This is a genomic window from Ochrobactrum sp. C6C9, from assembly GCF_022627935.1.
Lineage (GTDB): Bacteria > Pseudomonadota > Alphaproteobacteria > Rhizobiales > Rhizobiaceae > Brucella > Brucella teleogrylli.
This window is the reverse complement of record NZ_JABXGB010000004.1, coordinates 56,601-171,943: the sequence shown is the minus strand read 5'-3', so window position 1 is coordinate 171,943 and position 115,343 is coordinate 56,601. Positions and strand designations below refer to the sequence as shown.

Genomic DNA, 115,343 nt, shown 5'->3' with positions numbered 1-115,343 from the left:
CGGCAGTTGCAGCACTTCAGCAGCAACGCCCACATCGCCATTGCATCGTTCGAGCGTGGCGCGGATGACCCCTTCCTCGAACCGATCCATCTGTTCGGATAACGGCAATGTGCTCGGTTCATGTTCAGGGTCATGCCGCAAGCCAAGCACCACCTGTTTGGCATAATTGCGCAGCTCGCGCACATTGCCCGGCCAGTCGTCGGAATGGAGCCGTGACTCGATGGCTGCATCGATTGCGGGGCGCGGTTGCCCGAACTGGCTGGCGGCCTCGTCGAGAAAATAGGCAAAAAGGAGACCTATATCCTTGCGGCGTTCACGCAAGGGCGGAATGCGCAACCGCACCGTTTCTAGCCTATAGAAAAGATCAGAGCGAAAACGCCCCGCTGCAACGGCACCGTCCAGATCGCCTTTGGCGGCCGCAATCACCCGCAGATTGACAGCACGAGGCTCTCCGGTCAGCGAAGGCAACTCGCGCTCCTCCACAACCCGCAGCAACTTGCCTTGCAGGTTGACCGACATGCTGTCGATCTCGTCAAGAAAGAGCGTACCCCGATCAGCATCGGCAACCCTGCCGCGCTGAATACGATTGCCAAACAGGACGTCATCTGCAACCGCATCGGGGAGCGCAGCGCAATCAATCGCAACGAAGCCGCGCGCATGGCGCGCACTCCAGCGATGCAACAGTCGGGCGACAAGTTCCTTGCCCGTACCAGTCTCGCCTTCGATCAGTACATCAACATCGACGCTCGCCAATTGGCGAATCGTGTCGCGCAGCCGCACCATGACCGGCGTTTCGCCCAGCAATGGATAATCCTGCTCGGCTTCCGCCGCAGCACGGCGCAGACGCCGGTTTTCCAGAACCAGACGGCGCATTTCCAGCGCACGGCGCACACTGGAAATCAGGTGATCGGCTGCAAAGGGTTTGGCAATAAAATCGAAGGCGCCCTTCTTGAGCGCCGTGACGGCCATGCCGATATCGCCATGGCCTGTCATCAGAATGACCGGCAATTCGGGGTCACGCGCCAGCAGCGCTTCCATAACGGCATGGCCATCGATACGCGGCATCCGAATATCGGTGACGACAACGCCGGGAAAATCGGCGGTCAGATCGGCAAGCGCCGACTGGCCATCGCCGTGGGTTTCAATATCGATCCCGGCAATCTCGAAGGAATCCGCAAGGGCCGTGCGAAACGGCGCATCGTCATCGACCAGCATCACGCGCAAGGGTTCACTTTCCGTCATGCTCACCGTCCTTATGCACCCGCTTCCACGTCGCAGCAAAAGCCGCACCACCCAGTGGTGAAGGAACGACCAGCAACGTTCCCTCCAGTTCCGTCATCAGATCGCGCGCGATACCGAGCCCAAGACCAAGCCCGTCCGGTTTGCCGGTGACAAAGGGGCTGAAAATCTCATCATCCAGTTCCGGATCAATACCCGGACCGTTATCTGCAACGATCAACGACACTTGTTCATCGTCTTGCTCGATGATGATTGCGACATGCGGATCGGGCTGCGCCGTCACCGCATCGAGCGCGTTTTGCAGCAAATTGACGAGCACCTGTTCCGAGCGGATACGGCAGGCGAACACCATCAATTCTGATTGCTCCGGCATATCCAGCGGTACATTGGCATTGCGAAAACGGTCGCCCATCAACACCATCGTGCCATCGACCAGTTCGTTCAGTGGTATCGGACGCGCAACGCTGCCGCGTCGACGGGCAAAGCGGCGCATCTCCTGCGTAATGGAGCCGATGCGCGCCGTCAGATCGACGGAGGTCGTCAGATTTGCGGCAACCTTGTCGAGCTTGCCCTTGGACAGATAGTGCTGCGCATTCTCGGTCAGCGTACGGATGGTCGCGACCGGCTGATTGATTTCATGCACAAGGCCCGCAGTGATCGAGCCAAGCGAGGCCAGCCTGTTTGCCTGCGCCAACTCCTCACGGGCATCACGAAAGCGCTTGTCGGCGCGCTCGCGCTCGATCATCTCGGCACTTAGTTCCGCCGTGCGTTCGGCGACAGCTTTTTCCAGCGCAGCGCGATCAGCAGTTGCACGCGCAGCGTGCGTCATGCGCCAGTAGACGGCAGCGGCAAGCAAAAACACCACCAGCATCGCCGCAACGGTGATCAGTCGCGCCAGATCATGGGCCGCCTGCATGGACGGTGCGGTCGGCTCGATATGGACCAGTTTCAGCGCGGTCCCGGCAATGGGTTCTTCAACGACGACGAACGGATCGCCGGAAGGTCCGCGCATCACCCCTCCAGACTCAAAAGCATAACGGCTCGGCTGGAGATCGGCGGCATGGAACTGCCCGCTTTGGAGAATTTTCGTCCGTTCGGCGGTGGTAATCGGCTGGAAAGACCGCAGCGCTTCCGGCATATCGGTCGACGCCAGAATGATTCCGCGTGGATCAATCACAAAGGTCTGACCCGGATCGTTCGTCCATGTAGTGACCAACCGGTGAAACTCAAATTTCACCACCACCACGCCGACCGGATTGGTCTGATCACCGATGCGCCTGGAAAGGAAAAGACCAAAACGTCCGCTCAGATCGCCGATGGCGTAATATTCGGCGTCACCGGCAGCCATGGCGCCCTGAAAATAGGGGCGATAGCTATAGTTGCGTCCAACAAAGCTTTCCGGCGTGCCTGCATTCGATGAGGCAATAACGACACCGTCACGGCCGATGACATAGATGATAGGCGAGCCGATCTCACGGGCCAGAAAACCGAGATTGGCATTCAAGCGCGCGACGGCGTCCTGCGCCCCGCCTGCCAGCACATCCCGCAGATCGCTATATTCCTTCAACGCGACAGGAAGGAGACGAAACTTGGCCAGCTCACTGTCGATCAGACGTGTTTGCTGACGCGCAACAAGTGTTGCGTTCTGACGCAACCGTTCGGTCGCGCCCTGCTCCGTCCATAGTTTTGCAGCCGTCCAGAAACCCGCCGCCAATATAATAGCAAAAGCAAGAAGCAGGAGTTTCACCGCGTTTCGGGACATCTTCATTTGTGCAGAATTATGCAATATCCAACGTAAAGTCACGCAGATTTTTGCACAAATTTTGCGGACTTACGCAGCCGCGGACCGTCTTTTCCAAATAATTTCAAAGAATTAAACTTTTTAACGTGGATCTATGGCGATTGAAATTCGCGTCCCGCATCTTATCGCCACCACGAAAATGGGAGTTTCGTCAGGAGGGGTTCACCTATGCAGCGATATCAATGCCCGCCTCAAGTTAGCCGAACGGGGATTTCAATTTCCTCAAAGCCAATGGCGCTTTTGTGGCGGAGCGCGGTTCATAGCTGAACCCTCCTTTCACAATTCAGACAATCCGGCTTCGGTTTTCAAGCCGTCCGGCACCACAGCCTTTTAAAACCCTCAACACAACAGAACCCGACTGGCAGCGCAACGAAGCTGCGCTTCTGCAACGGGTTGATCCTCAGATATCGAGACATGTGAAGGAACAATAATGGCCTCAATAACATCCGAACGGAGTGATGCGCCGAGCACCAACAGTCGGCTTAAATCGATCATCGGTGGTTCTACCGGCAATTTGGTCGAATGGTTCGACTGGTATGTCTATGCTGCTTTCACGCTCTATTTCGCACCGCATTTCTTCCCTTCCGACAGCCAGACCGCGCAGCTTTTAAGCGCCGCAGCCGTCTTTGCCGTCGGCTTCGTGATGCGTCCGATCGGTGCGTGGATCATGGGCATATATGCGGACCGCAAGGGCCGTAAGGCTGGTCTGGCACTCTCCGTGACACTGATGTGCGCTGGTTCGCTGATCATCGCGCTCACCCCAGGCTATGAGACCATCGGCATTGTCGCGCCAGCCCTTCTCGTCCTCGCACGACTGATGCAGGGCCTGTCGGTCGGCGGCGAATATGGTGCGAGCGCCACCTATCTTTCTGAAATGGCGGGGAAAGACCGTCGCGGCTTTTTCTCATCGTTCCAATATGTGACGCTGATCTCGGGCCAGCTCTTGGCCATTCTTCTCCTGATCGTTCTGCAATCGACCATGGAAACCTCGGCGCTGGAAGCCTGGGGCTGGCGTATTCCATTCTTCATTGGCGCTCTGCTTGCCGTTGTCGTCTTCTGGCTGCGTCGCGGCCTTGCGGAAACCGAAAGCTTCAAGAACGCGAAAGCGAAGGATGCGCCAAAATCGGGCTTCTGGACCCTGATCAAGTACCATCCGAAGGAAACTGCGCTGGTCATGCTTCTGACCGCTGGTGGTACGCTCGCCTTCTATGCCTACTCGATCTATATGCAGAAATTTCTGGTCAACACGTCGGGCTTCAGCCGTGAAGTGGCAAGCCAGATCAATGCCGTGACACTGTTTGTCTTCATGTGCCTGCAGCCGATAGCCGGTGCGCTTTCGGACAAGATCGGTCGCAAGCCCCTGATGATCGCCTTCGGTGCGGCCGGCGTGCTGTTCACCTACCCGATTTTCACCACGCTGGAACAGACCCGCGATGCATGGACTGCCGGGATTCTCGTTATGGCGGCACTGATCATTGTGACCGGTTACACTTCGATCAACGCGGTAGTAAAAGCAGAACTTTTTCCGGCTCACATCCGTGCGCTTGGCGTGGCGCTGCCCTATGCTCTCGCCAATACACTGTTTGGCGGCACGGCGGAGTATGTCGCGCTGAGCTTCAAGAATGGCGGCTGGGAACGTGGCTTTTACTGGTACGTCACCGTCATGATCGGCATTTCCTTGATCGTCTATCTCCGTATGCGGGATACGAGCAAGGACAGCATGATCAAGGAAGACTGATCATATTGCCTCCCAAGCGCAAAGAATGCCGGGCCTTATAGCCCGGCATTCTTTTAGGAAGGCTCTATTTTAAGAACGTAAAGCACTCTTTCCGATCCATTGGCATTAGCTTACCCAAACGGTCACCGGCGTTCTGAAACGGTGCGTGCGGCATTTTCGACGAGTGGCCCGAAACTGTCGCTGAAGCCTTCCGCCGACCATTCCTGCAGGCTGCCAGCCACATGAATTGCGCCGACCGGATTTCCGCCCGCATCAAGAATGGCCGCGCCAATAGCAACTTCGTTATGCAGAAGCTGGCGACACAAGACAGAATGCCCGCGTTCCCGCGTGGCATTCACCTGCTCCATCACCTCTTCCAGGGAGCGAATCGTATGGGGCGTGAAAGGCGTCAGGTCGGAACGGCTGACGATATCCGCGATTTTTTCGTCGGGCAGTCGTGAAAGAATGGCAACGCCACCCGCCGTGCAATAGGTCGGAACGGCATGGCCGACGAGCGTCGCGCTGAAGATTTCGTGCTTTGATGGCATGCGCACGGCGTAGACAACCCGGACATCGTCGAAAAGCGAAAGATCGACGCGTTCACGCACGCGGCGACGGAGCTCCAACATGATCGGGTTGGCGCGTTGTAGCATCGGATTGAGCCGCAACAGATCATGAGTCATATCGAGGATGCGCAAGCCCGGCAGGTAACCGCGATCTGCGGGATCGCGGGCGATCACATCAAGTTTTTGCAGTGAATGGACGATGCGCTGGGCTGCGCTTCGATCGATCCCAGCTGCAGTCGCTATCTGGCTCAGCGACAGCGGATGCCGTGCCTTCTGAAACGCCATCATGACAGCCACGGTCCGCGCAACAGAGCGCAGGAACAATGGATCTTCATTATAGGCTTCCCCCTCATCGGGGTCAAAAGTGGAGATGCCGCCCAAGTCTCGAAATGTGTTCATGGGAAAAATCTTTAGTCGCCGTTCAAGGATTGACAAGTACCAAAATTGGTCCCTAAGATAAAAATAGATATAGATGTATCGCTGACAGATACACGTTCCTGCCCGAGGGGGCAAATCGATGAAATGGGAGTATGCTCGTGTCAAAACGCGTGGCTGTCGCTGGCTTTTTGCATGAAACAAACACGTTTGCTGCGGCTCCAGCCGATATGGCGGCATTCGTTCAAGGTGGCGGTTATATTCCGCTGTCGCGCGGTGACGCGATTGTCGATCACGCGCAAGATGTCAATCTGGGCATTGCCGGTGCGCTGAAATTTGCACATGAAGCGGGATGGGAAATTGTGCCGATCCTGTGGGCAGGGGCCATACCGTCTGCACCGGTCACAGAAGATGCTTATGAAACCATCGTCTCGGAAATCGTTGCCGGGCTGAAGGATTGTGGTCCGCTCGACGGGATTTTCATCGACCTGCACGGTGCAATGGTTGCTGCGCATGTCGATGACGGTGAAGGTGAATTGCTTGAGCGGATTCGCGTCGTCCGCCCGGAAGAGCCGATTGCAGTCGCGCTCGATCTGCACGGCAACATTACAAAGCGCATGTTCGAACTTTCCGATGTGATGGTCGGTTTCCGCACTTATCCGCATGTCGATATGGCTGAAACCGGTTATCGTTCGGCCAAGGCGTTGCAGGCCCTGATTGATACATCGGATGTCTGGCCGCATGGCTGGCACAAGACCATGCGTCAGGGCGACTATCTCATCCCGATTGCCTGGCAATGCACGGACGAGCAACCCGCCAAGGCCCTCTATGGCATGACGGTTGACCTGCCGGAAAATGTGCTGACAGCCTCGCTTTTCATGGGGTTTCCCGCCGCTGATTTTGCTGAATGCGGCCCTTCTGTCTTCGCCTATGGCTGGGACCACGCCGCGGTTGAGCGTTGCGCGGACGCCATCGCCAATGCGCTGGCCGCGGCGGAAGGGTCGTTTGCAGGCATTGCCTATCAACCCGAGGAAGGGGTCGAAAAGGCGATTGAACTCTCCCGCGATGCAAAGCGACCCATAGTAATTGCCGATACGCAGGACAATCCCGGCGCCGGAGGCAGTTCCGACACGACAGGAATGCTCCGGGCACTTGTGGCCTGCGGTGCCAATAGGGCATCCATCGGCTGCATGCACGATCCGGAGGCGGCGGCACTCGCCCATCGCGCTGGCGAGGGAGCAGAAATTGAAATTTCGCTGGGCGGCAAATCCGGGATAGCCGGCGACGAGCCGTTCACAGCCCGGTTTCAGGTCGAGAAACTGTCTGACGGGAAAGCCCATGCAACCGGGCCCTATTATGGCGGCACGTGGCTCAACATGGGACCATCAGCATGTCTGCGGCTTGGCGGCACGCGCGTGGTCGTGACGACCAATCTGGCGCAGATGGCCGACCGCGCCCTGTATCGCATGGTGGGTATAGAGCCGGAACAGGAAGCCATTCTTGTCAATAAAAGCTCTGTCCATTTTCGCGCAGATTTCGCGCCGATTGCCGAGAAACTTTTAGTCTGCACGGCTCCCGGAGCCATGCCGCTGAGCCCGGCCCAACTATCATGGAAACATCTTCGCTCGGGCATCCGGCTCGAGCCGCTAGGGAAAGAATTCAATCCATAAATAAAGAAAAAACCTTCAGAGGAACCACATAAATGCTGTTTTTCAAATCCCCCACCTCCGGTCCCATTCTTCGCCGGTTGAAATACGGAATAGCCGCTTCTCTGATCGCACTCGGTGCTGGCAGTTTATCAAGCAACGCATGGGCTGAAACAACCCTGACAGCCGTCATGCATTCGGATCTGCGTATCCTTGATCCAGTTATCACGACGGCGCATATCACACGCGATCATGCCTATATGATCTATGATGTGCTGATCGCCGTGGACGAGAATTTCAAACCGCAGCCACAAATGGCAGACTGGACGATTTCAGACGACCAGAGAGTCTACACTTTTACGCTGCGTGACGGTCTCAAGTTCCACGATGGCGCACCTGTCACCGCAGCCGACGCCGTGGCGTCACTGCAACGCTGGGCCAAGCGCGACGCGGGCGGCCAGCTCATCATGGACATCACGGAGTCGCTCAAGGCCACCGACGACAAGACGCTGGTATGGACGCTGAAGGAACCTTTCGCGCCGTTCCTCGATACGCTGTCCAAGCAGGCGGCCCTGCCGCCTTTCATCATGCCAGCCCGCATCGCTGCGACCCCCGCCGATACGGCGATTACCGAACATATCGGTTCGGGCCCTTTCAAATTCGTGCCTGCGGAATTCCAGCCAGGCGTCGGCGTCAGTTATGTCAAGAACGAGGATTACGTCCCGCGCAAAGAGCCTGCGAGCTGGATGGCCGGGGGCAAGATCGTGAATGTGGACAAGGTCCGCTGGGTCACGATGACCGACGCGCAGACTGCGGTCAACGCGCTGATGAGCGGCGAAGTCGATTACATGGAGCAGGTGCCGGTCGATCTGGTCCCGCTGTTCGACGGCGACGATTCCGTCGTTCTGGAAAAGCGCGATCCGCTCGGCTACCAGACCATGGGGCGTCTGAATTTCAAGCATCCGCCTTTCGACAATCCGGATATCCGGCGCGCTGCCTTTCTGGCAATGTCGCAGGAACCGGTGCTGGCAGCGCTGATGGCGGACCCGAGCTATTACAAGGTTTGTGGCGCGATTTTCGGTTGTGGCACACCGAATGCCACGGATATCGGCGCCGAAAGCCTAACGGCGAAGGGCAATATCGAGGAAGCCAAGGCGCTCCTGAAAAAGGCTGGTTATGACGGCACGCCGGTCGTGATGATGCAGCCGACCGATGTGACCAGCCTGTCGCCCCAGCCGGTTGTTGCCGCGCAGCAATTGCGTGCGGCCGGTTTCACGGTCGATATGCAGCCGATGGACTGGCAGACGCTGGTTGGTCGCCGCGCCTCCAAGGATGAGCCTTCAAAGGGCGGCTGGAACATTTTCTTCACCAACTGGCAGATTCCCGAAATTGCAACGCCGCTCAATTCGGTGATGCTCAATGGTCGTGGCGATCAGGGCTGGTTCGGCTGGCCGAAGGACGACCAGATCGAAGCCCTGAAGAAGGACTATATAGCCGCGCAATCGCCGGAAGACCGCAAGGCCGTGGTCGAGAAGATACAGGCGCATACGCTTGAAAATGTGCTCTATATCCCGCTCGGTGAGTACAACCCGCCACAGGGCCGCCGCGCCAATGTGGTCGAAATGCTCGGCTCGCCAGTGCCGGTCTTCTGGAATGTGAAAAAGACAGAGGAATAATTCTGCCCCGGCTATCGCGCTGCAAATCTCTCTGGCGCGATAACTCCCTGTCCAACGCGGAACCGGCTCCTCCCTCCGGTTCTGCCTCACACGGGACGTGTATATGGCTGTCTATCTGATAAAACGCATTTTTGCGCTCGTGCCGGTTCTGTTGCTGGTATCGATCTTCGTCTTCCTCCTTTTACGTCTCACGCCCGGCGATCCGGCGGCAATCCTCGCAGGCGATGCCGCGACGACCGAGCAACTGGAGCGTATTCGTGAGGCCATGGGTCTCAACGAGCCGATCCTGACGCAATATTTCACCTGGATGGGCAAGATATTGCAGGGCGATCTCGGCGTGTCGCTGATCTCTGGCGTTCCGGTGCTGGACATGGTTTCGCAACGCATCGGTCCGACCATTTCGATTGCCGTTCTGACCATCATCATTGCGGTTCTGGTGGCTATCCCCATGGGCGTTGTCGCAGCCTGGCGGCATCGTTCCTGGATCGACTATCTGGTCATGAGCTTTTCGGTTCTCGGCTTTTCCGTGCCCGTGTTTTTGGTCGGTTATGTGCTGTTGTTGATCTTCTCCGTCAATCTCGGCTGGCTGCCGGTGCAAGGTTTCAAGCCGATTTCATCGGGCTTCGGCGGTTTTATGGAACGGGCCATTCTGCCCGCCCTGACATTGGCCTCGATCTATATCGCGCTTATCACCCGCATGACCCGTGCGGCGATGCTTGATGTGTTGGGTGAGGACTATATTCGTACCGCGCGTGCCAAGGGTGTGAGCGACCGCCGCCTTCTTTTCGTGCACGCGCTCAAGAACGCTGCCGTGCCGGTCGTGACGATTGTGGGTACGGGCTTTGCCTTGCTGATCTCCGGTGTCGTCGTCACCGAGAGCATCTTCAATATTCCGGGCATCGGTCGCCTGACCGTGGATGCCGTGCTCGCGCGCGACTATCCCGTCATTCAGGCCATGATCCTTTTGACGAGCGCGCTTTATGTGTTCGTCAACTTGCTGATCGACCTTTCCTACACCCTGTTCGACCCAAGGATTCGTTATTGATGCGCTCTGAATCGACATCGGCGGGCATGCACTGGATGCTTCGCCTGTTCTCGTTGCCGCGCGTCGCTCGCGTCGGTATCGGGCCACTGGTTGCGGGCGCTCTTCTCGCCGCAATCGTTCTGCTTACCCTCATCTCACCCTGGATCGCACCGCACGATCCTCTGGCTATGAACCCGTTGATGCGTCTGAAACCGCCTTCGGATGAATATCTGCTTGGCACGGACAATTATGGTCGCGACCTCTTCTCGCGCATGATCCTCGGCGGGCGCATATCCCTCCTGATCGGGCTTCTCGCAGCGGCGGCATCGATTGCAGCCGGTGTGTTTATCGGTCTCATCGCCGGTTTCTTCCGTACTGCCGATACCATCATCATGCGCATGATGGATGCCCTGATGGCGATGCCTTCGATCCTGATTGCCATCGCACTCGTTGCGCTCAATGGGCCGTCCATCGGTTCGGTGATCGCTGCGATCACCATTCCCGAAATCCCACGCGTGGTGCGTCTGGTCCGTTCGGTTATTCTGAGCGCCAGAGAGGAGCCCTATGTTGAAGCGGCAATGGCCCTCGGGTCCAGCACACCGAAAATTCTCTTCCGGCACCTTCTGCCGAATACGATGGCGCCCTTGATCGTGCAGGGCACCTATATCGTCGCATCAGCAATTCTGACCGAAGCGATCCTTTCATTCCTGGGTGCGGGTATCAGCACTGAAATCCCGACCTGGGGGAACATCATGGCGGAAGGCCGCCAGTTCTTCCGCATCAAGCCGTCGATTGTGCTTTGGCCCGGCCTTTTGCTGACATTGTGCGTGTTGTCGATCAATCTTCTGGGCGATGCAGCGCGCGATAGTCTCGATCCACGTCTCAAGAAGCGGGAGGGCTGATATGGAACTGCGCAATCGTGATTTCTCGCAAGAGCCTGTTGTGCTTGAGGTGGAGAACCTCATCGTTGCCCTGCCGGGTGGCACGCCCGTCCTGCGTGATGTCAGCTTTGATATCCGCAAAGGTGAAACGGTTTGCCTTGTCGGTGAATCCGGATCAGGCAAATCCGTGACCTCCCTGACGGCGATGGGACTGTTGCCCAAGGATGCCCTCAAGGTGAAAGGCGGCGCAATCCGGCTGGATGGCAACGACCTTCTCAAACTGTCGCTTGCCGATATGAAGAAAATGCGCGCCACGCGCATTTCCATGATCTTTCAGGAACCGATGACGGCGCTCAATCCTGTCATGCGGGTTGGCGAACAGATCACCGAGGTCCTCGACATTCACACAGCACTGTCGGCGGAAGCCAAACGCGCCAAAGTCATCAACATCATGGAACAAGTGCACCTGCCGGATGTGGAGCGCATCTATCAGAGCTATCCGCATCAGCTTTCCGGTGGTCAGCGCCAGCGCATCATGATCGCCATGGCGCTCATTCTGGAGCCGATGCTGTTGATTGCCGATGAACCGACCACGGCGCTTGATGTGACGACGCAAAAGCAGATTCTGTCGCTGATTGCTGAATTGCAGGAAAAGCATGGAACCGCCGTGCTGTTCATCACGCATGATATGGGTGTGGTTGCCGAAATCGCAGATCGTGTCTGCGTGATGCGCAGCGGCGAGATCGTGGAGCGCGGCACCATCCGGCAGGTGCTGACGCGGCCGCAGCAGCAATATACCAAAGACCTGCTCGGTTCGGTGCCAAGTCTCGTTCCACGAGCGGCGCGCGAACCGCTGGGACATGATCCTGTTATCCGCGTCCGCAATCTTGGCATGACCTATCAGAGCGGCAGCATTTTCAGCAGAAAGCCCGGTGTCAAAGCATCGCGCGAGGTGACCTTCGATCTGCAACCGGGTCGCACGCTCGGTATCGTCGGTGAATCCGGTTCTGGCAAGACGACGGTAGCGAGATCTATCATGCGCCTGATCGAGCCGACCGAAGGTGAAATCGTTGTCGACGGTCGCGATATCGCCCATCTCGGCAAGCGCGATATGAAGCCGTTTCGTAAAAAACTTCAGGTCGTTTTTCAGGACCCGTTCCGCTCGCTCAATCCGCGCTGGACCATCGAGCAGAGCCTGACCGAAGGCCCGGTGAATTATGGTGTCCCTTATGAGGAGGCCGTGGCGGAAGCCAAGCGGCTCCTGAAGATCGTATCGTTGCCGGAAGATGCTTTGAAGCGTTATCCCCACCAGTTCTCGGGCGGGCAGCGCCAGCGCATCGCTATCGCCCGCGCGGTTGCGCTGCGCCCGGATATTCTGGTTGCAGACGAGGCAGTGTCGGCGCTTGATGTGTCGGTGCAGGCGCAGGTTCTCGATCTTCTGGCGGAACTACAGAAGGACACCGGTATCGCCATCATCTTCATCACGCACGATCTACGGGTCGCAGCGCAAATTTGTGATGAAGTGCTGGTGATGAAGCGTGGCGAGGTGGTCGAGCAGGGTGAGGCCGCCAACGTTCTGGGCAGCCCGTCACATGACTACACGCGCGCACTGATTGAGGCGGCACCCGGTCGCTTCTGGGATTTTGCGGCGGGCCAGCCCGTCGCCTAATTGGGGGCCGCAGGGAGCGGCCCCGATTTTCCGAGTGATTTTGAACAGGAATGAAATCATGCCCATCATACCGTTTATTGAGGAGAAAGCCGGCGAGATGCGCGCGGTTTTCGAGGATCTGCATCGCCATCCCGAGATTGGCTTTGAGGAGAAACACGCTTCGGGTGTCGTTGCCGGTCTTTTGGAAAAGTGGGGCTTCGATGAAGTTCATACCGGCATTGCCAAGACCGGCGTCGTCGGCATCCTGAATGGGTGCAACGCCGGCAATCGTCGGGTCGGCCTTCGCGCGGATATGGATGCGCTGCCCATCGACGAAATTTCCGGCGTTCCTTATAGCTCGCAAAATCCCGGACGCATGCATGCCTGCGGCCATGACGGACACACAACAATGCTGCTGGGCGCCGCGCAATATCTGGCCGCAACCCGCAATTTTGAAGGCAGCGTTGTATTCGTTTTCCAGCCCGCTGAAGAAGGGCTCGGCGGTGCGCGCGGCATGATCGCGGAAGGCCTGTTCGAGCGCTTCCCGTGCGATGAAATCTATGGCATGCACAACCAGCCTCTGGGCACGCTTGGCAAAGCCGTCATCCGCAAGGGCGCGGCCATGGCCGGTGCCAGCTTCTTCGACATCAAGCTGACCGGCAAAGGCAGCCATGCCGCCCAGCCGCATAATGCGCGCGATGTACTGGTGATCGGTGCCGATCTGGTCGGTCAGTTGCAGACCATTGTTTCCCGCAACATTCCAGCGACCGAAGCCTGTGTCGTTTCCTGCACGCAGTTCCACACCGGCAGCGCCTATAACATCGTGCCGGAAGTCGCGACGATCACCGGGACGATCCGCTATTTCGAAAAGCGCGTCTGCGATCTTGCTGAAAGCCGCTTGCGCGAGATTTGCGCCGGTGTGGCTGCGGGTTACGGCATCACGGTTGATGTCGATATTCGCAATGTGTTCGATGTGCTGCGTAACGATCATGAACTGGCCGACGCCTATGTCGCGGCTGCACGCGATGTGCTGGGCGAAGAAAATGTGACCGACGACTGCCCGGCTTTCATGGGCAGTGAGGATTTTGCCGATATGCTCGCCCGTGTACCTGGCGCTTACATCAATGTGATGCATGGCGGCAAATCCGCCCTTCACAATCCCGCCTTTACGCTCGATCCCGCGACGCTGCCCATCGGGTCGTCTATCTATGCCCGGATCGTGGAAACTCGCCTGCCAGTGAATAAGGAATTAGCCGCATGAGTGCGCATGAACTGCCGTTTGATCTCGACGATATGATTGCGCGCCTGCGCCCATGGATCGAGACGGAAAGCCCGACCTTCGACGCGGCGGCCGTAAACCGCATGGTGGATGCTGCGGCTTATGATTTTGCCGCCGCCGGTGCAAGCATCGAATTCATTCCTGGACGCATGGGCTATGGCGGCTCATTGCGCGCACGCTTTCCGCATGCGGATCAGGGCAAGCCGGGCGTACTGGTGTCCGGCCATCTTGATACTGTGCATCCACTAGGCGTCATCGATGTGAACCCCTATCGCCGCGAAGGCGGCAAGATTTATGGTCCCGGCATTCAGGACATGAAGGGCGGCAATTTCGTCGCTCTGGAAGCGATGCGCCAGATCGTTCGCTCGGGGCTGACGACAAAACTGCCTGTTACGTTCCTGCTGACACCCGACGAAGAAGTCGGCACGCCTTCGACGCGCGACCTGATCGAACAGGAGGCGCTCAAGAACAAATATGTGCTGGTGCCCGAACCGGCGCGGCGCGATGGCGGCGCTGTGGTGGGGCGCTATGCAATTGCCCGCTATAATCTCGAGACGGTCGGACGCCCCAGCCATGCCGGCTGGCTTTTGGCGGAAGGCCGTTCCGCCATCCGCCGCATGGCGGAAAAGATCATCGATATCGAAGCGCTCACTACGGATGACTGCACCTTCTCCGTCGGGGTTATTCAGGCGGGGCAATGGGTCAATTGCGTTTCCTCAAACTGCAAGGCCGAAGCGCTTAGCATGGCCAAGACCCAGAAAGACCTCGAGGAAGGCGTTGCGCGGATCATGGCGCTTGCGGGCGTGAAAGACGATGTCGAATTCATCGTGACCCGCGGCGTGACCCGCCCGGTTTGGGAAAATGCGCAGCCGCAGGATATGGAGCTCTTCAACTTCGCCAATGACATTGCCAAGGAGATTGGCTTTACCATGACCGCACAAAGTTCGGGCGGTGGATCGGACGGTAATTTCACCGGCGCGCTCGGTATCCCGACGCTCGATTCCATTGGCGTGCGCGGCGAAGGCCTGCATACTTTGGGCGAGCATATCTTCGAGGACAGTCTTGTCGAACGGGCACGGCTCCATGCGGGCCTGTTCCTCGGTCTTGAATAAAGCGTGACGGGTGCGGCATGCTCGATGCAAAGTCGGATGAGATGAAACTTGATGCCCATCAGATCACGGGCCTGAAAGAGAACGTCGCCATCACGGTGGATCGGTGGGGTGTTGCTCATATTCGAGCCAACAACCTTCATGATCTTTTCTTTGCACAGGGTTGGAACGCCGCACGAGACCGCCTCTGGCAGATCGATGTGGCGCGCAAGCGCGGCCTCGGCCTGCTGGCGCGCGACTTCGGCCCCGGTTATCTTGAACAGGACAAGGCTGCACGGCTGCTGCTCTATCGCGGCGATATGGCTCCCGAATGGAACGCCTATGGGCCAGATTCGGAAGAAATCTGCACCGCATTCGCCGGTGGCATCAACGCCTATGTCGATGCCTGCGATGCGGGGTCGATAGCACTTCCTCCTGAATTTCTGCTACTGGGCAATCGACCGGATCGCTGGAAGCCGGAAGATGTCGTGCGTGTGCGGACTCACTCGCTCACGCGCAATGCATCGTCCGAACTTCTGCGGTCGAAAGTGATGGCAGCCGCCGGGATCGAAATTGGCGCAAAACTCGATCAGTTACGGAAAGAATTGTCGCACGGTGTCGTGCCGCAACCGGTTGACGGGTTCGATCCGGTGATCATGACGGATCGGGTTCTGCGCGATTTCAATCTCGCCGTCAGCCCGGCGACCTTCTCCATGGACCGGCTTGCAGCCACGCTTGAGGAGGCCAGCCTCTGGACCACGATTACCCCGTCTGGTGAAATCGTCAGGGCTGCTTTCGAAGAAGGGTCGAACAACTGGGCGATATCAGCGGCGAAAACCAGTACGGGTCGGCCAATTCTGGCGCTCGATCCGCATCGCACACATGTCTTGCCGTCGATCCGTTATGTCGTGCACCTGTCCATGCCGGGGCTGGACGTGATCGGTGCCGGTGAGCCGATGGTGCCCGGCATATCGATGGGCCACAACGGCACTGCCGCTTTTGGATTGACCATTTTCGGTGCGGACCAGGAAGATATTTATGTCTATCGAACAAAGGAAAGCGACCCCGATCTTTATGCCTATGGCGAGGACTGGGAAGCCGTCAAGACGATAGAAGAACCGATTTCCGTCAAGGGATATCCAGATCAAACGGTTGCGCTGAAATTCACCCGCCACGGCCCTCTTCTCTATCAGGATGCTGAAAGTAATCGTGCCTTTGCATTGCGCACCGTCTGGATGGACCCGGGTATGGCGCCCTATATGGCCAGTCTTTCGGTCATGCGTGCAACCAGTTATGCGGACTATGCGGATGCACTGGCAGGCTGGGGCTGCCCATCCGTTAATCATATCTATGCCGATACCAGCAACACGATCGCGTGGAAGCCATCCGGAGCGACGCCCGTTCGCAAAAATTGGGACGGGCTTCTCCCTGTGCCGGGCGATGGGCGTTATGAATGGGACGGATATTTACCGCCGCAAGCCGGTCCTCAAGAGATCAACCCCGCTCGCGGTTTCGTGGCGACGGCTAATGCGATGAATGTGCCCGACGATTGGTCGCGTTCGAATCCGGCCATCGGCTATGAGTGGCTCGACAGCAGCAGGCATAATACGCTTCATAACGAACTATCCCGAATGGATCCAATTTCGATAGCCGATTGCGCGCGCCTGCAATGCTCAACTTTTTCACCGATTGCCGCGCGCGTGTGCGCCTGTTTATCAGCCATGCCAGCGGTGACTGCATCACGGGTCTGGCCGCTGCTTCGAGACTGGGATGGCGATCTCGCAGCCGGATCTGCGAGCGCTGCGTTTTTTGAGGTTTGGTTCAGCAAGCATCTCGGTCCGCTTGCCGCTCGATCGGAGGGCGCGACGCCGCAGATTATCCCGTTGCTCAGGCCATTTGATGCACCGAGCATCGTGACCTGGCTGGAAGGCGCACAGGCCGATGAGCAGGTGGTTGAGCGCATCATCCAAAGCCTCAATGACGGCTGGGCAGAGTGCGAAACCCTGATGGGTACTGATCCTGATTGCTGGTCATGGGGACAAATCCACAAGCTGTATTTGCAGCACCCGCTGCAAGCGCTTACCGAAGAAAACTGGTCTCTGCCACCCATCGGTCTCGGCGGAAGCAGTTCGACACTCAACTATGCCAATTATCGTCTTGAGGATTTTTCTGTTCTGGCCGGGCCGTCTGTCCGCATGGTGATCGATGTTGGGGCTTGGGATAACAGCCTGTTTGTCAATAATCCCGGACAGTCGGGCATTCCAGAAACATCACATTATCAGGACCTTCTTGAGAATTGGCACGAGGGAATTCATTGTCCGCTCGTCTATTCGCCAAAGGCGATACAAGCCGCAGCCAAGCACACGATCATGCTAAAAGCATAGTTGCGGGATATTCAGATAAATTGCGGAAGATATCAGGCCGTCACTTTCCGCCCGGCCTATTACCTTTCAGCAGTAATCATATCACCAATCATCGGACCGATTTTGACAATAAGCGAAGGAAAAATCCCCCGCCAATAAGAGAGGCAAGCAGGCCCGCCGACATGGGCCACGGATAGGCGAGATTGCGCCCAAGCCAATCTGCAAATACGAGCAGCAAGGCGCCGAGCAGAGCGCTGGCCAGAAGTCGCATCGTCATCCCTCGGAACCCGAGCATTGCTGCAAAATGCGGCACCATAAGACCAATGAAGCTGACGGGCCCGACAGTGATCGTCGCCGCCGTTGTTCCAAGTCCTGCAATGGCAAGAAGGATCGCCCGGCTTGACGAAACTTTAAGGCCAACAGAGCGCACCGTTACATCGCCCAATGGAAAGATATCCAGCGGTCGCCTGAACAGAAGGGCTGCAAGCAGAACGATAGTCGCGCAGATGCAAACCAAAGCCGCGTCATTCCAGCCGATGTTACCCATCGAACCTGAAAACCAATTCAGGAGGCCAGCCACCCGCGGATTGCCACTGGCGAGAAGCAGGATCATCAGAGCATGGAACATGCTCCCCAAGCCAACGCCGATGAGAAGAACGCGTTCGGGCTGAAAAGCAGTACGCCAGCCGATCCCGGCAATGACACTCAGCACGACCAATGCGCCGAAGGTGGCGACGGCAAGCTTGGAAAAGCCGCTCGCATCGCCCATGAAGAGCACCGCGATTGCAAGCCCAAAACCCGCACCATAGCCAATGCCGAGCAAGTCAGGACTGGCCATCGCATTTCGCAGCGTACCCTGCAGAACAAGGCCCGCAACTGCCAGACATATGCCGGCGCCCGCCGCAGCAAAAATTCTTGGCCCGCGCCACCCTGTTACGGCCTCTGGCGCGGCAAAACTCCAGCCGTCAGGCGTATTCGACACCAGCACTGAAAGGATCATGCAAAAGGCAAGAGCGCATGAAAGTGCAAAGAGGAGGCGCAACGGCTTCTGGAGTCTCTTTCCAGTCGAGGTACCTTCTTGTGCTGACGAAACACCGGGCAGACGAACGCGGCTTGCCAGAATGACGAGAATTGGTCCTGTGAAGAGGCCCGTAGCGGCGCCTGCGGGAATATTGCCGACGAAAGGCGCAATGGCCCGCAACAGCTGATCGATACCGACAAGCAGCAACGCGCCGAGCAAAGCCGACCACACGAGCCTGCGCCCGTCCTGTCCGGGGGCAAAGGCGCGCGCAAGGTTGGGCGCGGCAAGTCCGATCATACCAATCAGCCCAAGACTGCTGGTAATGACAGCAGCAGTCGCGGCAGCGGCGGCAAGCAGAACCAGCCGCATCATTGCTGGTGAAATCCCAAGCCCCTTCGCCTGGTTATCACCGAGCGATAGAAGATTGAGCGGTCGTTGCAGAATGAAGATGAGCACTGCAAGCGGCAGGAGGCGTGGAAGCAGATAGAGACAGACTTCCCACCCACCCTGCTCCAGGGAACCTGCCTGCCAGGTCAGCAGGTTGATGAGGTAATCATGATTGAAGAGTACAAGCAGGCCGAAGATTGCGTTGCAATAAAGTCCAACCATCAAACCGGCCAATACGACAGTCGTCGAAGAAAACTGTCCGCGAGAGGCGATGAACAGCGAAAGGCTGAGTGCCATTCCCGCACCGATGATTGCTATAGCTTCATTCCTCGCGATCCACAGGCCGGGTGCGAAAACCAGGGTGAAAGCCAGTGCGATCTGCGCGCCGGAGGCGACGCCCAAAAGTCCGGGTTCAGCCAGCGGATTGCGCAGAACGGTTTGAAACACCGCGCCGCCAAGCCCGAGCGCACCGCCCACGAGCAGGCCGACCGCAAGACGCGGCAGAAAGCTGTAATAACCGATCACATGGCGCGGATCGTCGGGATTGGGAGCTGTTATAATATGCAGCCATTCTGCGGGCTTAGCGATGCTAAGAAAGCCCTGGACAATCAACAGCGCTACACATGCCACCGAGAAGGCCAGCATTATCCAGCGCAGGGAGGATTGTCGCGGGCGGGCGCAGGTTGTTTCAAGGCCGCTCACGCCATGTTCTCCAATGCCGAGGCGATGAGGTCCGCCAGATGGGCCGCGGAAGGCACGCCGCCAAAGGGATGAAACTGGTTCAGCCATGCGACGCGTCCATCGCGCACCGGTCGGAGCAGTTTCCACATGGTGTTTTGCTGTAAGGAGCGTTCGGTCTGAATCCGTTGCGAGGGAATGTCCACGACGAGAAATGCCGCGTCAGCGCTTTCCACCAGCTGATCAAGCCCGACACGAGCCATGCCGGTTCCATTCACCGGGCCAGACCAGACATTCGAAAGTGCGAGTTTTCGCAACACGGCATCGGGAAGCGTGCCTTCGCCATACATGGTCATTTCACGGCCGCCAATATCAGGCAGCATGACACCCACCGCATACTTATGTTTTGAGACCGTTTCACGCGCCTTTGCAAAGCGCGTTTCCGCATCCTCCACCACGGAAGATGGCACGGAAGGCGAAACACCACACAAATTCGCGACGCGCTTCAATATCTCGATCGCCAGCTGGTATCGTTCGACATCGGGCGTCGTGATGCTCGGCACCAGCGCGACACGGGCAACATCGGCGATGCGCGGGGTCATCACCAGATTATAATCCGTCGCGATCACAAAATCGGGCTTCAGCGCTGCAAGCGCTTCAAGATTGATCTCCCAGAAAGGCCCGACATCAACGACCGTTTCCGGTAAAACCGGCGCCGCCATACGCTGACGGTAGAAACTTGTATCGGAAAGCCCCACGGGTACAATTCCGAACGAGAGCATGGCTTCCGCCGCGGCCCAATCGATCGCCACGACACGCGGAGCAGATGCGGCGGCGACTGCGGAACCAAAGCCTGAAAGCCCCGCGCAAAGCGCGAGGCCCGAACCCAATATTATCTGGCGACGTGTCAGCACAGCAGTTGCCTTAGAAGCTGACCTTCACCCGGCCAATAACCGAGCGGCGGTCGCCTTCATAGCAGCTGACGGTATCTTCACAGGTGGTGAAATACTTCTTGTCGAAAAGGTTCGTCGCGTTGAGCTGGAAGGTCATGTCCTTGTATTTGTAGCTCACACCGGCGTCGACCAAAGTGCGGCCGTCAACCTTGACGGTATTGGCCTTGTCACCATAGCTGGAACCGACATAACGCACGCCGCTACCAAGGCTCAAGCCTTCCAAAGCGCCGCTGTTGAATGTGTAATTCAGCCATGCCGAGGCCTGATGTTCAGGCACCATCGTCGACTGCTTGCCGATATAGGCAGCGGCGTCTTCGGTGATTTCGGTATGGGTGTAGGTATAGGACCCAATGAAGTCCCAGCCATAGGAAAGGTTGACTTTGCCTTCCAGTTCCAGACCGCGTGAATGGACCTCGCCGGTTGCCTGCGGGCCATCGATGTAGCTGTAGGAAACAACATTCGACTTCACGATGTCGAACCACGCCATCGTGAACAGGCCGTCAAATTCCTTCGGCCGGTATTTGACGCCAGCTTCCCACTGACGCCCTTCCGACGGATCGAAGGTGTTGCCGTTATTGTCCGTGCCAAGATTTGGAACGAAGGATTCCGAATAGCTGACATAAGGCGCGATCCCCCATGGCGTGACATAGGTGATGCCGGCGCGACCGCTGAACTTGCCGATATTCTGGTCGGTATCGCTGTCGTCGAGACGATTGTGATTGTCGAGGTTCAGCCAGTCATAGCGACCGCCGAGTGTGACGATCCAGCTGTCGTTGAACTTAATCTGATCCTGCGCATAGACACCGGTCTGATTGTATTTCTGACGATAGCTCTGCGTCAGCGTCGTCGGCACGGCGATCGGAATACCGTAAGACGGGTTGAACGGATTGAGGCTCGGCGCCGGGTCACGATATTGCGTGACATCGGAGTTGGAATAGGAATAGTCAAGACCGAGCAACGCTTCATGCGCGATATTGCCGTTTTCAAATTCGGCAACTGCCTGATTGTCTACGACAAAGCCGCTCATGTTCTCGTCGAAACGGCGCGCCTGCCGGGTAATCCCCGTCGGTCCGAGACCGAGCGCCAGCACGTTGTCGAGGAGGAAACTCACCTGACCGTAACGCAGGTTCTGCTTCAACGTCCAGGTGTCGTTCAGATGATGTTCGAACTCATAGCCGATACTGCCCTGCTTCTGCACGCTTCTGTTGAAGTCGGGATCACCAACCAGAATATTCGGAGAGTTCGGATAGAGATTGCTGATCGTGGCGGGCAGAACGCTGCCGCCGCTGTCGTCACGCAAAAGCAGGCCGGAGACAGTCAGCGACGTGTCGGCGTCCGGCGCCCAGGTGAGCGACGGTGCAAACATGTAGCGGTCGTCCTTGACCTCGTCGCCATTGGAATATTCGAACTGCGTATCGCTTTTGCGCACCACGCCGATCATACGATAAAGCAGCGTCTTGTCTTCATTGACCGGCCCCGTCAGATCGACGCCGAGCTGCTTGCGGTTATAGCTGCCATATTCCAACGAGGCTTCATGGAAGGCTTCGGCCTGCGGCTTCTTGGTGACGCGGTTGACCAAACCGCCAGCATCGCTCTGGCCATAGAGCGATGACACTGGGCCGCGCAGCACTTCAATCGAATCCAGCTCATAGGGATCGGTGCGGAAGAAGGTGTAGCTGTTGGAAAGCTGGCGCAGCCCATCCTGATAGAAGCTTGTGGACTGGGCGTTGAAGCCACGCATCAGGATCCAGTCATAACCTTTCGGGTCGGGGCCATAGGTTTCAATGGTCACGCCCGGCACATAGCGCAGGATTTCCGTCACGCTTTGCGCATTCTGGGTTTCGATCTGCTTGCGGCTGACCACCGAAACCGACTGCGGCACTTCAATTAAGGGCGTATTGGTCTTGGTTGCGCCTCTGGAGTTTTCGACCACAACGCTGCCCGATGTATCGCCTGCCACTGCGCCTTGCAGAGTAATCGTGTCGAGAAGCAGCGAACCGTCCGCAGCCACGGCTCCCGCCACGCCAGCCTGTTGGGCTGAAATGGTCACGGTGTTACTGCGAATGCGATAGGACAGGCCCGAGCCGGACAGAATGCTCTTCAGTGCTTCCGAGCGGGTAAGCGAGCCTTTTGCGCCAGTGGAATTCTTGCCGCGCACGATATTGGCATCGTAGAAAAGCTGGACGCCGGTATTATTGGAATATTGCACCAGAGCCTTGGACAAAGGCTGCGCCGCAATATTGAAAGATATACGCTGCACCTGTTGCCCGGCACCTGCGGCCTGCGCCCAGACCGGGTTGGTCGCAAACGAAACGACGGCAACCAGTGCGCTTGCTGCCAGAAGATCCAAGAATAGCTTCGATTTGAGAAGAAGAACTGCGCGTCCCTGGCCAATCCCTGTGTGAATTCCGCTCGTCTTATCCACGCGCATGCTGCAATCCCCAATGTCTGACACCCCGCCGACGGGCGGGAAACTCTGTTTCATGGCGGCCGCCAAGCAGCCCCTCAGATGGTTAGACACCTCGGAAGCGCGAACTAATGATCGGTCCGGAAAATATTTTTGATAATTTTTGTCATATTAACGCCGCGTGACGACTGTTACCCAGCCGGAAGCGTTCATAACCTTGACGGGAAGGGTTTCCGCAATGGTGGCAAGCGCCGCTTCCGCATCGCGGGTATCGAAGATCGCCGTCACCGGCATATTGCCTATTTCGGCATCGGTCAGGAAAATCCTGCCCCGGCGATAACGTTCGAGTTCCGTTAGCACACGGCGCAGCGGTACATCTTCAAAGATAACGCGATCATTGCGCCATGCTTCGACGATCTGACTGTCAGAGCGATGCGGCGCGGCGATAGTGCCACCAATGAACGTCAGCTGCCAGCCTTCATCAAGTCGAACTGGCGCAGCATCACCAAAGGCCACCGACACGGCATGTTCAACAACGGAAACGGTCACGGCATCTTCGTCCAGCTTGACATCGAAGGCTGTGCCAAGCGCGGTAATTGTGCCACCTTTGGCGGAAACCACGAAAGGGCGCGTCGCATCGGCGGCAACCTGAAAGAAGCCCTGTCCCTGATGCAGCACCAGATCGCGGCGCTTGTCCGAAAATTCGACCGAAAGGGCGGAATAACTGCCAAGCTCCACCGTGCTGCCATCGGCAAGGGTAAAGCTTCGGCGCTCGCCCACATCCGTCTTGTAGGTCGCAAACAAGCCGGGGCGCGACAGCATATAGCCACCGGGCGCCAGTACCAGCGCCGCGAAGCCGCCCAGAACGACCCCGCGCCTGCTGACACGGTTCGATCCTTTGTACCTATCATATTCCGGTTTCACGGCATCAAAGCGCTGCCACAGAGCTTGCGCACGCTCATAAGCAAGCTGGTGGGCCGGATCGGACGCCATCCAGACCGAGAACGCACGCCGGTCATCGGCGCTAACGGCTTTGTCCTGCAAAAGCACGAACCATTCCAGCGCTTTCATGAAAACCGGGTCAGTCTCGAAATCCTTCATGCCTGTCCACAACTGCCTTGGCTCTTCCTATGCGGAGAGCCGTTTGTCGAGTTCGGCCAGAGCCGCCACAATCTGGGTTATAACCGTATTGCGCGAAATTCCCATACGCGCGGCCACTTCATCGTAAGTGAGGCCTTCGATCCTATTGAGGACGAAAGCCTGACGGCGGCGGGGCGGCAAATCCGCGATGGCCTGCAAAAGACGTCGCAGCTCGCTGCGAAATAGCGCCGTCATTTCCGGCGAAGGCGTGCCGTCGGCGTAACGCTCCGGCGCGTCGTCTTCCAACTCCACATCCGCCCTGCGACGGGCGTCACGTAAGTGATTAAGCGCAAGATTGCGCGCTGTGCGCTTCACATAAGCGGGACCCGGCACCTGTGCCGCATCGTCATAGTGGGAAAGCAGGTTCAGGAAGGCCTGCTGAACGACATCTTCGGCTGCGGCGGCGTTTCCGACAATACGACGCACAAAAGTCCGCAGACTAATCTGCTCGCTCTCATAAAGTTCAGTCAGATCCCAAAACCGGGAAGTCATTCCTTCGCGCGCTCCAGACAACATGTTTACAGCCGCATTTGCGAAATAGCAGCTGTCTCACGCCATAGAGGTCCGAAAAATATCGCGCAATCACAATGATTTAGAAGAATTCTAGGCGGACAAAATAAACATGCATAAATTACTCAGCTTTTATCGTTAGAAAACATCGACTTCGGTTGAAAAATACACGCGCCGGTCGTTGGCGGGGAAAGGCAACCATCAAAATTCTAATATCTTAATGTATCTAAAATATCACATAAATCGCCTTGATTGCTTGGGCGAATATTATCGAAACATCTTTAAACCGGATCTATGCCACCCTCCTGAAAGCCATACGGTGAAACATGATCGCCAGAAGCGCCGGCTCGACAAGCGGCGCGGTATAACGGTATTGCAGGCTGATAGCCTCCCTGTGCATGAATGCTCAGCACATGTGCCGTCCATCGCGCGATCTTCCGGGTCACAACACCGTCAGATACAAACCGTATGGCAAACCTAAAAATCCCATCTGTGGTCGTTGAAAATAGTTTGCGATATTAACGCTCTAACTAGTTCTTGTCGTTCGTTGTTCAGCACAATATGGTTTGGGTGTTAACTCCTGTATTGACCTTTGTTTTTGGACAGAATGCGCATGAATGACAAACGAGGTTCTGGCGCTTCGAAGCCACTTAATCCGGCAACATCATTCCACGAGAATGACCGGCCCACTTTGAAGACGATCGCGTTCATGACTGGGCTCGGTGTCACGACCGTTTCGCGCGCTTTGAAAGATGCTCCTGAAATCGGTCCTGAAACCCGAAAACGCGTTCAGCTTATTGCGCGCCAAATCGGTTATCGCCCCAACCGGGCGGGAGTGCGACTGCGCACAGGCAAGACGAACGTCATCGCACTTGTCCTCAATACACAGGACGAAATCATGGGCTTTACCAGTCAGGTCATTCATGGCGTGGCCGACGTTTTGGCCGAGACCCAATATCATCTGATCGTGACTCCCTATTTCGACTCCAGAGCGCCCATTGAGCCCATACGCTATATCGTAGAGACCGGCTCCGCTGACGGTATCATTTTTTCACGTACCGAGCCCGACGATCAGCGCGTGCACTATCTGATCGAGCATGATTTTCCATTCGCTACCCACGGGCGAACGGATGCAGGCATTGACCATCCATATCACGACTTCGATAATCAAGCATTTGCCCGAAGGATGGTGGGGGAGCTATGCGCTCGCGGGCGCAAAAAGCTTGTGTTGTTGACCCCTCCAGCGCAGCTGACCTATTACCGCCATATGGTCAATGGGTTTTATGAAGGGTTGCGGGAATTTGGTTGCTTCGGTTCGCCATTAGAAGGTGTTGATCTCGATACACCACTTGAATATCTTCGTGTTTATATCGCCGATCTGATGAAAAGCCTTGATCGCCCCGATGGCATCATATGTTCAGGCAGCGCAGCAGCATTGGCTGTTGTTGCGGGCATTGAAGATGCCGGATTGCATATCGGTCAGGAAGTTGATGTTGCGGCGAAGCAGTCCACTCAAATTCTACGCTGGTTCCGCCCCGGCCTGATTGTGGTGGAGGAAAGTTTCAAACTGGCCGGGCAACAGCTCGGCAAGGCGATTTTGGGGCGCATCAATGGAGCGGATATAAAATCGCTCCAGACGATAGGATAATGAAAGCACAAGTTGAGCTACAAGCCGTTCCGACGATCGAACGGCTTGCGCTATTCGAGAAAAGAAGAAGCTAGCTTATTGCCCGCTTTGCTTCGGCTTGTGCCGGAAGCAGTAAAGCCTCGGCGGCGGCAATATCAAGCGCTTCAGGTCTGGTGCACGTTGTCGCCACCTCAACGAAACGCCCCTCCTCGCCCGATTTGAGAATGGCGAGCATGACATCGACACCATGCAAGGCGCGTTCAAGCGAACAGCGCATGTCACGGCCTTCCAGAATAGAAGTCGCCATGTCGGCCAATCCGGCTGTACGATAATTCGCCATCATGCCATTGGAATGTTCTTCATTCGCAATGCCAAATGGATGGCTCCAATTTTCAACAGTCGTCGCAGGCTGACCCGGTTTTACCACCTGCACGTCACCGCCAAAGAAGTTCGGATCGGGCAGATAGAGCGATCCTTCCGTGCCATATAGTTCCATATTTGCATGGCGATGCGACCAGACATCCCAGCTTGCAGACAATGTGATTGTCGCGCCTTGTTCAAACTCAAGGAGCGCATGGATGGTGGTTGGGGTTTCGACCGGGATGGTTTCACCGTTGCGTGGCTCCGACAGGATAGTCCGCGTCGGCGTCGCGGCGGAGGTCAGCGCCGCAACCCGTTTTACCGGACCGATCAGGTTGATCAGATTGGCAATGTAATAGGGCCCCAGATCGAGGATGGGACCACCGCCGCGCTTGAAGAAGAAATCCGGGTTCGGGTGCCAGTGCTCCATGCCATGGCTCATGACATGGCAAGTGCCCGATGTGATGCGTCCGACATGACCACGATCGACTTCACGCCGGGCAAGCTGATGCGCTCCACCAAGAAATGTGTCGGGAGCGCAGCCCACTTTGAGGCCGCCACCATCGGCGAGCGCCTTCAGTTCAAGCCCCTGTTCCATGGACAAAACCAACGGCTTTTCCGAATAGGCGTGCTTGCCTGCGGCCAGTATCTGTTTTGTGACGGCGTAATGCGCATCAGGAATAGTCAGGTTGACGACGATATCGATGTCGTCATTCTGCAGCAATTCATCGATGGTCTGAGTCTTTATGCCAAATTCTTCAGCGCGCGCCTTGGCCGCCGCTGGATTAATATCGGCACATGCGCGAATTTCAATGGATCGAAACATCGGCGAAAGCCGCAGATAGGCCGCCGATATATTTCCGCAACCGATAATGCCGACACCAAGTATGTTCGTCATTTTCTTCTCCAGATCAAAGTGTCTTTACGGTTTCGATGGAACGGCTGGCAAACCGCGTATCGTCCGATGGATTATCGTGTTCCATCACGAAATAGCGCACCGGCGTTTTGCGCAGGGCTGCGAACAATCCAGCCCAATCGACCGTTCCATGGCCCACATCTTCCCAACCGTCCTCGTTGGTCTTTTCACCGCTAACCGCAATATCCTTGACGTGCACAGCGAGGATGCGGTCACCATAGCGTTCGATCCATCGAAGAGGGTCGGCCCCGCCCTTGATGATCCAGGCTATATCGGCCTCCCATGCGAGTTCCGGCGACGCATCGAGAATATGTTCTTGCGGAACCGAGCCGTCCGGCAGCACCCGAAACTCGAAATCGTGATTGTGCCAGCCGAACGCGTAGCCTGCCTTGCGATAGGGTTCACCGGCAGCGGCAAGCCGTTTGCCGAACGCCTGCCAGCCTGCAACCGTATCCGGACGGCGATCCGCGTCGAGATAGGGACAAAAGATTGCTTTCATATCGGCAACCTTTGCGATCTCCAGAACACGGTCGACTTCGTTTTCCAGCATATCGAGGCCAAAATGACCGGTCGGCATGGACAGTCCGAACGTATCCAGATTTTTCTTCAGTTGCGCCGGATCGGCATAGATGCCGCCATATCCTTCGACCCTGCTGTAGCCGAGATCGCGCAGCATGGTCAAAGTTCGCTCTAAAGGTTGGAAATTGCGGGAGCTGTAGAGTTGATAGGAATAACCATTCATGTCTTTCATCCTTTGAACCTGATCCTGAATTTTAACCGGATTTCGACGAGACAAGCTCTCCCGTCACGGCGCGAATTCTTCGTGCCGTCTCTTGAACGTCAGTCGTTTCACATATGATGGAAGCGCTATCGCGCGTGTGCGTAGCTGTTCATCTAGAGCCTTTCCTCAGACTGAGAATCGAATAGCGACAGGGCGTCGGCTTTGAAGCCGATCCTGACCCTATCGCCTGCCCGATAACGCTTGCCGGCCTCGACACGCGCAGACAGCGCATGTCCGTTTAGCTTGAGCCAAACCAGACTATCCGCGCCCATCGGCTCATCCAGATCGACCGTGGCCTCGAACCCGTCTGCGACATCAAGCTTGATATGTTCGGGTCGGACACCCAGCGTCACCTTCCGCCCTTGTTCCAGCGCACCGTCATAACCGTCGAGTTGCACCGCGGCTTCGCCTATGTGGAAGACCGGCTTGCCGCTTCGCGAAGCGATTTCGCCGGAAAAGAAATTCATGGAAGGCGACCCCAGAAAACCGGCAACAAAACGGTTTTTCGGGCGATTGTAGATTGTCAGCGGGTCGTCAAGCTGCTGGACGACGCCGCCTTTCATCACGGCGATACGATCGGCCAGTGTCAAGGCTTCGATCTGGTCATGGGTAACGTAGATCATCGTATTGCCAAGCTTCTGGTGCAGGCGTTTGATTTCGACACGCAACTCGGAACGCAGTTTGGCATCGAGATTGGAAAGCGGCTCGTCGAACAGGAACACATCGACATCGCGAACAAGCGCCCGCCCGATAGCGACGCGCTGCCGTTGGCCCCCCGACAAGGCCGAGGGTTTCCTTTGCAGCAATGGTTCAATCTGGAGAATTTCGGCGGCGCGTTTAATGCGCTTGTCGATCTCGGCCTTGGGCAGGCCCGCGACGCGCAAACCGAAAGACAGGTTCTTCTCAACAGTCATTTGCGGATAAAGCGCATAAGACTGGAACACCATGCCGATGCCGCGATCCTTGGGCTCTTGCCATGTGACATTGCGCCCTTTGATAAAGATGCTGCCCTCGGAAATATCGAGCAGACCTGCTACACAGTTCAGCAAAGTCGACTTGCCGCAACCGGATGGCCCCAGAAGCACGAGGAACTCGCCCTCGCCGATTTCCAGATTGAGATTTTGCAGAACGTTGACGGAACCGAAATCGAGCGACAGATCCTGAATAGAGACACTGGAATTCATGAGGTTCATCCTTTCACTGCGCCCGCAGCGATACCGCGTACGAAGTAACGGCCCGATACGAAGTAAACGAACAAAGGTACGGCGCCTGTCAGAATGGTGGCGGCCATATTGATGTTATATTCCTTCACACCCTGCATGGAGTTGACGATATTGTTGAGCTGAACGGTCATCGGAAAATTCTGTGTCCCTGCGAACACGACGCCGAACAGAAAATCGTTCCAGATTCCGGTCACCTGCAGAATGATCGCAACCACGAATATGGGGAACGACATTGGCAGCATGATTTGAAAAAAGATGCGCCAGAACCCGGCACCGTCTACCCGCGCGGCTTTGAAGAGCTCGGGCGGCAGGGCGGCAAAATAGTTGCGGAACAGCAGTGTCAGTATGGGCATGCCGAAAATCGTGTGGACGAACACAACACCAGCCAGCGTGCCGAATATGCCTAGTTCCCGCGTTATGATGACAAGCGGGTAAAGCATGACCTGATAAGGAATAAACGCCCCGAACAACAGGACCGAAAAGAAGATTTCCGATCCTTTGAATTTCCAGTTCGCCAACGCATATCCATTGACCGAAGCAATGGCGATGGACACGATAACGCTTGGCACGGTGATCTTGACGGAGTTCCAGAACCCGGCGCGGATGCCTTCGCAATAAAGGCCGGTGCAGGCCTGGCTCCATGCCTTGACCCACGGTTCGAACGTGACTTCGACGGGTGGCGCAAAGATATTGCCGAGGCGTATTTCCGGCATGCCCTTCAATGAGGTCACAACCATCACATAGAGTGGCAAAAGATAGTAAACAGCGGCTACAAACAGGATGCTGTAGAGCATGACAGTAGCAGGTGCAAAGCGTCGTTTCGGTGCGCCCCCAAGGTCGCGCAGCACTGCCTTGCGCCACGCCAAGCGGAACCTCGGTTCGCTCCAGCGCAGTTTCCATTTTCCGGTTCAGCACTGCTTCCGTCATCGCGCTTTCCTCCGGCTGTATTCGAGCATGGTCCATGGGACGAGGATGATGAGGACGGTGGTGAGCATGACCGTCGAAGCGGCAAGCCCCTGTCCGAGATTGGCCCAGCCGAACATGAAGTCGTAGACATATTTGGCCGGCACTTCCGAAGCGATCCCCGGACCGCCATTGGTCATGGCGACAACCAGATCATAGAGTTTCACAATGCCGGTCGCGATCAGCACCACTGTTGTCACCAGCACCGGGCGCATCATAGGCAAAATGATGAAGAGATAGGCTTTCCACTTGGGAATGCCGTCGACACGCGCGGCCTTCCAGATTTCATCATCCACATTGCGCAATCCGGCCAGCATCAGGACCATCACCAGTCCGGTCATCTGCCAAAGCCCGGCAATGACGATTGCGTAGATGACATAGGTCCGGCTTGACAGGATCGCCATTTGAAAACTGTCGAACCCTATATCGCGAATGACTTTTTCCAACCCCAGTTGAGGGTTGAATATCCATTGCCAGACGAGTCCGGTCACGATGAATGACAGCGCATAAGGATAAAGAAAGATCGTTCGAAACGTATTCTCGAAACGGATCTTCTGGTCCATCAGCGCCGCCAGCAAAAAGCCAACCACCAGTGAGAACCCCATGCAGAGAACACCGTAGATTGCCAGATTGCGAACAGACACATGCCAGCGGGAAGCGCCGAAGAGCCTGACATATTGATCGAAGCCGACAAAATTCCATACCGGCAACGATTTGGAGGACGTGAAGGAATAGGCGACCGTCCAGAGCGTACAACCGATAAAGACCACTAGAACAGTCGCAATCATTGGAAGTGCTGCAATTTTCGCATTCAGATTGCGAAACATTCCGGAGGGCTTTCTGCGACTGCCCTCTTCTATAACGGCCATGTTATCCTCCCTGTCCCATTGCCGGAAAATCCGGCACTGCCCTCCTCAAAGCAATGCCAGACCTTGCAACCGAGCTAGAGCATTTCCAGCAAAAGTGCGAAGCGGTTTTGCGTCGGATAATGCGTAAAAACAAATAGATAGAGCGGTTCCGACGATTCCATCAAAACAGGAACCGCTCTAATGCGCCTGTTCGATGATCTCCGCAAAACGTTCCTGGATATCATCGACCGTCATATCGGGATTGGAGAAGAATTCCGCCGCAAGGCTCTCGATCTGTCCCTGTGTATCGGGCGCACGCAACTGCTCAACCGACGGAACGATATTGTCGGGATTCTTCAGGATATCAATGCCTGCGCGCATGCAGCTCGAAGCCGTATCGAGGTCGATGTCGCCACGGATCGGCAGCGATCCTTTTGCGAGATTGAAAGCCACCTGCGTTTCCTTGGAAACGAGCATGCTCGCCAATTTGAGCTGGGCCTTAGTGACTTCTGGATCCTTATTCTTGGGGAAGTATATCGCATCGCCACCCGTATCGAGATATTGATGGACGCCGAGCCCCGGCAAACAGTCATAGTCTTTCCCGGCAACCTTGCCCGCCGTGCCGAATTCGCCCTGCGCCCAGTCGCCCATGATCTGAGTACCGGCCCGGCCTGTCAGCACCATATTCGTGGCTTCGTTCCATGAGCGACCGACATAACCGGGATCAGCCAGCCCGCGTGCCTCAGCCAGCGCCTCGAAAACCTTCTTCATTTCAGGACCGCGGGCCGCTTCGGCATCCTTGTCCTTATTGACTTTGAGGTAGAGGTCCTTGCCACCAATGGCTGTCGTCAAAACCGTCAACATCCCGTTCACTTGCCAGCCATCACCGGTCGCCAGCGGCACGATGTTCTTTTCCTTGAGCTTTGGCCCCGCAGCAACGAGGTCGCTCCAGTTTTTCGGCGGTTCTGCGCCAGCGTCTCGAAAGGCTTGCGGGTTGATCCACATCCATTCCCAAGAATGAATGTTCAATGGCACACAATAAAGACGCCGCTCATAGGTACAGGATTCAAGCAGGCTCTTCGGGCGTATAAAATCGGCCCATCCTTCCTTTTCAGCGAGTTCCGTGAGATCGGTCATCAAACCGCCCTGAACCAGTTCTTCCGCCTGCCGTCCGTGATTGAGCTGGGTGGCGCCCATCGGATTACCGCCCAAAATACGGCTGATGATGATGGGACGCGCCGTAGAGCCACTGCCGGCGATGGCACCATCGACCCACTTATCCCCACCGAGCGTATTGAATTTTTCAGCCAGAACCTTGACCGCAGCCGCTTCGCCGCCCGAAGTCCACCAATGCGTCACTTCAAGATCGGCAGCGAATACCGATCCGGTCATTACGCAGCACACCGATGCGACCAACGTCGCGAACTTCAATCGATACATTTCATCTCCTCCCAAATCTGAAACGTTACAGGTATCGTATTCAAAACCATCTGCATTGCAAGAGTTTAATTTGGAAATGATCATAACTCACTGAATTAGCAGATTAATATCCTATTTCTTCCCAATTTTTTGGTCACGCGATCCTGCCAGAGCTCCTTGATAAAGAGAATACCCATTACATTCCAAAACATTTTCTGAAACGTTACAGATTTTATAAAACCTTGGGATTATACATCACAGCTTTGGCGTCACCACCAATCTTTCGTCTCGTTGTGCGCTGCGCACAACCTATCATCGGCGACGATAGAGGATCATCCCGGCGTGATGAAAAATGTCATTGATAAAATTGCCATCGACGATGAAACCGGTGTCGTGCCAGTATCTGATGCGGTTGCCGGACAGTTCGTAATGGCTTCGCAGGCGCGTTCTCGTATGCCACGCGCCTCCACAAATCGGGCCAGGAGTTAACGTCGGGCGTTTCCGCGCTCAATCACCCCAAGGCCGAAGTAGGTGGTTGATCGATATTCAGTTTTTGCATCGATGCGGGTTGCCCCGCTCAACGCTGCCGCCCACTCGTAAAAGAGCGGGAGGCTTACAATACATCAGCCAAGGCTTGGATGTTCAAATCATCATTGAATCGGGCACCGAGCTGGAAACGACATAGAACCCCATGGCATAGAAAATTAACTCAGCTTCCTGCCGACGGTTTTCGCGACCAGCGCCAGCGAAATGGCCCCTGCATCCGCATGTCCGATGCTCTTCTCAGCCAAGGGTCTTGCTCGACCGAGTTTCGGCACAAGTGGCGCCGTCGCGTCTGCCGCCGCCTTTGCAGTCTCTGCAGCATTGTTCCAGGCATCGGCCAACGTCTTGCCAGATGCAAACGCCCTTTCGAGCGTTTCCACGAAAGGAACAAACGCATCAACCAATGTCTTGTCGCCTGGTTTCGCCCCGCCAAGGGTTGTCACTGAATCAAGCGCGCGTCTGCCGCCGCGAACGACCGCACCCTCCTCAATCTTGCCATTGTCGGAAAGCTCTGTGCTCCAAGAGCGCAGCAGAAGACCCCATAGCGCGCCAGATGTTCCTCCGGCCCGGTCTGCCCAGGCGTCGCCTGCAACAGCCAATACGCTTGCAGCACCGGCACCTGCCTTAACAGCCTGATCCGCTGCATCTTTTGCAGCCGCAGAACCTCGACGCATACCTTGTCCATGATCGCCGTCGCCTGCAAAAGCATCGATACGACCAAGTTCTTCTTCGGCCTCGACCAGTACGTCGGCGACAGCGTGCAAAATACCCTGAATGCAAATGCCACCGGCCTGCCCCGCCTCATCGGCTGGAGCAAAAACAGAAACCGCATCCTCGTTGGCAATCACATCGTCGGCAGGCTCGACTGCGATTGCTTCGCCGCGGCGCAAAACCGGCGTATCGCAAGCTGCCGTCCAATAGCGTTCGAGTTCGTCATCGAGCCAAAGAAGGGTCAGCGAGCAACCTTGCATGTCGAGACTGGTAACAAACTCACCAGCTTCCGGAGCGACAACGTGGAGATCAGCTTTTTCCAGCAGCGACGCAACCGCCGTCCACAGGCCGAACAGTTCTTCATATTTGGTCGCACCAAGACCGTTCAGGATAACGCCAACTTTTTGCGTTCCTTCGGGGCGTTCCGCCAGAAGTTTCTCAACCAGCAGGCTTGCCAGACCGCAGGCAGGCAGGATCGCCTCTTCCTTGATCCCCGGTTCACCATGAATGCCGAGACCAAGCGCCATCTGGCCTTCCGGTACGGTAAAGAGCGGGTGCGGAGCGCCAGGCAAAGTACAGCCTTTGAAGGCAACACCGAAAGACACAGTATTAGCATTCGCGAGACGTGCAAGGCGTTCAACCTCATCCAGTGACAGACCAGCTTCGGCGGCAGCACCGGCAATCTTGAACACGACCAGATCACCAGCAATGCCGCGCCGCTTCTCGTGCATATCCATCGACGCGCTAGCCACATCATCGGTCACGGGCACGATGCGGACGTCGATACCCTCGGCACGCAGACGTTCGGCGGCCACGCCAAAATTGAGGACGTCCCCGGCGTAATTGCCGAAGCCCAATAGAATACCGCCGCCCTTATGCGCCTGCCGGCAGATACGCGCCACCGCCGCCGTGGAAGGTGACGCAAATACGTCACCGGCAACGGCTGCATCCGCGAGTCCCGGCCCCACATATCCGGCAAATGCAGGGTAATGGCCAGAGCCGCCGCCCACGACAACAGCGACCTTGCCGTGAGGCACCTTTGTGGAGCGTACAACGCCGCCACGCACGTGGCGAACATAGCGGTTAAAGATATTGGCAAAACCGGCAAGAGCGGTCGAGGCAAACTCCTCCGGCGCGTCGAAAATGGTCGTCATTAAAACAGTCCTTAATCTGGGTCATTAGCCGCGAGGCAGGATGCGGCGCAGGTAGTCACGATTTGTTGCCGCAACGGAAAGCCCGTCGCCACCATAATGTTCACATAATAGCGGACTGGCAAATCCGTGATCCAGCGCCATTCTGATCGCTGCACGATAATTGATGATCCCGCTTTCAAGAGGAGCAGGATGCGTGACGATGATACCGGACGTTGGATCTTCTGTACGGGTGTAGTTCTTGACGTGCCAGAACTTTGCGTAAGGCGCGACCTTCTCCATCATCTTCTGCCAATGCTCGACCGGACGGTGCAGACGAATGAGATTACCCAGATCGGCATTGATCCCAACATTTTCTAGGCTCACTTCCTCAACAAAACGAACTGCGCTGTCCGCAGTGCCAAGATAAGTATCCTCGTACATTTCAAGCGACAGCTCTATACCAAGCTCCTCTGCGTGGCGACCGAGTTCGCGAATGCGTTCAACAGCCTTGTTCCAGATAGCCGGATCGTCAGGATTCTTCGCTCCATCGACCGTCCAGAACCACAATGCCTGTTTCTGCGCGTCCGTCAGCGGTTCAAAAAGCCCGAAGGAAACGCAACTGGCGCCGACTTCCTTGGCCGTGTCGATGACCTTGTGTCCATAGGCCAGATATTCGTCGCCGTGTCGTGCATCGATCACGCTGCGCCGCGAGGTGGAAATCGCAGGTATCGTGAAGCCAAGCGATTTGGCGACCGCCATGAACTCATTAAGACGGGCCGGGGACAAATCCGCCAGCCGCAACCAGCTGTCAGTTGGATCGAGTTCGGTAAACCCTGCATCCGCAACGTCAGACAAAGTGCGCGCCCAATCTTCTGGCGACTGATCCTGCACCGAACTGCCATCCGGCAGCATATTGGGATACTGGATCATCGCCGCTGCAATCGGCCAGGTTTCACGTGTCCATTTGGATGTCGTCTGTTTCAACTTGTGTTCCTGTTCTTTTGTGTGATCCATCAAAGTCACGCCATATTGCTGTTACCGGAGGAAATTTCGTTTTTTCGGCTGCGCAGTTTGGCAATACCCCAGAAGATGGCGGGAGAAACAAGCAGGAAGACGCCGAGCGTCATTAACGACGCAACCAAGCCATTCGACCAGAATATGGAAAGTTCGCCGCCGGACATCATCATCGACTGACGGAATGCATCTTCTGCCTTGTCTCCGAGAACCATGGCGAGAACCAACGGCGCCAGCGGATAATCTAGTTTCTTGAAGATATAACCCAGCACCCCGAATGCGATAACCAGCCAGACGTCGGTTATCGAGTTGGCGACCTGATAGGCACCGGAGAAAATGACCGCAACAATGATCGGTCCGATGATCGAGAACGGCACGCGCAGAATAGATGCGTAGAGCGGAACGGTCGCGAGTACCAGAATAACGGCGACGATATTGCCAAGATACATGGACGCAATCAGGCCCCATACGAAATCCGGACGATCCGTGAACAATGTCGGGCCGGGAGTGAGGCCCCAGATCATCAGGCCGCCCATCATCACAGCAGCGGTAGCCGAACCCGGCACGCCAAGCGCAAGCATCGGGAGAAGCGCAGATGTACCGGCTGAATGGTCAGCGGTTTCCGGTGCCACGATACCGCGAGGGTCTCCCTTGCCGAACTTCGATTTATCACGGGCGGAACGACGGGCCACGCCATAGCTCATAAAGGATGCGGCCGTTGGCCCGGCGGGTGTTATGCCCATCCAGATACCGATCAGCGTCGATCGTGCAAGCGTAAACCAGTAGCGCGGCATTTCCAGCAGCGTACGCCCAATCTCACCGAGACGCACCCGCGCCTTGATTCCATCAAAGCGTAACCCCTCTTCCGTCGTCAGCAACAATTCGCCGATCCCGAACAGGCCCATCACTGCAATCAGAAAGGAAATACCCTTGATGAGTTCCGGTATCTCGAATGTCAGGCGCAAATTGCCCGAGATCGTATCCATGCCCACCGAAGCAAAAGCAAAACCGATCATCATGGAAACGAGCGTCTTGAAGGGCGATTGAGCGCCCATGGATATGAAGCTGGCAAAAGCCAGAAAATAAACAGCGAAATATTCCGGCGATGAAAACCGCAGGGCGAAATTGGCAACCCAACTGGAGAGCAGTGTAATCATCACCACGCCCGCCAGTGCTCCGATACCAGCGGAAACGAATGCCAGCGTCAAAGCGCGGCTCGCATGTCCGGCCTTCGCCATCGGATAACCATCGAACGTGGTGGCAACAGAGGAAGGCTCGCCTGGAATATTGAACAGAATGGACGTTGTCGATCCGCCGAACAATGCTCCCCAATATATACAGGAAAGCAGAATAATCGCGGAAATAGGGTCCATCGTGAATGTCAGCGGCAAAAGCAGGGAAACGCCATTGGGCGCGCCCAATCCCGGCAAGACGCCAACCAGAATTCCAAGCGTCACACCCAGCATCATCAACAGAACATGATTGAAACTGAGTATATGGGCGAAGCCATCCATCAAGAGACTGAAGTTTTCCATGTCTTTCCTCCAAAGACATCGGACTTTCCGGTATCAATAAATGCCGAAGAAAGCCTCGACCGGGCCTTTAAGGAGCGGAACCTTGAAGCCGATTTCAAAAATGACGAAAAAGAACAGGGAAATGGCGATACCGGCTGATATGGAAGCCCACCACTTGTAGCGTCCCTGAAACATCATCGCTCCAGCGATGTAGAGTGCCGTGCCGACATACAACCCGAGAACCGAGGATATGGCAGCGAAGGCAACGAGCGGCAAGGCGAAACCGAAAACCGGTTTCAGCCGGGAGAGTTCAACGAAGACTTCCCCGCTACCGCGATGTTTTACAAATGCCACACCGAGATTGACCGCACTTCCGAACATGATCAGCAGCCCGATGTAGAACGGAAAATAACCCGCATCCGGCCCCATTTCCGTCCAGCCCGTACCAGCCTGTTGTGCGCCGAAACAGACCGCCGCTCCCAGCGCGCCTGTCAGGAGAGCAACGCCCGTCTCGATGACGAAGCGGGAAATGCCGCCTTCACCTTTATCACTCATGGGATGAACCCCTTTGATGAATGATGCAGACGCCATCGGCGTCTGCATGACTGCACAAAACGTCAGTTGGCGAGCCAGCCTTCACGCTTGAGCACGGCTGTTACCGCTGTTTCATCGCTCTTGATAAAGGATGAGAGTTCACCACTGCTCATATAGGCGGAAGATTGCGAACTATCGGCAAGATACTTCGCCCATTCAGGTGTCTCTGCAACCTTCTTGAGTACGCCTGCATAGTAATCGACGACGTCCTGATCGACGCCGGCTGGAAGCCATACGGTGCGTGGCATGGAGTAATTTTCGATTGTAATTCCTGCTTCCTTGCAGGTCGGGATGTCGCTCCAGCCCATGTCGCCAGCAACCTTGCCGTCACCCTTGAGCTTTTCTCCCTTGAAAACACAAAGTGGTTTCACCATACCCGCCTGCCATTGACCGAGGTTCTCACTCGGATTGTTGACATTGGCTGCGATGTGCTCGCCCGCAAGCTGAACGGCGGCTTCGCCACCGCTTTTGAAAGGGATATAGCCGAGCTTTGAGCCCGTGGCATCGTTGATCATGGATGTCAGAATCTGGTCAACGTCCTTGGACTGGCTGCCGCCAATCTTCATGCCCGCATCATCTTTCGCCTTGGCGATAAACTCTGCGGCTGTCTTGAAGTCGGACTTTCCGTTGACCCAAAGAATGAATTCATCCGAAGCAAGCGCCGAGACGGGGAGCAAATCTGTCGATTTATAAGGTACTTTGGCACGTACTGGCAGAAGATAGGCGTTGTTGGTTCCGAATGCGAGCTTGTAAGGATCGCCCTTATAGCCAGCAGTATAGACAAAGCCTTCCGCCCCGCCTGCGCTGCCCTTGTTTGTGACAACGATTGGCGCGCTCATCAGATCATATTTGCCGATGATAGACTGAATCGTACGCGCGAAAATATCTGTGCCACCGCCCGGTCCGGCGGTCACGACAAACTCCACGGGCCGTGTCGGCTCGAATGCCAAAGCAGATGATGCGATTATTGCCACACCTGCCGTCAGGCACGCGATATGCAAAGACTTCTTCATGGTCCATCCTCCCAGTTAAGCGGCACAGGCCTCCCCCCATGCCGATAGTGTCAAAATGTCGAAAATCAGGCCGCGTCTGAAAGTGCAGCTGCTCTTTTCGCCATTCGTGCCGCGAGCAGGATCGCTTCGCGCGTGGCCCCCACGTCGGCGACGCCCTTCCCGGCAATATCGTATGCAGTGCCGTGAGCAGGAGTGCAAAGAGGAAACGGCAATCCGCCCATCATTGTCACACCTTTGTCGAAGCCCATCAGCTTCATCGCGATCTGCCCCTGATCGTGATACATGGTCAGCACCGCCTGAAAGCCATCCTTCAGCGCGCGCAGAAACACTGTGTCAGCCGGAAACGGACCATCGACATCGAACCCCTTGGCTTTCGCCGCCTTGACTGCAGGCTCAATGACGTCAATTTCTTCCATGCCAAAGCTGCCGCCATCACCGGCATGCGGATTGAGTCCGGCCACTGCGATCTTCGGATTGTCATGTCCCGCCTTCTTCAAGCAAAACCAGGCCAGCTCCAGCTCGGCGAGAATTCCTTCAACAGTCAAGGTCGCAGCTACATCCTTGAGTGGAATATGCGACGTCACGCGTGCGTTCCAGACTTTCTCCAGAACATTGAACTCACGCACCTTGCCTTTGAAGCCCAGCACATCGGCAACAAAGCGGATTTCGTCGTCATAACCTGGATAGGCGAACCGCATGGCCTGCTTGTTGAACGGCGTAAAGCAAACAGCCTGCGCATGCCCGGCATCGGCAAATTCCAATGCAGTACGAAAGTTCTGGGTTGCAAATGTTCCGCCGACCAGCGTGGCTTCACTGCGCACGACATCCTTCGGATCGAGATTCCTCAAGTCAATGAAGACGTGCTTGCCGACCGGCATGTTCGGTGCATTTTCGAGAGTGGATTCCTGAAGATCAAGCTCAACACCCGCAATATGCGCACCTTCGTCCAGAATGCGACGATCACCAAACACGATGAGATGCGCTTCCTTTCTGACATCGGGCAAAGCGAGGAGACGTGCTGTCAGCTCGGGACTGACACCGGCTGGATCCCCCATTGCAAGCGCAATCACGCTCGGTTCAGCGCCATTAGCGGTCATTCGTATCCTCCTCATCTGCATTCTGTATGCAATATGCATATGGCAGGTCTCAGTGCGACGCAAGTATTTTGTATTCTGTATGCAGCATTTTATATTGACGGTTGAGAGCAGGCCAGCCATCTTCACCTCGAACGGTGAGGTAAGGATTCGGGCTCACCCTTTGAGAAAAAGGCCGATGGACGAAAATCAGAAAACCGAGCAAGCCGAACACGGCTCACAATCGTTCCGCCGCACGGCTTTGCACGATATGCTTGTCAACCATCTGCGCGACATGATCATTGAAGGACAGCTGGAGCCCGGCACGCGCCTGCACGAAGGGCAGCTTGGAGAGCAGCTCGGCGTGTCCCGCACACCGCTGCGTGAGGCTATCAAATATCTGGCCAGCGAAGGACTGGTCGAGCTTGTTCCAAGCCGCGGCGCAGTTGTGAAACGGTTTAGCGCAGCTGATGTCAAGGACATGCTCACCGTCCTGCGTACCCTGGAAGAGCTAGCAGGCAAACTCGCCTGCGAGCTCGCAACAGACAAGGAAATTGCTGAGGTTCGTTCGCTGCACGATGAAATGATTAAGCGCTACCGAACCGCTGACCGGCTGCAATATTACAAACTGAACCAGCAGATTCATATCGCCATTGTTCGTCTTGCCAAGAACCCTACGCTGGCAGACGTTCACCAAATGCTGCAGACACGATTGAAACGGATTCGTTTCGTCGGCCATGAAGGCGCCGAGAAATGGGCGGCGGCTGTATCGGAGCATGAAGAAATGATCGAGGCTCTGGAAGCCCGTAACGCGACCCGGTTGTCCGAAGTATTGGGCCGCCATTTGACCAATGCATGGGAGCGCGTACGCGAATCGATGTAGACGAGCCGTTCGCGGAGACGTGCGGCGAATCCAATGCCACGCCGAAAATTATCGAATGGCATGCACACGAAACATGCTGACACTGGGTTGGCGGCAAAAAGCCGACGATTGCGCTAGTAATGCGGGTGCCGATATAAGAATTCGGAGCTGACACGACCCGGAAAGGACCTTTATGCTGCCGACCGAACCCGATCCTCACCGGCTGGAAATGACGGTTTTGATGACGCCCGACATGGCAAATTTCAGCGGCAAGGTTCACGGCGGCGCCTTGTTGAACCTGCTGGACCGTGTCGCTTTTTCCTGTGCATCGCGCTATTCGAAACAATATGCAGTTACGCTTTCTGTCGATCAGGTCACGTTCAAGGAGCCGATCAACGTCGGTGAACTCGTGACGTTTCGGGCTTCGGTAAACCATACTGGCCGAACGTCCATGGAGATCGGCATTCGCGTGGAAGCGGAGCATATCCGCTCGGGCAAGCGCCGCCACACCAATTCCTGTTATTTTACAATGGTAGCGGTCGATGATACCGGGCGACCTGTTGCAGTGCCTGCCTTGATCCCAGTCGACGCTTTGGATCGCAGGCGCCATGAAGCAGCCGAACTCCGACGGACGCTCCGACGGGAATTCGCACAGCGGATGGAAATGGTTGCCGCGACCGGGCGAGACATCGTCGACACCACGGAGTTGTAAAAGCAATCTTTGCTACAAAGATCGCTTGGCGGACAGCCGAAATCGCTGATGGGCGTCGGCTGGTGCTTAGATCACCAATACCGTATGCAGGGCTGAGCAAGAGAACGGAAAGGCCCTTTCACCCAAAAAAAAAGTGCCTGCTCGGCGGAATCTTCATTCAGCAAGCGCGTGGGTGGCGACGTACTGCGTTTCAATTCTCTTGCCGGTGTGGCGATCAAAGCTGGCGCCGGAAATGGCGGCGGACCTTCCACATGAAAAGCGCATCCGCCAATATCTGGAGCGCTATGTCGATTTTATTTGGGAAGATGCTGAGCGGGCGGCTTTGTTCGATTATTTGAACAACAACCCGGTCCGGACGCTGGAACAAACCGCTGATTTGTTCCGGGATTTCCTCGCATATACCGATGCGATCATTCTCGCCGCGCAGGAAGCGGATTCGGTTCGTTCAGGATCGCCAAAGCTCCTTGCAAGTTTTGCTCGCGGTGCGACCCGTCATACCCTGAAACGAAGACGTCCCAACCCGCTTCCCCTTGAGCCCGAGGAAAGGCAGTTGATTATCGATATGTGCTGGAGTGCTCTGACGGGCGCCAACAAGGCGTAGCTATTAAGGAATTTAACGAACCGCGACTGGCATTTGGAATAACGGCCTGACTTTTTTGCGAGTAGGCCAGCTCACTGATCTTACATGGTGAGAACAAGGGGCTGACAGTCCCAGTTTGTACGAAAGCTTTCTATTCGTTTCGATGTTTCCCACCTATCGTGTTCAAAGCACCTTGCGAGTCGTTCCCGCATCAACGTTGAAAGTTGCCGGTTGACTACTATAAATGTATTTTAGTGGGAGTTAAAAGCCAAAGGCAGAAAGAATGACCCAAAGCAATCTTTCGAGCAATTCATCCCAGATCGAACCATTACAAATTCATGATATCAAGGTCATAGATAACGTAAAGCTCAAAAAGGCTATCACCGCTGCAGCCTTGGGCAATGCCATGGAGTGGTTTGATTTTGGCGTATATGGCTTCGTCGCCTATGCTTTGGGCCAAGTGTTCTTTCCAAATGCCTCGCCCGGCACGCAGACCATTGCAGCCCTGGCTACTTTTTCCGTACCATTTCTGGTGCGTCCCCTTGGTGGGTTGTTTTTTGGCGTCATGGGTGACCGTTTTGGCCGCCAGAAAGTCCTTTCCCTTACCATTATAATCATGGCCGCCAGCACTTTTTGCATCGGCCTCATCCCCTCTTACGCCACCATTGGCATCTGGGCCCCAATCCTTCTGTTGATCTGTAAGCTGGCGCAGGGCTTTTCCGTCGGTGGTGAATATACCGGAGCTGCTATTTTCGTAGCAGAATATGCACCCGATAAACGTCGCGGCTTTCTGGGCAGCTGGCTCGATTTTGGCTCGATTGCCGGTTTTGTTCTGGGAGCCGGTTTCGTTGTTTTTCTCAGCACAATGCTCGGCGAAACAGCCTTTCTAGAGTGGGGATGGCGGGTTCCATTCTATTTTGCTGCGCCTCTCGGGCTGATCGGACTGTATCTGCGTCATGCGGCTGAAGAAACGCCAGCGTTTATGCAGCAACTTGAAGCACTGGAAAAAGAAGATCGGGATGCAATCGAAGACCGCCCGATGGTGTCATTCAATGAAATTGTCAGCAAATATTGGCGTGCGTTAAGTGTGTGCACCGGAATGGTGCTGGTGACGAACATCACCTATTACATGCTGCTGACCTACATGCCGACCTACCTGTCGCAAAGCCTTGGCTATTCCGAGGACCGCGGTGTGCTCATCATCATCGTGGTGATGATCGGCATGCTGTTTGTTCAGCCAGTTGTGGGATTTCTCAGTGATCGGTTTGGCCGCAGACCGTTTCTGATTATCGGAAGCGTTGGCCTGCTGTTGTTGTCTGTTGTTGCCTTTCACCTGATCGCCAGTGGCAACATCGCAACGATATTTGTCGGGCTGCTGATGCTGGCAGTCCTGCTTAATTGTCTCACTGGCATTATGGCGTCAACACTTCCGGCGCTTTTCCCCGCGCGTATTCGATACAGTGCTCTCGCGGCGGCATTCAATATTTCGATTATCATCGCGGGACTGACGCCGACCGTTGCTGCTTGGCTCGTCGAGGCCACAGAGAACCTCTATTTGCCCGCCTATTATCTTATGTGCGCTGCAGTTATCGGGCTGATCACGGCGTTCTTTCTACCCGAAACGGCTAACCGTCCACTGAGAGGAGATACACCGAGCGCATCGAGCAAGACCGAAGCCAAACAGTTATTGCAGGAAGCCTATTCCAATATAGAGCAGCGCGTTCAGGCAATCGATGAGGACATTCTCACGCTCGAACAACAGATCGAGGATTTGCGCCTGCGTAGACAGGCACTCGTGGATCGACATCCAAAACTTTCTTGATCTCGCGTGGAAGCAATACTGCGCCGACGAGTGGCAGATGTAACCTACCCTGCTTGTCAGAACGGTGCTTCTAAAGTGTAAACCTGCCCGAAGAAGCCGTGACGGAACAGGCGACGAAGCTTAAACGGGATTGCTACTTACGAAAGGGTTTCAAGTTGAAATTCTGAACATGCACAGTGAGTTGGCCCCCATTGAAGCATGGCGTCAATCTCTGGCGCGCCTAAAATAAGACAAATGCACTCTTGTTTTAAAAACAACATTTGGATTATAGGAAAGCCAGTTCCACAAGGCCGACGGAAAACAGCGTCCCGCAATCCAGGATTTTATCAGTGACTGCAATGAAAACTCTTCTGGCCGCTACCGGCCTTGTTGCTGTGTTCGCGCTTCAGAACAATGTAGCAGATGCCGCCACACAATATCCGCTGACGCTCGAAAACTGCGGTACGAAAGTAACGTTTCAGAAGGCGCCGGAGCGCGCGATCAGCCTTGGACAGAACAGCGCTGAAATCATGTTGCTTCTGGGCCTTGAGGACAAAATGGCGGGAACGGCGTTCTGGCCAAGCAAGGTTTTGCCGCGGCTTGAAGCCGCCAATTCTAAAGTAAAGCTTCTCACCGTTGAGTTCCCGACATTTGAATCGATCCTTGCAGAAAATCCGGATTTCGTAGCGGCAGCTCTTCCAAGCCTCATTGGCCTGAACAGCAAGGTTGCAAAGCGCGAGGATTTCGACAAGGTAGGCGTCCCCACCTATCTTTCGCCCAGCACGTGCCTGAGCACAGAGAAGGTCAGGGATGAATATGGCAGCCGCGACAAGCTGTGGAACATGGATCTTCTTTATAAGGAGATCGACGAGCTTTCGCAGATTTTCGATGTTTCAGATCGCGGTCAGGCGCTGATCGCTGATTTCAAGGCACGCGAGGCGGCCTTGCGCGCAAGCGTTCCCGCGAGCGGTAAGAAACTTTCTTATGTCTTCTGGTTCTCCAGCCCGTCGCCATCGGCGGACGCCTATCTGGGTGGAGGAAACGGTGCCTCGAGCTTCATCGCTGACGTTCTGGGCGGCGAGAATGCCATCAAGGCAGAAGCCGAATGGCCGACGCTTGGTTGGGAAAGCATTATCGCCGCCAACCCTGACGTCATTGTTGTTGCAAATCTCGACCGTAATCGTTGGGAACTCGACAAGCCAGAAGCCAAGATCCAGTTTCTCAACACAGACCCTGCGGTCAGCCAGATGCCAGCCGTCAAGAACAAGGCCATTGCCGTCATGGATGGTCAGGCGATGAACCCGACCATCCGCACGATTTATGGCGCAGAACAGGTCGCGGAACAGCTGAAAGCGCTTGGTATTCTCAAGTGAGTGCTGCTGGACCATCTTTAAGGCATTGGGGCGCCTTCAGCATGATGCTGTTGGCGTCGCTTGTTGCAATCGGATTGGTGGTGGGTATCAGTGTCGGGATCGGAGATCTGCCGATCCCTTTATCGACAACGTTTGCAGCGATAACCAATCGTCTTGGATGGAGTTCCGTCGAGCTCAATCGCATTCATGAAACGGTCATCTGGGATTACCGCCTCAGCCGCGCGTTGGTGGCGGCATTTTGTGGTGCGGGTCTCGCGCTTTCAGGCGCGATCATGCAATCGCTTTTGCGCAATCCGCTGGCTGAACCCTATGTTCTGGGTATTTCGGCGGGAGCATCGACCGGTGCTGTAACAGTTGTCATCCTTGGCATCGGTGCTGGCGCAGTTTCATTATCAGCAGGCGCATTCGTTGGCGCGTTTGCGGCCTTCTTCTTTGTTGCGCTCCTCTCCAATGGAACAAGGGGCGGTGCGGATCGCACCATTCTGGCGGGCGTAGCGGCTTCACAGCTTTTCAACGCTGCGACCTCGTATATCGTCACCACATCCGGCAATGCGCAGCAGGCTCGTGACGTGATGTTCTGGCTCCTTGGCAGCTTCGGTGGCGTTCGCTGGCCAGAATTCACGCTGGTGTCGGTGGTCATCACCTTCGGTCTTATCGCCTGCCTTCTCTATGCCCATGTTCTGGATGCTTTCGCTTTTGGCGATGAAGCCGCCTCATCGCTCGGCGTTAATGTGGCCCGTGCGCGCATTGTTCTCTTTGCGCTCACAGCAATGATGACAGCCACTATCGTCAGCATGGTCGGTTCGATAGGCTTCGTCGGGCTCGTTGTCCCTCATGCCGCACGCTTCATCGTCGGTCCGCTACACATAAGGTTGTTGCCCGCCTGCGCGATCGTCGGTGCAATCTTCATGGTGTTGGCCGATATCGCCTCACGCGCGTTGATACCGCAACAGGTCCTCCCCATCGGTGTGGTGACAGCACTTGTCGGCGTGCCTTTCTTCTCGATCATTCTATACCGTTTTCAGCGCCCATCATGACGATCAGAGCCGAAAATCTTGTCTGGAAAATTGGCAAGAAAACGATAATCGACGACGTGTCTTTCGAGGCAAAGCCTGGAAAGATGCTGGGGCTTTTAGGACCAAACGGTTCTGGGAAAAACATCCCTGCTGCGTCTGATCGCGGGCTTAAAACGCCCCCATTCCGGGCATGTCCTGCTTGACGAAAAAGATATCAATACAGTTGCCCGGCGTAGCGTCGCGCAGCGTGTGGCTTTTGTTGAACAACACGCCACGACAAACGCTGGTCTGAAAGTCCTGGACATTGTAAGACTTGGGCGTTTTCCACACAGATCGATGTTCTCGGGCTGGACAGGCGCGGATGAAGGAGCCGTTCAAGATGCAATTGAACGCACCGGTATGACGGCCAAGAAAAACGACACGTGGCAAAGTCTGTCAGGTGGCGAAAAACAGCGCACGCATATTGCAAGGGCTTTGGCCCAGACGCCGAAAGAGCTCATCTTTGATGAACCAACCAATCATCTGGATATTCAGCACCAGATGAGCTTGTTAAAGCTGGTTTCAGGGTTACCAATCACGAGTATCATTGCACTGCACGACCTTAATCATGCCGCCATGTTTTGCGATGAATTGATCATTATGCTATCTGGAAAGATCGTGACTTCGGGGACACCGGAAGAGGTCATCAACGAGACTATTCTGAAGCAAGTCTTCTCGATTGAAGCGCGCGTGGAAACTTCTCCGTTCAGCGGGCGCCCACATATCCACTATCTGAGATAAGAAACGCGCCAGATAAAACAGGGGCGTTTAATAATATACCCCGATCCATTTGCCCCCACCACGCGGCGAAGAACTCTGGATGAGTTGCGCAAGAAGGCGCCACACCTACTGTCGACCAGCCTCACCAGATGCGCAGGCTGCGCGCGGCGTCGGCAAACAATACGGCAGCTCGCGAAGTCAGCAGTCCAACGGATTGTAGACGATTTTGTCGTGGTCACCACCCTCGCCCGTTCGGTCTGCATCATCCTGGCGGATAACGAGCCAGCCGGAGTGTTGAAACATCGATTAACTCTCGCTTTTATTAGCCAAATCGAATAGAAGCGTTGAGTACTGCCGACGCAACGTCCTCATAAAAATTGGAATAAACTATGGATAGTGCTGTGCTTTTTCTGCATGGACGTGGTCAGTCGGCTGATGAAATCCGGTCGCTGGATTGGAGTCGGAAACCGATCGGAGTGCCTGGGAATTGGCCAGCGCCTCTGTTCACTGCGGTGCAGATGATGCTGGCTTCACAATTTCCCAAAGCAATCATTTGGGGTCCGGAATATACGACGATTTATAACGACGCTTTCAGGCCTATTCTCGGTGAGAAAGAGAACTGCATGGGAGCATCCTTTCGCGATATTTGGTTTGAAGTCTGGGATGAACTGCTGCCGATGGTCCAGAAAGCTTATGCTGGCGAAGCGACGTTTATCGAAGACTACCCTCTCGTGATCGATCGACACGGTTATGATGAACAGTGCTACTTTACTTTCTGCTACAGCCCGATCTTTGACGAGCAAGGGCGTGTTGGCGGGATGATCGATACAGTCATCGAAACTACCGAAAAGGTGGAATCCGAAAAACACGCCAAGATTCTAAATGCCGAACTCGCTCATCGCATCAAGAATACATTCAGTGTGGTATCTGCAATTGCGAGCCAGACATTCAACAATAATGCCGACGAAGAGGTCATCAACACTTTTACTAAGCGGCTGTTTGCGTTGGGCAATGCTCATGATGTTCTTCGGCTTGGTAAAAGCTCAGAAGGTTCATTGCGTCAAATCGTGTCTGGAATAACAACAGCGCTGGCTGTTGCCGAGCGCGTTCACATGAGTGGGCCCGATGTAATGATCGGTCCGAAGGGCGCGTCTACCCTTTCGCTTTTGATTCACGAACTGACGACCAATGCGATCAAATATGGAGCGCTTTCCAATGATTCCGGACAGGTGCAATTGAATATTGCTGTATCCAAGAAACGAGTTGATCCGGTTTTTTCAATGAATTGGACCGAAGTCGGTGGCCCGCTCGTTACTCAACCGACAAAAACAGGATTTGGCTCCAAGCTCATAAGAATGGGTCTGCTAGGCTCCGGGGAAGTTAGGTCTGAATTTAGACCCGAAGGCTTCAATGCAGAGTTTTCCGCGCCCTTACGGCAGTTGCAGGGGGAAGGACGACTTTTTGGCTCGACTTGAATTTTGATGGGGTCGCAGTCTTCCGAAATATGAAGAAAGTGCGTCTCAAGCTGAAGATACACAGCGGAAAAGCCGCGCGCGGTTAGGCACCAACGTATCTGAACTCTTCCTTGGAAAGTTTGCCGACATGCGGTTGTGGTTAGCTTATGAACGCATTCGCCTCACATGTGATAACTGGGAAGCTTGCAATGTCTTCAAGTTTGATGCTCCTCCCGACGATTATAAATCCACCGAAGATTAGTTGCCGAGCGCGTCCATTCAGAAGCGAACCAGGGCAACCGCTAACCTCTGCCCGGCTCTCTCGAAGAAGCCAGCTGCAGGAAGGGAACATCAAGGAAAGCCGTTCGTTATTCTGCTTCAGCCAAGGAGAAATGAATGCGCAAGTCCGTACTGTTCCTAATTCTAGCTATTGGTGTCATCTTGGGATTTATATTTGCAACGCCTTATTATTATGGAGTAAGCCCTCAAAATAGCGGAGAGCAAGGAACCAATACCGTCCGATGATATTTCTCCTAAAGGACCGGAAAGGGCGCGTTCGGGGTCATCATCGATCTGAGCGCGCAGACCGCGGCTTCAAACATTCGCATCTGGAACGATGCTAAACGGCCTATCAATGTTCAGGCCAGAATATACCGCTGGAGTCAGAGCAACGGAGCGGACACTTACGCGGAAGCAACCGATGTCGTCGTCAGCCCGCCCATATCGCAGCTGAAACCGGGCAGCGAAAACATCGTGCGTATCGTTCGCACGTCGAAAAGTCCGGTCAAGGCGGAAGAAAGCTACCGGCTGATTGTCGATGAATTTCCTTATATTGCGCAGCGACGATCCGGCACACTCAATCTGGTGATCCGTCATTCCATTCCGGTTTTCTTTTCGCAACCCGGTACGCCGGATGCGAACCCGTCATGGAGCGTCCAGCGTCAATCGGGCGGATATCGGGTGACCGTTAACAACACAGGAAACAAGCGTCTGCGTGTCTTCGACCTTGCATTGCAGGGTGCGGGCGGTCGTGCCGTCGCACAGCGGAAAGGCCTTGTTGGATATGTTCTGGGGCAATCAAGTGCATCTTGGTTTATTCCTGGAACAGGTGGAAGTCGGGGTGGTGGCTCGCTGGCGATTTCAGCTCAAAGCGAAGCTGGCCCGATAAATGTGCAAGCGAGCGCCCGGGGCGGTCGATCTTGCGGTTTTGACGATTGCGTTTCTAACGGTCTGCACAGGATGTCTGAAAGCTGCGGCGCAGGAATTGCCACCTACGTCGTCGGGGACGCTTGTTTCCGACGATACCCCTCTGGAGCTTCAGCTTGAGGTCTATGTGAATGGCGCATCATCGGCACTGATCGCTACGTTTCGTCAAACACCGGACGGATCACTTCTTATTGAGCCGGAACAGCTCAAGAATGTCGGGATCAAGCCCGCTAGGGAAGCTGCGCGGGACGACGGATGGATCGACGTGAACCGGCTCTCCGGGGTTAACGTCACCTATGATAAGGAGGACCAGATCGTTCGTTTCAATGCGCAAGAAAACAAGCGCGCCGCGCGTGTCATTGATGCGCAGTCTGGCGAGGAAGTCGCGTCTGAGGAAGAGGACGACAAGCCCAAAGCCAAGAGCAATTTCGGCAGGCTGGTGAATTATACGATCTATGACGCCAGCGGTGGACAGGATTGGTATGATCTGACGCAGTTCGAAGGTGTATCGGGCCTAATGGAAGGACGCCTGTTCGGTCCCTATGGCGTCTTCTCGTCGTCGCAGGTGATCAGTTTGTCCGATGCCGACAGGTTCGGCTCGACGCGGCTCGATACGAGATGGTCCTTTCCGGATCAGCAAACACTGATGACCTATAATGTTGGCGACTTCATCACGGGTGGCCTTTCATGGACGCGACCGACCCGTCTGGGCGGCGTGTAAATCCGGCGCACTTTTTGACTGCGGCCCGATCTGGTCACCATGCCGTTGCCTGAACTGTTGGGGTCTCCGGCCGTGCCGTCAACGGCCGATGTCTATATCGACAATGCCCGTCGTGCGATCAGCAATGTTGCGTCCGGGCCGTTCTCGATCACCATCCTCCCGGTGGTCACTGGCGCAGGCACAGCGCGTATGGTGGTTCGCGACGTTCTGGGCCCTGAAACGGTGACGGAAGCGCCGTTCTATGCTTCGGCTGATTTGCTGGCGAAGGGGCTCGCGGATTTCTTCGCTGAAACCGGCTTTGCCCGCCGATACTACGGCACGGAATCGAATGATTATGATGGCCGGATCGTAGGAGGCGGCACATTGCGAGATGGCCTCACAAGTAACACAACCATTGAGGGGCATGTCGAGGGTACTGAGAACTTTACAATGCAGGCATTGGTGGCGTTTTCAATATAGGGCCCTTCGGCGTGGGGGCACTATCTGGAGCGAACAGCAAATTTGGCGGCGAAACCGGCTACCAGTATGCCGCAAGCATTGAAGCTGAACTCTGGGAGGAAGACTGGACTTTCGGATGCAAGCAGCAGATGGGGGCGGCCATGTCTTGTTTGATCACGATATTGCAAAAAGAACTCAACCGGCTGAAGATCGTTCAGTAAATCAGAGAACCATCTTGCCCAGATGCAGGCAAAGCGCCGCTTGATCTCAGTCGCAGCCAGATGCACGGGCCTTCACAGGACTTTGTAAAGCGAAGCTAACGGTAAGGAGAGACTGGATTCCTATGAATGTAACGAGGCACGTAGCCTCCACCCGAACGTGAAGGCCGTCCGCCACGGGCCGCAGAAACGCGTAACCATCGCCAAAACTGATAACACTGTTCCGGCCAATGATTTCGAAAGACACCAAACACGCGCTGAACTCAATGCATAGAAATTTGCCTGCCTCATCCGGATTTGGATGAGTTACGAACGTTTCGGTACTGTGCGTGTATGTGATATTTTTTATCATGGAAGCCGTAGGTTCCTTACGTCGCGACGTGCAACGTGCATTTCTCCGCTTACGGTCGCGAAACTGATTGCACCGTCGTCGTTGTTCTCAGCCAGGAAATCTATTATCGATTGACTACTGCTGATCGTCACGAAAGTGAGGTGTCATGGAGCAGACCGGTTCTCGATAACTTGATGATTATAGAAATCTGTTTCCCTGATCGAGCCAGTTGGGGCTAGCCATTATCGATCAGGAGCTCTTTGACAGCGCTGCAAAAACTCTCAATCTCATTCGCCTGATGGCTGGCGGTAATGGAAACCCGTAGTCCTGCTTCGCCCCTGGCTACGGTTGGAAAGAAGATAGCTGAAGCGTAGAAATTTTTCTTCAAAAGCTCCTGGGCACACCCAATGGATGTCATTTCATCGCCGATGCGGATAATGCGGATCGGCAGCGCGGAGCCCGATTGAGCTGTGGGGATCAGTCTGTCGAAAAATGCGATATTGTCCTGCAATGCGGCCTGTCGTTGCCCTAGCTCTGAAGACTGATGGATTTCAGCTGAAGCTAGCCCAGCACCAATAGCGGCAGTATTGAGTGACGCTGAGAATGCGTGCGCAATAGCATAACGGCGAAACAAACTTTCCTGGTGGGCGGTTCCAAGCATCAGCAGCCCCCCAGATGCTCCAAATCCCTTCCCTAACGATGTGACAATTATGGTTCGATCTCCAAGGTTATCGAACTGGGATCTCGCATAACCTTGCCCTTTCCTTCCGACAATGGATATACCGTGTGCATCGTCAATGTAGAGAAACAACCCGTATTTTTCTTGCAAACGTTTCAATTCATCAATGTGCGCGCTGCCTCCCATGGAGTAAACGCCATCGCAAATGTAGGCTACGCTTCGGTTTTTCTTACAGATGTCCTCAAGCATTTCATAGTCGTTGTGAGGAATCGTTTGAACGGCGGTTTCATCGGCCACTGTTTTCTTATGGTAGGCAAGGGTTGCGTGAGCAAAGCGATCGAAAACCATCGTCGGCTTTATACCGCCTGTCAGATGACCAGAAGCAACCAGTGGGAGGGCGCTCATGTTGGCGGCCAGAACGGTCGTATAAGTAATAGAGCGGGCTTCGAAGAGCTTTGAAAGCACCTCTTCGAGTTCGACAAGCTGCGCGAAGTTCAGCCTTGTCCGCGCGCACGACCAGTGCAAACTACCGTTTTGTCGAACTGCCTCAATGGCTCCCGCGACAATAAGTGGGTGGTTGTCCAATCCTAGATAGGAACACCGGACGAAATCAACGATGGTCTCGTTGCGACCACGTAGCTGGACCTGGCGTCCTTCTCTCGGGTCGGCATAAAGTGCCATAACACCTTGAAGATGGGCAGCGTCAAAATGGGAGTCTGCAATACCGATCAACTTGGCCGTGTTGCGGACACCCGTTCCAGATAGAGCTTGAGACGATTCAAACGAATTCTTTGGCATCACATCCTCCATTGTGGTGCCGGTATGAAAACTTACTGAATGCTTTCTCGCAACAAAGCATTTAAGAAGAATTATCGGATATATTATTCACAAAATTTATATTCTTATCATTTGCGAGTTTATTGTGAAAATTCGAACGCGTATCCGGTCGTATGAACTGTTCGGATAAGGTTCTTTCCGGTCAATTTCCATAGCTGACGCCTCAGATTACCGACGTGGACGTCTACGGTTCGTGGCTGGACATAATGATGCGGCGGCCAACCGATTTTGATCAATTGCTCTCGATTCATGACTTGGCCGGGTGCGGCAATGAACCCTCGCAAAATTCGAAACTCGGTGGGTGTCAACCGTATTTCCATTTCCCCGAGTCTCAGGGTCCTTTCGCTCGACAGGATATTCAGTTCGCCAACATGGACACTGCTATGGCGATCGGACGCTAACGTTTTGCGCTCCAAAGATGTGGTCTGCCGGTCGTGTAAAAATGACAGCACTCGCTCGGGCACGAAAGGATGAGGGAAAAATTCGTCGAATCCAGCCTGCAAAAAATCAAGAAAATTCAGCGAATTGCAAGACTGAGCCAGCGCTACAAGAATTATATCTCTGGTGGCGGAATTTTGTTTAATAGCAGCACAAAACTTAAGAATGGGTTCTGTGTTCTCGCTTGTATCAAACAATATCGCATATGGAATTGCTTCCGTTGCCAAGTTCGATGGAGCCTGCAGGCTCATGAGGCTCGGCTTTATAGCCGGCAACACTGAGAATGTGACTAAGTATGAGGTAGTTCTGCGGGTTTTGTGTGCAGATCTTTACGCTAAGATTCACGGCCAGCATTCTCCGTCGATATCAATGTTGCGACATAAATTATCAAGTTTATGAATAATTTTAATAAGAGTTATGATAAGGTCAATATTTATGTGAATATTTATAAACTGATAGAAACTTTGTTCACTTTTTTGTTATATCAAATCGATGCATAAATATTTCACATGACGTACCGTGGGTTATGACCACACCGGGATTTCACATCCTTGAACCTTCGAGCTTATCCTTCAGGGCTGCGTTCATTCGTGCGTTGTTCCCGCACCGCGCGCTGACTGCTTTCACTTGTGCGGGTAATATTTACAGTTCAGCGCGCTCCGAAGATATCAAGGCGCCGGCACTGAAACGGTCCGGCGTATCCTTGCGTACTATCGCAATGTTCAACCTCGAACCCACATATTCCAACTCTGCAGCAACTTCCTGGCATTCTCGTTGATCCATTTGGCATCTGGAACCACTACGGTGTCTCGAACTTGGGTTGCTGTTGGCATGAAGCGCTTGGTTTCCTCGGACATCATTGCAATTGCCTCCGTGCTCGGCGGCGTACAGGCCAAGACATCGCACGCTTTGGCCTGTGCGGCCGGATTATCAAGCCAGAAAGCTATAAGTTTGAGGGCATTTTCGCGATTTGGCGCTCCTCGCACGAGCGCAATGCGATCCCCAACCAAGAACGATGCTTCATAGGACCAACCAATCTGAAGGCCTTCAGTTTGCAGTGCACGTGCACGGGTAAGCCAGATTTGACCGAGCGCGTATTCGTTGTTTCGAAATCCTTGTACACTTTGATCGCCACTCTTCCACCATAACGAGACGGCGGGACGGATTTCATCCAGCTTTTTGAATGCTCGGTCGATATCGAGTGGGAAAAGTTCGTCACGTGTCACACCGTCAGCAAGCAAGGCTGCAGCCAATACGCGCCAGGGATCATCAAAATTCGGGAATGCTCGACCTCCAGGAAACTCGGCTGTATTCCACATATCAGCCCATGTCCGCGGTTCCCGCTGGTCTTTCTTTTCTTTTCGGTAGACGAGCAACGTTGCGGTCGACTGGAGCAAAGCACCGCCTGGCGCACAAGCGTTCGCCGCCAAATCGGGCCGTTTGGCGAATGCCTTACAAAACTCGCTGAGATCTTCGGTTACGAGTCGGTGAGCTTCCGATTCCGATTGGATTTCTCCATCGAGATAAAGATCCCATGAGACGTTTCCGGCTTTGACCATTGCTGAGGCTTTCGCCCGCATCTCCGAATTGGTTGCGGATACAATTTTTACGCGGATCCCCGTCTGCGCTGTAAATGGATCGAACCAGGCCTCCTTTAGTGCGCGATCGTACACCCCTCCCGTCGATGCGATCACGACCTCGCTAGCCGATGTCGCGCCGGGGTAACCACTTATCGCAAGCGTTATCGTCGCGACGGCCATGGATCGGCGGGCGCATTCGGCCACTTTATGAAGTGTCATAATTATCTCCCCTTTTTTCAGTTTTGCTTGGAACGTGACAGTACGAACGACAGTGCAATAAGGCACATTGACACCAGGACAACCATGGTGGAGGCGGCTGCAATGGTTGGTGTCAGATTAAAATCTATGTCTTCAAACATTTTTCTGCCGATCGGCTTGCCGCTGATGTCCGAAATGAAGAACGCGACAGTGGCCTCATCAAATGAGGCCAGAAAGGCGAAGACGAATCCGGCTCCGATACTTGGTGCGATTATCGGCAAAGTGATGTGGAAAAACGCTCTGCCACGCCCTGCTCCGCAGTTCAGGGCGGCAAGCTCCAACGCTGGATCAAAACGCTGCAGAGCCGCGACTACGGTAATCATCACGAATGGAACCGACAAGACCGTGTGACTGACCAGAAATCCTGAAAAGGTTCCAGTCAATTGATGCGGTGCAAAAACCAGATAGAGGGCGACACCCAGTACAATATGCGGAACGATCATCGGGCCGATCGTCAGTACGTGGAACACCCCTTTGAAGGGTAGCTCGCCTCTGACAAAGGCGAGAGCCGCCATGGTTCCCACAACGGTGGAAGTCACGGCTGTCGCCAAGGCGATTTTCAGGCTGAACCATGTTGACGCCATCCAGTCAGGATCGCCGAAATAAGCCGCGTACCATCTGAACGACAAACCTTGCGGCGGGAATTGCAGATAATCCGTCTGGCTGAACGACATTGGAACTATGATCAATGTGGGTAGAATGAGAAACAACAATACGATGCTCACGAAGAAGGCCGCGAACAGTTTCCAGGCGAGATTACCCATGCGCCCTCCCTTCAGTGACATTCTTGAAGTCCCGATCTCCCGGCTCGAACTGATTGTAGAGAACTGATTAATGAACACTTGCGAACCCCTTATTGAGCGCCAGTACTCGCCGGAAGCATGCGACAAAAATAATTGTCATGCCGAGCAACACGGTAGAAAGAGCAGCAGCGAAGGGCCAATCGAGTGTCACAGTTGTCTCCTGACCGATCAGCGTTGCCATCAACATCGAATCCGGCCCTCCAACCAGAGCGGGCGTTATGTAAAAACCGAGCGCCAAAACAAAGCACAATGTGGCACCGGCAAATATCCCGGGAAGACACAAAGGAAACGTGACGACGAAGAAAGCCTTCCACGGACTTGCGCCAAGGTTAAGAGCAGCTCGATCGAGGTCCTTGGGTATAGCTTTGAGCGCCGCATAAATGGGCAACACAACGAAAGGCATCAGAACATGTGCCATCGCCAGCGTCACCGCTCCTTGCGTGTAAAGAAGCTTGAGGGGCTGCTCGGTCAAACCGAGAGCGCTGAGAACCCCATTCACAATCCCGTTTCGCTGCAACAGGACAATCCATGCATAGGAGCGAACTAAAACCGAAGTCCAAAGCGGAATGAAGACACAAATCGCCGCTATAATCCGGGCAACCTGTCCCGCTCTTGTCATGACCAGAGCAACAGGAAAGCCGAGCACGCAGCCAATGGCCGTCACAGCGACCGCAACGCCGACTGTGGAAGCCAGGACATCGAGATAAAGACTTCGCTCTACGATGCGTCCATAGCTTATCGCGTCGTCCGAAAAACTGAGCGCGATGAGTCTACTGATCGGATACATAAAGCCAACGACCAATAGAAATAACAATGGTAACACCAGAAGCCATGATGTTAGAGGAGGGTATTGGCGTGCGGATTTTCCCCGAAGGAATGTGCCGAGACTGGAAAACGAGGAACTCATGCCGCCAACCTCGTCTCAAGGTCGAAAATCAGGAGTGAGACGGTATCAAAGCTTACACCGACGCGGCTATTCCTTTGCAACGCCGGTGAAGATGCCGTTGCAGGTAATTGGACACGAAGGTCGATATTTGGAAAGGCGTCAAGTCGGACCAAGACGACAGTGCTCGAACCGATGAAGACGGACGCCTCGATCGTACCGGACAGTTGTCCCCCACTCTGATCGGAAGAGATACGAACATGTTCCGGCCTCATTGCCATCCTGATATCGGAACCGATAGATTTGTGTGCCATTTGGGGATGAAGTCGTGGATCCACCTCCACAGCAACACCCTCTGAGATATCAAGAATGCACTTGCCGTTTTCATTGCCGCGATAAGTTGCCGGAATAAAATTGATAGAGCCAATAAAGTCAGCAACGAAGGTGCCGTTCGGTTCATTATAGAGTTCTGACGGAGTACCAACCTGCTGGACGCAGCCATCATGCATTACCACGATGCGGTCGGACATGGTCAACGCCTCTTCCTGGTCGTGAGTGACGTAGATTACTGTCGCACCGAGATATTCCTGAATGCGCTTGATCTCAAACTGCATTGCCTCTCGCAATTTCTTGTCGAGGGCACCGAGCGGTTCATCCATCAAGATGACGGGAGGAGAAAAAACTAACGCACGGGCGACGGCCACACGCTGTTGTTGTCCACCGGACAACTGGTTCGGATAACGGTCCGCGAAGTCATTGAGACGGATCAGTTCAAGCATCTCATCGACGCGTGTCTGGATCTCTTTCTTCGAACCTAGTCGACGCATTTTCAGTGGAAACGCAATGTTCTGCCGAACCGTCAGATGGGGGAACAGCGCATATTTCTGGAACACCATACCGATATTACGCCGATTGGGCGGGAGCGTGGTTATATCTGTGCCGCCCACCAGAATTCTGCCGTTCGTCGGTTGTTCGAAGCCGGCGATCATGGTGAGCAAGGTCGTTTTACCGGAACCGGACGGTCCAATGATGGAAACGAACTCGCCTGCCCGGATATCGAGCGTGGTTTCACGGATAGCCCAGGTTTCACCAAATCTTTTCTGAACTCCGGCAAGCATTAATTTTTGACCGATCAATCTTTTCTCCTCCGGAAACCACGTGGAATCTGTGCCCGTGCATTCGGTCTCGACGCAAAAAGCATCATTGACGTTCCAGACGCATAGGCGTGCCTATCCAGCAACCACGTGACTCCATGAGTACGCGCTGCTAAAACCTAGAATGACGCGACAAAATCTTTGCAAAAACTTTACATGGTCTTTTTGTTGCATCATAATTCTGATATGTCAACAGGGATTGCGGCTTAAAATGAGCACAACAAAATTGTCGGACCTCACCAATGAGGGTCAGGCACCAAGTCTTGGCGATGTAGCGTACCGCGAAATGAAAGAGCGGCTGATACGCGGTGAATACAAGCCTGGCAAGAAGCTTACAGTCCGAGCCGTAGCCGAGGATCTCGGATTCAGCTCCACTCCTGCGCGGGACGCGATCAACCGTCTCACCGGTGAAGGCGCATTGGTCTATTCGGGACCAAAAACCGTAATCGTGCCGGTTTTAAACGAAGACAGCCTGCGCGAGATCACGCTTATTCGGCTTGCCCTGGAAGGGCTGGCAGCACAGCTTGCAGTAAACTCGGTTACCGATGAAGACATTGAAAAACTTAAGGATATTCAGAGTTATATAAACGACGCGCTGGACCGGCGCGCTTATGATACGGTTTTGCGGCACAACAAGGATTTCCATTTTCATGTTTATGGAATGGCCGGAATGCCTCGGCTTTTATCCATGATCGAAGGGACCTGGCTCAGGGTTGGCCCATCTCTTTACGATCTCTATCCGGAGTTTGCCGAAGAAAAAAATGGGGTACGAAACCACCAGATAGCCATTGAATCGCTGGAGGACAAGGATGGCGCTTCCTTGCGCGCCGCCTTCGAGAACGATATTCGGGATGGCTATCGGCGCTTGCGCCAGGCGGCGCGAGCGCGCTCCGCGATTAGATAGATTTTTGTTGTATGGACTTGACCTTTCGCATTTTTGTTGCAACAAAATTGTGAAGGCAACGCAAAAGCGTTAGCTGATGTGCGTTTAAAAGGCCCAATCAATGATACCCAATCCGAAAATACACCGTGACGTTCCGGTGCTCAGTACGGAATCGTCACGCCTTTACGCCCGCAGCCTGCGGGTTTTACCGCAGGGTGTGTCACGCGTCACGATCGATATCGATCCAATACCGATTTACATTGAACGTGGTGATGGCGCCTATCTGGTTGATGTGGACGATAACCGTCTTCTGGACCTGAACAACAACTTCACCACGCTAATTCACGGACACGGTTTCGAACCGGTTGCGGAAGTTGTTGCGCGGCTTTTGCGTAACGGGACCTGTTTTTCCAATCCGACGGAACACGAGGTCGCACTGGCTGAATTGCTGATCTCCCGTATCCCGGCAATGGAAAAGGTTCGCTTCGTCAACAGCGGGACCGAAGCGGTCATGTTTGCAATCAAGGCCGCGCGAGCGTTCACAGGCCGCTCTGCGATTGTTCGCTTTGAGGGAGCTTATCACGGGGGGTACGATTGGGCTGAAACGGGGCAAACCGGCACCTATCCCACCAACGAGTCGGGTCGAAGCGTTGCGCGGCCTGGATATCGTGGTGCGCCGACCAGCCTTGGCGACGATGTCATTGTCCTCCAGTTCAATGACAAGGAGGAGATCAGTTCGAAACTCGAGAGCCACGTGCATCGGATCGCCGGTATTTTGATTGATCCTATGCCAAGCCGGGCCGGGCTATTTGCGCCAGACGAGGGGTTTATTGGGGCACTGACAACTTTCGCGCAAAAACATGGCATTCTGCTGATCGCCGATGAGGTGTTGAATATCAGGCAAGGTTATACGGGTGCTTCGGACCGCTACGGTCTTGGTCCCGATCTGATAGCAACCGGCAAGATCATCGGGGGCGGTTTTCCAATTGGAGCCATCGGCGGGCGCGCCGAAGTCATGTCGGTCTTCGAAAAACGGGACGGCAAGCCGCCTGTTTCGCAAGGTGGGACATTCTCCGCTAACCCGGTCTCCATGGCGGCTGGTCTTGCTGCCATGAATGCATTGACACCCGATGCCTTCGTACGACTCGAAGAATTGGGAGATGCTTTACGCTCACGTCTTTCGCAGATCGCTCAGTCGCGACAGGCTCCCTTTTCGATCACCGGAGCCGCCTCCCTCTTCCGCATTCATCCAAAACGTGAAGCGCCGACTGATTACCGCGCTTCGATCATGTCGGCTGATCAGGCCTTACGCATGCGAGAACTCACACGGTATTTCGCCCGGAATGGCGTGCTGTTGCCCTTTGGAGCGGCAGCCAGCCTATCGACCCCGATGGGCAACACAGAAGTCGAGCTCATTGCCTCGCTTTTTGATAATTTCCTTGTACAAAACCCCGTTCGGGAGGACCATCCATGAAACATGCCGCAATTACAGACAGCGTTGCTGATCGTATCGCTCAAGCACTAGTCCGCCATGGCGTCGAGGTGATCTTCGCACAAAGTCTGCCCTCCGCTGTTATTCTTGCGGCCGAAGCCTGCGGAATTCGCCAGATCGCCTATCGTCAGGAAAATATGGGCGGAGCGATGGCGGACGGTTATGCCCGTGTTTCTGGCAAGGTGGGGGTCGTCGCGGCACAGAACGGTCCTGCGGCTACGTTGCTGGTTCCACCACTAGCCGAAGCTCTGAAAGCGAGCATCCCAGTTGTCGCACTTGTGCAGGATGTCGAACGGAACCAAACGGACAAGAACGCCTTTCAGGATATCGATCAAATTGCCCTCTTCCAGTCCTGCACGAAATGGGTCCGTCGACTTAATGTGGCCGAGCGCGTCGATGACTACATCGATGCAGCTTTTACCGCCGCGACAAGTGGGCGAGCGGGACCGGTTGCGCTTTTGTTGCCGGCGGACCTGCTGCGCAGCCCGGCTCCGAAGAGCGGTAAGCCGAGAACTGCTTGCCTTGGCTACTGGCCGCTTGACAGGTTTCGTCCATCGGACGATCTCATTCAGACTGCGGCGGATACTATTGCTGACGCGAGCAACCCCGTTGTATTGGCTGGCGGCGGTATTCACGCCGGTGGCGCAGCGGCAGCATTGGCTCGCCTTCAGGAAGTAGCCTCCCTTCCCGTGTTCACGACCAATATGGGCAAAGGGGCAGTTGACGAATTCCATCCTCTGTCTGCTGGCGTTCTGGGAGCGCTGACTGGCCCAAGATCGTTGGGTTTCTACAGTGGCCAACTGATGAAGGAAGCAGATCTGGTTATCCTTGCCGGAACACGCACTAATCAGAACGGAACCGACAATTGGCAGCAGATTCCTCCTTCAGCGAAAATCATCCAGATTGACATCGACCCCGGTGAGATCGGGCGCAACTACGAGGCGCTGCGTTTGCATGGCGATGCGCACGAAACGCTAACGGCCCTATGCGAAGCGTTGTCGAAGCGAGACTTCCTTCGGCGCGACATGTCCCGCCTCGCTTACGAGAAGAGAATTGCGGGTTTCTGGGCGGAATATGACGAAGCTCGCGGACCGGTTCTTGAGGATCGCTCAGCCACGATGAGGCCTGAGCGCGTTATGCAGGAATTGCAGCCCTGGCTCGAGCATGACGTAACGGTCGTGGCAGATGCGAGCTATTCGTCCATGTGGGTCGTAGGTCAGCTTCGCTGTCGCAAGGTGGGCAGAAGATTCATTACACCGCGAGGGCTTGCTGGCCTTGGATGGGGTTTACCGCTTGCGATGGGGGTAAAGGTTGCCCATCCTGATAACCCAGTGGTTGCCATCGTAGGGGACGGCGGATTTGCACATAGCTGGGCCGAACTGGAAACGATGATACGTATGCAGTTACCTGTCACCGTTGTTCTTCTGAACAATGGCGTGTTGGGCTTCCAGAAAGATGCTGAAACCGTAAAATTCGGGCGGTATACCACGGCGTGCCATTTTGCTCCGGTCGATCACGCAGCGATCGCTTCAGCATGCGGATGTCGATCTGCCACTGTCGATAATGCTGCTGACTTCTCGCAGCAGCTGCGTCTGAGCATTGAAAGCGGTAAACCGTCGCTCATTGAAGTGATTACCGATCCCGACGCTCATCCTCCGCTTTCTCTTTTTGCGGCAATGGATCAGGCAGCATGACGGCTGGAGCACGTGAGCGTATAGCAGTTGTTACCGGGGGCAGCTCAGGCATTGGGCTGTCAACGGTCAGACAATTGGCCAGTGAAGGGTACAAAGTAGCGTTTTTCGGGCAGACGCGACAGCGAGTTTCGGCGGCTGGAGAGTTGCTCATTTCGCAATTCGGGAAAGATGCAATCTTATATCGGTGTGTAGACATAACTGAACCGACAGCAATTATCGGCTTTTTCGATACCGTGCGAGGCCATTGGGGTTCGCCAGACACTCTGATCTGTAATGCTGGCGTATCACCCAAAGCAAAAGATGGCAAAGCTGCAGCGTTTGTCGAGACAACGATTGAGGAATGGAACACAGTCCTTTCAACCAATTTGATCGGACACGTCCTTTGTTGCCAATGTATTTTGCCGGATCTGATTAAACGGCGCTTCGGTAGAATCGTTTTGGTTGGTTCTATTGCTAGCAGGGCGGTACCCAGACTCGCTGGCAGCGCTTATACCGCATCAAAAGCTGCGCTATCGGGTTGCCTTCGTTCTCTCGTGTCCACGCTTGGCGGGACAGGAGTTACGGCCAATATGGTTGCGCCGGGACATATCGTAACCGGAATGACTAGCCCAGTGGATTCCGATTCAAATCGAGATGCCCTTTCGCGCATTCCGGTGGGCCGCTTGGGAAGCCCTGACGATGTAACAGCTTTGATCGCTTTCCTGGCGTCGGAAAGCGCTGGCTTCGTCAATGGTGCCACGATCGATGTAAACGGGGGAGAATACGTTTCGCTTTAATAGTGCTTCAACGGGACGATGAATGTTATGTCGAAGGTTCTGATAAAAACATCAGACGCGCAATTGTTTCTGATGCTTCGTCATCTACTCTCGGTTGAAGGGTTCGATTCGGAACTCGCATCACAGCTCAAAGATTTGACGACTGCCAAGATCGGCGCCGAACGGAATCCGGGTGTCTTGATATGGGACGGCAGCGAGGCTGAGCTTTCCGAGTTTCTTCACCTTGGGGAACGGATTCCAAGTCTCGCGTTGGTTATACTGAACAGGAGTGGCATCGATACTGGACATCAAATCAATGAACGTTTCGATCTGGTCCTGAACCCTCCGTTCGATCCCCTTCTTTTGCTGGGATTTCTCCAAAAATACCGAGGCAATATCGCGACTACGGATGCCACGAGAGTTGTTTTGACCTATTGCGACCTGTTGCTGAACCGTTCGCAGGTTCGGGTGTTTCGCAACGGGCATCGCGTCAAACTCACGCCGTTGCAGTTTCGTTTGCTTGAAGCGCTCATGCAAAAGCCTGAAATTGTCTGGAGCAGGCAGGACCTCATCGACGCAGTATGGGGTCAGGGAGCTATCGTCGAGCCACGCACGGTCGACATTCATATCGGCCATATACGGCGTGCTTTGGCGCGGCACGGTCCAAATTTGATCAGAACAGCCCAGGGTCGGGGCTACGCTCTCGATCGGTGGGCGGCCCCATTACAGTAAGTTTCAATTCATGAGGCGCTGAAAAATCCGCGTCCAGAACTGAAAATTACGTTGATCATTTTCGAACCAGGCGTCGAGTGCAAAAAGCGCGGCAGCTGTCGGCGCTGTATCTGCGTAGATTCGCCTCGTAGCATCGACCACCAGACTGTCTTCCGTGCCATGACGGATAGCGTCCTGCTGCAAAAGTTCCCGGGCAGCTTTTACATTCGAAATTTGCAACACAACCATTCCTCCTGCGTCCGGCGGAGGGGAAAATAGAATGGAGCCGGACGTTAGGAGACCGCATAGCGGATTTTTTAACAGCAGGTGCTGTATCGTCGTCCCTGGCATGTGTTGCTCAAATATGTACTGTCTTGTAACAGAATCAAATAGTTGTGGCAATAATCGCATAGAGGGTTTAGATGAAATTCAAGACATTTCGAGGAGTACAACAGCAAAGGAAAATAAGCGCTGTTGGATCGAAGGAGAAAATTGCTATCTCGTCGACAGAACTACATAGGAAAAAAATCTTATGAATTTTGCAAAAGCTTAGTTGATCCACATCCTTGGATTTTGCATCCTAGCCGACACACCAGATAGTTCGGCTTTCACTTCAAACCGACAGGTGCGCCCGTGCTGATGAAAGACCGTGTTGATCACTTGCCCCACGTAAAGCAGCGTGAGTTGCAGCGCGTGCTGGAAATAATATTCGAGGAATTCGAGGATGCGCTCAAGGAGGGCGCGGCGGAATTCAAGAAGCGGGGTCGTATCGTCAAGGTAATTCTGTTTGGATCCTATGCGCGCGGCACACAGGTGGATGAGCCGCATACTGGCAAAGGTTACCGCTCTGATTTTGATCTGCTGATTATCGTCAACAACCGGAAACTGGCGGACTTTGAGTTCTGGCGCAAAACCGAAGACCGGCTTATGCGCCTGCGAGATGTGCAGACACCGGTAAACTTCATCGTCCATTCGCTTCGCGAGGTGAACACGCGAATTAAGGAAGGACGATATTTCTTCACTGACATTCGCAAAGAAGGCATCGTCCTTTACGAACTCGATCCAGAGCCACTTGCACGGCCTGGGATTCTCAATCCGGAAGATGCCTATCGTATCGCGAAGGAATATTTTGACGACCGACTACCGCATGCGAGTAAATTCGCTAAAGGAGCTGCGTTTTATTGTCAGGAGGGAGACTTCAAAGAGGCTGCTTTCCTGCTTCATCAGGCGATAGAACAGGCTTATTCCACCTTCCTATTGGTAACGACAAACTACTCTCCATCTTCACACAACCTAAAATTCTTGCGCCGGCTTGCAGAAGGACAACGCAATGAACTGGCCAAGGCATGGCCGCAAGATCAACAGCGCTACAAGGCATGGTTCAATATCGTCAACGAAGCCTATGTGAAGGCGCGCTATTCTCCGCATTTCGACATTACTGAAGAAGCACTCCGCTGGCTTTTGAAACAAACGAACCTCCTCATCGCCGAGATAGAGAAACTATGTGCCGTTCACCTGGCGAAAAAGAGTGAGGCCCAATAAATGCACATCCCTCTTCGCGTTAGACAGTCATGAACCGTCAATCTACGGTTCTTCAATGGCCGACATGGGACCGTTGAACGAACGCGCTTGGCGAGAGGTGCCAGCGGTTGGTGTAGAAGATACGAACTGCGGTACTCCGGCATCGAACATCAGACGGGAGCCGCAGAACACGACGGGCTTCTTTGCCACAAAGGCTGACCATGTTGGACTTCCTTTCGTTTTCTCAAGCACCTATCGGACGACACCTCGTCCGCGATCGACGCGATGTTGCTGGTGTACGGCGATAATCTCCAGACTCCTTTCTGTTCGAACCGCTTGCTGCAGAACCTGCAAACGCTCCCGCATGACCTGGAATGCCCGGTGTTGCGACGGTGCAATGTGATTGGCTACATCCTTTTCACCAAGCAAAATTGCACCCCAACCGAAACGCTCATCAAGAGCCCGACTAACAACAACAAACTCCCTGGCTATGCGTGGGTCGAGCGAATTTAAACTAACCTGGCGCTTGTTTCCCCTCTGCCTTCGCTCGTTCCGCTTATTAACCAATTGCGAAAGAGCATTTTCGGCCGCCCGCGACAGGCCGGGAATGGCAACCGCCATGCGCCGCCGCTCCTCGATGAGTGCTTGTGTCTCCACGTCCAGGGCAGTTGCCCACGACGCACCGAGTGAACGCACCCGACTCGCCACTTCCGGCACAGCTTGAACTGCTTCTTTCCGTTCACGTCCGGCAGCAAATAGCCTGTCCATCAAGCGATCGGAACCACGTAATGCACCATAGGCCGTGGGATCGTTGCTAAGCGCTGCAGCAACTCGCTCACCCCCAAACCCCTTCATGACAAGTTCTTCGACCTTTGCGACAGCTCCCGCAGGATCCCGCCAGATAAGTGTCGCTGTCTCGGTGAGTGCCGCGCGATGATCCCGATAAAGTGTGACATCGATCGCGCGCCTTCGCGCTTCCTCTTCCACCGATGTTTTGAACTCCGTCACGGCAGCAAGCATCGGTAGCATCGGCATAATCTCCTTATGATTTTGGATACTCGCACCGGCAACGATCCTTGAACGATCCTGTTTCTCGGCTAGGTGCTGTTCTGCCGAAAAGCGCCTGACGACGTTGAACAGACGCATGAGTTTTTCGCGGTGCTCGGGTGAGATATTCTCCGGCATGCGTTCAGTCATGTGACGCTCGGCAACCACGTCGGCCTTCTTGGTAAAGGCACTCCAACCGAAGCGAGCCGTCAGAGCGTCGTTGACAGCCTTAACCTCCTGAACCAGTTGGCGGTCCTCCACGACGTAGCGGAAAGCGGTCTTGTAAGCATCGCCCCCAACCCGTTCACGGATAGTCTCAATTTCGATGAGACGCGCCATCGCCGGCTTCGACAGCATTGGGATCGACAGGGACATATGTGCACGCCGTTGCTGCTCACGGATACCGAAGCGTGCGGCCTGACGTCGGAATTCGGTGGCATGGGCGCGCGCCAGCGGCACGAGTTCCGACAGCGCACCCAGCGCCGCATTTTGATCATCACGCGCAGCCCGCCCGTCGACAAAGCGATCCGAACCATGCAGACAGCCGAGGCGCTGCGGCCTGGTCAGGAGATTATCGGCGAGCTGGCGCGGCTCGGTTCGTGCATCGGAAGCGAGAACGTTCAGTCTGGCGAGCGCACCGTCTGCATCACGATAGATCCTTTCCAGCACCGGTCGGAGAATTTCGTTCCGCTCCTTCCAACGATCCGAGCGAAGCTGTGCACGACGGGCGTCTTCGTCGATACTGCGGGCAAAAATCGAAGCGGGCGCGATCAGGTATTTTCCGGCTGTGGAAATTTCCACTGCGTAGGTTTTATTGCCAGTCTCACTATACGTCACGCCACGTTCGCGTTCGATTGCAAAGCCGAGTGCAACACTCGCTCGCTCCCAAAGCTTCGCAATATGCGTCCGCTTTTTCCCAATCCACGCCAGTCGTCCCGAAACATTTTCCTGCATTCCGGTAGTGATCGCGGCGAGTGTATCGATGCCACGCCGCCACGCAAAATCCTGCACATGGGCCCGGTAACCCTCTTCACTCTCGAAATCGAGCGTTGTCGTCTTGGCGCCTGACCGAGACAATCGCGCCACCAGTTGCGTGAATAACTCTGGCCGATGACTCTCGCGCTCAAGGCGCTGCTCGCGCGCATGGGCCGTTTCCTGCAATCCCGCCACCCAGACGTTTCGCTCAACCTGCCGCTCCTCGATCCGCTTTTCACCAGTCTGCTCGTCGACGACGGTCACTTCCACCTTAACCTGTTCAACACCATCTTTGCGCAGTGTGACAGTATCGCCTTTGCGGACACCACTCTCGCCCAATGCCTTTGGAAGGCTGACGCCCCAAAGGCGATGAACGGCACCGTCATCGGTTTTTACATCGGCATAAGGGCTTTCCTTGGCGTCTTCGTCCTCAGGCCGGAATTTAGCCTCGCCGATCTCCACCAGTTCGCCAGCAACGCCAGTGGCATGATCGACACGTGGCTTTCGTCCCCACTCCGGTCTAGGTTCAAAATCCTCGCGTGCTGCATAAAGATCGGCGCGATCGCGGTGACGGGTCATCGAGACATAGGTCAAATGCTGATCCATCATGCCTGAGGCAAGCACAAAGGTCCTGTCCACGGTGACCCCTTGAGATTTATGAATTGTGGCGGCGTAACCATGATCGATATTGCGATAGCTGTCCTCGCTGATCACGACCTCTCGGCCATTATCGAGACGAACTCTTAACAACGTTCCACCCCGCTTATCGCCGGTTGATATGACCGTACCGAGCATTCCGTTCTTCACATATTGCGGACCGAAATGGCGCGCACGTTGTTCGACAAAACGGGCGTTCTCCAGGAAAATAATCCGATCGCTGACCGCAAATTCACGTGCCCCCCGCTCCGTCTGGAATTCGCACGCACCGGTCAGTGCCCCTTCCTCCGCCATCACCTGGCGCAGAGATGCATTGAGACGCTTCACGTCCTCATTGGTATGCGCCAAGACGAGCAACTCGTCACCGCGAAGCTGCCGCGCGGTTTCCTCATTCTCGGCTTTGTGCAACAGGTCGCGCCGTGCATCGGTCCAATCCTCGACGATACGATTGATGATTTCGGTTCGTGTTTCTGCCTCGGCGAGGCGCCCCTGCCGCGCATAGATATCGAGACCTTTTTCCACCTCGCCGTGCGCGAACAGACGAGAAGCCTCGCGTGCCCATTCGTCCCGCTGGCGCCGCACACCGGCAAGTTCGGCAAAACCAATACGGTCACTGATCACGCGAAACGCGGCACCTGCCTGTATTGGCTGAAGCTGCATGGCGTCACCAACCAGAACGACCTTCGCGCCGGCATCCTCAGCCACCTTCAGCACGCGTGCCATCTGTTGCGAGGAGATCATGCCAGCTTCATCGATGACAAGCACGTCGCCGCTTTCAAGCAGGTCCCGACCGCCAACCCATGCCATTTCCAGTGATGCAAGGGTTCGGGACTTGATGCCTGAACTTTCCTCCAGCCCCTCTGCTGCCTTACCAGCAAGTGCCGCCCCGACTACACGACAACCTCGGCTTTCCCAGGCAAGGCGTGCTGCAGCAAGCAGCGTCGACTTGCCCGCACCAGCCAGACCGATAACGGCAGCAATGCCATTGTCCCCGGTGACATGACGGACCGCATCAATCTGTTCGGGATCAAGCTGGAAGGGCTTTTGTGGATCCTGTGTCTCGATTTGACGGATTGCAGCAGCGGTGGCTTTCTCCGATATAGCGAAGCCCGATCGCTTGGACAGAGCATTCGCCGACTGCGCCATGTCATATTCGATGCGAAGAATCTCACGCGTGGTGAAAACGGCGGGCTCTGCCACCTTGCCCGTTTCCGTGTCGACCCGCTGCGCCTTCAATAATACGAGATCATCCGAGGCCATTAACTGTGACCGGATATTGGTGAAATCGACGGGATCATCGACATAGCGATGCAGTGCCCTGGCTATATCCTTCTCATCGAAGGTGGAGCGTTCGTTGGCGAGTTGCTTTAGTAAAAGCTGCGGCTCCGCCAACAACCGGTCTGCCATTTCCTGACGACGCGCCAGGTCGCCGGGCGCAAAAAACATCTCAATCCCCTTGCGCGCGAGCGCCGCCTTTTCTGGCCCGAGGTGCTTTTGCGCGATGCCGTCGAGGCCTTGCTCGGCATAAGAGCGACCGTCGAGGCGTATCTCGTGACCAGCAAGCGCCAGATGCCGATTGGCCGTATCTGCCCAGGCAATCTTCCACGCCTTCATGGTCTCCTTGTCGCCGGCCCAAAGCGTGTAGACGATCCTGCCGTTTGGCCGATCCGGTGTAACGACGCGCAACTGCTCACCGTCCTCTCCAAGAACCGGCACCTTTTTCGGCCCGAACCCTTCTTCCGCCAGGGGTCTGAGCGCCGTCATCAGATGGATATGCGGATTGCCATCCTTGTCGTGATAGACCCAGTCCGCGATCATGCCTTTTGCGGTCAGATTGTCCTGGACGAATTCCTGGACCAAGGCGATATTCTCGGCACGCGTCAGCTCCTCTGGCAAAGCGATGATCAATTCACGCGCAAGCTGTGCGTCTGCCCGCTTCTCAGACGCATCAACCGCGTTCCAAAATATCTCGCTGGCTTTCGCGACGGACTTCCCCTCGACAGCTGACTTCAGCCACGCTGGAATCTCATTCGGAAGCGCCAGTTCCTCATGCACCAGTTCGTTCGCGCCACCGCGATAGCTAAATGAAGTACCGGCCTGTTCGTCCATCATACGAGCGCGATGACGATAGGCCGCAGCCGAGACGATACTGCGTCCCGCTCCCCTTCCAATCACCTGCGCTCTGACGAACATAATCGCCACGTCTGGTTTCCTCTTCTTTCAAGCACGTCGCTCCAGCGACGTATATTGCGCCCTCAAACCGATCGGGCCGCGGGCCGGATTCCGATTCACCAGAAGACGATCAGACTAAAAATTCCGGCATCGGCGTTTTGGGGACTTGTGCAAAGTAACGTATTTTACTATCGTATTCTAGATAGTTAAAAGCGAAATCGAAACTTTGTTGCATGAAAAGGAAACGACAGATGGCCGCAAAATCGTCAATTCTGGATATCGATGCCCAGATCGAGAAGCTGCGTGAACGCAGACGTGCCGCAATCGTTAAATCAGCCGAGCGCTTCGCCAAGGCGGCCACCAAGTCGGGATTAGCGGAGTTGGAAATTGCAGACGAGGACATCGATCGCATCTTCGAAGAGATCACCGCACGATTTCAAAAAGAGAAGAAAGGGACCTCTGGCTCAACTGCTCCGGCACGTCGATCAACGGATCGTGACACTGGAACGTCGGAGGCGATTTCAAATGATGGCTGACCGCAAACTCGAAGCCCGCGAAAAATTCCTGCTTGGTGGCATCGTGGTCAAGGCAGGACTGTCGAGGGCTGACCGGGCTTTTCTGCTCGGCGGCCTGCTTGAACTGGCGCGCGTGACAATAAACTCTCCCGAATATCGGCGGCTACGCGATATTGGCGAAGAGGCATTCAAGTCCCAGGTACAAAAGGTTGAGGCCGTGCGTGACCAGGAGATGCGCGAATGGCATTGAAGGGAAAACTGAGCCCGAGCCTGTTGCTCGTCTTCGTGCCGGTCATTGTCACGGCAATCAGCGTCTATATTATCGGCTGGCGGTGGGCGGAATTGGCGACCGGCATGGCGGGCAAAACAGCATATTGGTTTCTGCGCACCGCTCCGTTACCTGCACTTCTGCTCGGACCGGTCGCCGGACTGTTGACGGTCTGGTCTTTGCCCATGCATCATCGGCGACCGATAGCCATGATGAGCCTCCTGTGCTTTCTCGGAGTCGTTGGCTTCTATGTCTTGCGAGAATACGCGCGTCTGGCTCCATCCGTTGAGCGCGGTCTTGTCAGCTGGGACACCGCACTTTCCTATCTCGATATGGTTGTCGTGGTCGGTGCGTTGTGTGGCTTCATGGCAGTCGCTGCATCGGCCCGTATCTCCACTGTCGTTCCCGAACAGGTCAAGCGTGCCCGACATGCAGCCTTCGGTGACGCCGATTGGCTTTCTATGTCGGCTGCGGGAAAACTCTTCCCACCGGATGGCGACATCGTTGTCGGGGAGCGTTACCGCGTTGACAAGGAAATCGTGCACGAATTGCCCTTCGATCCCGACGATCAAACAACATGGGGACAAGGCGGCAAGGCGCCTCTCCTCACCTATGGGCAGGATTTCGATTCCACGCATATGCTCTTTTTTGCCGGATCGGGAGGTTACAAAACCACCAGCAATGTCGTGCCGACGGCGTTACGCTATACCGGACCGTTGATCTGCCTCGACCCCTCAACCGAGGTCGCGCCAATGGTCGTAGAACATCGCACAGCCAAGCTGGGCCGTGAGGTCATGGTGCTCGATCCGTCAAACCCGTTCATCGGCTTCAACGTACTTAACGGGATCGAAACTTCAAGCAAACCAGAAGAAGACATCGTCGGCGTTGCCCACATGCTCCTGTCGGACACTGCACGCTTCGAAAGCTCGACCGGCTCCTACTTTCAAAGCCAGGCGCATAATCTTCTAACGGGCTTGCTCGCACATGTGATGCTATCGTCAGAATATGAAGGTCGGCGAAATCTGCGCAGCCTGAGACAGATCGTTTCCGAACCTGAGCCATCGGTGCTCGCCATGCTGCGCGACATTCAGGAGAATTCGGGTTCGGCGTTCATTCGCGAAACCTTGGGCGTCTTTACCAACATGACCGAACAGACATTCTCCGGCGTTTATTCGACCGCTTCGAAGGACACGCAATGGCTCTCGCTTGACAATTATGCGGCACTTGTCTGCGGTAATACCTTCAAACCGAGCGACATAGTCACGGGTAAGAAGGATGTGTTTCTTAACATCCCCGCGTCAATCCTGCGCTCCTATCCGGGCATAGGTCGAGTGATCATCGGGGCGCTGATCAACGCCATGATACAGGCCGACGGCCACTTCAAACGACGGGCACTTTTCATGCTCGATGAGGTCGACCTACTCGGCTACATGCGCGCGCTGGAAGAAGCACGCGATCGCGGTCGCAAATACGGCATATCCATGATGCTGATGTACCAATCCGTTGGACAACTGGAACGACACTTCGGAAAGGACGGAGCGATCTCATGGATCGATGGCTGCGCCTTCACGTCCTATGCGGCAATCAAAGCGCTTGATACAGCGCGCAATGTCTCGGCCCAATGTGGCGAGATGACAGTCGAGGTGAAGGGGAGTTCGCGCAACATCGGCTGGGATATAAAGAACGGTGCATCGCGCAAATCAGAAAACGTCAATTTCCAGCGCCGCCCTTTGATCATGCCGCACGAAATCACGCAATCGATGCGGAAAGACGAGCAGATTATTATCGTGCAAGGACACAGTCCGATCCGCTGCGGCAGGGCGATCTACTTCCGAAGGAAGGATATGGATGCTGCAGCAAGCGCCAATCGGTTCGTGAAGCCACATATTTGATCTGTGATATGCTGTGAACACAGGCGTCTTGATTACCGTCATTCCCACTAACGATCGGTGCGACGATAACGTTCGAACGGATCTTCGGCCCCCGGTGGCGTGATCCAGTCGACAAAAAGCGTGTAGCCGAGCGCAAAGGCGACCAAGACAAGTCCCATCAGGCCGAACGCCCAGAACGGCATGCCGTGAGCAGCATCGGGATGGGCAAAAACGACGATCGACATCGGCAGCATGACCAGTGCGGCCAATACCAACATACCGGTGAACGGTCGTAACATGCACAAGAGATAAAAGGCCAAATACCACGCGCTGTAGAATATCGAACGGACGAAAAGACCGAGAATGGCAAATGGTAGCCTCGCCACAAACAGAGGGAGGCGCCAAAAAGCGTTTCTGGACGCTTCAACTGAAACCGGATTAGTTGAGCGAGGTTTGGCAGTTACCAACTTGATCTCCTGCTATGTGCCGCCAGGCAAATCTTTGCCTGTCTTGCTGGTGCGATTTACTCGCTTATTTGCACGAGTCTATCTACGGCAAAAGTACATTGCAAGCGTTGGCATTGCGTCGCATGTGTTAGCCATGAATGGAAACAGAAGCGAGAGTTTAGCGCGGCGTCGAGGTCGCCTGAAAGCGACCTCCGGTTAAACCCGCAATTTCCAGTGGATTGACCGCGTCGCGGCAGTATCTGTCCCTATCATCGATCCACACCGATCGTCATACTGATCAGACCTTAACCTGGGAGGATATTTTCCATGACGACAGCAACCGAGATCGCGGACAAGATCGCCGCCGAGCAGAACCTGACCAAGTCTCAGGCGAAGGCCATTGTGGACAGCGTGTTCCGGCAGATCGCCGAAGCGGCGAAGACCGGCGCCGAGACGAATGTGCCGGGCTTCGGCAAATTCAAGGTCAAAGAGACGCCGGCACGCGAAGGCCGCAATCCGGCGACGGGAGAGACAATCAAGATCGCGGCGTCGAAGAAGCTGACTTTCACGCCAGCGAAAGCGGTGAAGGACGCGCTCAACGGCTGAGGCCGCGCAGCGCGCCCGAGACATGAAACCGCCCTCAATAGGGCGGTTCGTTCTTGAGGAAAGCCGCCTGCTCGACCCAGAGCGCCTCGCGCTCCGCCAGCGCCTTCGCCAGTTCCTTCTCGATCCAGCGGCGCTCGTTGCGATAGACGGCGTTCCGCAGCTCGGCGCGTAGTTCCTCGATGTGCTGATCGATCGACATTGGATATCTCCTTGGTGTTTGTGAAAGACGCCGCCCGCAGTCATGGCAGGCTGGAGGGGTCAAGGAGCGCGGAACGCGACCGCCGGAGGCGGCGAGTGGGGGAGCCGATTTTGTTGGCGGGCGCGCAAGCGATCGGCGGCAAAATTGGGGGGAACCGCTCGTCCTTGAGGCATTCAGGCTGGCATGGCACACTTGGACGGACTGAGCAGACAAAGTTTGGTTCCGTTTGGCACCCGGAAGGAGTGACAGTGGGCTCGATGCCCGCTTTCACTCCCATGTTCACACGGGCCAATCAGTGGCAAAATGCCGGAGCCGGCCCCGATCGCTCGGAGCCGGCTTCCTGCCGCTCAGTTCGGGTTGTTCCAGAGGATCACCTTCTTTGCCGGATCTCCGCCGGGAGCCGGAGCGACATTGCCGAAGATCACACCGATTTCGGGCGCCTCAAGCTTTACCGAGAGGTATTCCTCACCGGTCTGGCGGGCGACGCGGTTCCATCCCGCGCCGATCTCGAAGCCGGTCCGACGATGGATGACGCGGAAGTCGGGGGCTTCGTCGCTTGACTTGCTCGCGTTCGGGACGATTGCGATCGGCGCGTTGACCCGGATGGTGGCGAAAACGCCTTCGAGGCTGCCGTCGGTCTTTTGCATCAAGGTTGCGATCGTGGTGGCCATGGTAGTGTCTCCTGCGGTTGCTCGGGACCATTCCCGATGGCGCACGAAGAGACGGCCGACCTGCTGCGGTCAGCTCGGCTGAAAATTTTGCAAAATTCTATTTTCCGTCAAGGCAAGGGAACCGAAATCGAATTTTGCGAAATTCTCGGGCGGGTCTTACCCCGTCAGGGGTTGACCGCAAAAGCAGGCGGTCGTCTATACGAGCGACATACAACGGGAATGGTTCGGGGCAATCGAGGGGAGCGAAACCATCATGCCTGCCCGACCCACCATTGAACGGAACCGGGCACAGGCTTGCGCGCGTACCTTCGCCGCCATCTGCGCCAATGCGCCATCTCCAGCGCCGCTCCACCCGCGCGGGGGGCATGCGATGAATTCCCTCAGCCGCCATCCCTTTACGGTCCACGATGATTGGCGTGGTGATCGTCCTGCCCATTGCCGGTCATGCGGCAACATCTGGTGAAGCCGGAAATACCCGTGTCCGATATGTGGTCTTCAGCAAGGTCGCCCCCGCCAACGTCCGTCCAGCCGGACAGCATGAAGTTATCCGGAGCACAGCCTGCCGAAAGGCAAACGATACCTGAGCGATCAGGCTGGCTTCGCCGGTGCCAGCCAAGCCGATGTGTAGGGTGGCATCGATTGCACCCGGGTGGTCTTGCATCATATCTTGAAACAGAAACGTCATGAGCGTATATACATTCATGTGTATACGAAAGGAGGTGCAGCTATGCCCCATCTCGCCCGTGTTTTTCAGGCAGGCAACTCACAAGCCGTTCGCCTGCCGAAAGAGTTCCGCTTCAATGTCGAGCGCGTGGAGATCACGCAGGAAGGCGATGCGCTCATCCTTCGCCCGCATGTCGAGACCAAGGAGGCATGGGCATCGCTGAGGGCTGTACTCACCCGCGGGGTCAGCGACGATTTCATGGCGGATGGCCGAAAACAGCCCGACCAGCAGGACCGGCCGGAGCTTGATGCGGTGTTTTTGTGATCTCCCATCTTCTCGACACCAATGCCGTGATCACCTTGATCGGTCGGCGGTCAGATACACTGGTCAGTCGTGTTCTCGGCAGCGTTCCGGGGACGATCGGCCTTTCTTCGATTGTCGCTCATGAGCTTTATTTTGGCGCTCACAAAAGTGCAAAGATCGAGCATAATCTCGAGACGTTGCGCTTGCTGCTCGCCGATTTTCCTGTCCTCGATTTCGACCAGAGGGATGCCTACGTCGCTGGAGAGATCCGGGCGACCCTTGCCGCCAAGGGGACGCCCATCGGCCCCTATGACGCGCTTATCGCCGGTCAGGCAAAGGCGCGAGATCTCGTGGTCGTTACCAACAATACCGGCGAGTTTGCGCGTGTCGAGGGCTTGCGCGTGGAAGACTGGACGCGTTAAACAGACCGTTCCCGGACTGCGGCCTGCTCCTCCCTCACCTCATTCATGCACGGTTAGTGAGATGACCTCTCGACTTTCCAGATTTTCAAGAAAACGGCGCTCATGCGCCGTCTCCTGAGAACTGCCAGACCGGGATCCCGAACCGACGGGCCTTGTCGGCAAGATTCCCGGTGATCCCGGAACCAGGAAAGACGATGACACCTGTCGGTATCACCGATAGCATGGCGTCGTTGCGGCGGAATGGTGCCGCCTTGGCGTGCTTCGTCCAGTCAGGCTTGAAGGCGATCTGCGTCACCTTGCGCGCTTCGGCCCAGCAAGCGGCGATACGTTCGGCTCCTTTGGGCGAGCCACCATGCATCAAGACCAGATCGGGATATTTAGAATGGGCCTTGTCGAGAGCGGCCCAGATCTGCTCATGATCGTTGTAATCCATACCGCCGCCGAAAGCGATCTTGGTGCCGGCCGGGATCAACACCTCGGTCTCGGCACGCCGGCGGGCGGAGAGGAAGTCTCTGGAGTCGATTATCGCTGCGGTCATGTTGGCATGACTGACCTTGGAGCCGGTGCGCGGTCGCCATGCTGATCCGGTCTGCGCCTCGAATAGATCGGCTGCGAAGTCGCGCATGAACTCGAAGGCGTTGCGGCGTTCGAGGAGCGTGATGCCTTCAGCGACATGCCGCTCCAGCTCGACACTTTTGACCTCCGAGCCATCCTGCTCCCCCTGTTCGGTGCGCTGCACGTCCTCGTTGCGCCGAAGTTCTCGCTGGATGCGCACGCCAGCGCGGTGGAAGAGGTTGGGCACCGACCAGAGCAGGTCCTCCAGATCGGGTTCCAGCCGCGTGTCGCCGAGCATCTCAAACAAGGCGCCAAAGATCGTGGTCAGCGCCGACTGAACGACCGGCTCCTCGGGCAGCGGTCGCGGGTCCGGTTCGTCCTGGAATGGGCGGTGGCCGTAAAGCTGCATCTCGTAGATGAAGCGGTCGGTTGGCGAGGATTCGTGGTGCGGTTCAAAGGCGTCGTCGTTGGGAAGCATGAGGTTCATGATGGTCTCCGTCGGTTGTGCCGCGCCTCTCGCGGCCTGACGGCGATCCCTGTCCATGCGGCGGCAGGCCGGAACCGTGGCGCTCTGCGCCGCGGCCCAGCGAAGCGCCGGGCGGCGGAGGAAGGGTTTCTTGCCCCCGCGAGGAATTACGGGCCGCGGCGCGGCCCGTCAGGGGAAGAAACCTGCCCGACCCGCTGAAGGCCCGCCCGCCGCATGGTAAGGGTTGTCTCTCGGCAGACCCGCAGGCGCGCGCCCATCCAGGCGGCGACCGGCATCACACCTGCCATCCCAACCCCGCCGCTGCATCGCGCCTCGCCTCCCCATCACGGCCCGATCACGCTGACAGAAAGGCCTGAGCATCTTCCGGGAGAAGTTGCGCCCGAAGACTGGCGATCAGCCGGTCCGGCCCGAGCTGGCGCAGATCCTCGTTGAAGTCACCCAGTTGCGGGGTGAGCACGAGCGAAAGGATGCCGAGCGATTGCACACGACGGCTCAATCCCTCGATGCCGTGCCGGCCGGCAGCGTCGGCATCGGCGGCAATGTAGAGGCGCTTACATCCGTCCGGCGGCCGGAAGGCGGCGAGGTGATTGGCAGTCATTGCCGAGACCATCGGCATTGCGGGCACCACCGCGATGAGCGACAGGATGCTTTCAAGGCCTTCGCCGACGGTCGTGACGGGTACGGGTCCAAAGACAGGAAAGCGGAAACGCACGGCATTGCCGACCAAGCCGCCAAGAGCACGCCGGGGCGTATTCATCTGTGCCTTGCCAATGCTGCCCGGATCGAGCCCAGAGCGCTCGAGATAGGTGCGATGCACGCCGGTGATCGTTCCGAAGCGATCAGTCACGGCAGCGATCAACGCCGGATAGCTGCTGGTCTCGCCGGTCGTGAGATCGCGATAGTAGCACGATGGATGAAACCTGAGCGCGGGATGCTGTGCCGCCTGCAGGATGCAGCGCTGGCGCAGATAGCTTTCGGCCAGCGTGCCGACAAGCGGCTGCGTCATGCGGAACAGGCGTTGGGCCCGTTCATCTGCAGGTCTGTCGATCGGAGGATCGGCAGAAGCGCCGGCTCGTTGGGACGACACGCGACTGGGATGGGGCTCGTTCAGAAATCGCCGCGCCTCCTCAGCCACATCGCGGAAATCGACCAGTCCACAGGTTTCCCGTACGAGATCGAGCAGGTCACCATACTGAGCCGTCGCCGCATCCGCCCACTTGCCCTTGCGAGGACCGGAGAGATGGACATAGAACGACTTGCCTTTGCTATTGGCGACATCGCCAACGATCCAGTAATTGCTGGCCCTTCGGCCGGCGGAGAGATAATGACGGCAGACCGCCTCGGCATCCTGTGCGAGACGGTCCGCAAGATCGGACGCGGACATCATGGTGGTTATCCCCGGCCAGCGACGTCGACGATGCGATGCTGTTCGATGAGACGGGCAAGGATTGCCGGCCCCGCCTCCGAGGTCGGAATGAAGAACCTGACCTTCCAGGCGATCATCTCGGAGAACATGCCGAAGGACCGGAGCCTGTCACGCATGCCGTCGGTGAAGCCGTTGAGCTCGATGCGATAGTCGTTCATCACCCGGACACGCCGGAGCGTCATGTTGCCGGCAAGCGCGACCACAGAGGAGCCTGCGAGCAGCGACTGCCAGACATCAGCGTCGGTGACGACCTCCGCCTTGTCGAGCCCGAAGTTGCGGCAAAGCCGAGTTAACCCATCCGGCGAGACCAGACGTCCGACGATACGCTCGCCCTCGTCGGTCTGGAGGCGATAGACCCGGCAATAGTCCTGCGGCAGCAGTTTCCAGATAGGCAGCAGGAGGCCCGAGACCATGTGCATGGTCGACACCGAGAATTCGGCAAGGCTGGCGACTTCCGTCTCCCATGCGGCCGAGAAGTTTTGTTCGCCCGCCGCTTCCCAGTTCGTTTCTTCCAACTGGCGCATTTCGAAGCGGATCTCGTCCGTTGGCCGGATCAGTGCGACGCGCGGCTGGATCAAACCGTCGTCGAGCATGACCGAGCGGGCCGGAACCTGCACCGCCGCGCGGCCGGACTTGCCGTTGATCATCAACACCGCGTGCGCATCGCGGGTGGCAAGGCTCAATGCATCGGTGAGCAACATCGGCCTGTTGCGATCCATGCGCTCAATGGTCAACAGATGCGACCGCGCCCCGGTGACCGGATGGGTATAGATCAGTTGCCGGTTCTTCACCGTCTTGCGGTCCGCAGTCAGGGTCTCCAGCCCCTTGTCATAGACACCGGTGGCGATCGCGCCCTCGATGCGCGTGGCCAGCAATTGCTCGAACGCGTCGAACAAGAGATTCTGCATGGCAATGGTGAGCGCAAGCATACGGTTCAGGAACGTGTGGATCGGTGGCAGTTCGTCCTTGAGACCGCCCTCTTGCGCCGTCAGCGACAGGCCGGTGATCGCCTCGAATTTTTCCAGCGAACAGCCGTCGATGCCACCGGCATGAACCAGCTTGTAGAACTGCCTGAGCGCATCGCGGGCATATTGGGATTCGAGATTGTCTTCGCTGCGGAACATGCCCTGACCACCGGTCTGGCGCTGCCCGCGTGTGATCGCGCCGAGCGTGTCGAGGCGCCTGGCGATCGTCGACAAAAACCTTCGTTCAGCCTTCACATTGGTCGCAACCATGCGAAAACTCGGCGGCTGCACCTGGTTAGTGCGATGGCTGCGGCCGAGCCCCTGAATTGCCACGTCCGCGCGCCAACCGGCTTCGAGGAGATTATGGAGACGCAAACGCTGGTTCTTCGCACCGAGATCGGCATGGTAGGATCGTCCAGTACCGCCCGCTTCAGAGAAGATCAGGATCGGCTTCTCATCGTCCATGAAGGCGCGGGTCTCATCGATATTGGCGCCGCCCGGTCGGCTTTCGATGGCGAAGCGGTCGATCGTGCTGCTATCCTCACGCCGGATGATGCGGCGCGTGCGGCCTGTGATTTCGGCAACCTGGCTGCTGCCGAATTTCTGGACGATCTGGTCGAGCGCCGTTGGAATGGCGGGAAGGCTGCCGAGCCGTTCGAGCAACATATCCCGGCGAGCGACGGCGTCGCGGCAAAGGACCGGATTGCCATCGGTGTCATAGACCGGACGCGACAGGAGATTGCCTTCGGCGTCGGAATATTCCTCGAAGAGCTGGGTCGGGAAAGAATGGTTGAGATATTCGGCGACGATCTCACGCGGCGTGACATCTACCTGGATGTCGTTCCATTCCGCGGTCGGGATTTCGGCGAGGCGGCGTTCGATCAGAGACTGGCCGGTGGAAATGATCTGGATGATCGCCGCATGCCCCCCTTCGACATCCGACTTGATCGCACTCATCAGTGCCGGCGTCTTCATCGAAGTGAGGAGATGGTTGAAGAAGCGCTGTTTGGTGCATTCAAAGGCGGAGCGCGCAGCCGCCTTTGCATTTTTGTTGAGGGTGCCGCCACTGGACGTGATGCCGGAAGCCTCCAACGCCTGATCGAGATGATTATGAATGACCTGGTACGCTTCCGCATAGGAATCGTAGATGCGCACCTGCTCCTCGGTCAGTTCGTGTTCGAGGATGTCATATTCGACACCCTCGAAAGATAGGGATCGCGAGGCATAGAGGCCCATGGCCTTGAGATCCCGCGCCAGGACCTCCATCGTCGCCACACCGCCGTCCTCGATCGCTGCTATAAACTCAGAGCGGGTCGAGAAGGGAAAGTCTGCACCGCCCCAGAGGCCGAGGCGCTCGGCATAGGTGAGTTGCTCAACCTCGGATGCGCCAGTGGCGGAAACGTAGATGACGCGGGCATTGGGAAGAGCACGCTGCAGGCGAAGACCGGCACGGCCTTGCTGCGAGGCAGACTTTTCGCCTCGGTCGGATTTGCCGCCTGCGGCGTTGGCCATCGCGTGACCTTCATCGAAGATAATGACCCCGTCGAAACCTTTTGCATTCCCAGACGCGGCTTCGCTACTCCCAGCCTCTCGACGCAGCCAGTCGACGATCTGCTGCACTCGCGATCGCTTGCCTTCGCGCTCGTCGGTGCGCAGAGTGGCGAAGGTGACGAAGAGAATGCCTTCGTCGAGTTTGATCGGTTTGCCCTGGCGGAAGCGTGAGAGTGGCGTGATCAGCAGTTTTTCCTGGCCGAGCGCGCTCCAGTCACGCTGCGCATCCTCGATCAGGGTTTCGGATTTCGATATCCACAAATGGCGACGACGACCCTTCAGCCAATTGTCCAATATGATACCGGCAGCCTGGCGGCCTTTGCCAGCTCCCGTGCCATCACCTAAAAACCAGCCGCGACGAAAACGAACAGCGCCTTCCGTCTCCGGGGTAACGGCCTTCAGGTTGTCGAAACTGGCATCAACGCTCCAGTGGCCAGCGAGATAGCCGGAGTGGGCTTCACCGGCATAGATCACACTCTCGAGCTGAGCGTCGGAGAGATCGCCGCCAGTCACAATGCGCTTCGGCAGATGTGGCCGATAGCTTGGTTTGGGCGGCGCGACCGAGGCCATTGCGACGGATTCGACCAGTTTGTCCAGATGTGGTTTGGCGTCCGGAATGCGGATCGCCTGCAACTGATAGGGTTCGTATATTCCATCAGCGACATCGACGCAAGCATTGTTCGCTCCATCAAGCAGTTCGTAAGAGAGTTCAAGAACGTCATCGTCGATCCGGGGTACTGTTGAGGACGCCAGACGCGGCGCAGCGGTGGCTGAAGGGCGACTTGTCAGGCCCATCACAGCTGCGGGTCGCATGGTGCCGGCAGCTTTACGGGCGGCCATTTTCACTGCACAGGCGTTTAATATTCCGTGGGAGAGCGCGCCGATAAAGTTTGGCACGGTTGAAGGTGAGCGCGACGGAAGGCCAGATATCCAGGAAAGTAGTGTTTCAAGATCGGGGGCGGCACCACGCGATACAACCAGATTTGCCGGATCAGCAGCGGCGATCTTGTCGATGACCGTCAGGCGGGTTTCCATTGTCGTGCCGTGGCGAGCATAGACGCCCCCATTGATTGCAGCACTGAACACAACCGTGCCGCGGCTCTGAAGTCGGACGAAGGCGTCCCGCCATTTCGGATTGTCGGGAGAAAGGCTGGAGCCGGTGATCGCCACCAGCCGTCCGCCATGGACAAGCCGCGTGAAGGCGGAGGCCAGATGACGCCATGTGGCGTCAGCCAAGCGGCCTTCGACATGAATACCGGCAGAAAACGGCGGGTTCATCAGCACGATGGTCGGGCGCACCGCACGATCAAGATAGTCATCGATGTGGGCGGCGTCGTGCTGCGTAACTGATGATCCGGAAAATAACCGGGTCAGAAGATCGTGACGGAGCGGCGCATATTCGTTGAGCACCAGGCGTGCACGTGCGAGTTCCGCGAAGACTGCCATGAGCCCGGTTCCCGCCGACGGTTCGAGTACCATATCACTGGGTATGATCCCGGCAGCACGCGCAGCGACATAAGCGAGCGGCATTGGCGTGGAAAACTGTTGGAGCTGCTGGCTTTCCTCGGAGCGTCGGGTGTGGGTGGGGATCAGTCCTGCGACCTTGGCCAACATGGCCAGTGCTGCGTGGGGCGCGTTCGTGCGGGAGTTGATCGCCCCGCCGAACTTGCGCAGGAACAGGACTTGGGCCACTTCCGTCGCCTCATAGGCGTCTTTCCAGGACCAGAAGCCTTCGGCATCCGAGCCGCCGAAAGCGTTCATCAAAATGGTTCGGAGATCGGCTGCGCCGATAGCATGGCCGCGTTCGAGAAACGGCAGAAGTGCACGGCCGGCATCGAAGATACTGTCTGCACGGTTCGCGGAAACAAGCGAAGCGGCGGCCGCGTTCGCGGCCGGGATCGGGATCACGTTCATGGGAAATCCTGTTGGGAGCGGGAGAGGACACGCCCGCCCGGACGCTCTCCAAACCCCGGCAGGCCCCCTTTTCAGGCCCTTCTCTCCCTCTTCGCTTCGTCGGAACCGTGCCGGCACGCTGGGGAGAACACGATCATGCTGACATGTCGGCTCTCCCAAAATCCTGTTTCTGGCCTAACGGTTTTCTCGCTGAACCCGGACAACGCGGCCAAAAATAAAAAAGCCACCGATGGCGGGCTTTCCAATTATCGTATGACGAGAATGGTATTAACGCGCGACCTTACGAGCCTTTCCCTTTCTAATATGGCCATACGAATGGGACCGCTGATCATCCACGCCCCTGGCGCATTCGCCGGTGGGCAGGTATCCGTCACACCTCGGGGCCAATATTAGTCAATTGCGAGCTTGAGGTTGCCGAAGACCGCCACGCCGCCCGTCGACACCTCATGCAAGACAGCCTTGCCACCAGCAACGACCCAATCTGCGGCTTCCTCAACCGACAATTCCTGAACATGGACGAAATGACGCTCGGCTGCCGCACGCTGCCGTTCGAACGTATTGCGATCCTCAAAAGCATAGAGCGTATCGCCGGGGCCGTCACAGTAGACTATCGCGAAGCAGACAGGATGAACAGCCTCAGAGTGGAAATTCAGGAAGACCGGAGCTGCGGCTGGCTGGCGAAAATTGAGTACAGTAATGGTCATGTTGCTCTCCTGAAACGGAAAGGCCCGGCTATTACCGGGCAGAGGGGTTGGATGCGGCTGGCCGACCGTTCAAGCGCGGAACGCGCTTTCTCCCATCTCCACCGGCCACGCCTTCACCAACCCAACTCCCCTCTTTTCCCGTCCGCTATTGCTTGTCCCTCGCGGCCGCAGTGATTTCGGCATTCTAGTCCTGTCACGAAGATTGCAACCGTAATTCCGCTTTTTACTGACTGTTTTTCGATAGTAAAATATACATTGGCGGTATAAGCTCGATGCTAGAGAAGGAGAACATGGATGCGAAAGTTCGCAATCGGCAATCGCGTGATCGAAGAAACTGGACCTGAACTGCATGGCGTTCTCGCTCAGGCCTACGAACAGCGGCTGCGTCCAATGTGCTTGTGCAAGGCCCCTTCCGTGCCGATGTACATCGCCCGCGTCGAGCACCAGTATCTTGTAAAGCGGATGCCTTTATCGGGGCGCGAGCATGATCCGACCTGCCCATCCTACCAACCTCCCTACGAACTTTCCGGCCTTGGCCCGTTGATCGGCAATGCGATCCAGATCGGCGCCAGCGGCCGAGCTGAACTGAAGCTGGACTTTTCGCTGACGAAGCGCAGTCCGCGGGCTGCACCCACGACGCCGATGGAAGCGTCCGAATCGAGTATCCGCAGCGAGCCGCTGAAACTGTCGTTGCAGGCGATGCTCCACTATCTCTGGGAAGCGGGCGAGTTGACCGAGTGGCGTTCGACCTGGGGTGGCCGGCGTGGCTGGGGCCGGGTCCGTGCGAGCCTTGTCAACGCCGCTTTACAGATGTCGGCGAGGGGCGGTTCTCTGAGTGATATGCTCTACGTGCCGGAGGTCTTTCAGCCGGAGGACAAGGATGGCATTACCGCCCGGCGAGCAGCTGCACTCAAGAGGGTACAGACGACCGGGTCGGGGCCGCGGAAATTGATGATGATCGTAGCCGAGGTGAAGGAATTTTCCCCGGCCCGCGAAGGGCAGAAAATCGTTGTGCGGCACATGCCCTTCCCCTTGATGATTGAGGATGGAGCGTGGCGGCGGCTTGCCGCCCGCTATGAGATCGAGCTCGAACTGTGGCGCTCCAATGAGGCGTTCCACCTGGTCGTCATTGCCACGTTCGGTATTTCAGTCGCGGGCATCGCCTCGGTGGAAGAGGTCGCGCTTATGGTGGTCAACGATCATTGGCTCCCGTTCGAGAATTTTCACGAGCTCAGGCTACTGGAGAAACTCAGCCACCTGAAGCGAAAGATCGTCAAGGGGCTGCGTTTTAACCTCCCGCGGGATACGCCAATCGTGTCGGTGACGATGCCGGAACAGAAGCCGGCACCCGTCGCGATGTTCATCGTCCCTCCGGGCGCCGATGTCGCGTATGAGGGGGCGCTTGCCGACATGATCGAGACACGACCTGAGATCACTCCGTGGGTCTGGCGCGTGGCGGAAGGCGAAATTCCCCGGCTCACCTGATCCGGGAATCCGAGCCTCAACCATTGACAGGATGCGGCGAATAAGAACACCTCCTACCGGAAAATCCATCCGCCACGATCAGCCGGAGCATTATGAAACCCGAGAAAAAGCCATTTATCGTCGAGTTCAAGAACCGGCGTCGACAGTCTACCCAACAAAACTCAATCTGGGGTGCTATTGACCTGAAAGCGGCAAGCAATCAGGTCGCCGGCAATGAAATGGCCGGCATGATTGATGCGAGCACCGCCGAACCGCCATCCGACGCCGACGCTACCTGGCACACGACAGATATCAGCGCCTGATCGCATCATAGACCAGTTTCGGCACCACCCAGCCGTTCACGTAGAAACAGCGCTTCGCCTTGAGGCGGGCGATATAGCGCCTTGCTAACTGCCAAGAGCCCATCCGGTTGAACCGGATGCGTGAGTAGCCGATCATGCCGTCGCTCTCGGATAGTTCGAACGGGCCAAACGCCGCCAGTTGCTCGATATGAGAGCGTAGTGTCTTGAGGACACCATCGAAGCGATAATACCGATTCAGGGCAATCTTCAGGCGACACGACTGATGGGAGAGAGTGCTTCCGTCCTGAACATCGAACGTTTTTCGGCGAAAGAGAATTCAGTCGACATTTCGGTCCTCCAGAGCAGCTAAAACCCAGCACACGATGGCCGGGCGGTGAAGAGGATGGATGCGGATTTGTGTTGGGTTGTCGTGATCAGGCAGCACTTTCGAGCAGTTTCTTCGCCTTGCCTTCGAGTTCGAGCCGGGCATCCTGATGCGACTTTCCCCGCGCCAGTGCGGTAATGCCCTGCACAAAGTCAAAAATGCTCTCGGGCGGCCCGCCTTCTTCGGATAGAACCGTTTCGATGATCCTGCCGGTTTCAGCCTTGGAGAACCCCCTGCGGCGCAGGAAGGTCTGCCGGTCCTCATCATTGCGGGCGACGACCCGTTCACGGGCGGCGCGAATGCCGGCGATGAAGGGGGCGGGGGAGGAATTTGCGAAGGTCGTCAGCGCTGGAGCGGCCTCGTGCGCGAAACGCTGCGCAGCGAATTTCGAGTGACGGATGGTAATTTCCTCGAAATTTTCGACACCCCACAAATTCCTGTTGGCACACACTGCCCGCAGATAAAAGCTCGCAATTCCCAAGGTTTTGCTGCCAACTTCGCTATTCCAGCAATAAAAGCCACGAAAATAAAGATCGGGTTCGCCGTCCGGCTTCGATGGGGTGCGTATCGTCCACTAAAAACAGGAAGACGTCCCTGTCGGACGCGTAAAGCGTGGTGGTGTCCCTGGTCACATCTACGAAAGGATTGTGCGTCATGGTTTTCCAATCCAAGGTTCCAGGCACCTTCCACATGGTATCGCCAGTGCCATTGCCCGCGATATTCATCACGGCGGCGACAAGCTCATGATCCCATATGCGGCCATATTCGGGACCGGTCACCGCCCGCAGTTCGAGACGGCCGTCGTCCATCTCCAGGGATTTCACCATTTCGGCCTTGTGGCTAAGGAGCCCATGTTGAAGGTTGATGGCGGCGAGTGGCGCGGGAAGCTGGCGCATATAACTCGCAGGTGCGCCAACCAGGCTGCAAAGCTGCCCGTAGCTCCAGTGCGTTGGTGCCAGCGGCTCACGCCCACCGGGAACGATCAGGGACATGCGCTCTGCATTGTCGCGCGTCGCCTCGACACGAATGTCAGCGGTCTCGATAGTACGAACCCGGGCACGCTCGGTTCGGATGCTGACGGCGTGATGAAGATCAAGAAGCGACAAAAAGCGCTCATCGTCCGGGCGCGAGAACCATTCGGACGACACCCGCCCTATGCGTTCGCCGCGGGAAATATCGACTTTGAACCCGGTCGATGCCGGGCGCTGGGTCTGGAGCGGGCTGGAAATCATAGTGTTCATGCTGAAGTCTCCTGAAAAGAATGAAAGAGCCCGGCTGACCGAGGGAGCGGTCAGCCGGGCTGGTGCCGGAAGAGTGGGTGACATCGCCGTCAGCCTGGCTCGACAAAGCAGGCAATCCCGGAAACCTTCTCTCCGGTCCTACGGCAACCGCCCACGCGCAAACGACCCTTCTCTCCTCTTGCGACTTCGCAATAATCGCTTCCAGAAAGACCATTAAAGGTCTATATTCTGGTCAAAAGGAGTTCACAGCGATGAAACTGTCGGAACAGGTCAAACCCATCAGCTACCTCAAGGCGCATGCACCGGAGGTCATTCGCCAGCTCGCCGACGACCGGCAGCCGGTGGTAATCACATTGCATGGCGAGGCGAAAGCCGTGCTTCAGGACGTCAGGCAATATGAAGAAACGCAGGAAACGCTGGCGCTTTTGAAGGTGTTGGCGCTAACGAACAAGCAGGTGGAGGACGGGAAGGTCCGCCCTGCGAAAGAAACCTTCACACGCCTTCGTGCACGCCTGGCGAAGCCTGGCGCCTGATGCCTTATCAGGTTCTATTTACCGAGGATGCAGAACGGGATCTTGAAGATCTCTACCGCTTCCTCGCCAGCCGGGATGGCATCGAGACTGCCGAACGGATTCTCGGCGAAATCGAGTTCGCCTGTCTGGGGCTCGAGGATTTGCCAGGCAAGGGAAACGTACCGAAGGAACTCACCGGCCTCGGCATCACCGACTATCGGGAGTTGCATCACAAGCCCTGGCGGATGATCTATCGCATCATTGGAGAGGATGTGATCGTCTATTGCGTCGCATATGGTCGGCGCGACATGCAGTCATTTCTCGAACGGCGGCTGCTGCGCTAAGTGCGCAGAGCCGCCGATGCGCTTGTTTCACCAGTCATACCGGGCAGATCGCCGACCTGCTCTGCTTCCCAATCGAGCAGGAGGGCTGAAGCCTATCTGGCGCGTTCATAGATGTTCATGACGGACATGCTTGTGTCCAATGTCCAAATACTGAAAGAGCCCGGTGTAATGACCGGGCCCGGGATTCTATGTTGTGATGATCTGGACAAAGCTATTCAGCGGCTTCCAGATGTTCACCATCGTCAGAGGGATTGATAGAAGCCTCCTCCTCATCCTCGCCTTTGGTCAAGTAAGCCGGCAAATCGGCATCAGCGATTTTGGAGGTATTGTCGTCGACACCGTCTTCCGTCACCTCAGCACCGATCTCGCCAACCACAGTGGTTTCGGCGACCGGAAGCCGCAAAACTTCAGGTAGCCATCCGCTGCCTTCCAGCAATCGGGCAGCCTCACGCGCCATGTCGGGCTTCTTCAGGTGATCAATGAGTTGCGCCGACTGCTCACCCTTCGCCTCGCGAACCGCCTGCAGGATATGCGCCTTGGTCACGCGCCCGAGATAGTTGTCGACGGTCGGTGTCCAGCCCACCTCCACCATGTCAAATCCGAGCGAGATGGCGAGCTGCCGGGCATGGACATTTTCCGTGACCCGCCTGTTCCACGCCTGGACCGTGGTATTGACCGACAACGAGACACAATGGGCAAACAACGCCATGCGGCTCGGTTCATCGAGCTTGATCAGATAATCCCATACCTCGTCAGCATTCGCAGGAAGATCATAACCCCACGATTCCTGTCGCTGTTCAATCTCCTTCACCCATACGGTATCGCCCAGTCCCTGCGTCTGGCCAAACGTGGTATGCTGCAGCGTGATCTCAAGACACGAGTCAGCCCCGTATCTGTAGAAGATCTTGAGGACCGCAACATGGAGAGCCGCGATGAAGGCCACCACCGGGTCGTTTGCCAGCGCATTGCGAAGGGCGACAGTGCGGGCGGCTGTCAGATCTTCGACAACACGATCGGAAAGCGGGCGTAGCTTGCCGTCATCGTCCTCCGGCTCCTCGACGCTCGCAGGCCTGCCGTTAATCGAAACTCCACCATTCGCCGAGGCTGCAACGGTATCATTTCCGCCATGACCATCACCATCATCCGCATCATCGGCATCCACCTCGGCGGTGGGCTCATCTTCCGGTCGAACGAAACCGCGTTCGATCTTCAGTTGCCCATTGACCGCAAGTGAGATGAAAACGCCGCCGCGGGAGACCTCTTCCGGATCGAAGACATAGGGCCGGTCGTTCAACACATCGAGTTCGTTGCCGAGTTCCTCAAGCCGGGCCTCGGTTTCCTCGGAATAGTCTTCCGCATCGGCATATTCGGCGTCGAGCCTGTCGTATTCGGCCCTCAGGGCGTCGTGGTGGGCCAGCTCTTCCTCAGAGTATTGCGCCTGTTTACCGTAGAACCGTCGAAGAGCGGAGGTATGGCCATAATAGAAGTCCAACGCCGCTTCGACCCATTTCCAACCTTCTTCAGCCTTGAGCACTTCCGCGTCGGCGGTCAGCTTTTCGATCACGAGCTGTTCGAGCATCGCCGGATCCTGCAGCCATCCACCATTGTCCGGTTCGAACAGGTCACGCATGACCACGCCCCCAGCCGCCTCGTAAACATCGGTGCCAACATAGATGGCGCGGCGATCGGTGGCCCTGATCGCGGTTTCGGTCAGCATGCGACGAATATAATTGGCATCCTGACCATAGGTCCGCGAAACCGTGTCCCAAACCTGTTCCTGGCGAGCGTGATCATTGGTGATCGAGAATGCCATGACCTGCCCGAGCTTCATCTCGTCATTCGCGTAAAGTTCCAGAAGTCGTGGCGAGACCGATGCGAGGCGCAAGCGCTGCTTCACCGTCGCCACCGACATGTGGAGGCGAGCGGCGATCTCCTCCTCATCGAGCCCCTGTTCGCGCAGCGTCATGATCGCCCGGAACTCGTCCAGCGGATGAAGGTCGACGCGCGCGATGTTTTCGGCAAGCGAATCCTCGACTTCAGGGGTTTCGCCCTTGCTGACGATGCATGGAACGGCGGCCGTTTTCGACAGCTTTTTCTGACTGACTAGTAGTGCGAGCGCGCGATAGCGACGACCGCCGGCGGGGATGCGGTAAATTCCGGTCTCGTTACCATCGGCATCGATCTCGGCGCGGACGTTGAGGCTGGTCAGCAGCCCGCGATGGGCGATGTCTTCGGCAAGCTCCTCGATCGAGACGCCCGCCTTGGTCTTGCGGACGTTCTGCTGGCTCAAAACGAGCTTGTCGAACGGGATGTCACGTCCGGCATTGAGCGTGATTTTCTGGATGGCCTGTGCCATATCTTTTCTCCGTGACGGACTGGCCGGAGCCTTTCTCCGACAACCACAATCCACCACGAACTCCCCTTCCCCCCTTTCCCTCTTTGCTGGCCGCCACCCTCACGCCTCCTGCCGGCATCGCGTTTGCCGACGCTATTCGCGATACTCTGCAGCGTTGAGCAAGATGGTAAGTGATCACACAAGACGTCGTGATCTAGAATTTCGCGTCAGACACAGCTACATCGCGGAAGTAAATCTCGCTCACCTGGAACCGCCCGTCGACCCGTTTGCACTGAACGATGATGTCGATCGCGATTGTCAGCATTTCACGAATGTCTTGTCGCTCAAGATCGCTTCCGCCCTTCGATTCCTTCACCAGCAATGTGAGTTGCTCAAAGGCCAGACGCGCTGAATCCGCGTGCACTGTGGTGATCGAACCGGGATGTCCGGAATTCACATTACGGATATAGTAAAAAGCGGTGCCGTCGCGCAATTCCTGCAGCAAAATCCGGTCGGGGCGCATACGAAGACAGGATTCCAGGAGATCCTTTGCGCCAATCCTCGCCATTCCCTGGCCGCCCTTTGAATAGAAGAGCCGAACATGGTTTGGCTGCGGGATTACCAGTTCGGGCGTATCTTCGATAGAAATAATCCGTTCACTGTCAGGAATGTGCCTGATCAGCGCTTTGGAGAGCGTTGTTTTTCCCGATCCCGTTGCACCAGAGATAATGATGTTCTTTCGCGCCAAGACGGCTTGCCTCAGAAACTCCTTATGTAAGCCAGCCCGATAGAAATTGGACAATAATTGGTCCGATTGCCCGTGGTTTTCTTCGACATGCCGAACCTCGGCAAACAGCCCTGCCTGGTCAAGATCATCAAGGCTGAGCGAAACCGAGGATGGTTTGCGGATGGTGAGGCTCACCGTTCCCTTTATCGTCGCCGGCGGTACCACGATCTGGATGCGTTCATCGTCGGGCAAGGTTGCCGACAAGATTGGATTGGTTTCATTGATCGACTGATCGGAAAAACTTGCGACCGCCCGCGCAAGGCGCATCAGCCGGTCATAGGTGAGTTCCGGTATGCTATGTGTCTGCCATCCGACCGATCCTTCTGTCATGACTTTGCCCGGCCTGTTGACGATAATTTCATAGAGTGACCGATCACGCAGAAACGGTGACAGCGGCAACAACAGTTCGCGCACGACGCCGGAATCTACGGCTTCGATCATCGTCTTACCTATTTCGTCACAATCGTGGAGTCCGGCGTAAAGTCACCGAGAACGGCACGGTCGTAAATCCGGTTGCGTGGTTCCGTCACACGTAGCCCGTAAACGTTGGAAAAATCGAGATCCCGCGCTACGAAGATTGAGACAAGCCCTCCCTGGTGTTTTTTCAGGGTTGGTGGGATGTTAATCGACTGTTCGACGGCAATCGCCGCAGCCTGCTGACCCGCACTCGTGGTGTTCTGCGCATCGACGTCGCCGTCCCGCAACCGGCTTGTTGCATAGGATGTGACGTCGCCCACGATCGACAAAAGGATAGCGCTGCCGAACCGTTCCCACCAATGCGTGTCAATATAGCCGTCCATTCCGGCGCGACCGAGAGCATCGGTTGCGGGTGACGCTAATGTAATGATCACACCTTTCGGTGTCTTCGCACGGTTCCAGAGAACAAACAGGCGCTTTTGTCCGCGACGAAGTCCCCCGCGATATTCACCGACGACCTGTGTGCCCTTTTCCATCAGTACAACCCGACCGTTGTCGGACAGAACATCGCGGTTGATGACGCAACTCGTAAAACCCGGCTGGTCGGAAGAAAGTGCCGTTTCCAGCACGCAGGGTATGGACGTTCCCATCGCAACGGTAAAATCCCGATTGCCAAGCGTACCGGCGCGCGAGCCCTGCAACCGCGTTGGCGCCAGCATGCGATTGAAGCGCTGATCTTCGTTCTCGCGCTCGCCGCCAAAGCTGCCCGGCTTGTTCCCGAGCGGGACATAATTTGCATCGGGATCAGCACCGGCATCACCCTGTTGTCGCTTGGCGGACTGCGTTTTCTCGGCTCCATAGGCCATCACGGGCGCGCGCCGCGCGGCATCGAGCAGTTTGTCGTCGTCAGCAGGTTTCTCTTCTGTCAGGACCGGTGTCGGAAGCTGGAGTTTATTCGGAGCCACCACGGGCTGGACCGGTTCTTTGGCCGGCTCGAAATCCGATGTCTGTCGGATGACAACCCGCTCCGGCTGTGCAGTCTCGGAGGGCTTGTTGTTCCCGCGCATCGACCAGAGCGCAAAGGAGACAAATGCGACGATGGCAAGTGCGACCGCGCCGCGCTTCAGGATTGGGTTGTTGTCGATGCGCCGACCGGTCGATGTTTCTGCACGTTCGCCGGGGATCTGCGTGGTTTCTTCGTCCGCCATGATACCTCCTATTGCGCAGTAACTGGCTGCGTTTTCACCACGCGTTCGACGGACGGCGATGTCGTGTTTGTATCGGGATTGATGCCAACACGATCGTAAGCCTCGTTGAAGATGCACAGCACATCCCCGCCCCTGCGCAGGATGAACTTGCGGCTTATTGCGTGAACGAGAACGAGATTGCCGTCGACGGATTTTGGAACCAGGCTTTCTGTACCGTCGGAATTTTCCATATAGATCGATGGCATTTCCTGATTGCCGACAAAGGCAAAGGTTGTGACCTTGCCGTTGTCATAGATGGCCTGCGGTTCAAGCGACTGTGCGCCTTGGGCGGAATAATGCCAATTCCGCGGCCCATACGCCTCGTGAAGGGACAAAACCCGATCAGCTTCACCTGCCTGGGCAGCCCGGGCACGTAGAGCCGCGTCTTCCTTGCGCCGCGCAGCTTCGTCTGCCGGATAACGGTATTTCAGATAGAAATAAGTGTTCTGCCCGGCCTCAACGCTGCCATCGCGAACCGTCAGTTCCATCTGATAACTGCGCGTCGAGCCGTCCCGCCTCGTCGTCACCACCGAAATATTGGTGACAGGCTGATTCTCCCGGGGTTTAAGGAAGAGAATGTTACCAGCCGGCGCCACTTCCCAGGCCACACTGTTACCAAGCGCCACATGCGCTATTTCCTCGTCCACCGCGAACTCGACCTGCACGGATGAACGCAGCGTGCCGACGACCCGCGTGATGTTGTAAGGCTGATAGTCGATAAATCGGACACGGCTATCCTGAGACGCACCCCGCGGTATTTCCAAAGACACGGCTGGCGAGGAAAAGCCAGCGACCAGGAGAAAAACAGGCAGAAATTTCTTTCTCAATTGATAGCCTCCGGATCGGCACGATATTCGCTGACGGCGAAACCCAGGGGATTGACCAATCGGTCCGTGGAGGACATCGGTGCATTGGCGTAAGCGAAGGTAAGCGTCGCGACCCAATGCGTAGTGCGCACTTCATCGCCGCGCGTAACGGTTCGCATGTACCGGACAGATGCCACGTTTTTGTTGATCAGCGAGATCGAAACAATATTGATCCGCGCGGTGGCGCCCCGACCATAGATATTTTGCGGCGAATCCGGATTGCTTCCGCGATAGCTTGCAGCAAAGCGCGTTTGTTCAGACTGGGTCGACAAAAGCGCAACCGTCCGGAAATTCTCCTCTCCTTCACTCCAGACATAGCCTTCACGGCCGCGAACATATCTTGCAGCAAAATATTTCGTGACGGCCTCATCATAGGTGCCGGCGGTCGAGGTTAGGGCTGAAACGACGTCAACGATCCCCGTCGAATTGTCGACCCGTACGACAAATGGTTCCACCGTCTTCAAGGGCGTGAGGCCAGCAATGGCTACAACGGAGACAACAGCAACGACACTGGCCGAGATCGCGACAAACCAGGCGATGCGCTTTGAGCGTTCAACCTGGATCAGCCGATCCTGATCGAAGCGGCGCGCCTTTTCAAAATAATCCTTGAGGCTATCAGAATTTACCATCTCAACTGCCCTCGCATGGGCGCTTGGAGCCCTCGATATCAAAGTGTGCAAAGGCAGCCGACTTGACCGGAACAGGTTCCTCTGCGAAGGGAACTGCGCTACTTGACGGGTTCGCGATGCTTTCTTTTGCCAATTTCTGCAGTTTCGCATCGCCTTCCCATTGCCACATAGAACGGTTCAATGGACGTCGGGCTTGACCATCGCATTTGGGTAGCGGATGAGAGAGTGAAGCGCAGCCGGAAAGACTTGCGGTCAGTAAAAGTGGCAAAAGAATGCGGATCATCTGCGATTACCTGTCCAGTTTCATACGTGTAGAACGGTCACTTCACTCGGTTGAGCCGACGACGAACCGACCGGATTGTGTGCGAGGTCGCCCAGGCGAGTGTGCCTTCATGCGCATCGCGCGCAGCACCATAGCCATAGGTCAATGATGCGCCGCCGGCCGCAAGTGCCGAGGCAATGCCGGGTAGCTGGTAAAAGACATACAGAGCAGCGATGCAGATGGCGCAAAGAGCGATCGGTCGCATCAGCACATCGCTGTAGCCCTCAATCGCCGTGAAGGTCGTATCAATGCAGGTGATCAGCAGGGAGCCGATGGCGACGACCAGCACCTGCAAGATGACAAAGTTCGCGAGCTGGCCGATCCAGGATTCGGTAAACCGCCGTGTCGATTGGAACATGGCAAGCGCGATGAAAATCGGCCCGATTGCAAGAATGATGGCAAGCGCGAGACGCGCATAGAGCGAGACGATGTAACCGATTGCTGCAACGAGGAAGCTCGCTCCAATCACCATCATGCCACCAACGCCGGTCACGATATCAACCGGCCAGGAAGCACGAGACCAGATCTCGTAAGCGCATTTCTGGCCCTTATCGAGCAAGCTGTCGAAGGTGGAGGCACTCGGTGTCGCTCCGGTGTTCAATGCCTGAGCAATCTCCTTCGGCAGCGTTTCGAAGAAGATGTTGGTGACATAGGTCTGATAGTCGCTGGCGTTTCTGACCAGCATTACGATGATAGCGAGCTTGATTGCCCGGAAGGCAAATTCGAGGATCGGCTCTTGCACCGAGCCACGCAGCACGAGATAGCCGTAAACGACGATGTACAGGGTCAAAGCTGTCGCCAAAGGGCCGCTGACCCAGCTGGCAATATTGGACGTTCCAGTGGAAACGAAGTTTTCGAGCGGGGCCTTGAACTGCCTGTCAACGAAGCTGAACACCTCATACATAGCCTAGCCCCCGAGCGACTTGCGCATATGTTCGAGCCGAAGCTTGCCGTCCGCTGCCTCAGCATTACGACAGTTCGCCGTGTCGGAAATTTCGCCTGGATTGTTACGGCATTTGGCTATCATTTGCGCAAGCAAGGCTTCGTCAGCGACCAGTTCATCAACCGTGTAGATCTTTTCCTGAGGAGCGCAGGCCGCAAGCAGTAGCGTCGTTATAACGAAACCGAACCACCTCATTTGAGTGCAGCCCCCATCGTATCCATGCGCTGGCGCCAATCTTCGGCCTTGCGTTGTTCATCGACCTGGACTTCAGCCTGCTGAACCATCTTCAAACCCTGCATGCGAAGGACATCGTTTTGAAGAAACGCGCTTTCGGCTTGAAGGCGCGCCTGCAGATCGGCGATTTCTTTGGCGTCGGCTGCGCCCGATATCTGCTGACGCAGTTCATCAATCCCGTCGATACGCTTGGTAGCCGCGTCGTAAATCTGCTGCCCGAGACTTAATTGCCCAGCATTCTTGTTCTGGGTGCGCGAAAGTTCCTGCGCGTAGAAATCATTGGCATTCGTGCGATAGGTGGAATTGTTCTCCAGGAATTTGGAAGCGGCATTGCCGAAGTTGCCGGTGCCCGATCCTTTGAACAGACTTTCGATGGCATTAAAGTCCTGCGGAAGCGCCTTACGGATTGAAGAATCGTTCAGCAAACTGGCGACATCGGCCATGTTGGTGATCTTGTTCAACGAACCATAGAGCTGCTGTGCCTGTTCGATCTGCTGGTTCAGCGCATCAAGCTGCGACTTGAGCTGGACGATGCTCTCGATCTGCTTGGCGATCGCCGATTGATCAATAACGGGAATACCTTGTGCATCGGCAAGACTTACCGACGCAAGCAGCGCAGCCGCCTTGAGGAATAATGCCTTTTTGCCATTGCGGATCATGATATCCTCCTTCTTTGCTGGAACACGGTCAACCAGTTCTCTCCGTCGCCAAGCTCGGCGCGGATGGCGTCTGCCAGTTCGACATTCGCCGTGCGCCCCGATAGGATCGCAAGTTCGTCGTCGAAACCGTCGAGGTTCAGTTCAGCAACCACGCTGTTGTGGCCCTGCTTGACGATGAAACGGCGACTTTCGACCGTAAGCTCGCGCGAAATCAGCTCGAACTCGCCTTCGGTAAGCTTGAAGCCATTGACATAATCAGCATGGTCGCCACGCGGATTGGGTAGAAAAATCTGCGTCGGGCATTGCTCGATGATTGTATGGGCAATCGGTGAGACGATGGCATCGCGTGGGCTTTGCGTCGCAAAGAGCATGAGGCCGTTCTGTTTGCGGATGGTCTTCAGCTTATTCTGGGCGAGATCGCGAAAACCCTCATCTTGCAGCGCCTTCCAGAACTCATCGATGACGATGATGATGCGGCGGCCATCGATCAATTGCTCGATGCGATAGAACAGGTAGGCCATCAGCGGTGTGCGGATTTCCTCGTTATCGAGGAAATCGGTCATGTCGTAGCCGATGAACTTCGCACCAATCCCGATATCATCAAACTCATTGTCGAAGACCCAGCCAAGCGGCCCACCCCTCTCCCACCGCCTGAGCCGCGAGGCAATGCCTTCTGGATCGGTATTGTTTAAGAATGTGCGCAACGCGCCGATGGACCTGCGCTCGGCCGGGAGGTCGGCGAGGCCATCGACAGCGGACGCGATGTCGCGCAATTCGATGACAGTCAGCTCTCGCGTCCCCGCTCCGACCAGCTTGCCGATCCAGTTCGCAAGAAAGATCCTGTTCTCTGCGGTCAATTCGAGCGCCTTCAGCGGCGCGCAACCGGTTGAGACGCCGTTTTGGAGCGGCCAATAGGTTCCACCCGCAGCACGAACGAAGAGATCAGCACCCCTGTCCTTGTCGAAGAACACCATATGCGGATCATGTTTTTCGAGCTGCGAGAGCATAAAATTGAGGAGCACCGTCTTGCCAGTGCCTGATGGTCCGCAAACGAGGGTGTTGCCGAGATCGCTGTGATGGAAGTTAAAATAAAATGGCGAGCCGGAAGCTGTCTTTAGCATCGCAACCGCTGCCCCCCATTCATTTCCGTTCTTCTGGCCGGTCGGATATGAATGAAAGGGGGACAATGCTGCAAAATTACGCGATGTTATCGCGCCCGAGCGCGCGCGATAACGCAGATTACCCGGCAACTGCGCCCACCAGGCTGCCTCAAGGCCAATATCCTCGCGGGCAACAACCGCCCCGCCACTGGTAAGATGCGCGCGCGCATTGGCCATATAGTCAGTGAGTTCCTTCACGCTCGGAGCGAAGACCGAGAGGCCCAGATGATGTTCCCCCAGCACGAAGCGGTTGGATTCAAGGTCATCCATGGCATCGCTGAGTTCCTCAATCTGCGACGCCGCCTTGTCAGCTGCACTCACCATCTGGTTTTGCTTTCGACCCATGATCGTGCGGGCATCTGCCTTGGACGTAAAGGCGAAGGACTGCGTGAGAATGAGTTCAAATGGCGCAGTCAAAATGCTGTCGAGCATGCCTGCGCGTGTGGTTGCTGGATATTCCTTGAAACCGAACATGCCCGCATAGCGGGTTTCTGCTTCGTGACGGATTTCGACCGTCTCCCGACCGAAAATCACCCTGTCCGAATAGATTGCCGAAGAGATCGGACCTTCCGTCAAAGGCACAGGTTCTCGCCGCCCACCGACAAGCTGGTGAAGAAACTCGCTCGGTTCGGAAAACAGGATACCGTCTTGTTCACAGAGAGACAGAATACGGGGCCCAAAGCGCTTTAGCCCTGCCGTAACATCTACGACCTTGTCTTTCAGGTGTTTCAGTGCCTCTTCATCCATCTCAACGCCGGACCGTTTCGCCTTGCGCAGACGCGAGAGAACACTGGCTGCTTTTTCGACTGGACCGCGGTTTGGATAGCTGACAAGTGTGAGATAAAGATCATTGCGAAACAGGTCCTCGCTGACCATCCGTTCGCGGTATCTGGTATTGAGACTATCGGAAAATGAATTGGCAAAATGCCCTTCGGGATAGTCGTTGTCCCGGCGACGAATAACATGCGTCCAAAGCGCCAGTCGCTCATCGGCAATATTGCGATAGAGCGTGTTCAGACTACGATGCAGACCATTGAGATCGAGAACATCAGCGGTCTCGAAAGAAACGCCCTCCAGCACGAGCACGCTCATCAATGCCCGGGAATCAAGCGCAATGGTCGTATCGTCAACATGCCGGACATAGGGAATGAAGGTCTCAGGTCCAAGTTCGCGAGACCGCAGCGTTGCAAGACTAGGCAAGGCTCAGATCCCTTTCGTCGTAACGCCGCACAAGTTTCAACGGCGAAAGCGTCGCGCCTCCCCAATAGGCTGCGTTGCGGGACCGACCACGGGTTTCGACCCACGCAAGCAGAATGCGAAACATATTATGGTCATGCTTGACGAGGGTCCGGAACACGAAATGAAAGGCGATGCCAACCAGGGCGTAAGCGATCGATCCGGCAGCGATATAGAGGATGGTTGTCAGCATGACATTGATGCCCATCGCTTCCATGGTCACGCCAGCAATCATTGCCGGGCGCGTGCAAGCCAGAAACAGCGTGTCTTCTTCGAGGACGGGTGTGCTTGTCATGAGCGTCAGCTGCCAACAATAGTGCCGACGAGCTCCGAAGCGCCCGCAATCACCCCGATGCCGATGATCCAATAGCCCGCGCGCCTCAAATCCATGTATCCAAACATCCACGCAATCGCGATAATGATGACCGCGATTGTCGCGAGCAGCCTGAAGATGTTACCGGTCAGGAGATCGACGATATTTTGCAGTATGGTCTCGATGCCAGCTGACTGTGCAAAAGCCGGCTCTGCTAACGCCGTAACGATGGCGATGCCCATGAGCATGGAAGCGACAAGGGGACGTGTTTTGGACTTCGAAATCATTCACTTTGCTCCGATCGATCATTCTGGAAAACGAGAACAGACGAGAGCCGCCTCGAACGAAACACGTCCCACGTTACTGGCTCTTCGTTTTGGGTGACTTTTGTGCCGATTTTGGCGGCCGCTTGTTCCTTGGCCTGATCCTTCCGGGCATCCTCCCGGTTCGGCTCGACGAGGACGAGCGACTTTAGTCTTGGTGAAAGGCGCTTTGCTTCGTCGCGCACCTGTTCGTCATATCGAACCATTTCGCCAAGGGATGGATCGTCTCGCCCATAATAGGACTGAAGCATAACCATCTCGGCACCTTCCGGATCACGGCCGAAACGTTGGGCGAGACGATAATAGCCATCAAGAAGCGTGGCTGTAGCCTTGAGATTCAGGCAAGGATCGAAGGCATCGGAAACGGAAAGGTTCAGTCTTTGAAGCTGTTCTACGCCGATCCCACCCAATCCAATCTGGATATCCTGACGGCCCGCGACGAGCGATGTCGCTATCTCGATCGCCTCGGCTTTACTCGCCGGCTGCGCGGCAACCGGCTTGCCGCTATTGATGCGAATATTGAAGGACTGAAACTTGCTCTCGAGACTAACGACAGCGGCCAAAGTTTCGATCTGAACCATTGGAGCGCAGTTTTGTGCGATGTCGACGAATGCAGCACCCATCGCTCAATACCAGACGCGCTGTTTGCCGACGCCATCGATAGACACGTCGATATAATGTGGCTGTTTCCGAATGTTCGGACGCGTGAGGGGATAGCCCGTGCACTGAAGTCGACCGTCCAGGCGCTGCAGTCGGGCCGACAGGACCGAGTTGGATTGACTTCCGCGATTGTCACGATCCAAAGCGCACAGGGAACGCCTCACGTTCTGCAGAGTGATGGAAACGCAGGTCACCTCTTGGCCCAAAGGGCCGTAGCTGCGCGAAAGCCGATAGCCTGCATCGCAATAATATGGTTCGTAACCTGGACGCGAACTTTGAAATCCCGCACCGCTACAGGCTGGAAAACGATGACCTTTCGCAAGTTCGCGCCAGAGTTTCTGGATCGGAGGATTGCATTCAGCAAATTCAGTTGGCCCTCCCGGATTGGAAAGGCAGAGGATGACCTTGCATCCCCATTCATCAGCGCGCGCATTGCCGGAATAAATCAGGTAAGGTAATGCAAGAGACGAGAGAGTTAGCAGGCAATTAAGTAGAAGGTTTTTCATGGACTTGCCCCTCCGAAACGATGACACCACGCTATGGAAGCGGCGTCATACGGTAACGCAATGCATTTTGACTAACGTATATACCACAGTTAAATGACATGACAAGAGCGCTTAAATCTCAATTGCACAGTCTCGCCTTTTCCGGACTGATCCTTCACGAGATCCTCGACAATCCGATGGAAGGCGAGACCCCGCAGGCGCGCGTGAAAGAGATCGGCATGATGACGATCCTTTACACGATGAAGCAGACGCACCAGAAGCTAAATCTCACAAATATAATGGAAATCACTGAATTGACGCGCAGCGGCGTGAAGGAGACAGTCGATCTCCTCGTGAAACGCGGCATGTTGACCGAAACCATGGTGACGAACTCCATGGGTCGTGGAACAGCGCGACAATTCGAGATCTCCAAAAGCCTTCTGGACAAGCTGCAAAGCTTTGAAAGCTGAACAAATAGAATTTAACTGATTTATTTACGTCTAAAAAATCAGGAGCGGTACAGGCACGCACCGCGTGAACGAAGATTTGATCGTAAGGGACCATCGCTAACCGCTCGGCGGACGTCCTCAGTTTGCTGCGATACTGGAGCAGCCAGCAAACATCGTGCGATCGCTGTTGCGCAACGAAATCACGGCTTGCAGGGCAGGTTCTGTCACTCATTCCATCGGATCGGAGCATTGTTTGGGAAAGATCACGGCGGTCATGTCACCGGCCTCAACGGCACGGATACGATCTCCGGCAAAGCCGCGATCACTGACCGATCGGAGCGAATAGAGCCTTTCTGGCGCATCCAAGACTTTCAACCTGACTTCCTTGGCCGAAAAACTGATATTCCAGAATGGCTCAGTCCCGTGGCAGCGTAGCGATTGAGGTAGTTTGCCGTTATCCCATACGCTAGGCTGCGCCTGCAGAAAACGCGCTTCAACCCAACCGCTGCTTTCTGCACCATTCACCAGAGCCCATTCGCCATTGGAGGCGAGCTCGATCACTTCGACGCCTTTAGCGCCGGACGCCAGACTACCGATAACGGTTGCGTCCTGCTTCGCCTCACCGTGAATATCGAGTTTCTCATTGACCTCGATGCCGGTGACGGTGAAAAGCTCCGGCAAGACAGGTGATTGGGCAAAGGCAATTATGGGAACAAGCAGGAAAAACAGGCTGAGTATATGCATGTTGCCCTCATTCATTGACCATTATGAAAATGCCTGAACATCAGTATTGTGGCAACTCCGTGTGAGTTGACTTGCGCATGGGGTCGGGAATTTAAATAATCCTGCTGATAAATAAGAGCGTGCCGAGACCACAGGCAAGTGCCATAACGACAAACGGGACAGCCGGTATCGGACCGAGCCAGTTCGGATAATCGGATACGCGTGCAGTACGTATCACTTCCTCGCCTTCGGTCAGAAGCGACTTCAACGCACCGGATCTGTGAAAATCGGGATTGCCCTCCATGGCCCCTCTCCTCTTTGTATGGATCGATTTTTACCATCGAGACAAAAAACAGTCATCCCTAACTTTCGTCCATTTCTACGTCGTTTGACGGATAACAGACCGGGAACACAAGGACCGGCGTCACCCTCGCACCGGAGGGCGGAGCGCATCAGTCCATCGGTCAGCAACTGATCGGCATGAGCCAGGATGGCCTTGCCAGTTTCGAACCGGCCTTCCTTGACGAACTTTCAGTCGTTACGGACTGATCTTTCGACTACATGCAACGAGAGGGGCATGCGAAACATGATCCCCGAACCACGTTGCGCGACGGAGCTGGCGGATCGATTTATCTGCGCCTGAAGACACGACCAATCGAGCAGATCACGTGTCGGGAAGATCCAGCGTTCCGTCAGGGCGTCATCGACGGCGCTTACTGGCTGCGTGAACCCCGGCCCAACACGCGCCTCGTTCTGGCCTATCAGGGTTGTGTGGCGCCCGAAGTTCTGACGGCTGCAGGCCGCCTTGCAGAGACGCAAAGGGACGTTGCCGTGCTCGCCGTTACCTCGGCAGATCGCCTGAACGCGGGCTGGACAGCGGCTCAGCGGGCGCGACGCCACGGATTTGGCGAGGCCGTGAGCCATATTGAACGGCTTCTGCCCCCCGTTCCTTCACATGCGCATTTCATCACCGTCACGGATGGACACCCTGCAACGCTCGGCTGGCTGGGCTCCGTTCATGGCAACGCGACCACATCGCTGGGCGTTGAACATTTCGGCCAGACGGGAACCATCGCTGATCTTTATGCGCATTTTGGTATCGATACAGATTCAATTATCGATGCCGCGGAGGCCATCTCCCGGCGTTTCGCCAAAGCAGGTTAGGGTCACAAGAACGACCCTGCATTCGCAGCAATCTCCCGCTTGTCAAAGCGGGAGATTTAACGCGCTTCTGAATTTGGCTGATCAGTGATGCTGTAGTATTTCACCGAGGAAGGTTCGTGTGCGGGGATGTGCCGGCGCTCGAAAGAATGTTTCGGGATCATTCTCTTCGAGAATCTCTCCGTCCGCCATGAAGATGACCCGGTCCGCAACCTGACGAGCGAAGCCCATTTCATGCGTCACGCAGATCATCGTCATGCCATCGCGGGCAAGCGACACCATCGTATCAAGAACTTCCTTGACCATTTCGGGATCGAGCGCCGAAGTCGGCTCATCGAAAAGCATGGCCTTGGGCTCCATGCATAGCGCGCGCGCAATAGCAACGCGCTGTTGCTGTCCACCGGAAAGCTGCGCGGGATATTTTTCGGCCTGATCACCGATACGCACCCGGTCGAGATATTTTCGTGCCGTCGCTTCCGCTTCGTCCCGCGAAATTTTGCGCACCCGCATCGGCGCCAGAATGCAGTTCTCCAATACGGTCTTATGTGGAAACAGGTTGAACTGCTGAAAGACCATACCAACTTCACGGCGCACCGCATCAATGGCTTTCTGGTCTTCCTTGACCGCGTGACCGGCAACGATGATCTCGCCGCCCTGGCTCGCTTCCAATCGGTTGATGCAACGGATCAGGGTGGATTTGCCGGACCCCGATGGACCACACAGAACGATCTTCTCTCCCTTTGCGACCGTCAGGGAGACCTTTTTCAGCGCATAGAAGTTGCCATACCACTTCTCCACGTCGCGCATCATGATCATCGGTGGCGCATCTGACTTTTTATCAGTTGTCACGAGAAGTTCCCTTTCTTATCTGGAGAGGCCGGCGGCCATGCGTCGTTCAATACGCCTGCCCCACAAGGAGAGCGGCCAGCACATGGCGAAGTACATCGCCCCTACCACACCGAACACGAGAAGCGGTCGGTAGATCTGATTGGAGATTATCGAACCGGCGCGGGTCAGTTCAATGAAGCCAACAATCGCGGCAAGCGACGTGCCCTTCAGAAGCTGAACAAGAAAGCCAACGGTGGCCGGCAACGATAGTTTAAACGCTTGCGGCATGATGACGTCGACCATCAGGCTGTAGCGATGCAGTCCAAGCGCATCCGCCGCTTCAGTCTGCCCTTTCGGAACGGCTTCAATCGCGCCACGCCAGATTTCACCCAGAAAGGCCGAAGCGTGCGCGGCAAGGGCTATGCCCACCGCCGCCCAGGCCGGGAGATCGAAACCAAGAAGGGGCAAGCCGAAATAGGCAACAAAGAGCTGCATCAGCAAAGGCGTGCCCTGAAAGAGGCCAATCCAGCCGATTGCGATAGCCCGAACCCATTTGAGCTTCGATACCCGCATCAGAGCGATGATGATGCCGGAGACAATACCGCCAGCAAACGCCATAGCGGTCAGGATGAGCGTCCAGCCGAGACCTTGCAGCAGATAGGTGAATTCTTGCAGTCCCATAAGTCGTCCTCCTCAACGCTGGGGATAGCTGAATGCACGTCGCCCGATGGCGGCAAGCGACCACATCGTCACCAGCGAGATCACCAAATAAATGCCGGTCAGGGTGAAATAGGTTTCAAAGCTGCGGAATGTTTCCGCCTCGATGCGCTGTCCCGCTGAGGTCAACTCATAGGCGGAGATGGAGGTGCAAATTGCGGTCGTGAGCGTGAGCAGGATGAACTGGCTCGACAGTGATGGATATATCGCGCGCAACGCTGGTTTCAGAACGATCATACGGAACACTTCGTGCCGGTGAAGACCGAGCGCCAGTCCCGCTTCCGTCTGGCCTTTCGGAATGCTTTCGACCCCGCCACGGATAATCTCAATGGCATAGGCACCACCATTCAACCCGAGGGCAAGAATGGCCGTCAGTGTAGGATTAAGCCGCACACCCGCAAGAGGCAATGCAAAGAAGATGAAGTAAATCTGTACCAGAAACGGCGTGTTGCGGATCACCTCAACAAAGGTCGTGACCAAAAAGGATGGGATCACCCTATGAGTCCGCAAGATTGCAACCCCCACGACACCGATGATGGTGGCGAGTGTCATGCCGACGACGGCCAGGAACAGCGTTCCCAGTGTCCCATAGATCAGCGAGGGCCAGGCATCCGCGACGACGCTGAAATCAAGTGTCATGTTCTAACCTCCTCCAGCAGGGCGTTCAGTCCCATTCGGGTTCCCATTCAAAACGGGAGAACCGTTCGCCGCGTGCAAGCGCATGGATTGCCGCCATATCTTCCGGGGACAATTCAAAATCAAAAATATCCCGGTTGGACTTCATATTCTCAGGTTTGGCGGAGCGCGGAATGGCGCCAACATTGTCCTGCTGTAGAAGCCAGCGCAAGGTAACCTGACCAGCGGACTTTCCGTATTTGCGCCCAAGCTCGACAAGGATATCCGAACTGAAAACCTTGCCCCTCGCGATCGGCTGATAGGCATTTAAAAGCATGCCTGCCTCACGCATGCGCGTAAGGAGCTTCTCCTGCGACAGATAAGGGTGATACTCGACCTGATTGCAGAACAACTCGGCGTTATGAACATCCAGCGCTTCGTCCAGAAGTGCGACCGTGAAATTGCTGACGCCGATCAGGCGGGTCTTACCGCTCGCTTTTGCTTCTGCAAAAGCTGAAAGCGTTTCGCCGAGAGGAACAGTCTTGCTCGGCCAGTGCACCAGAAGCAGATCGACATAGTCAAAGCCAAGCCGCTCCAAGCTTTCATCGACCCGGCGGGAAACTGTTTCCGGATCAAGATCGGTGAACCAGATTTTGGACGTAACGAACAAGTCTCCGCGTGCGACACCGCTCTCGCGAACAGCGCGCCCCACTTCAACCTCGTTGCCATAGCGAATGGCCGTATCGATCTGACGATAGCCAAGCTCAATCGCCGTGCGGATTGCAGCTTCGCCTTCCGGCCCTTTCAGTTCGAACGTGCCCAGTCCAAGGCTGGGGATCGTCACGCCCTGAATGGTCTTGGTTTCAAGGTTTTTCACGCTACAACCTCCCCGGTCACTTTGGCCAGTATGTCATTTGATGCCCGCAGCGTTCGCTTCGCCCATTCAGCAACGGACAAGCCTTTCGACTGACGATCATTCGGGATTTCGACCGCAACCGGGATATCAGCCGGCAAAGCATCGAACATACCAATGAGATCGAGCTCGCCTTCTCCTGGCAGGAACCGCTCGTGGCGTGCGGCAAAATTCAGCTCTTCACGACTTTCCGGGATTTTGGCCGGAGCATCGCAAATCTGCGCATAGTGCAGCCATTGGCGCGGCACAGTGGCAATTTCTTCGATCGTGGTGCGCGCTCGCGAAACATGGAGCGTATCGATAATCACGCCCTGATTTGGCTGGTCAGCCGCAGTCAGCACGCGGGTCGCCGCCGCAAGATCGCGGAGTTCGGACTGCGGCATGAACTCCAGATCCATCGACAAACCGAAAGGACGCGCAGCCTCACACAGTTTCACAAAGGAGTGGGTCAAACGCACCTCGTCGGCGTCATCACCCGCAACCAGAATGGCACGTGCACCCAATTGGGCCGAACAATCCAGAAACGGCAGATATGGCTCGGGATCGAAATCCGGTCCTATGCGGATCATCTCGATGTCGAATACCTCGACGCCCTTGTCATTCATGAGGCTGATAAGTGATTTCACACGGGCTGGCTCGTCCATCAGCGCATAAGCCAGTCCTCCGGGAACAGCGGGCAGCAGGCGAAAACCGAGATAATCGTAACCTGCTTCCGCTGCGGCCAGCACGGCTTCTTCCGGCGCGACGCCAAGCCCGGTCAGGAACGAGAGTGATGTCTTTCTGCTCGTCATGCCGCCACTCCGGCTGTGTTCAGCATTTCCGCAAGGGTCACGGTACGGTCCTCACGTCCCGCAACATCGACCGCAAGCGTGGCGGCGAGCGTCAACATGCCATCGCGTGCCGTGATCAACGGCTTGGCATTGCCATGGATCACATCGACGAAATGGTCGAGCTGGTTCACATAGGTCAGCGAGCCATCACCGGGCCGGTATTCGCGGATCAGCGGATGCTGCCAATGATCACTTTCCTCCGCGTGTCGCCATAGATACATATCGGAAACGGACAATGCTGCCTTGCGTCCGGCAAGGAAGAGGCATGGTCCGGGTTGTGCCGGATGATAGAGCGCCTGACCGGACGTATATTCCCAGGCCCAGGGGCTGACGGCACCATCGGAAATCAGGAACGTGCCCAGTACCCCATTGACGAAGCGGATCGAGATACTTGCAGTATCTTCCACTTCGAAGCCGCGGCGCGCAGATGACGTAAAGGCGCGTATACTTTCGATCTCGCCTACCAGATAGCGCAGCACATCAATGTCGTGGATCAGATTGATCAGCAGCACCCCACCATCCAATTTGCGTCGCCATTCCGTATTGAAATAGTCATCGGGCTTGTCAAACAAGGTCATGCCATTGACGGCAACCAGAGGGCCGAGTTCGCCCGCGTCAATGGCACGCTTTGCCGACCGGATATCCGGGCTGTGACGCCGCTGATGCCCGACGAGCACAGCAACACCCGAACGTTCGGATGCTTCTACAATCCGGTTGGCTGACGCCAGACTTTCCGCAATCGGCTTTTCGATCAGGCAAGGTACACCGCGCTCGATGCAAGCCAGAGCTGCCGGTGCATGCAACTGGTTTGGCAGGGCGATGATGGCACCGTCCAGCTTTGCCTCATCGAGCATCGTGCCATAGTCGGAGAAATGCGGGACGGAAAGCCGTGCCGCCATTTCAGCAGCGGCTGGCGTCGGGTCGCAAATGGCGGCAATTTTCGCGCGCCGGTTGGAAGTCAGAAGTTCCGCATGTTCGCGGCCAATCAGGCCCGCCCCCATAAGACCAATGCGTGTCATGCCGTCATCTCCGTCATTGCCCTGAGAGCAAGGCGATACCCTTGAGCTCCAAAACCTGCCATCACGGCTGTTGCCGTTCTCGATACGAGCGACTTGTGATAGATTTCCTCACGCTGATGTACGTTGGAAATGTGCAGCTCGATCTTGGGACCATTGAAGGTCTTGAGTGCATCAAGAATAGCAATCGAGGTGAAGGTAAAGGCGGCCGGATTGATGATGATCCCAACCGCTTCGTGACGTGCGGCATGGATCGCTTCGATGATTTCACCTTCGAAGTTCGACTGGCGAAAATCAATCGCCACACCGAACTCTGCGGCATCCGCCTCCACCCAGGAACGAATTTCATCGAGCGTCGTTCGACCGTAAATTTCCGGCTCACGCTGACCGAGCAGATTAAGGTTGGGGCCGTTCAGTATGAAGATTTTACGCATGTTCAAACTTTCCGTGGAAACGAGGGCGCGACTTCGCAATCGTGGCCGCGCACCCCGCCTCATCATGCTGTATTGGAATTGTCGCTGATCTTATTCGACGGTGTAGGGCACGCCTTCGAGCTTCTCCGGGAAATTCGGAAGCTTGTCTTCGCCAAGCCACTTCTTGTTGATCGCCTCAAGACGGCCATCTGCCTTGATCTTGTCGATGAACTGGTTCAGCCAGGCGTTGATTTCCTTGTCGCCAAGCTTGGTCGTAACGCCCATCCACTGTTCATTGAAGACCAGTTTCTGCTCGTAATCGTTGCCCGGTGCAGCCTTGTCGAGATTGATCTTGTAGGTGGTGTTGCCACCAATGGCATCGACCTGCCCGGATACCAGCGCCTGCATTGTCGAACTGTCATCATCGAAACGGCGGATATTGGCGACATCGCCCAGAAGACTGGTGATTGACTTGTCCTGCGCAGCGCCGCGCGGCACGCCTATACGAAGGCTTTTCGCGTCTTCAATCTTGGTAATTTTGTTCTTGGCGCTCGACAGAAGAATGATCTTCAACCCGGCATAGGGCTTGGTGAACTGGACAGCTTTCGCGCGATCAGGATACATGCCCATGACCGCCATCTGCAGATCGACCTTGCCGGTCAAAAGGTTGGGAATACGTGCAGCAACGGCGTTTGGCACGAACTCGACCTTGACACCCATTTCCTCGCCGATCAGCTTCGCAACATCGACGTCATAGCCGACATTGTTGCCTGTGGAGTCGATTGAACCCCATGGGGCCTGTTCGCCCATCACGCCGATGCGAACGACGCCTGCGCTTTTGATTTTCTCCAGGGCCTGTGCATGGGCTGCAGAAGCGCCGAATACCATAGCCACGCCTGCAAAAAGCGTCAGTGCAGCATTACGAATTGAGAATTTGCCCGGCATTGATGGTCCTCCTCAGGGTTTGTGCCGTTTTGTCCAGACAGCGACTCCTCTTCGCTACCGGACCTGTGTTCATTTTTATTAACCAACCGGTTGGTTGATGTCAATCCACGTGATATCCCTATCCGCAGATCGATGACTTATGCTCAAGCTGCTGCCCAATTCCTTCCAATGTGGTAAGAGGACAGCCAGTCCGAGGAATCCAGATGACGAATACCGATACGATGCCAACACAGAACACGCTCGATCCTGGGCAACGATCGCCGGAAAAACGCAGGCGCCTTCTGCTTGAATCCGCTATTGCGGAATTTTCGACCCATGGAATTGGCGGCGCTCGGGTGGATCGCATTGCGCAGCGGGCGAATTCCAATAAGGCGATGGTCTACCATTATTTCGGCAGCAAGGAGGAACTCTACCTTGCGGCCATGGAACACCTATATGTCGGCATCCGTTCCGCTGAAGAGCAGCTGTTGCTTGATCCCGCCGACCCCATTGGCGCGATGAAAGCGCTGATCTCCTTTACCTTCCGCTATTACATCGACAATCCAGCCTTCGTGCGGATGATCAATACCGAGAACCTGCATGGCGCCGTCCATTTGCAGGCGGCGACCGGCATGGAGGGGCTCAACAGCGCCATCGTCAACAGAGTATCGACGATTATCGAGAGCGGTGTCGCCCAGGGACTTTTCCGTCATGTCGATCCGCTCGATCTCTATATCTCCATCTCTGCGCTTGGTTTTACCTATGTCTCCAACCGGCACACGCTGAAGGTCCTGTTCGGTCGTGAACTCCTTGCGGAAGACGCTATCGATGCCCGCTTGCAGACGATGACCGACATGATCCTGCGATTTATCGCTGTAGATGGCCATCAGGCTGCTCTCGCCACTGCACGATAATGGGCAACGGTCTGAGCAATCCCGTCACGCAGCGACGTGACGGGGATGGCTCCCAGCAGACGCTTGTTGTCGGTTGCCGCGATATTGGGCGCCATCGGTACCGCTTCACCGGCAAAGTCGATTTTCGCACCGGGTATTTCTGACCGGATCGCCCGGATGACGTCGGGCACATCCTCGCATGCGCCACCCAGCGAAAAGGCGTGCGCACCTTCGTAAGATCGTGTTGCCGCAGCCGCAAACGCCGCCGCCACATCAGCCACGAAAACCATGTCCTGCGGCCCTGAATAGCCAATTGTATAAGAATTGCCACGAACCGCTTCGCGACAGGCAATTGTCGGCCCGGCGGTTAGCCCGCTTTCCCGGCCCGGCCCGTAAACAACGGTGGGACGCAGGCCGATACTGGCAATACCAGAATCATGCCAATAGGCTCTGGCGCTTCCCTCGCATGCGAGTTTGAAAGCACCATACTGCGTGACCGGATAAGGCGTCAGCCCATCGTCCGGGCCAAAGACAGCGGCACTGCTGGCATAGGCTACCCGCCCAATCGCATTTGCCTTGGCGGCTTCGAAGACATTCAGCGTACCAATCAGATTGACCGTTGCACCCAGCACCGGATCGTTCTTGCAAGCGGGCGTTAAAAGTGCTGCAAGATGGACGATAGAGGTACAATCGCTGGCAGCCGCCTTTACAGCCTCTGCATCTGCGATATCGCCTTGATAGCACTCAACCTGCTCAGCCTCGTCACCGACAATTTCCCGCAGAATACGTCGATCACTGGTACGGTCGAATATCCGCACTTCGTGAGCTTGCGCCTTCAACGCCTTCAAAATCCATCCGCCCAGAAAACCGGCCCCACCGGTAACGAGGACCCGCGTCATGCTGCCCCCTGCATATCTTCGGAGGTCAGTGAAAAGGCGGCATCGTAAATATTGCTGATGGGAGAAGAAAGAACGCCGGTTTCAATTGCCAGTTGCTCAATCTGTGGCAGCGCCGAATGAAGTCCCGGATTTGAAGACCCTTCAATGAGAACCACCACATCGAAACCGCTTTCGCTCATTTCGGCACGCAACTCGGTTTCCCTGGTGCGAACGCTCGAAACTTCGTTGCGCGAAATACCGATATGCACGCAAGCCACACCACGAACGGCGAGCATCTTGTCCGCAAGCCCCTGCGCCTTCGCCCTCAGCCCTTCCTTTCCTTCGCTCCCCGAAAGATCGAAGCGGATCGTTGCCACAGAGCCTCCGTCGCCAATACCGGCGGTCGCTATCCGTTCGCAGGCGACGCGCAGAAAGTTGCGAAAGCTCGGCGCGACGGCAGCAGTCCACCGCGTTGGATTGTTCAGACGTTCGAGATAAGCCGGTGACCGAAATGTTTCGACCGTTTCGCCAGCATAGATTGTCCCGAAGACATATCGGGCGGCAGCAGGCGCGTGCAGCCGCTTGCCAGTCCTGAAGCCGGGTATCGAGAGGCGTTCAGGCATATGTTCACGTGTGTGCCACTCGATATATTCGTCATGGGCACCATCTTCGATGTCGTGCCAGATCGCCAGAAAGGCAGAGCCCTTCAGTCCCATATTCTTCTCCTCCATTCTGCTTGCCCCGCGTCCTCCCGCTTGACAAGTCGGTCGTTTCCGACCCATTTAGGCTACTAGAATGTTAGTATTCTACAGAATGTCAAGCACAAGATTCGCTGTCCGTTTGGGAGCACCAAACATCTCATTCACAGGGCCGCGCGAAAGCGGGCCGGATTATCAGGGAGGAAAGCCACTATGGTAGAACAGGAAACATCACGCGTCGCGATTGTAACCGGCGGTGCGGGAGGGCTCGGATTTCCTATTGCGGCACGCCTTGTGGCCAAGGGGCACAAGGTCGCGATTTGGGATATCAACCGCGAGCGCGTGGAGGGAGCCGCCGCAAAATTGCCGGGCGCCAAAGGGTATGTGGTGAATGTGATGGATGCCGCCGAGGTCGAAGCTGCAACCGCTCGGGTTGTGGCTGAGATGGGGCCACTCGGCATCCTCGTTACCAGCGCCGGTCACAATGGTCCTTTGGAGCAATTCGAAAAATATCCCCATGACGGCTGGCGGTTCGTCATGTCGCTCAATCTGGATGCCGTGTTCTATTGCTGCCAGTCGGCGGTGCGCGAAATGCGCAAGACTGGATATGGCCGCATCGTCAATATCGCCTCCATCGCCGGCAAGGAGGGCAATCCCAACGCGGTCGCTTATTCCGCCTCCAAAGCGGGCGTCATTGGCCTGACGAAATCTGTCGGAAAAGAGCTTGCAACCACACAGATTCGCGTCAACTGCGTCACGCCCGCAGCTATCGAAACCGAGATGATGAACCAGCTTACGCCGGAATTCAAAGCCTTTGTAACTGCGAAAATACCGGTCGGTAGGCTCGGCGAAGCCGACGAAGTTGCAGCACTGGTGAGCTGGCTCGCCTCAGAAGAATGTTCGTTCTCAACCGGCGCGGTCTTCGATGTGTCCGGCGGTCGCGCAACCTATTGAGGCCGCAGCATGTATAAAAAACATCCTCTCTCCCTCGCCTATCTGACCGTCTTTGGTTGCCCACCCGTTGATAACGTCAAGATCGCAGCGTCCTGCGGTTACGATATGGTCAGTCTGCGGCTGATCGCCCCGCACGGACTGGAACTCGCCCATCCCATTGTCGGCCAGAAGCCGCTGCTCCGGGAGATCAAGGCCGCCGCCGCAGATACCGGTGTCTCGTTCTATGACGGGGAAGTATTTACGCTTTTACCACAGACCGATATTGCGGCATGGCTACCAATCATCGAAACGGCTGGCGAATTGCGCATGCCGGTGATGCAGTTCACCTCCGAAGACCCCGACCTGTCGCGGTCTTCGGACAATCTGGCGCAGATCGCCGATGCTGCAGCACAATACGACATCAAAATGGCGGTAGAGTTCATGCGCTGGCGTTCGACGGCGACGATCCAGGATGCAACGCGCCTTGCCACCGCATCAGGCCGGAAAAATGTCGGGCTCCTGATCGATGCGCTGCATCTGTCCCGGTCGGGCGGTAATCCCGGTGATGTTGCGTCCCTGCCGGAAGGACTGGCGCTCTGTCTGCAACTTTGCGATGCACCGGCTGAACAGCCGGTGGACAATGCCGGTTGCATTGCTGAGGCCCGAACTGGACGGATGTTCCCCGGCGACGGTGGTCTTTGGTTGCGCGAACTGATGTCCGTACTGCCCGACGATGTCGTCATCAGCGTCGAAACTCCGCATAAAGGCGATACCGAACTTAGTTTCCTTGAACGTGCCGAAAAGGGAATGGCGGCAACAAAACGCTTCCTCGACAGTGTGTAACTGCCGTGGTGTCATGGCACCGGGGGTGTTGCTTCGCCCCCGGTGGACGCGTACAGGAATCATTTATACTGCATTAAGAAGTTGTTTTAGCTGCAACAAGGAAAGGGTCCGCAGAAATGCATTCAAAACCGCGATCCTCGCTGGGTGCACGGGTGACCGACAGGTTGCGGCGGGCAATTATAGACGGTGAACTTGAACTGGGGGATGCGCTGTCGGAAGACAAGCTCGCAACCGCGCTCGGTGTCAGCCGCAGTCCCGTCAAGGAAGCCTTCGCCATTCTTGAGCAACAGGGTCTGATTGATGTGCAACCACAGCGGGGCACTTTTGTTTTCCTGCCGACCCATGAAGATACCGTCAATCTGTGCGAGTTCCGAAAGACTATCGAAGTTGAAGCGGTACGTCTCGCTATGGTGCGCAGGCGTGATGAAACGTTGAACGCGATGCGCATCGCAGCGAAAGACATGGTTGAGGCATGTGAGGCTGGCGATGTTCTGCGCAGTGCCCGGGCCGACGATCATTTTCACGACGCGGCGCTGGAAAATTGTGGCAATCCCTACCTCGTTAACGCCTATCATCTGGTCGCCAGCAAAGTTGCGGCGTTGCGGTCGCATCGCTCGTCTTTGCCAACCCGCAAATTTTCCAGCGCGGAGCATCTCGTCATTGTCGATCTTCTCGAAAACAACCAGATTACCGAAGCGCTGCAGCAACTTTCTGCACATATCATGATGATGGCTGAGCGTTATGGCATAGATAACGAACCGGTGCGCGCGCTGGGTACGCGAGCCGCTCGCGGCGCCAAGCTCGATCATATCGGACCGCTTACAGATTAGCGCATAATCCGCGCGGAGCGAGCCAAGCGTCCACGGGTTCAACCCCATCGAACCCCGCGCCCCCGAGTGAACCGTAGTCAACCCTCGTGCATAGCAGCAACGCGGCTTCGAGAACGCGCGGGCGATAAAGCACGCAATGCCACATTTGGGAGAAGGAACACAATGAAAGCGCTGGTTTATCTGGGTAAAGAAAACATGGTTTATCGCGAAGTCGAGGAACCGCAAGCTGGCCCCCGTACAGCGCTTCTCAAGGTCAAGGCGTGTGGCATCTGCGGATCGGACATGCATGGTTATCACGGACACGACCCGCGTCGGGTTCCACCGATGATTATGGGACATGAAATAGCTGGTGTTGTGGAAACAGGACCTTTGGCCGGGCAGCGTGTGGCGGTCAATCCACTTTTGACCTGCGGAGAATGCACCGAGTGCCTGTCCGGGGCGCAACAGCTATGTGAGAACCAGCGCAACATAGGGCTCCCGCCGCATGCAGGCGGCTTTGCCGAACGGATCGTGGTCCCAGAACGCAATCTGGTGAAAATTCCAGACGACATGGATTTTCGTGTGGCCGCGCTCACCGAACCGGTAGCGGTCGCCTATCATGCAGTTCTTCTCGGGACAAACAATTTGCGTCGTCCGCTTTCGGCAGCGCGCGTTGCGGTGCTTGGCGGGGGAGCCATCGGACTGACGACCGCGCTTGTCGCAATCGCCCAAGGGGCGGGTGCTGTAATGCTTGCAGAACCAAATCCTATTCGCCGCCGGACCGCGTCTGCCGTCAGTTCCGCGATTATCGCCTACGATCCCAACGATGCGCCATTAGCGCCTCCGGCGAACTCAGTCGATCTGATCTTTGACGCGGTCGGCGCGAAGCAAACGAGAGAGGCAGCATTCTTGATGGCACGCCGCGGGGCTACGATTGTGCATCTCGGCCTTCTGCCGGGATCGGAAGGTGTGGATGTCAGACGGATCACGCTTGCGGAAATCGCTTTCATCGGCTCCTATTGTTATTCAATGACGGATTTTCGGGAAACCGTCGCGTTGCTGGCATCCGGGCGACTGGGTCCGCTCAATTGGGTTGAAAGCCGGCATTTATCCGAAGGGAGCCAAGCC

107 protein-coding genes and 3 pseudogenes (2 of these 110 cut by a window edge) are annotated in these 115,343 nt (G+C 55.9%); 45 read left to right on the top strand and 65 right to left on the bottom strand.

Annotated features, from left to right (window positions below):
* Together HWD97_RS04705 and HWD97_RS04700 are read right to left on the bottom strand one after the other, a co-directional pair.
* Window positions 1-1,242, bottom strand: the 5' portion of a protein-coding gene (locus HWD97_RS04705) for a sigma-54-dependent transcriptional regulator (RefSeq protein ID WP_371834802.1). Its footprint begins 69 nt before the window's first position; only the first 1,242 of its 1,311 coding nucleotides appear in the window; it begins with the start codon at window positions 1,240-1,242; its stop codon lies off the left edge, out of view.
* A complete protein-coding gene (locus tag HWD97_RS04700; protein ID WP_371834801.1) occupies window positions 1,229-3,007 on the bottom strand; it encodes an ATP-binding protein in 1,779 nt (592 codons plus the stop codon). The genes HWD97_RS04705 and HWD97_RS04700 overlap by 14 nt, the downstream gene beginning before the upstream one ends.
* A 463-nt stretch (window positions 3,008-3,470) precedes the next feature.
* On the opposite strand from HWD97_RS04700, the gene HWD97_RS04695 reads away from it, so the two are divergent.
* The gene (locus HWD97_RS04695; protein ID WP_109366294.1) at window positions 3,471-4,778 is read left to right on the top strand and encodes an MFS transporter; all 1,308 of its coding nucleotides are present in this window, start codon (window positions 3,471-3,473) and stop codon (window positions 4,776-4,778) included.
* A gap of 122 nt (window positions 4,779-4,900) precedes the next feature.
* Here the strand turns inward: HWD97_RS04695 and HWD97_RS04690 are convergent, their stop codons facing one another.
* Window positions 4,901-5,722 (bottom strand): IclR family transcriptional regulator, encoded by an 822-nt coding sequence (locus HWD97_RS04690; protein ID WP_109366295.1) that lies wholly within the window; start codon window positions 5,720-5,722, stop codon window positions 4,901-4,903.
* 131 nt (window positions 5,723-5,853) lie between these two features.
* On the opposite strand from HWD97_RS04690, the gene HWD97_RS04685 reads away from it, so the two are divergent.
* The 8 genes from HWD97_RS04685 (at window position 5,854) to HWD97_RS04650 (ending at window position 17,324) form a co-directional block, all read left to right on the top strand.
* A complete protein-coding gene (locus HWD97_RS04685; RefSeq protein WP_371834800.1) occupies window positions 5,854-7,368 on the top strand; it encodes a M81 family metallopeptidase in 1,515 nt (504 codons plus the stop codon).
* A 32-nt stretch (window positions 7,369-7,400) separates the two neighbouring features.
* Window positions 7,401-9,020, top strand: a complete 1,620-nt coding sequence (locus tag HWD97_RS04680; protein ID WP_109366297.1) for an ABC transporter substrate-binding protein — start codon at window positions 7,401-7,403, stop codon at window positions 9,018-9,020.
* Window positions 9,021-9,123: 103 nt separating this feature from the next.
* Window positions 9,124-10,065, top strand: a complete 942-nt coding sequence (locus HWD97_RS04675) for an ABC transporter permease (RefSeq protein ID WP_371834799.1) — start codon at window positions 9,124-9,126, stop codon at window positions 10,063-10,065.
* Window positions 10,065-10,946: an ABC transporter permease gene (locus HWD97_RS04670; protein WP_078340590.1), complete on the top strand. Its 882-nt coding sequence runs from the start codon at window positions 10,065-10,067 to the stop codon at window positions 10,944-10,946. The genes HWD97_RS04675 and HWD97_RS04670 overlap by 1 nt, the downstream gene beginning before the upstream one ends.
* A 1-nt stretch (window position 10,947) precedes the next feature.
* Window positions 10,948-12,594 carry an ABC transporter ATP-binding protein gene (locus HWD97_RS04665; RefSeq protein WP_121539211.1) on the top strand — a complete coding sequence of 549 codons (1,647 nt, stop codon included), beginning with the start codon at window positions 10,948-10,950 and terminating at the stop codon, window positions 12,592-12,594.
* A gap of 58 nt (window positions 12,595-12,652) precedes the next feature.
* Entirely contained in the window at window positions 12,653-13,834 is a 1,182-nt protein-coding gene (locus HWD97_RS04660; RefSeq protein ID WP_371834798.1) for a M20 aminoacylase family protein, read from the top strand.
* Window positions 13,831-14,964 (top strand): M20/M25/M40 family metallo-hydrolase, encoded by a 1,134-nt coding sequence (locus HWD97_RS04655; RefSeq protein ID WP_109366301.1) that lies wholly within the window; start codon window positions 13,831-13,833, stop codon window positions 14,962-14,964. The genes HWD97_RS04660 and HWD97_RS04655 overlap by 4 nt, the downstream gene beginning before the upstream one ends.
* 17 nt (window positions 14,965-14,981) lie before the next feature.
* Window positions 14,982-17,324 (top strand): penicillin acylase family protein, encoded by a 2,343-nt coding sequence (locus HWD97_RS04650; protein ID WP_124916198.1) that lies wholly within the window; start codon window positions 14,982-14,984, stop codon window positions 17,322-17,324.
* 88 nt (window positions 17,325-17,412) lie between these two features.
* Here the strand turns inward: HWD97_RS04650 and fhuB are convergent, their stop codons facing one another.
* From fhuB to HWD97_RS04625, 5 genes are all read right to left on the bottom strand, one after another.
* Window positions 17,413-19,413 carry a Fe(3+)-hydroxamate ABC transporter permease FhuB gene (gene fhuB / locus HWD97_RS04645; protein ID WP_121539213.1) on the bottom strand — a complete coding sequence of 667 codons (2,001 nt, stop codon included), beginning with the start codon at window positions 19,411-19,413 and terminating at the stop codon, window positions 17,413-17,415.
* The gene (locus HWD97_RS04640) at window positions 19,410-20,303 is read right to left on the bottom strand and encodes an ABC transporter substrate-binding protein (RefSeq protein ID WP_235859028.1); all 894 of its coding nucleotides are present in this window, start codon (window positions 20,301-20,303) and stop codon (window positions 19,410-19,412) included. The genes fhuB and HWD97_RS04640 overlap by 4 nt, the downstream gene beginning before the upstream one ends.
* A 10-nt stretch (window positions 20,304-20,313) precedes the next feature.
* Complete coding sequence (locus HWD97_RS04635) at window positions 20,314-22,692, bottom strand: TonB-dependent siderophore receptor (RefSeq protein WP_371834797.1); 2,379 nt, start codon at window positions 22,690-22,692, stop codon at window positions 20,314-20,316.
* A 228-nt stretch (window positions 22,693-22,920) separates the two neighbouring features.
* Complete coding sequence (locus tag HWD97_RS04630) at window positions 22,921-23,850, bottom strand: FecR family protein (protein WP_109366304.1); 930 nt, start codon at window positions 23,848-23,850, stop codon at window positions 22,921-22,923.
* Between the two features lie 27 nt (window positions 23,851-23,877).
* Window positions 23,878-24,381 (bottom strand): RNA polymerase sigma factor, encoded by a 504-nt coding sequence (locus HWD97_RS04625; RefSeq protein ID WP_121539214.1) that lies wholly within the window; start codon window positions 24,379-24,381, stop codon window positions 23,878-23,880.
* 631 nt (window positions 24,382-25,012) lie between these two features.
* Between HWD97_RS04625 and HWD97_RS04620 the strand changes: the two genes are divergently transcribed.
* Window positions 25,013-26,047, top strand: a complete 1,035-nt coding sequence (locus HWD97_RS04620) for a LacI family transcriptional regulator (RefSeq protein ID WP_109366306.1) — start codon at window positions 25,013-25,015, stop codon at window positions 26,045-26,047.
* Between the two features lie 70 nt (window positions 26,048-26,117).
* On the opposite strand, the gene HWD97_RS04615 is transcribed toward HWD97_RS04620, so the two are convergent.
* The 13 genes from HWD97_RS04615 to HWD97_RS04555 all read right to left on the bottom strand — a co-directional run bounded on the left by HWD97_RS04615 (window position 26,118) and on the right by HWD97_RS04555 (window position 40,155).
* Window positions 26,118-27,284: a Gfo/Idh/MocA family protein gene (locus HWD97_RS04615; protein ID WP_371834796.1), complete on the bottom strand. Its 1,167-nt coding sequence runs from the start codon at window positions 27,282-27,284 to the stop codon at window positions 26,118-26,120.
* A 13-nt stretch (window positions 27,285-27,297) separates the two neighbouring features.
* A complete protein-coding gene (locus HWD97_RS04610) occupies window positions 27,298-28,044 on the bottom strand; it encodes a sugar phosphate isomerase/epimerase (protein WP_109366308.1) in 747 nt (248 codons plus the stop codon).
* Window positions 28,045-28,196: 152 nt separating this feature from the next.
* A complete protein-coding gene (locus HWD97_RS04605; protein ID WP_121539228.1) occupies window positions 28,197-29,267 on the bottom strand; it encodes an ABC transporter ATP-binding protein in 1,071 nt (356 codons plus the stop codon).
* Window positions 29,268-29,272: 5 nt separating this feature from the next.
* Window positions 29,273-30,172, bottom strand: a complete 900-nt coding sequence (locus HWD97_RS04600) for a carbohydrate ABC transporter permease (protein ID WP_371834795.1) — start codon at window positions 30,170-30,172, stop codon at window positions 29,273-29,275.
* A gap of 57 nt (window positions 30,173-30,229) precedes the next feature.
* On the bottom strand, window positions 30,230-31,138 hold the full coding sequence (locus tag HWD97_RS04595; RefSeq protein ID WP_109366310.1) for a carbohydrate ABC transporter permease: 909 nt from the start codon (window positions 31,136-31,138) through the stop codon (window positions 30,230-30,232).
* A 177-nt stretch (window positions 31,139-31,315) separates the two neighbouring features.
* Window positions 31,316-32,557, bottom strand: coding sequence for an ABC transporter substrate-binding protein (locus HWD97_RS04590; protein ID WP_371834794.1), 1,242 nt, complete (start codon window positions 32,555-32,557; stop codon window positions 31,316-31,318).
* A 291-nt stretch (window positions 32,558-32,848) separates the two neighbouring features.
* Window positions 32,849-32,944, bottom strand: a complete 96-nt coding sequence (locus tag HWD97_RS04585) for an Atu4866 domain-containing protein (RefSeq protein WP_339442397.1) — start codon at window positions 32,942-32,944, stop codon at window positions 32,849-32,851.
* A gap of 296 nt (window positions 32,945-33,240) precedes the next feature.
* Window positions 33,241-34,944: a dihydroxyacetone kinase family protein gene (locus HWD97_RS04580; RefSeq protein WP_371834793.1), complete on the bottom strand. Its 1,704-nt coding sequence runs from the start codon at window positions 34,942-34,944 to the stop codon at window positions 33,241-33,243.
* Window positions 34,945-34,968: 24 nt separating this feature from the next.
* Window positions 34,969-35,937, bottom strand: coding sequence for a sugar phosphate isomerase/epimerase (locus HWD97_RS04575; protein WP_124916190.1), 969 nt, complete (start codon window positions 35,935-35,937; stop codon window positions 34,969-34,971).
* 5 nt (window positions 35,938-35,942) lie between these two features.
* Window positions 35,943-37,472 (bottom strand): tripartite tricarboxylate transporter permease, encoded by a 1,530-nt coding sequence (locus tag HWD97_RS04570; RefSeq protein ID WP_371834792.1) that lies wholly within the window; start codon window positions 37,470-37,472, stop codon window positions 35,943-35,945.
* A gap of 33 nt (window positions 37,473-37,505) precedes the next feature.
* Window positions 37,506-38,006 carry a tripartite tricarboxylate transporter TctB family protein gene (locus HWD97_RS04565; protein WP_140025878.1) on the bottom strand — a complete coding sequence of 167 codons (501 nt, stop codon included), beginning with the start codon at window positions 38,004-38,006 and terminating at the stop codon, window positions 37,506-37,508.
* A 62-nt stretch (window positions 38,007-38,068) separates the two neighbouring features.
* Complete coding sequence (locus HWD97_RS04560; protein WP_371834791.1) at window positions 38,069-39,058, bottom strand: Bug family tripartite tricarboxylate transporter substrate binding protein; 990 nt, start codon at window positions 39,056-39,058, stop codon at window positions 38,069-38,071.
* A gap of 65 nt (window positions 39,059-39,123) precedes the next feature.
* Window positions 39,124-40,155, bottom strand: coding sequence for a 4-hydroxythreonine-4-phosphate dehydrogenase PdxA (locus HWD97_RS04555; RefSeq protein ID WP_124916186.1), 1,032 nt, complete (start codon window positions 40,153-40,155; stop codon window positions 39,124-39,126).
* A 175-nt stretch (window positions 40,156-40,330) separates the two neighbouring features.
* Between HWD97_RS04555 and HWD97_RS04550 the strand changes: the two genes are divergently transcribed.
* The 12 genes and pseudogenes from HWD97_RS04550 (at window position 40,331) to HWD97_RS04495 (ending at window position 51,274) form a co-directional block, all read left to right on the top strand.
* A complete protein-coding gene (locus HWD97_RS04550) occupies window positions 40,331-41,014 on the top strand; it encodes a GntR family transcriptional regulator (RefSeq protein WP_109366317.1) in 684 nt (227 codons plus the stop codon).
* A gap of 172 nt (window positions 41,015-41,186) precedes the next feature.
* Complete coding sequence (locus HWD97_RS04545) at window positions 41,187-41,705, top strand: acyl-CoA thioesterase (protein WP_167836138.1); 519 nt, start codon at window positions 41,187-41,189, stop codon at window positions 41,703-41,705.
* A gap of 232 nt (window positions 41,706-41,937) precedes the next feature.
* Window positions 41,938-42,306 (top strand): hypothetical protein, encoded by a 369-nt coding sequence (locus HWD97_RS04540; RefSeq protein ID WP_171318131.1) that lies wholly within the window; start codon window positions 41,938-41,940, stop codon window positions 42,304-42,306.
* Window positions 42,307-42,568: 262 nt separating this feature from the next.
* Window positions 42,569-44,107 carry a glycine betaine/L-proline transporter ProP gene (gene proP, locus HWD97_RS04535; protein ID WP_371834790.1) on the top strand — a complete coding sequence of 513 codons (1,539 nt, stop codon included), beginning with the start codon at window positions 42,569-42,571 and terminating at the stop codon, window positions 44,105-44,107.
* Between the two features lie 329 nt (window positions 44,108-44,436).
* Window positions 44,437-45,459: an ABC transporter substrate-binding protein gene (locus HWD97_RS04530; protein ID WP_124916184.1), complete on the top strand. Its 1,023-nt coding sequence runs from the start codon at window positions 44,437-44,439 to the stop codon at window positions 45,457-45,459.
* A gap of 41 nt (window positions 45,460-45,500) precedes the next feature.
* Window positions 45,501-46,496, top strand: a complete 996-nt coding sequence (locus HWD97_RS04525) for an iron ABC transporter permease (RefSeq protein WP_124916183.1) — start codon at window positions 45,501-45,503, stop codon at window positions 46,494-46,496.
* Window positions 46,493-47,255 (top strand): annotated as a pseudogene (locus HWD97_RS04520) (ABC transporter ATP-binding protein). Before HWD97_RS04525 ends, HWD97_RS04520 begins: the two are co-directional and overlap by 4 nt.
* 368 nt (window positions 47,256-47,623) lie before the next feature.
* A complete protein-coding gene (locus tag HWD97_RS04515) occupies window positions 47,624-48,709 on the top strand; it encodes a sensor histidine kinase (protein ID WP_371834789.1) in 1,086 nt (361 codons plus the stop codon).
* A 543-nt stretch (window positions 48,710-49,252) separates the two neighbouring features.
* Window positions 49,253-50,014: a molecular chaperone gene (locus tag HWD97_RS04510; protein WP_371834833.1), complete on the top strand. Its 762-nt coding sequence runs from the start codon at window positions 49,253-49,255 to the stop codon at window positions 50,012-50,014.
* Window positions 49,953-50,615 carry a hypothetical protein gene (locus tag HWD97_RS04505; protein WP_319080498.1) on the top strand — a complete coding sequence of 221 codons (663 nt, stop codon included), beginning with the start codon at window positions 49,953-49,955 and terminating at the stop codon, window positions 50,613-50,615. Before HWD97_RS04510 ends, HWD97_RS04505 begins: the two co-directional genes overlap by 62 nt.
* Window positions 50,616-50,687: 72 nt before the next feature.
* Complete coding sequence (locus tag HWD97_RS04500) at window positions 50,688-51,074, top strand: hypothetical protein (protein ID WP_167836180.1); 387 nt, start codon at window positions 50,688-50,690, stop codon at window positions 51,072-51,074.
* Window positions 51,075-51,085: 11 nt separating this feature from the next.
* Window positions 51,086-51,274, top strand: a complete 189-nt coding sequence (locus HWD97_RS04495; protein WP_371834788.1) for a hypothetical protein — start codon at window positions 51,086-51,088, stop codon at window positions 51,272-51,274.
* A gap of 563 nt (window positions 51,275-51,837) precedes the next feature.
* On the opposite strand, the gene HWD97_RS04490 is transcribed toward HWD97_RS04495, so the two are convergent.
* From HWD97_RS04490 to HWD97_RS04465, 6 genes are all read right to left on the bottom strand, one after another.
* Window positions 51,838-53,079 (bottom strand): aminotransferase class I/II-fold pyridoxal phosphate-dependent enzyme, encoded by a 1,242-nt coding sequence (locus HWD97_RS04490; protein ID WP_167836181.1) that lies wholly within the window; start codon window positions 53,077-53,079, stop codon window positions 51,838-51,840.
* A gap of 119 nt (window positions 53,080-53,198) precedes the next feature.
* Entirely contained in the window at window positions 53,199-53,807 is a 609-nt protein-coding gene (locus HWD97_RS04485; protein WP_371834787.1) for a winged helix-turn-helix domain-containing protein, read from the bottom strand.
* A 471-nt stretch (window positions 53,808-54,278) separates the two neighbouring features.
* The gene (locus tag HWD97_RS04480) at window positions 54,279-55,316 is read right to left on the bottom strand and encodes an ABC transporter substrate-binding protein (protein ID WP_235859075.1); all 1,038 of its coding nucleotides are present in this window, start codon (window positions 55,314-55,316) and stop codon (window positions 54,279-54,281) included.
* A gap of 56 nt (window positions 55,317-55,372) precedes the next feature.
* Entirely contained in the window at window positions 55,373-56,158 is a 786-nt protein-coding gene (locus tag HWD97_RS04475; RefSeq protein WP_121539648.1) for an ABC transporter permease, read from the bottom strand.
* A gap of 67 nt (window positions 56,159-56,225) precedes the next feature.
* Entirely contained in the window at window positions 56,226-57,104 is an 879-nt protein-coding gene (locus tag HWD97_RS04470; RefSeq protein WP_121539640.1) for an ABC transporter permease, read from the bottom strand.
* Window positions 57,101-58,216 carry an ABC transporter ATP-binding protein gene (locus HWD97_RS04465; protein ID WP_121539641.1) on the bottom strand — a complete coding sequence of 372 codons (1,116 nt, stop codon included), beginning with the start codon at window positions 58,214-58,216 and terminating at the stop codon, window positions 57,101-57,103. Before HWD97_RS04465 ends, HWD97_RS04470 begins: the two co-directional genes overlap by 4 nt.
* A gap of 229 nt (window positions 58,217-58,445) precedes the next feature.
* Between HWD97_RS04465 and HWD97_RS04460 the strand changes: the two genes are divergently transcribed.
* The 5 genes from HWD97_RS04460 (at window position 58,446) to HWD97_RS04440 (ending at window position 63,790) form a co-directional block, all read left to right on the top strand.
* Window positions 58,446-59,138, top strand: coding sequence for a GntR family transcriptional regulator (locus tag HWD97_RS04460; RefSeq protein WP_121539642.1), 693 nt, complete (start codon window positions 58,446-58,448; stop codon window positions 59,136-59,138).
* 100 nt (window positions 59,139-59,238) lie between these two features.
* Window positions 59,239-60,591 (top strand): aspartate aminotransferase family protein, encoded by a 1,353-nt coding sequence (locus tag HWD97_RS04455; RefSeq protein ID WP_167836182.1) that lies wholly within the window; start codon window positions 59,239-59,241, stop codon window positions 60,589-60,591.
* Window positions 60,588-62,303 carry an acetolactate synthase catalytic subunit gene (locus tag HWD97_RS04450; RefSeq protein ID WP_121539643.1) on the top strand — a complete coding sequence of 572 codons (1,716 nt, stop codon included), beginning with the start codon at window positions 60,588-60,590 and terminating at the stop codon, window positions 62,301-62,303. The genes HWD97_RS04455 and HWD97_RS04450 overlap by 4 nt, the downstream gene beginning before the upstream one ends.
* Window positions 62,300-63,079, top strand: a complete 780-nt coding sequence (fabG, locus tag HWD97_RS04445) for a 3-oxoacyl-ACP reductase FabG (RefSeq protein WP_121539644.1) — start codon at window positions 62,300-62,302, stop codon at window positions 63,077-63,079. The genes HWD97_RS04450 and fabG overlap by 4 nt, the downstream gene beginning before the upstream one ends.
* Before the next feature lie 510 nt (window positions 63,080-63,589).
* Window positions 63,590-63,790, top strand: a complete 201-nt coding sequence (locus tag HWD97_RS04440; protein ID WP_235859076.1) for a winged helix-turn-helix domain-containing protein — start codon at window positions 63,590-63,592, stop codon at window positions 63,788-63,790.
* A 3-nt stretch (window positions 63,791-63,793) separates the two neighbouring features.
* On the opposite strand, the gene HWD97_RS04435 is transcribed toward HWD97_RS04440, so the two are convergent.
* On the bottom strand, window positions 63,794-64,120 hold the full coding sequence (locus HWD97_RS04435; protein ID WP_371834786.1) for a hypothetical protein: 327 nt from the start codon (window positions 64,118-64,120) through the stop codon (window positions 63,794-63,796).
* 288 nt (window positions 64,121-64,408) lie between these two features.
* Between HWD97_RS04435 and HWD97_RS04430 the strand changes: the two genes are divergently transcribed.
* The gene (locus HWD97_RS04430; protein WP_371834832.1) at window positions 64,409-65,311 is read left to right on the top strand and encodes a nucleotidyltransferase and HEPN domain-containing protein; all 903 of its coding nucleotides are present in this window, start codon (window positions 64,409-64,411) and stop codon (window positions 65,309-65,311) included.
* Between the two features lie 231 nt (window positions 65,312-65,542).
* Here HWD97_RS04430 and traA read toward each other — a convergent pair whose 3' ends face one another.
* Window positions 65,543-70,171 carry a Ti-type conjugative transfer relaxase TraA gene (gene traA, locus HWD97_RS04425; RefSeq protein ID WP_371834785.1) on the bottom strand — a complete coding sequence of 1,543 codons (4,629 nt, stop codon included), beginning with the start codon at window positions 70,169-70,171 and terminating at the stop codon, window positions 65,543-65,545.
* A 221-nt stretch (window positions 70,172-70,392) separates the two neighbouring features.
* Here traA and HWD97_RS04420 point away from each other — a divergent pair, with 221 nt between their 5' ends.
* The 3 genes from HWD97_RS04420 to traG are packed head-to-tail and all read left to right on the top strand — an operon-like array spanning window position 70,393 to window position 72,816.
* The gene (locus HWD97_RS04420; RefSeq protein WP_121538997.1) at window positions 70,393-70,677 is read left to right on the top strand and encodes a TraC family protein; all 285 of its coding nucleotides are present in this window, start codon (window positions 70,393-70,395) and stop codon (window positions 70,675-70,677) included.
* Window positions 70,667-70,906, top strand: coding sequence for a conjugal transfer protein TraD (locus tag HWD97_RS04415; RefSeq protein WP_121538998.1), 240 nt, complete (start codon window positions 70,667-70,669; stop codon window positions 70,904-70,906). The genes HWD97_RS04420 and HWD97_RS04415 overlap by 11 nt, the downstream gene beginning before the upstream one ends.
* Window positions 70,897-72,816: a Ti-type conjugative transfer system protein TraG gene (gene traG / locus HWD97_RS04410; protein ID WP_121538999.1), complete on the top strand. Its 1,920-nt coding sequence runs from the start codon at window positions 70,897-70,899 to the stop codon at window positions 72,814-72,816. The genes HWD97_RS04415 and traG overlap by 10 nt, the downstream gene beginning before the upstream one ends.
* Before the next feature lie 47 nt (window positions 72,817-72,863).
* Here traG and HWD97_RS04405 read toward each other — a convergent pair whose 3' ends face one another.
* The gene (locus HWD97_RS04405) at window positions 72,864-73,262 is read right to left on the bottom strand and encodes a hypothetical protein (protein WP_235859013.1); all 399 of its coding nucleotides are present in this window, start codon (window positions 73,260-73,262) and stop codon (window positions 72,864-72,866) included.
* 306 nt (window positions 73,263-73,568) lie between these two features.
* On the opposite strand from HWD97_RS04405, the gene HWD97_RS04400 reads away from it, so the two are divergent.
* The gene (locus HWD97_RS04400; protein ID WP_121539000.1) at window positions 73,569-73,847 is read left to right on the top strand and encodes an HU family DNA-binding protein; all 279 of its coding nucleotides are present in this window, start codon (window positions 73,569-73,571) and stop codon (window positions 73,845-73,847) included.
* 34 nt (window positions 73,848-73,881) lie between these two features.
* On the opposite strand, the gene HWD97_RS04395 is transcribed toward HWD97_RS04400, so the two are convergent.
* The 3 genes from HWD97_RS04395 to HWD97_RS04385 form a co-directional block, all read right to left on the bottom strand.
* Window positions 73,882-74,046 carry a hypothetical protein gene (locus HWD97_RS04395; protein WP_167836118.1) on the bottom strand — a complete coding sequence of 55 codons (165 nt, stop codon included), beginning with the start codon at window positions 74,044-74,046 and terminating at the stop codon, window positions 73,882-73,884.
* 347 nt (window positions 74,047-74,393) lie between these two features.
* Window positions 74,394-74,717, bottom strand: a complete 324-nt coding sequence (locus HWD97_RS04390) for a DUF736 family protein (RefSeq protein WP_121539001.1) — start codon at window positions 74,715-74,717, stop codon at window positions 74,394-74,396.
* A 395-nt stretch (window positions 74,718-75,112) separates the two neighbouring features.
* Window positions 75,113-75,256, bottom strand: a complete 144-nt coding sequence (locus tag HWD97_RS04385; RefSeq protein ID WP_167836119.1) for a hypothetical protein — start codon at window positions 75,254-75,256, stop codon at window positions 75,113-75,115.
* Window positions 75,257-75,444: 188 nt separating this feature from the next.
* Here HWD97_RS04385 and HWD97_RS04380 point away from each other — a divergent pair, with 188 nt between their 5' ends.
* Window positions 75,445-75,705 (top strand): antitoxin, encoded by a 261-nt coding sequence (locus HWD97_RS04380; RefSeq protein ID WP_121539002.1) that lies wholly within the window; start codon window positions 75,445-75,447, stop codon window positions 75,703-75,705.
* Window positions 75,702-76,106: a type II toxin-antitoxin system VapC family toxin gene (locus tag HWD97_RS04375; protein ID WP_121539003.1), complete on the top strand. Its 405-nt coding sequence runs from the start codon at window positions 75,702-75,704 to the stop codon at window positions 76,104-76,106. The genes HWD97_RS04380 and HWD97_RS04375 overlap by 4 nt, the downstream gene beginning before the upstream one ends.
* A gap of 100 nt (window positions 76,107-76,206) precedes the next feature.
* Here the strand turns inward: HWD97_RS04375 and HWD97_RS04370 are convergent, their stop codons facing one another.
* From HWD97_RS04370 to HWD97_RS04355, 4 genes are all read right to left on the bottom strand, one after another.
* Window positions 76,207-77,148 carry a DUF2493 domain-containing protein gene (locus tag HWD97_RS04370; protein WP_121539004.1) on the bottom strand — a complete coding sequence of 314 codons (942 nt, stop codon included), beginning with the start codon at window positions 77,146-77,148 and terminating at the stop codon, window positions 76,207-76,209.
* Window positions 77,149-77,482: 334 nt separating this feature from the next.
* Window positions 77,483-78,535 carry a toprim domain-containing protein gene (locus tag HWD97_RS04365; RefSeq protein ID WP_371834784.1) on the bottom strand — a complete coding sequence of 351 codons (1,053 nt, stop codon included), beginning with the start codon at window positions 78,533-78,535 and terminating at the stop codon, window positions 77,483-77,485.
* A 5-nt stretch (window positions 78,536-78,540) separates the two neighbouring features.
* The gene (locus HWD97_RS04360; RefSeq protein ID WP_371834783.1) at window positions 78,541-83,004 is read right to left on the bottom strand and encodes a strawberry notch-like NTP hydrolase domain-containing protein; all 4,464 of its coding nucleotides are present in this window, start codon (window positions 83,002-83,004) and stop codon (window positions 78,541-78,543) included.
* A gap of 389 nt (window positions 83,005-83,393) precedes the next feature.
* Window positions 83,394-83,708 carry a hypothetical protein gene (locus HWD97_RS04355; RefSeq protein ID WP_371834782.1) on the bottom strand — a complete coding sequence of 105 codons (315 nt, stop codon included), beginning with the start codon at window positions 83,706-83,708 and terminating at the stop codon, window positions 83,394-83,396.
* Window positions 83,709-84,002: 294 nt separating this feature from the next.
* Here HWD97_RS04355 and HWD97_RS04350 point away from each other — a divergent pair, with 294 nt between their 5' ends.
* Window positions 84,003-85,193: a DUF1173 domain-containing protein gene (locus HWD97_RS04350; protein WP_371834781.1), complete on the top strand. Its 1,191-nt coding sequence runs from the start codon at window positions 84,003-84,005 to the stop codon at window positions 85,191-85,193.
* A 92-nt stretch (window positions 85,194-85,285) separates the two neighbouring features.
* Window positions 85,286-85,495 carry a hypothetical protein gene (locus tag HWD97_RS04345; protein ID WP_121539009.1) on the top strand — a complete coding sequence of 70 codons (210 nt, stop codon included), beginning with the start codon at window positions 85,286-85,288 and terminating at the stop codon, window positions 85,493-85,495.
* Here the strand turns inward: HWD97_RS04345 and HWD97_RS04340 are convergent.
* Window positions 85,485-85,631 (bottom strand): hypothetical protein, encoded by a 147-nt coding sequence (locus tag HWD97_RS04340; RefSeq protein WP_371834780.1) that lies wholly within the window; start codon window positions 85,629-85,631, stop codon window positions 85,485-85,487. The genes HWD97_RS04345 and HWD97_RS04340 overlap by 11 nt on opposite strands.
* A 277-nt stretch (window positions 85,632-85,908) precedes the next feature.
* Window positions 85,909-87,100 (bottom strand): annotated as a pseudogene (locus HWD97_RS04335) (DUF932 domain-containing protein).
* A 251-nt stretch (window positions 87,101-87,351) separates the two neighbouring features.
* Between HWD97_RS04335 and HWD97_RS04330 the strand changes: the two are divergent.
* Both HWD97_RS04330 and HWD97_RS04325 read left to right on the top strand, forming a co-directional pair.
* Window positions 87,352-87,633, top strand: coding sequence for a type II toxin-antitoxin system Phd/YefM family antitoxin (locus tag HWD97_RS04330; protein ID WP_283735633.1), 282 nt, complete (start codon window positions 87,352-87,354; stop codon window positions 87,631-87,633).
* Window positions 87,633-87,956 carry a type II toxin-antitoxin system RelE/ParE family toxin gene (locus HWD97_RS04325; protein ID WP_371834779.1) on the top strand — a complete coding sequence of 108 codons (324 nt, stop codon included), beginning with the start codon at window positions 87,633-87,635 and terminating at the stop codon, window positions 87,954-87,956. The genes HWD97_RS04330 and HWD97_RS04325 overlap by 1 nt, the downstream gene beginning before the upstream one ends.
* 211 nt (window positions 87,957-88,167) lie before the next feature.
* Here HWD97_RS04325 and HWD97_RS04320 read toward each other — a convergent pair whose 3' ends face one another.
* The 14 genes from HWD97_RS04320 to HWD97_RS04255 form a co-directional block, all read right to left on the bottom strand.
* Window positions 88,168-90,312: a ParB/RepB/Spo0J family partition protein gene (locus HWD97_RS04320; protein ID WP_371834778.1), complete on the bottom strand. Its 2,145-nt coding sequence runs from the start codon at window positions 90,310-90,312 to the stop codon at window positions 88,168-88,170.
* A 193-nt stretch (window positions 90,313-90,505) separates the two neighbouring features.
* Window positions 90,506-91,519, bottom strand: coding sequence for a P-type DNA transfer ATPase VirB11 (gene virB11, locus HWD97_RS04315; RefSeq protein WP_371834777.1), 1,014 nt, complete (start codon window positions 91,517-91,519; stop codon window positions 90,506-90,508).
* Window positions 91,520-91,527: 8 nt separating this feature from the next.
* Window positions 91,528-92,703, bottom strand: a complete 1,176-nt coding sequence (virB10, locus tag HWD97_RS04310; protein ID WP_371834776.1) for a type IV secretion system protein VirB10 — start codon at window positions 92,701-92,703, stop codon at window positions 91,528-91,530.
* A gap of 8 nt (window positions 92,704-92,711) precedes the next feature.
* Window positions 92,712-93,569 (bottom strand): P-type conjugative transfer protein VirB9, encoded by an 858-nt coding sequence (gene virB9 / locus HWD97_RS04305; RefSeq protein WP_371834775.1) that lies wholly within the window; start codon window positions 93,567-93,569, stop codon window positions 92,712-92,714.
* Entirely contained in the window at window positions 93,566-94,237 is a 672-nt protein-coding gene (locus HWD97_RS04300; RefSeq protein WP_371834774.1) for a virB8 family protein, read from the bottom strand. The genes virB9 and HWD97_RS04300 overlap by 4 nt, the downstream gene beginning before the upstream one ends.
* A gap of 1 nt (window position 94,238) precedes the next feature.
* On the bottom strand, window positions 94,239-94,520 hold the full coding sequence (locus HWD97_RS04295; RefSeq protein ID WP_371834773.1) for a hypothetical protein: 282 nt from the start codon (window positions 94,518-94,520) through the stop codon (window positions 94,239-94,241).
* 37 nt (window positions 94,521-94,557) lie between these two features.
* Entirely contained in the window at window positions 94,558-95,463 is a 906-nt protein-coding gene (locus HWD97_RS04290) for a type IV secretion system protein (protein ID WP_371834772.1), read from the bottom strand.
* 3 nt (window positions 95,464-95,466) lie between these two features.
* The gene (locus HWD97_RS04285) at window positions 95,467-95,697 is read right to left on the bottom strand and encodes an EexN family lipoprotein (protein ID WP_121539020.1); all 231 of its coding nucleotides are present in this window, start codon (window positions 95,695-95,697) and stop codon (window positions 95,467-95,469) included.
* A complete protein-coding gene (gene virB5 / locus HWD97_RS04280) occupies window positions 95,694-96,395 on the bottom strand; it encodes a P-type DNA transfer protein VirB5 (RefSeq protein WP_121539021.1) in 702 nt (233 codons plus the stop codon). The genes HWD97_RS04285 and virB5 overlap by 4 nt, the downstream gene beginning before the upstream one ends.
* A complete protein-coding gene (locus HWD97_RS04275) occupies window positions 96,392-98,755 on the bottom strand; it encodes a VirB4 family type IV secretion/conjugal transfer ATPase (RefSeq protein ID WP_121539022.1) in 2,364 nt (787 codons plus the stop codon). The genes virB5 and HWD97_RS04275 overlap by 4 nt, the downstream gene beginning before the upstream one ends.
* Window positions 98,748-99,086 carry a type IV secretion system protein VirB3 gene (locus HWD97_RS04270; RefSeq protein WP_121539023.1) on the bottom strand — a complete coding sequence of 113 codons (339 nt, stop codon included), beginning with the start codon at window positions 99,084-99,086 and terminating at the stop codon, window positions 98,748-98,750. Before HWD97_RS04270 ends, HWD97_RS04275 begins: the two co-directional genes overlap by 8 nt.
* 5 nt (window positions 99,087-99,091) lie before the next feature.
* A complete protein-coding gene (locus tag HWD97_RS04265; RefSeq protein WP_121539024.1) occupies window positions 99,092-99,391 on the bottom strand; it encodes a TrbC/VirB2 family protein in 300 nt (99 codons plus the stop codon).
* Entirely contained in the window at window positions 99,388-100,050 is a 663-nt protein-coding gene (locus HWD97_RS04260) for a transglycosylase SLT domain-containing protein (RefSeq protein WP_121539025.1), read from the bottom strand. The genes HWD97_RS04265 and HWD97_RS04260 overlap by 4 nt, the downstream gene beginning before the upstream one ends.
* Window positions 100,051-100,053: 3 nt before the next feature.
* A complete protein-coding gene (locus HWD97_RS04255) occupies window positions 100,054-100,593 on the bottom strand; it encodes a hypothetical protein (RefSeq protein ID WP_121539026.1) in 540 nt (179 codons plus the stop codon).
* A 98-nt stretch (window positions 100,594-100,691) separates the two neighbouring features.
* Between HWD97_RS04255 and HWD97_RS04250 the strand changes: the two genes are divergently transcribed.
* On the top strand, window positions 100,692-101,042 hold the full coding sequence (locus tag HWD97_RS04250; protein ID WP_371834771.1) for a MarR family transcriptional regulator: 351 nt from the start codon (window positions 100,692-100,694) through the stop codon (window positions 101,040-101,042).
* Window positions 101,043-101,249: 207 nt separating this feature from the next.
* Here HWD97_RS04250 and HWD97_RS04245 read toward each other — a convergent pair whose 3' ends face one another.
* Both HWD97_RS04245 and HWD97_RS04240 read right to left on the bottom strand, forming a co-directional pair.
* Window positions 101,250-101,765, bottom strand: a complete 516-nt coding sequence (locus HWD97_RS04245) for a hypothetical protein (protein WP_371834770.1) — start codon at window positions 101,763-101,765, stop codon at window positions 101,250-101,252.
* A gap of 91 nt (window positions 101,766-101,856) precedes the next feature.
* A complete protein-coding gene (locus tag HWD97_RS04240) occupies window positions 101,857-102,048 on the bottom strand; it encodes a hypothetical protein (protein ID WP_283735618.1) in 192 nt (63 codons plus the stop codon).
* A 107-nt stretch (window positions 102,049-102,155) separates the two neighbouring features.
* Between HWD97_RS04240 and HWD97_RS04235 the strand changes: the two are divergent.
* Window positions 102,156-102,908: pseudogene (locus HWD97_RS04235) on the top strand (transketolase); the annotation flags it as partial.
* Window positions 102,909-102,989: 81 nt separating this feature from the next.
* Here the strand turns inward: HWD97_RS04235 and HWD97_RS04230 are convergent.
* The 8 genes from HWD97_RS04230 to HWD97_RS04195 form a co-directional block, all read right to left on the bottom strand.
* On the bottom strand, window positions 102,990-103,721 hold the full coding sequence (locus tag HWD97_RS04230; protein ID WP_371834831.1) for an amino acid ABC transporter ATP-binding protein: 732 nt from the start codon (window positions 103,719-103,721) through the stop codon (window positions 102,990-102,992).
* A gap of 48 nt (window positions 103,722-103,769) precedes the next feature.
* The gene (locus HWD97_RS04225; protein ID WP_283735617.1) at window positions 103,770-104,414 is read right to left on the bottom strand and encodes an amino acid ABC transporter permease; all 645 of its coding nucleotides are present in this window, start codon (window positions 104,412-104,414) and stop codon (window positions 103,770-103,772) included.
* 12 nt (window positions 104,415-104,426) lie between these two features.
* Entirely contained in the window at window positions 104,427-105,089 is a 663-nt protein-coding gene (locus tag HWD97_RS04220; protein WP_171318106.1) for an amino acid ABC transporter permease, read from the bottom strand.
* Window positions 105,090-105,114: 25 nt separating this feature from the next.
* Window positions 105,115-105,942, bottom strand: coding sequence for an aldo/keto reductase (locus HWD97_RS04215; RefSeq protein WP_283735616.1), 828 nt, complete (start codon window positions 105,940-105,942; stop codon window positions 105,115-105,117).
* On the bottom strand, window positions 105,939-106,769 hold the full coding sequence (locus HWD97_RS04210) for a sugar phosphate isomerase/epimerase (protein ID WP_121539034.1): 831 nt from the start codon (window positions 106,767-106,769) through the stop codon (window positions 105,939-105,941). Before HWD97_RS04210 ends, HWD97_RS04215 begins: the two co-directional genes overlap by 4 nt.
* Window positions 106,766-107,827, bottom strand: coding sequence for a Gfo/Idh/MocA family protein (locus HWD97_RS04205; RefSeq protein WP_371834769.1), 1,062 nt, complete (start codon window positions 107,825-107,827; stop codon window positions 106,766-106,768). Before HWD97_RS04205 ends, HWD97_RS04210 begins: the two co-directional genes overlap by 4 nt.
* Window positions 107,824-108,258, bottom strand: a complete 435-nt coding sequence (aroQ, locus tag HWD97_RS04200) for a type II 3-dehydroquinate dehydratase (protein WP_124915807.1) — start codon at window positions 108,256-108,258, stop codon at window positions 107,824-107,826. Before aroQ ends, HWD97_RS04205 begins: the two co-directional genes overlap by 4 nt.
* 90 nt (window positions 108,259-108,348) lie before the next feature.
* A complete protein-coding gene (locus HWD97_RS04195) occupies window positions 108,349-109,182 on the bottom strand; it encodes a transporter substrate-binding domain-containing protein (protein WP_371834768.1) in 834 nt (277 codons plus the stop codon).
* Window positions 109,183-109,385: 203 nt separating this feature from the next.
* Between HWD97_RS04195 and HWD97_RS04190 the strand changes: the two genes are divergently transcribed.
* A complete protein-coding gene (locus HWD97_RS04190; protein ID WP_121539038.1) occupies window positions 109,386-110,075 on the top strand; it encodes a TetR/AcrR family transcriptional regulator in 690 nt (229 codons plus the stop codon).
* Here the strand turns inward: HWD97_RS04190 and HWD97_RS04185 are convergent.
* Both HWD97_RS04185 and HWD97_RS04180 read right to left on the bottom strand, forming a co-directional pair.
* Window positions 110,048-110,953 carry an NAD-dependent epimerase/dehydratase family protein gene (locus tag HWD97_RS04185; protein WP_371834767.1) on the bottom strand — a complete coding sequence of 302 codons (906 nt, stop codon included), beginning with the start codon at window positions 110,951-110,953 and terminating at the stop codon, window positions 110,048-110,050. The genes HWD97_RS04190 and HWD97_RS04185 overlap by 28 nt on opposite strands.
* A complete protein-coding gene (locus HWD97_RS04180; protein ID WP_371834766.1) occupies window positions 110,950-111,648 on the bottom strand; it encodes a hypothetical protein in 699 nt (232 codons plus the stop codon). Before HWD97_RS04180 ends, HWD97_RS04185 begins: the two co-directional genes overlap by 4 nt.
* 195 nt (window positions 111,649-111,843) lie before the next feature.
* Between HWD97_RS04180 and HWD97_RS04175 the strand changes: the two genes are divergently transcribed.
* The 4 genes from HWD97_RS04175 to HWD97_RS04160 all read left to right on the top strand — a co-directional run.
* A complete protein-coding gene (locus HWD97_RS04175; protein WP_171318103.1) occupies window positions 111,844-112,584 on the top strand; it encodes an SDR family NAD(P)-dependent oxidoreductase in 741 nt (246 codons plus the stop codon).
* Between the two features lie 9 nt (window positions 112,585-112,593).
* Window positions 112,594-113,406, top strand: coding sequence for a sugar phosphate isomerase/epimerase family protein (locus HWD97_RS04170; protein WP_371834765.1), 813 nt, complete (start codon window positions 112,594-112,596; stop codon window positions 113,404-113,406).
* A 116-nt stretch (window positions 113,407-113,522) separates the two neighbouring features.
* Window positions 113,523-114,236, top strand: a complete 714-nt coding sequence (locus HWD97_RS04165; RefSeq protein WP_124915803.1) for a GntR family transcriptional regulator — start codon at window positions 113,523-113,525, stop codon at window positions 114,234-114,236.
* Between the two features lie 162 nt (window positions 114,237-114,398).
* Window positions 114,399-115,343: the 5' portion of a zinc-binding dehydrogenase gene (locus tag HWD97_RS04160; RefSeq protein WP_124915802.1), read on the top strand. The gene runs 57 nt beyond the window's last position; only the first 945 of its 1,002 coding nucleotides appear in the window; its start codon is at window positions 114,399-114,401; its stop codon lies beyond the right edge, outside the window.

Bases quoted from the DNA above. Each gene is read 5' to 3' on its own strand.
- HWD97_RS04255 (WP_121539026.1), bottom strand. From the start codon at position 100,593: ATGAAAAACCTTCTACTTAATTGCCTGCTAACTCTCTCGTCTCTTGCA.
- HWD97_RS04565 (WP_140025878.1), bottom strand. From the start codon at position 38,006: ATGAGTGATAAAGGTGAAGGCGGCATTTCCCGCTTCGTCATCGAGACG.
- HWD97_RS04225 (WP_283735617.1), bottom strand. From the start codon at position 104,414: ATGGGACTGCAAGAATTCACCTATCTGCTGCAAGGTCTCGGCTGGACG.
- virB11 (WP_371834777.1), bottom strand. From the start codon at position 91,519: ATGATCGAAGCCGTAGATTCCGGCGTCGTGCGCGAACTGTTGTTGCCG.
- HWD97_RS04455 (WP_167836182.1), top strand. From the start codon at position 59,239: ATGATACCCAATCCGAAAATACACCGTGACGTTCCGGTGCTCAGTACG.
- HWD97_RS04480 (WP_235859075.1), bottom strand. From the start codon at position 55,316: ATGGCCGTCGCGACGATAACGCTTGCGATAAGTGGTTACCCCGGCGCG.
- HWD97_RS04355 (WP_371834782.1), bottom strand. From the start codon at position 83,708: ATGACCATTACTGTACTCAATTTTCGCCAGCCAGCCGCAGCTCCGGTC.
- HWD97_RS04165 (WP_124915803.1), top strand. From the start codon at position 113,523: ATGCATTCAAAACCGCGATCCTCGCTGGGTGCACGGGTGACCGACAGG.
- HWD97_RS04325 (WP_371834779.1), top strand. From the start codon at position 87,633: ATGCCTTATCAGGTTCTATTTACCGAGGATGCAGAACGGGATCTTGAA.
- HWD97_RS04350 (WP_371834781.1), top strand. From the start codon at position 84,003: ATGCGAAAGTTCGCAATCGGCAATCGCGTGATCGAAGAAACTGGACCT.
- virB10 (WP_371834776.1), bottom strand. From the start codon at position 92,703: ATGGCGGACGAAGAAACCACGCAGATCCCCGGCGAACGTGCAGAAACA.
- HWD97_RS04545 (WP_167836138.1), top strand. From the start codon at position 41,187: ATGCTGCCGACCGAACCCGATCCTCACCGGCTGGAAATGACGGTTTTG.
- HWD97_RS04385 (WP_167836119.1), bottom strand. From the start codon at position 75,256: ATGCTGTCCGGCTGGACGGACGTTGGCGGGGGCGACCTTGCTGAAGAC.
- HWD97_RS04550 (WP_109366317.1), top strand. From the start codon at position 40,331: ATGGACGAAAATCAGAAAACCGAGCAAGCCGAACACGGCTCACAATCG.
- HWD97_RS04205 (WP_371834769.1), bottom strand. From the start codon at position 107,827: ATGACACGCATTGGTCTTATGGGGGCGGGCCTGATTGGCCGCGAACAT.
- HWD97_RS04695 (WP_109366294.1), top strand. From the start codon at position 3,471: ATGGCCTCAATAACATCCGAACGGAGTGATGCGCCGAGCACCAACAGT.
- HWD97_RS04420 (WP_121538997.1), top strand. From the start codon at position 70,393: ATGGCCGCAAAATCGTCAATTCTGGATATCGATGCCCAGATCGAGAAG.
- HWD97_RS04595 (WP_109366310.1), bottom strand. From the start codon at position 31,138: ATGGCCGTTATAGAAGAGGGCAGTCGCAGAAAGCCCTCCGGAATGTTT.
- HWD97_RS04370 (WP_121539004.1), bottom strand. From the start codon at position 77,148: ATGAACCTCATGCTTCCCAACGACGACGCCTTTGAACCGCACCACGAA.
- HWD97_RS04690 (WP_109366295.1), bottom strand. From the start codon at position 5,722: ATGAACACATTTCGAGACTTGGGCGGCATCTCCACTTTTGACCCCGAT.
- HWD97_RS04460 (WP_121539642.1), top strand. From the start codon at position 58,446: ATGAGCACAACAAAATTGTCGGACCTCACCAATGAGGGTCAGGCACCA.
- HWD97_RS04195 (WP_371834768.1), bottom strand. From the start codon at position 109,182: ATGCCGGGCAAATTCTCAATTCGTAATGCTGCACTGACGCTTTTTGCA.
- HWD97_RS04625 (WP_121539214.1), bottom strand. From the start codon at position 24,381: ATGACTTCCCGGTTTTGGGATCTGACTGAACTTTATGAGAGCGAGCAG.
- HWD97_RS04265 (WP_121539024.1), bottom strand. From the start codon at position 99,391: ATGATTTCGAAGTCCAAAACACGTCCCCTTGTCGCTTCCATGCTCATG.
- HWD97_RS04450 (WP_121539643.1), top strand. From the start codon at position 60,588: ATGAAACATGCCGCAATTACAGACAGCGTTGCTGATCGTATCGCTCAA.
- HWD97_RS04365 (WP_371834784.1), bottom strand. From the start codon at position 78,535: ATGATGTCCGCGTCCGATCTTGCGGACCGTCTCGCACAGGATGCCGAG.
- HWD97_RS04260 (WP_121539025.1), bottom strand. From the start codon at position 100,050: ATGGGTGCTGCATTCGTCGACATCGCACAAAACTGCGCTCCAATGGTT.
- HWD97_RS04290 (WP_371834772.1), bottom strand. From the start codon at position 95,463: ATGTATGAGGTGTTCAGCTTCGTTGACAGGCAGTTCAAGGCCCCGCTC.
- HWD97_RS04360 (WP_371834783.1), bottom strand. From the start codon at position 83,004: ATGAACGTGATCCCGATCCCGGCCGCGAACGCGGCCGCCGCTTCGCTT.
- HWD97_RS04555 (WP_124916186.1), bottom strand. From the start codon at position 40,155: ATGACCGCTAATGGCGCTGAACCGAGCGTGATTGCGCTTGCAATGGGG.
- HWD97_RS04615 (WP_371834796.1), bottom strand. From the start codon at position 27,284: ATGACGAACATACTTGGTGTCGGCATTATCGGTTGCGGAAATATATCG.
- HWD97_RS04400 (WP_121539000.1), top strand. From the start codon at position 73,569: ATGACGACAGCAACCGAGATCGCGGACAAGATCGCCGCCGAGCAGAAC.
- HWD97_RS04430 (WP_371834832.1), top strand. From the start codon at position 64,409: ATGAAAGACCGTGTTGATCACTTGCCCCACGTAAAGCAGCGTGAGTTG.
- proP (WP_371834790.1), top strand. From the start codon at position 42,569: ATGACCCAAAGCAATCTTTCGAGCAATTCATCCCAGATCGAACCATTA.
- HWD97_RS04560 (WP_371834791.1), bottom strand. From the start codon at position 39,058: ATGAAGAAGTCTTTGCATATCGCGTGCCTGACGGCAGGTGTGGCAATA.
- HWD97_RS04605 (WP_121539228.1), bottom strand. From the start codon at position 29,267: ATGAATTCCAGTGTCTCTATTCAGGATCTGTCGCTCGATTTCGGTTCC.
- HWD97_RS04170 (WP_371834765.1), top strand. From the start codon at position 112,594: ATGTATAAAAAACATCCTCTCTCCCTCGCCTATCTGACCGTCTTTGGT.
- HWD97_RS04675 (WP_371834799.1), top strand. From the start codon at position 9,124: ATGGCTGTCTATCTGATAAAACGCATTTTTGCGCTCGTGCCGGTTCTG.
- HWD97_RS04685 (WP_371834800.1), top strand. From the start codon at position 5,854: ATGCTCGTGTCAAAACGCGTGGCTGTCGCTGGCTTTTTGCATGAAACA.
- HWD97_RS04330 (WP_283735633.1), top strand. From the start codon at position 87,352: ATGAAACTGTCGGAACAGGTCAAACCCATCAGCTACCTCAAGGCGCAT.
- HWD97_RS04250 (WP_371834771.1), top strand. From the start codon at position 100,692: ATGACAAGAGCGCTTAAATCTCAATTGCACAGTCTCGCCTTTTCCGGA.
- HWD97_RS04440 (WP_235859076.1), top strand. From the start codon at position 63,590: ATGCAAAAGCCTGAAATTGTCTGGAGCAGGCAGGACCTCATCGACGCA.
- HWD97_RS04540 (WP_171318131.1), top strand. From the start codon at position 41,938: ATGGCGGCGGACCTTCCACATGAAAAGCGCATCCGCCAATATCTGGAG.
- HWD97_RS04415 (WP_121538998.1), top strand. From the start codon at position 70,667: ATGATGGCTGACCGCAAACTCGAAGCCCGCGAAAAATTCCTGCTTGGT.
- HWD97_RS04210 (WP_121539034.1), bottom strand. From the start codon at position 106,769: ATGACGAGCAGAAAGACATCACTCTCGTTCCTGACCGGGCTTGGCGTC.
- HWD97_RS04700 (WP_371834801.1), bottom strand. From the start codon at position 3,007: ATGAAGATGTCCCGAAACGCGGTGAAACTCCTGCTTCTTGCTTTTGCT.
- HWD97_RS04240 (WP_283735618.1), bottom strand. From the start codon at position 102,048: ATGGAGGGCAATCCCGATTTTCACAGATCCGGTGCGTTGAAGTCGCTT.
- HWD97_RS04190 (WP_121539038.1), top strand. From the start codon at position 109,386: ATGACGAATACCGATACGATGCCAACACAGAACACGCTCGATCCTGGG.
- HWD97_RS04650 (WP_124916198.1), top strand. From the start codon at position 14,982: ATGCTCGATGCAAAGTCGGATGAGATGAAACTTGATGCCCATCAGATC.
- HWD97_RS04580 (WP_371834793.1), bottom strand. From the start codon at position 34,944: ATGACGACCATTTTCGACGCGCCGGAGGAGTTTGCCTCGACCGCTCTT.
- HWD97_RS04620 (WP_109366306.1), top strand. From the start codon at position 25,013: ATGAATGACAAACGAGGTTCTGGCGCTTCGAAGCCACTTAATCCGGCA.
- HWD97_RS04590 (WP_371834794.1), bottom strand. From the start codon at position 32,557: ATGTATCGATTGAAGTTCGCGACGTTGGTCGCATCGGTGTGCTGCGTA.
- virB5 (WP_121539021.1), bottom strand. From the start codon at position 96,395: ATGATCCGCAATGGCAAAAAGGCATTATTCCTCAAGGCGGCTGCGCTG.
- HWD97_RS04245 (WP_371834770.1), bottom strand. From the start codon at position 101,765: ATGCATATACTCAGCCTGTTTTTCCTGCTTGTTCCCATAATTGCCTTT.
- traG (WP_121538999.1), top strand. From the start codon at position 70,897: ATGGCATTGAAGGGAAAACTGAGCCCGAGCCTGTTGCTCGTCTTCGTG.
- HWD97_RS04220 (WP_171318106.1), bottom strand. From the start codon at position 105,089: ATGACACTTGATTTCAGCGTCGTCGCGGATGCCTGGCCCTCGCTGATC.
- HWD97_RS04485 (WP_371834787.1), bottom strand. From the start codon at position 53,807: ATGAGCCTGCAGGCTCCATCGAACTTGGCAACGGAAGCAATTCCATAT.
- HWD97_RS04175 (WP_171318103.1), top strand. From the start codon at position 111,844: ATGGTAGAACAGGAAACATCACGCGTCGCGATTGTAACCGGCGGTGCG.
- HWD97_RS04630 (WP_109366304.1), bottom strand. From the start codon at position 23,850: ATGAAGGATTTCGAGACTGACCCGGTTTTCATGAAAGCGCTGGAATGG.
- HWD97_RS04515 (WP_371834789.1), top strand. From the start codon at position 47,624: ATGGATAGTGCTGTGCTTTTTCTGCATGGACGTGGTCAGTCGGCTGAT.
- HWD97_RS04395 (WP_167836118.1), bottom strand. From the start codon at position 74,046: ATGTCGATCGATCAGCACATCGAGGAACTACGCGCCGAGCTGCGGAAC.
- HWD97_RS04570 (WP_371834792.1), bottom strand. From the start codon at position 37,472: ATGGAAAACTTCAGTCTCTTGATGGATGGCTTCGCCCATATACTCAGT.
- HWD97_RS04285 (WP_121539020.1), bottom strand. From the start codon at position 95,697: ATGAGGTGGTTCGGTTTCGTTATAACGACGCTACTGCTTGCGGCCTGC.
- HWD97_RS04610 (WP_109366308.1), bottom strand. From the start codon at position 28,044: ATGAATGGTTATTCCTATCAACTCTACAGCTCCCGCAATTTCCAACCT.
- HWD97_RS04185 (WP_371834767.1), bottom strand. From the start codon at position 110,953: ATGACGCGGGTCCTCGTTACCGGTGGGGCCGGTTTTCTGGGCGGATGG.
- HWD97_RS04180 (WP_371834766.1), bottom strand. From the start codon at position 111,648: ATGGGACTGAAGGGCTCTGCCTTTCTGGCGATCTGGCACGACATCGAA.
- HWD97_RS04525 (WP_124916183.1), top strand. From the start codon at position 45,501: ATGATGCTGTTGGCGTCGCTTGTTGCAATCGGATTGGTGGTGGGTATC.
- HWD97_RS04270 (WP_121539023.1), bottom strand. From the start codon at position 99,086: ATGACAAGCACACCCGTCCTCGAAGAAGACACGCTGTTTCTGGCTTGC.
- HWD97_RS04470 (WP_121539640.1), bottom strand. From the start codon at position 57,104: ATGAGTTCCTCGTTTTCCAGTCTCGGCACATTCCTTCGGGGAAAATCC.
- HWD97_RS04435 (WP_371834786.1), bottom strand. From the start codon at position 64,120: ATGCCAGGGACGACGATACAGCACCTGCTGTTAAAAAATCCGCTATGC.
- HWD97_RS04320 (WP_371834778.1), bottom strand. From the start codon at position 90,312: ATGGCACAGGCCATCCAGAAAATCACGCTCAATGCCGGACGTGACATC.
- HWD97_RS04295 (WP_371834773.1), bottom strand. From the start codon at position 94,520: ATGATCCGCATTCTTTTGCCACTTTTACTGACCGCAAGTCTTTCCGGC.
- HWD97_RS04230 (WP_371834831.1), bottom strand. From the start codon at position 103,721: ATGATCATGATGCGCGACGTGGAGAAGTGGTATGGCAACTTCTATGCG.
- fabG (WP_121539644.1), top strand. From the start codon at position 62,300: ATGACGGCTGGAGCACGTGAGCGTATAGCAGTTGTTACCGGGGGCAGC.
- HWD97_RS04575 (WP_124916190.1), bottom strand. From the start codon at position 35,937: ATGGATCACACAAAAGAACAGGAACACAAGTTGAAACAGACGACATCC.
- HWD97_RS04340 (WP_371834780.1), bottom strand. From the start codon at position 85,631: ATGATCGGCTACTCACGCATCCGGTTCAACCGGATGGGCTCTTGGCAG.
- HWD97_RS04475 (WP_121539648.1), bottom strand. From the start codon at position 56,158: ATGGGTAATCTCGCCTGGAAACTGTTCGCGGCCTTCTTCGTGAGCATC.
- HWD97_RS04380 (WP_121539002.1), top strand. From the start codon at position 75,445: ATGCCCCATCTCGCCCGTGTTTTTCAGGCAGGCAACTCACAAGCCGTT.
- HWD97_RS04490 (WP_167836181.1), bottom strand. From the start codon at position 53,079: ATGCCAAAGAATTCGTTTGAATCGTCTCAAGCTCTATCTGGAACGGGT.
- HWD97_RS04390 (WP_121539001.1), bottom strand. From the start codon at position 74,717: ATGGCCACCACGATCGCAACCTTGATGCAAAAGACCGACGGCAGCCTC.
- HWD97_RS04670 (WP_078340590.1), top strand. From the start codon at position 10,065: ATGCGCTCTGAATCGACATCGGCGGGCATGCACTGGATGCTTCGCCTG.
- HWD97_RS04655 (WP_109366301.1), top strand. From the start codon at position 13,831: ATGAGTGCGCATGAACTGCCGTTTGATCTCGACGATATGATTGCGCGC.
- HWD97_RS04300 (WP_371834774.1), bottom strand. From the start codon at position 94,237: ATGGTAAATTCTGATAGCCTCAAGGATTATTTTGAAAAGGCGCGCCGC.
- HWD97_RS04345 (WP_121539009.1), top strand. From the start codon at position 85,286: ATGAAACCCGAGAAAAAGCCATTTATCGTCGAGTTCAAGAACCGGCGT.
- aroQ (WP_124915807.1), bottom strand. From the start codon at position 108,258: ATGCGTAAAATCTTCATACTGAACGGCCCCAACCTTAATCTGCTCGGT.
- HWD97_RS04660 (WP_371834798.1), top strand. From the start codon at position 12,653: ATGCCCATCATACCGTTTATTGAGGAGAAAGCCGGCGAGATGCGCGCG.
- HWD97_RS04665 (WP_121539211.1), top strand. From the start codon at position 10,948: ATGGAACTGCGCAATCGTGATTTCTCGCAAGAGCCTGTTGTGCTTGAG.
- HWD97_RS04680 (WP_109366297.1), top strand. From the start codon at position 7,401: ATGCTGTTTTTCAAATCCCCCACCTCCGGTCCCATTCTTCGCCGGTTG.